Genomic DNA, 96,952 nt, shown 5'->3' on the forward strand with positions numbered 1-96,952 from the left:
CGCCCGCGCGAGCGTTCCGCCCGGTCGATGGCGGCCAGGCCGCGCGCGTCCACGGCGTGCCGGTTGCGGCTGCGGACCAGGCGGCCGAACGCCCTGGCCGGATGGGCGGGGGAGGGGAGCGCACCGGCCACCGCGTCCGCCAGCAGCGTGCCGACCGTCTCGGCGGCACAGGTGCGGTTGGCGCCGATGCCCCCGGACGGCCCCCGCTTGATCCAGCCGACCACATACGTACCGGACAGGCCCGCCACCCGGCCGCCCTCGTGCGGCACGGTCCCGCTCGCCTCGTCGAAGGGCAGCCCCGGCACGGCCAGCCCTCGGTAGCCGATGGCCCGCAGGAACAGCCCCGCCGGAATCCGGGCCGCGTCCCCGTCCGCCGAGACCCGCACCCCCGCCACGTCGTCCGTGCCGATGACCTCCAGCGGCGCCGAGTGGAAGCGGAACACGATGCGGCGGCCCTCCCCGGCCGGCCGCGACCAGTCCACCCGCTCGCGCCGCACGTCCCGCAGCAGCGCCGCCGGACCGCCCGGCGCGGCGCCCTCGATCGCCGGACCGATGCGCGGGTCGTGGTCGTCCACCACCAGCTCCACCCCCGGCAGGTGCTTGAGCGCCAGCAGTTCGGACGCGGTGCACGCGGCCTCCCCGGGGCCGCGCCGGCCGAGCAGGACCACCTCGCGGACGGCCGACCCGCGCAGCGCGGCGAGGGCGTGGTCCGCGATGTCGGTGCCCGCGAGTCCCGCCGGGTCCGTGACGAGGATGCGGGCCACGTCGAGCGCCACGTTGCCGTTCCCGGCGACGACCACCCGCTCGGCGCGCGACAGGTCCACGGCGTCCGCCGCCACCTCGGGATGCGCGTTGTACCAGGAGACGAACGAGGTCGCCGCGATGCTCGACGGCAGGTCCTCGCCGGGGATGCCCAGCCGGCGGTCGGCGGCCGCGCCCACCGCGTAGATCACCGCGTCGTGGTGCGCGGCCAGTTCCTCGGCGGTCACGTCCTTGCCCACCTCGACGCCGAGGTGCATCCGCACCCGGGGGTGGGAGTGGAAGCGGGAGAAGGTCTCGCCCACCCCCTTCGTGCCCGGGTGGTCGGGCGCCACGCCGTAGCGGACGAGGCCGCCCGCCACCGGCAGCCGGTCCACCAGGGTCACCTCGGCGTTGGTGTGCAGCAGCAGGTCCTCCGCCGCGTACATCCCGGCCGGCCCGGTGCCGACGACCGCCACCCGGATCGGCGCGAAGTCCGACGGTAGGCTGCGCGTGAACGAAGGGGCGCCCCAGGCATGGAAGTTGGGCCCGGTCGCGGGCTCCGGCTCCCGGTCCGCGTAGTAGGCCGCGTTGACGGCGGCGTACTCCGCTTGCGACCCGGTGAGGCGGTCCGCCGGGAGGATCGCGTCCACCGGGCAGGCGTCGGCGCAGGCCCCGCAGTCGATGCAGCTCCGCGGGTCCACGTACAGCATCTCGGTGCGCCCGAAGTCCGGTTCGTCCGGCGTCGGATGGATGCAGTTGACGGGGCACACGGCGACACACGTGGCGTCGCTGCAGCAGGTCTGGGTGATGGCGTAGGTCATGGTCGGCTCGGGCTCTCGCTCGGGTCAGATCAGGTGGGCGCGCTTGTAGAAGAACATGGCCGGCCGCGTCAGCAGACGGGCCGAGGCCAGGAACTCCATCAGCCCCGAACAACTGGACCGCATCAGGGACTTGTGGTGCTCGTTGGTCTTCGCCTCGGCCCGTGCCCGCGCCGCGTCCAGGCCCGCGTGGGTGTAGACGTCCCGGTTCACCATGCTGGTGACGATGTAGTACGAGGCGATCGCCACGACGAGCGCGTTGAGGTGGCGGCGCACCGGACCGGCGTCGCGCAGCCGCTTGCGGGTCTCGTCGCGGGCGAACTTCATGTGGCGCGACTCCTCCACCACATGGATGTTGTTGATGGTGCGGACGAATGGCGCGACCCGCTCGTCGCGCATCCAGTCGCGCTGCATCACGTCGAGGACTTCCTCGGCCACCAGGATCGCCGCGTAGGCGGCCTCCCCGAAGGCGAGCGTCTTGAACGCCCGGCCCAGTTCGACCACCGGGCGGCGCGGCCGGTACGCAGGCGCGCCGAGCTTCGCCGCGCCCCGGGCGAACATGATCGAGTGCCGGCACTCGTCGGCGACCTCGGTCAGCGCCCACTGGAAGCGCGGGTCGGTGGGGTCCTTGGCGTACATGTCGCGCAGCACCATCTGCTGGAGGATCATCTCGAACCAGATGCCGGTGCTGGCGACGGATGCCGCCTCCTGCCGGGTCAGCGCCTTGCGCTGGGCCTCCGTCAACTCGCCCCAGTACGGGGTGCCGTAGAGGGTGCTCCACTCGGGGCTGGCCCCGTGGTGGTCCTCGTCGAGCGGGGTGTCCCAGTCCACTTCGACGGCCGGGTCGTACGAGAGCTTCGCGGACGAATCGAGCAGGCGCCGGGCGACGTCCTGCTCGGCGGCCCGGTCCTGGTCCTCCGGCCGAACGGTGCTGCTTGCCATGCTGCGGCTCCTTGACTGAATGGATCGGCCCCGGCGTCGTCCGGCCCCCATCCGCTTCCCGATGGGATCGCCCGCCGACGAGCGCCGCCCTCTCTTGTTAGACGTGGCGTCTAGCAAGCTGTTAGACGGAAGGTATAGCAAGAGGCGCGCGCGAACTACCCCCCGGGGCGAAATTCCCACGCACTCTCCACGGGGCGGGCGGGCACGTGGCCCCGGTGTGCACACCGGACCCGACTCGACATCGCCGAGGGCGGCGGCGCGTACCGCGCGATGGCCCGGCCCGCCCGCGGGGGTGTGCCGGAGCCTCCGGCGCCGTCCGCTTCCCGGTCGCCGCGAGGCCTTCGTCCAGCCGGTTGTCCGGGCGGGCGGGGGCCTCGCGGTCGTTACGGGAGGGTTGCGCCCGGTCACACCCCCTTTTGTCGTGCCCAATTCAAGAGAGCGCGTTCTTTCGCTGTTCACATCCTTGTCCTCGTGGGCATGACAGTTCTATTCTCAGCCACCAGAAAGCGCTTTCCCCCGGCTTCAGGTCTTGTTACGGCAGGCGTCACCCCGCGGTCATCCGCGCGGGCTGCTGCCCCCACCTCCAGTACCCGTGCACCGACGACGAATGGGAACGAACATGAGGCGACCAGTCGCGCTGCGACTCTCCGCGGCGCTGTCCACGATGGCCTTGGCGGCCGCGACCGGGGCGATCCTGACGATGCCCGAGGCGTCGGCGGCCGTCACGGGCGGGGCAACCGGCTACGCGACCCAGAACGGCGGCACCACCGGCGGCGCGGGCGGCAAGACCGTACGGGCCACCACCGGCACCGAGATCCACCAGGCCCTGTGCTCCCGCGCCAGCAGCAGCACCCCGATCGTCATCGAGGTCGAGGGCACCATCAACCACGCCAACACCGCCAAGGTGTCCGGCGACAGCTGCAACACGGCGGCCGGGCTCATCGAGCTGAAGCAGATCAGCAACGTCACCCTCGTCGGAGTCGGCAGCGGGGCCGTCTTCGACCAACTGGGCATCCACATCCGCCAGTCCAGCAACATCATCATCCAGAACGTGACGGTCAGGAACGTCAAGAAGTCCGGCTCGCCCACCTCCAACGGCGGCGACGCCATCGGCATGGAGAGCGACGTCCGCAACGTCTGGGTCGACCACGCCACCCTGGAGGCGTCCGGCGGCGAGGACGACGGGTTCGACGGCCTCTTCGACATGAAGGACAACACCCAGTACGTCACGCTGTCCTACAGCATCCTGCGCAACTCCGGCCGGGGCGGCCTCATCGGCTCCAGCGAGACCCAGCTCGACAACGGCTACGTCACGTTCCACCACAACCGGTACGAGAACGTCGACTCCCGCACCCCGCTGCTGCGCGGCGGCACCGCCCACATCTACAACAACTACTACGTCAAGCTGAACAAGTCCGGCATCAACTCCCGGGCCGGCGCCCACGCCAAGGTGGACAACAACTACTTCAAGGACTCCAAGGACGTCCTGGGCACCTTCTACACCGACACCACCGGGTACTGGCAGGTCAGCGGCAACACCTTCGACAACGTCACCTGGTCCCAGCCCGGCGCCGAGAACCACCCGGCCGGCCCGAACCCGCAGTCCAACACCTCGATCAGCATCCCCTACGCGTACACCCTCGACGACGCCTCCTGCGTGCCGGCCATCGTGGCGGCCACGGCGGGCGCCGGCAAGGGCCTCAAGGTCTCGGACGGCGACTGCTCCACGACGACCCCCACGCCCGGCCCGACCGACCCCACCCCGAGCCCGACCGATCCCACCCCGAGCCCGACCGACCCGACCACGCCCACCGGCACCAACCTCAGCCTCGGCGCGGGCTCGGACGGCTCCAGCAAGGCGAGCGGAACCAGCTACGGCAACGTGCGCGACGGTGACATGAGCACCTACTGGTCGCCCGCCGGCTCGACCGGCTCCGTCTCCATCAAGTGGGGCACCGCCACCACCGTCTCGTCCGTCACCATCCGCGAGGCCGCCGGCGCCCAGGGCGTCATCGGTTCCTGGCGGCTGCTGGACGCGGACAGCGGCGCGGTCCTGAAGTCCGGCAGCGGCGCGGGCACCATCGGCTTCCCGGCCACCTCGCTGCGCAAGATCACCTTCGAGATCACCTCGGCCAACGGCACGCCCAAGGTCGCGGAGTTCGAGACGTACGCCGGATAGCGGCGACCCGCCCGAGCGGGCGGCCCGGTCCGGGAGCATCGGCCCCGGACCGGGCCGCTTCATGTGCGGCGGCCGCGAGCGGGCTGTGGACGGGCGAATCCGGCGGTCATCGGGGAACGTGGATCACATGACTCCTTCACAGACCCCCGACCCCGAACCGCGCCCCGGCGACCCCGCCGCCCCGCCCGAACGCCTGGTGCCGCCCGGCGAGACCCCGCCCGCCGAGGGCAGCCTGTCGGGCGCGGGGCCGCAGGACACCACGTACAACCCGCCGAAGGGCTGGGCGAAGGGCCCCCTGGTGTTGATCGCCGCCGTGGTGCTGCTCGTCGCCGCGTTCTTCCTGGTGTATGCGATCATCCTGCTGGTCTGACGCGGGGGAGCGGCGACCCGGACGGCCGAACGCCCGGAGCGGGTGGCCCGCACGGACGGCTGGCCCCGCCCTGCCCGGCGGACAAACCTCGCATAACTTGATGGAAAGGAGCATACGTACACGTTTCGAAGGAGTCGGAGCACGTGACGGACGTATCGAGCAGGGGTGCCGCCCCCGGTGACGAGCGCGAGACGCTCACCAACCGGCAGGGCCATCCGGTCTACGACAACCAGAACCAGCGCACCATCGGCGCACGCGGCCCGGCCACGCTGGAGAACTACCAGTTCCTCGAGAAGATCAGCCACTTCGACCGCGAGCGCATCCCGGAGCGCGTGGTGCACGCCCGCGGCGTGACCGCGTACGGCTACTTCGAGGCGTTCGGTGCCTTCGGCGACGAGCCGATCTCGCGCTTCACCCGCGCCAAGCTGTTCCAGGAGCGGGGCAAGCGCACGGACGTGGCGGTCCGCTTCTCGACCGTCATCGGCGGCCGGGACTCCTCCGAGGCGGCCCGCGACCCGCGCGGCTTCGCGGTGAAGTTCTACACCGAGGACGGCAACTGGGACCTGGTCGGCAACAACCTGGGGATCTTCTTCATCCGGGACGCCATCAAGTTCCCCGACGTCATCCACGCGCTCAAGCCGGACCCCGTCACGTTCGAGCAGCAGCCGCGGCGCATCTTCGACTTCATGTCGCAGACCCCCGAGTCCATGCACATGCTGGTCAACCTGTTCAGCCCGCGCGGCATCCCGGCGGACTACCGCCACATGCAGGGCTTCGGCGTCAACACGTACAAGTGGGTCAACGAGGCGGGCGAGTCCTTCCTCGTGAAGTACCACTGGGTGCCCAAGGCGGGCGTACGCAGCATGACCGAGGAGGACGCCGCCAACGTGCAGGCGGACAGCCTCGGCCACGCCACCAAGGACCTGTACGAGTCGGTGGCGCGCGGCGACTACCCCGAGTGGGAACTGCGCGTCCAGCTGATGGACGACCACGACCACCCCGAGCTGGACTTCGACCCGCTGGACGACACCAAGACCTGGCCCGAGCAGGACTTCCCGCCGCAGCCGGTCGGGCGCATGGTGCTGGACCGGATGCCGGAGAACTACTTCGCGGAGAACGAGCAGATCTCCTTCGGCACCGGCGTGCTGGTGGACGGGCTGGACTTCTCCGACGACAAGATGCTGGTCGGGCGCACCTTCTCGTACAGCGACACCCAGCGCTACCGGGTCGGGCCCAACTACCTGCAACTCCCCGTCAACCAGGCCAAGAACGCCACCGTCCGCACCAACCAGCGCGACGGGCAGATGACGTACCACGTGGACGGCGGCGGGGAGAACCCGATCGTCAACTACGAACCGTCGATCACCGGGGGCCTGCGCGAGGCGCAGTACCCGACGCACGACGAGGTCGGCCCCGAGGTGCGCGGCCGGCTCACCCGCAAGCGCATCCCGCGCGCCAACGACTACCTCCAGGCCGGGCAGCGCTATCTCCTGATGGAGCAGTGGGAGCGCGACGACCTCGTGCACAACCTGGTCACCCTGCTCGCGCAGTGCGACCGCCCGGTCCAGGAGCGCATGGTCTGGCACTTCCTGCTGGTCGAGAACGAACTGGGCCTCGCCATCGGCAAGGGCCTGGACATCGCCGCCGGGGACGTCGCCCACCTGGAGCCCCTGCCCGGCCAGGACCTGACCGACGAGGACCGGGCCCGCCTCGCCCGCCTGGGCGACAACCCGCCCCGCGACGTCGAGGGTCTGACGATGACCCACTGCGTCCCGGACGAACGCCACGTCGTCACCCGCTGAGGCGCCCCACCGGCCCTCCCGCGACCCGTCGCGGGAGGGCCGCGGCGTGGTCGCCCGCCGTCAGGACGCGGTGCGGCCCGTGACGATCACGGACGCGCCCCCGGCGGCGAGGGTGGGCGCGAGGGCGCGGCCGAGGCCACCGCCCGCGCCGATGACGAGGGCGGTCCCGCCGGTGAATCCGTTCCTTGCGGTGACGCCCTGATATCTGACCGATCGGTTCATTATGCGGTCGTGCGGAGGGGTGGGAGCGGCCGTGGAGTGCGCGCCGCTCCGGGAGCCGGGGCCGGTCCGGGGAAGGGCGGGGGGTCAGTCCAGCAGGGTCAGCGCCTGTTCGGCCGCGTCCCGTACCCGCGCGGCGTCGTCCGACGCCTTGCCGACGACGTGTACGCCCTGGAGGAGTACGAGCAGCATCCGGGCCAGCGCCCGGGGGTCGCGGTCCTCGGGCAGCTCGCCCTGGGCCCGCGCCCGCACGAGCGCGGAGTGCAGCAGGGTCTCGGTGTGTTCCCAGCTCGTCTCGACCCGGCGGGCCGCCGCCGGGTCGTGGGGCGACAGTTCGGCGGCGGTGTTGGTGACGAAGCAGCCGTTCAGCCGGCTCCCGGGGGCGACGGCCTCCGCGGCGAAGCGGCGTACCACCGCGCGCACCGCGGGCAGGGCGGGGCCGGGCTGGGACAACTCGGCGACCAGGGCCGGCTCGCGCATCTCGGCGTACCGGTCCAGGGCCCTGAGGTACAGCTCGTGCTTGCTGCCGAACGTGGCGTAGATGCTGGCGCGGCCGATGCCGAGGTGCTCGACCAGGTCGGACAGCGACGTCGCCTCGTAGCCGCGCCGCCAGAACAGTTCCAGGGCCGCCTGCAGTGCGGCGTCCGGGTCGAACTCCTTGGTCCTGGCCATGCCGCAGACCCTAGGTGTATCTGGAACGAGCGGTCAATCAACGGGGTGCGCCGCCTGCGCCCCGCGGTCGCCGCCGCCGGTCGGCCCGCCCCGCGTTCGCCGCGCATGTTATCGCTCACTTAATCTCCTCTCGTTCATTCCTCCGCATGCCAGCGTCCTGCAAAGGTGCTGCGAGGCTCTTGCTCATTCGGTTGTGAGCGCTAACAATCATTGCCGGGTGTACGCCTCTCCCTTCCGCCCTGACGAGAAAGACCGCACCGTGACCACTCACGCCCTTCCCGTCTCCTTCGACCCTCACCATCCCGAGGCATGCACGGTCGGCGTCGACTTCGGCACCCTCTCCGGGCGCGCCGTCGTCGTCAGGGTCCGCGACGGCGCCGAACTCGGCTCGGCCGTCCACGCCTACCGGCACGCCGTCATCGAGGACCGCCTGCCGCTCACCGACGCACCGCTGCCCCCCGACTGGGCGCTCCAGCACCCCGAGGACTGGCGCGACGTGCTGCGCACCGCCGTCCCCGCGGCGCTCGCCGACGCGGGCGTGGACGCCGCGCACGTCATCGGCATCGGGACCGACTTCACCGCCTGCACCGTGCTGCCGGCCACGGCCGACGGCGTGCCGCTCGCCCTGCTGCCCGAGTGGGCCGACCGGCCGCACGCCTGGCCCAAGCTGTGGAAGCACCATGCCGCCCAGGACCAGGCCGACCGCATCAACGCCCTCGCCCACGAGCGGGGCGAACCCTGGATCGGCCGCTACGGCGGCCGGATCTCCTCCGAGTGGCAGTTCGCGAAGGCCCTCCAGGTGCTGGAGGAGGACCCCGCCGTCTACGCCGCCTGCGCCCGCTGGATCGAGGCGGCCGACTGGATCGTCTGGCAGCTCACCGGTGCCGAGTCCCGCAACACCTGCACCGCCGGCTACAAGGGCATCCACCAGGACGGCCGCTACCCGTCCCCCGACTTCCTCGCCGGGCTGCACCCCGACTTCGCGGACTTCCCCGCCACCCGCCTGGAACACCCGCTGTCCGCGCTCGGCTCCCGCGCCGGCGGACTGAGCGCCGTCGCGGCCGAGTGGACCGGCCTGCCCGAGGGCATCGCCGTCGCCACCGGCAACGTGGACGCCCATGTGGCCGCCCCCGCGGCCGGCGCGGTGGAGAACGGCCGGCTGCTCGCCATCATGGGCACCTCCACCTGCCACGTCCTCAACGGCGCCACCCTCGCGGACGTCCCCGGCATCTGCGGCGTCGTCGACGGCGGCATCGTGGCGGGCGCCTACGGCTACGAGGCCGGCCAGAGCGCCGTGGGCGACATCTTCGCCTGGTGGCTCCGCCAGGGCGTACCCGAGGACTACCGCACCGAGGCCGCCGCCACGGGTGAGGACCTGCACCAGCTCCTCACCCGCAAGGCCGCGGGCCGGCCCGTCGGCGCCCACGGCCTGGTCGCCCTCGACTGGATGAACGGCAACCGCTCCACCCTGGTCGACCACCACCTCTCCGGCGTCCTGGTCGGCCTCACTCTCGACACCCGGCCCGAGGACGTCTACCTCGCCCTGCTCGAGGCGACCGCCTACGGCACCCGCGTCATCGTCGAGGCGTTCGAGGCGGGCGGCATCCCCGTCGAGGAGTTCATCGTCACCGGAGGACTCCGCAAGAACGCGCTGCTCATGCAGATCTGCGCCGACGTCCTGCGCCGCCCGGTCTCCCTCGGCACCTCCGAACAGGGGCCCGCGCTCGGCTCGGCCATCCACGCCGCCGTGGCCGCCGGCGCCCACCCCGACGTCCGGTCCGCCGCCTCGGTCATGGGCAGCGTCCAGCGGCACGCGTACACCCCCGACCCCGCGCGGGCCGACACCTACGACGCGCTGTTCGCCGAATACCGCGCCCTGCACGACCACTTCGGCACCGGCCCGGACCTGCTCCTGCACCGCCTGCGGAGGCTGCGCAACACCGCGCGCGCCACCCCCACCGCCTGACCGCGCGCCCCGGGCACCCGCCCGGCCACCGGTCCCACCTCTCCACCACCGCACCCCTGAGGAGCACACCCGACATGACGCTCGCCCCGCCCGACCACGAGATCTGGTTCCTCACCGGCAGCCAGGGCCTCTACGGAGAGGAGACCCTGGCCCAGGTCGCCGACCAGTCCCGCACCATCCGGGACACCCTCGCCGACCAGCCCGGCATGACCGTCCGCCTGGTCTGGAAGCCGGTGCTCACCGACGCGGCGGCCATCCGCAGGATCTGCCTGGAGGCCAACGCCGACGACCGGTGCGTCGGCCTCATCGCGTGGATGCACACCTTCTCCCCGGCCAAGATGTGGATCGCCGGCCTGGACGCGCTGACCAAACCCCTGCTGCACCTGCACACCCAGGCCAACCGCCGACTGCCCTGGTCCACCATCGACATGGACTTCATGAACCTGAACCAGGCCGCCCACGGCGACCGCGAGTTCGGCTTCGTGCAGACCCGCCTCGGCGTCCCCCGCAAGACCGTCGCCGGCCACGTCACCACCCCGGAGGTCGCCGACCGCATCGCCGGATGGGCCCGCGCCGCCCTCGGCCGGTCCGAACTCTCCCAGCTCAAGCTCGCCCGCTTCGGCGACAACATGCGCGACGTCGCCGTCACCGAGGGCGACAAGGTCGAGGCCCAACTGCGCTTCGGCGTCTCCGTCAACACCTACGGCGTCAACGACCTGGTCGCCGCGGTCGACGCGGCCGGCGAGGACACCGTCACCGCCCTGGTCGAGGAGTACCAGGACCTCTACACCCTCGCCCCCGAACTGCGCGCCGGCGGCGACCGCCACGCCTCCCTGCGCTACGCGGCCCGCATCGAGGCCGGACTGCGCGCCTTCCTCATCGAGGGCGGCTTCCACGCCTTCACCACCAACTTCGAGGACCTCGGCGGACTGCGCCAGCTCCCCGGCCTCGCCGTGCAGCGGCTGATGGCCGACGGCTACGGCTTCGGCGGCGAGGGCGACTGGAAGACCTCCGTCCTGCTGCGCACCCTCAAGGCCATGGCGTACGGGCGGCCCGGCGGCACCTCCTTCATGGAGGACTACACCTACGACCTCACCCCCGGCGAGGAACTCATCCTCGGCGCCCACATGCTGGAGGTCTGCCCCTCCATCGCGGCGGCGACCCCGTCCTGCGAGATCCACCCGCTCGGCATCGGCGGCCGGGAGGACCCGGTCCGGCTCGTCTTCGACGCCGCCCCCGGCCCGGCCGTCGTCATGGGCCTCGCCGACATGGGCGACCGGTTCCGCCTCGTGGCCAACCACATCGACGTCGTCACCCCGCCGGAACCGCTGCCCAAGCTCCCGGTGGCCCGCGCCGTTTGGCGGCCCAGCCCCGATCTGCGCACCTCCACCGAGGCCTGGCTCACGGCCGGAGCGCCGCACCACACCGTGCTGACCACCGCGCTCGGCGGCGAGGAACTCGACGACCTCGCCCAGATGCTGCGCACCGAACTCGTCGTGATCGACGAGGACACCACCATGCGCCACTTCGCCCGGGAACTGCGCTGGAACCAGGCGTACCACCGACTGGCCCAGAGCCTGTGACCGCATCCACCCCCACCAGGACGGAGCCCTCCGTGGGCAGGACCGCTTCGCACGAACTGCGCCGAGAAGTACTGGAAGCCAACCTCCGCATCCCCCGAGCCGGGCTCGCCACCCTGACCTGGGGCAACGTGAGCGGCGTCGACCGGGACGCCGGCGTCTTCGTCATCAAACCGTCGGGCGTGCCCTACGAGGCACTGGGCATCGACGACCTCGTCGTCGTCTCCCTCGACGACGGCAGCGTCGTGGAGGGCCGGCTGCGCCCGTCCACCGACACCGAGACCCACCGCAGCCTGTATCTGGCGTTCCCGTCGATCGGGGGAGTGACCCACACCCACTCCACGCACGCCGTCGCCTTCGCCCAGGCCCGCCGCGCCATACCGGTCCTCGGCACCACCCACGCCGACACCTTCAACGGCCCCGTACCGGTCACCGCGCCCCTCACACCCGAGCAGTGCGCCAAGGACTACGAGTACAACACCGGGCAGGTCGTCGTGGACCTCCTGGAGCGCGACGACACCCGCGCGCGGGAGGTCCCCGGCGCCCTGGTCGCCCACCACGGGCCCTTCACCTGGGGCGCCGACGCCACCGCGTCCCTGGAGCACGCGATCATCTGCGAGGCGGTGGCCGAGATGGCCCTGCACACCATGGCCCTGGGCGCGGTGGAGCCGCCCCAGCACGTGCTGGACCGCCACTTCACCCGCAAGCACGGCCCGGACGCCTACTACGGCAACCCCGGGGCCGTGTAGGCCCGTTCACAAGGAGCGTACGGACGCCGTCCCGGCTCAGGCCCGCCGGGGCGGCCGCACGCTCTCCCGCCGCACGAGTTCCGGCGTGATGACGGGCTGGGCGTCCGCGCCGGCGGTCTCCGCCCCGTTCACCAGGCCGAGCAGCAGGTCGAGCGTCGTGGTGGCGACCGCCCCGAAGTCCTGGCGGACCGTCGTCAGCGGCGGGGAGTAGTACGCCGCCTCCGGCACGTCGTCGAAGCCGACGATGCTGACCTCGTCCGGGACGGAGCGTCCCCGTTCGGTCATCGCCCGCAGGGCGCCGAGGGCCTGGTGGTCGTTGGCCGCGAACACCGCGGTGACCTCCGGCATCCGGGCCAGCATCTGGCCGGCGAGATACCCGGAGGCGGCGGTCCAGTCGCCCGTGCTGACCGGGGGGACCTCCGCGCCCGCCTCGTCCAGGGCCCGGCGCCAGCCCCGGATGCGGCCCGCCGCGTCGAACCAGTCGGGCGGGCCGGAGATGTGCCACACGGTCTCGTGTCCGGCCTCCAGCAGGTGCCTGGTGGCCTGGTACGCGCCGTGCTCCTGGTCGACCGAGACCATGGGCGCGCTGCGGTCCGGGTCGCCGTCGACGGTGACCAGCGGGACCTCGGCGGGCGCACCGGCCAGCGCGGCGTCCGCCGACGCCGTGGGCGCGATGACCACGATCCCCGCGACGCGCTCGTCGCGGTGGCGCTCGACGGCGGCGGTGATCGAGGACCGGCCCAGCTCCGGCACCCGGTGCACACTCACGGCGAACCCCTGCCGGGCGGCGGCGATCTCGAACGCGGCCAGCAGCGAGGAGGGACCGTACAGCGTGGAGTTCTGGGCGATGACGCCGATGAGCTGGGAGCGTCCGGTCACCAGGGCGCGTGCCGCGCGATTGGGGCGGTAGCCCAGCTCCTTGACGGCCGCGAGGACCCTCAGCCGGGTCTGCTCGCGCACGTTGGGGTGGCTGTTGAGCACGCGGGACACCGTCTGGTGGGACACACCCGCGAGCCGGGCGACATCGGTCATCGCCGGCTCTCGTACCACTGGACTCGCCACCGCGGCGTCCTCCACACTCATCTCCTTCTGACGGTGACCGCCGCGGCCCGGCCGTGTGCCGTGAACCGCGGGCGATCCGCATGCCCGTTCAATCTACGCCCCGGCGGCCGTACGGCCCGCGCGATGCGGGACCTCGCCGCCGGTGGTTCGCCCACCGGCGGCGCCCCGCCTCTAGTGAGCGCTAACACTCGCCTCTTGCGCAACCCCTCCCACGATGCCAAGTTGTGGCTTCCCAGGGGGTTGACTGGGCAAATGTTAGCGCTCACTCTTAACGCCCGTGGCCCCGATCACATGAGATCGGTGGCAGGGACGCATGGCACACGATGGAGGACGACGCTGTGTTCAAGAGGATTGCCGTAGCAGGGTGCGCCCTGGCGCTGGCCACGCTGACCGCCTGCGGAAGCGGCGGCGACGGCGGAGGTACCAAGAAGTCCGGCGGCGACAAGCTGGTCATGGGCTTCGCACAGGTGGGCGCGGAGAGCGGCTGGCGCACCGCCAACACCAAGTCCGTACGGGAGGCGGCCGAGAAGGCCGGCATCGAGCTGAAGTTCTCCGACGCGCAGCAGAAGCAGGAGAACCAGATCAAGGCCATCCGCTCCTACATCCAGCAGAAGGTGGACGTCATCGCCTTCAGCCCGGTGGTGGAGACCGGCTGGGACGCGGTTCTGATGGAGGCCAAGCGCGCCAAGATCCCGGTCATCCTCACCGACCGGGCCGTCGACTCCAAGGACACCTCCCTCTACAAGTCGTTCCTCGGCTCCGACTTCGTCGAGGAGGGCCGCAAGGCCGGCAAGTGGCTCACCGAGAACGCCAAGGGCCCCGTCAACGTCGCGGAGATCCAGGGCACGACGGGCGCCGCCCCCGCCATCGACCGGCAGAAGGGCTTCAAGGAGGTCATCGGCGGCAAGTCCGACATCAAGATCGTGGCCTCCCAGAGCGGCGACTTCACCCGGGCCGGCGGCAAGCAGGTCATGGAGGCGCTGCTGAAGTCCCACCCGGACATCAACGTGGTCTACGCCCACAACGACGACATGGGCCTGGGCGCCATCGAGGCGATCAAGGCGGCGGGCAAGAAGCCCGGCACCGACATCCGGATCATCACGGTGGACGCGGTCAAGGCGGGCATGCAGGCGCTGGCGGACGGCGAGATCAACTACATCGTCGAGTGCAACCCCCTCCTCGGCGACCAGCTGATGGACCTGGCCAAGAAGGTCGTCAACGGCGAGGACGTCCCCGCGCGCGTCGTCACCGAGGAGACCGCCTTCACCTCCGAGCAGGCGGCGAAGGTCCTCAAGGACCGGAAGTACTGACGCGAGCCGCAGCCCCACCACCGGGCCGACCGGGCCCGGCGGGCGGGGCTGCTCCCCCCTGACGAAAGCACGGGTCATGACCGATTCCCCCGCGGCCGGCACCAGTCCGGTCGTCGACATGCGCGGCATCACCGTCGAGTTCTCCGGCATCAAGGCGCTCTCCGGCGTCGACTTCCGCCTCTTCCCCGGCGAAGTCCACGCCCTCCTCGGTGAGAACGGAGCCGGCAAGTCCACCCTGATCAAAGCCCTCACCGGTGTGCACCGGCCGACGGCCGGCACGGTCCGGCTGAAGGGGCAGCCGGTCGAGTTCACCACCCCCGGCCAGGCGCAGGCCGCCGGCATCAGCACCGTCTACCAGGAGGTCAACCTCTGCCCCAACCTGTCGGTCGCCGAGAACATCCTGCTCGGCCACGAACCGCGCAGGTTCGGCGCCATCGACGGACGGGCCATGCGGGTCCGGGCCGCCGAACTGCTCGCCCGCATCGGCCTCACCATCGACCCGGCCTCCGTCCTGAGCAGCCACTCCATCGCCGTCCAGCAACTGGTGGCCATCGCACGGGCCCTGGTCGTGGACGCGCGGGTGCTGGTCCTGGACGAACCGACCTCCAGCCTCGACAACGACGAGGTCGAGGAACTGTTCCGGATCGTCCGGGTGCTGCGCGACGAAGGGGTGGCGATCCTCTTCGTCTCCCACTTCCTCGACCAGGTCTACGCGCTCGCCGACCGGATGACCGTGCTGCGCAACGGCACCCTGGTGGGGGAGTACCTGCCCAAGGACCTCGACCGCATGGCGCTCGTCTCCGCGATGCTCGGCCGCGAACTGGGCGTCCTGACCGAGGTCGAACGGCGCTCCGAACAGCGGGCCCCGGGCAGCGAGCCCGTCCTGACCGCACGCGGCCTCGGCCGCTCCGGCGCCATCGAACCGTTCGACCTGGACATCCACGAGGGCGAGGTCGTGGGCCTCGCCGGACTGCTCGGGTGCGGGCGCACCGAACTGGCCCGGCTGCTGTGCGGCGCCGACCGCCCCGACCGCGGCACCCTCACCGTCGCCGGTGAGACCGTACGGTTCCGGGGCCCCCGCGCCCTCATCGCCAAGGGCGTCGCGTTCTGCTCGGAGGACCGCAAGGCCGAGGGCGTCGTCGCGGACCTCAGCGTGCGCGACAACCTCGTCCTCGCCACCCAGGCGGCACGGGGCTGGGCGCGCCCGGTGCCCCGCCGCACCGCCGAGGCCATGGTGGCCGAATACATCGAGCGGCTGGACATCCGGCCGGCCGACCCCGACGCCGTGATGGGCAACCTGTCGGGCGGCAACCAGCAGAAGGTGCTGCTGGCCCGCTGGCTCGTCACCAAACCCCGCCTCCTCATCCTCGACGAGCCCACCCGGGGCATCGACGTCGGTGCCAAGGCGCAGATCCAGAAGGTGGTCGCCGAACTGGCGGCCGAAGGCATGGCGGTGCTCTTCATCTCCGCCGAACTGGAGGAGGTGGTCCGGGTGTCCGACAGGGTCGTGGTGCTGCGCGACCGGCACAAGGTCGCCGAGCTGTCCGGGGACGACGTCTCGGTGGACGCCGTGATGTCGGCCATCGCGGCGGACGCCCACACCGACGCGGCGGTGGCCTCATGATGCGCGGACGCCTGCTCTGGCCGCTGATCGCACTGGCCGGCCTCATCCTGCTCAACGTCGTCTACACCCCGTCCTTCGTGGAACTCCGCATCCAGGACGGGCACCTGTACGGCAGCCTGGTGGACATCCTCCGCAACGGCGCGCCGACCATGCTCATCGCGGTGGGCATGACCCTGGTGATCGCCACCCGCGGCATCGACCTGTCGGTCGGCGCCGTCGCCGCGATCGCGGGCGCCATCGGCTGCACCTGGATCGCCGACGGCGGGGACGTCGTCACCGCCGTGCTCCTGGCCCTCGGCGTCTGCGTCCTGCTCGGGCTGTGGAACGGCTTCCTGGTCTCCGTGGTGGGCATCCAGCCGATCATCGCGACGCTCGTCCTGATGACGGCCGGCCGCGGTGCGGCGATGCTCCTGACGGAGGGGCAGATCGTCACCATCAGCAACCCGGCGTACCGGAAGATCGGCGCGGGCTTCCTCGTCCTGCCGATCGCGATCCTGATCAGCCTCGCCGTCCTCGGCGGCGTCGCCCTGCTGACCCGGCGCACCGCGCTCGGCATGCTGATCGAAGCGGTGGGCGCCAACCCCGAGGCCAGCAAGCTCGCCGGGGTGAGGTCCCGCACCATCACCTGGACGGTGTACGTGTTCGCCGCCCTCTGCGCCGGCGTGGCCGGGCTGATGATCAGCTCCAACGTCAGCGCGGCCGACGCCAACAACGCGGGCCTGTGGATCGAGATGGACGCCATCCTGGCCGTGGTGATCGGCGGCACCTCGCTCGCCGGCGGGCGCTACTCCCTCGCCGGCACCCTCGTCGGCGCGCTGGTGATCCAGACGCTGACCACGACCGTCTACACCATCGGCGTCCCGACCAACGTCACCCTGCTGTTCAAGGCCGTCGTCGTCATCCTCGTCTGCCTGCTCCAGTCCCCGCGCATGGCCCGCGTCGTCGCCGGCCGGCGCAAGTCCCCCGTGTCCGCACCCCGATCCGAGAAGGTGGCCGCCGGATGAGCGCGTCGACCCTCGCCGCCGCGGGGCGGCGTCTTCCCCAGCGATTCCTGCCCGTCGTCGCCACCGTGGTGGTCTTCCTGGTGACGTTCGGCATCGGTTCGGTGCGCTACCAGGACTTCGCCTCCGGCCAGGTCGTGGCGAACCTGTTCATCGACAACGCCTTCCTCATCGTCCTCGCGGTGGGCATGACCTTCGTCATCCTCACCGGCGGCATCGACCTGTCCGTGGGCGCCGTCGCCGCGCTGTCCACGATGATCGCCGCCGCCACCCTGCGGGCGGGCTGGCCGCCGCTGCTCGCCGTGCTCGCCGTCCTCGCCGTCGGCACGGTCCTCGGGCTGCTGATGGGCCTGGTGATCCACTACTTCGACGTGCAGCCGTTCATCGTCACCCTGGCGGGGATGTTCCTGGCGCGCGGTCTGTGCTTCCTGATCAGCGTCGAGTCGGTGTCCATCGACAACACCGCCTTCCGCGACTTCGCCACCGGCACGTTCGTCCTGCCCGGCGACGTCACGGTGACCTACAGCGTGGTGGTGGCCCTCCTGGTGGTCGCCGCCGGGGCGTACGTCCTCCACCTCACCCGCTTCGGCCGGACCGTCTACGCGGTGGGCGGCAGCGAGTCGTCGGCCCGCCTGATGGGGCTGCCCACCACGGCCGCGAAGGTGGGTGTGTACGCGGTGAGCGGTCTCTGCTCGGCCCTGGGCGGTCTGCTGTTCGCGCTGTACATGCTCTCCGGCTACGGGCTGCACGCGGTGGGCATGGAGCTGGACGTCATCGCCGCGGTGGTGATCGGGGGGACGCTGCTCTCCGGCGGGGTGGGCTATGTGGCCGGGTCGACCGCGGGCGTGCTCGTCCTCGGCACCGTCCAGGCCCTGATCTCCTTCGAGGGCACGCTGAGCTCCTGGTGGACCAAGATCGTCATTGGTGCCCTGCTGCTCGCCTTCATCGTGCTCCAGCGTCTGATCGTGCGGCAGCGTCGGTGAACGCCCCGGCACGTGGTCCGGCCGGCACCGTACGCGACGGTGCCGGCCGGACCCGCTGGGGTCAGCGGTTCAGCGTGAGCAGGCCCGGCCGGTAGGGCAGGAGGCCGTAGTCGCCGCCGGAGGAGGGGCTGCGGCCCTGGTAGAGGAGCTGGAGGTGGCAGGGGTCGACGGTCATGGTCTGGTCGGCGCTGGTCCGGATCAGCTCACCGTGGCTGATGTCGTTGGTCCAGGTGGCACCGCTGTTGGCCTTGCCGGCGAAGGGGTTGCTCTCGGTCGCGGCCTGGGGCGTCCACTGGCCGTTCAGGCTGGTGGCCGTGAACGAGCGGAAGTAGCGGCCCTGCGAGCCGATCGCCTCGACGATCATCAGGTACTTGTTCTGGCCCTGGAGCTTGTACACCTGCGGGGCCTCGAACAGGTTGTTGGTCGTGTCGCTCATGATGACGGTCGAGGTGGAGCCGAAGCTGCCGGGGAAGTTCCCGAGCGGCATGCTCGCCCGGTAGATCTTGCCGTTGTCACCGGCGAAGAACAGGTACATGTTGCTGCCGTCACCGATGAGGGTCTGGTCGATGGGCCCGGTGCCGGAGCCGCTGATGGACCCGGAGAACAGCACCTGCGGGGCCGACCAGCCGTTGGCGTTCGTGGGGTCGCTGGACGTGCGGTAGGAGAAGGCGGTGCCGCCCCACTGGTAGGTGAGCACCCAGATGTTCTTCGGTGCGAAGTAGAAGAGCGTGGGCGCCACGGTCGCGGACGACATCGCGTTCTGCCCGGCCGACGCCATCTGCGGCCAGTCGTCGAAGAGGCTGAAGTTCATCGACCCCCAGCTGGAGCCCAGGTCGTGGGTGGTGGCGTAGACGAGCTGCTTGCCGTTGTACGGGACGACCGTGAAGTCCTTGAGCGAGGCCCATCCGCTCCTGGGCTGTGCCAGGGCGCCGGTCGAGCTCCAGCGGTAGGTGGACGGCAGGTCGCACGCGCCGGGCGTTTCGCTGCCGACCTTGACCAGCTTCCACTGCTGGTTGGAGCCGTTCCAGTCGTCGTACTGGACGACCTCGGCGTTGTCGGCGGTGGAACCGCCCTGGACCTCCAGCGCCTTGCCGCTGTGGCGGGAGATGAGCCGGACGTAGCCGTCCGAGCTGTCGGCCAGCTTCCACTGCTGGTTGGTGCCGTTCAGATCGCTCCACTGGACGATCGAACCGCCGTTGGCGGTGGACCAGTTGTAGACGTCGAGCACCTTGCCGGAGAGGCGGGACTTGACGCGGTAGTAGCCGTTGCCGGAGTCGACGAACTGCCACTGCTGCTGGCTCTGGTCGTTCCGGGTCCACTGGGTGATGCGGGCGCCGTCGCCGGTCGCCAGGTTGTAGACGTCCAGGGCCTTGCCGCTGTTCCGGTTGACCAGGACGTACGAGGCGTTGGTGTCGACCGACGCGGCGTGCGCGGGCTGGGCGCCGAGGAAGCCGGCGACGAGCAGCAGCGGCGCCAGCAGCGCGAGCAGGCGCCCTGGACCGAGGCGGAGCGAATGGTGGGAACGCATGCGGAGACCTCCTGGGGAGGGATGGGTGGAGTGAGCCGAGCAGCCGGTGAGCGAGTGCGCGAAAAAGGGCAGAGTTCTGCTTCGAAAGATTTCGAGACGGCGTCAGCTCGTGTCGCCACAAGGTAGAAATGTTAGCGCTCACAGTCAAGATGTGGCGCGGAGATCCGTTGAGCTTCGTTGCTGATTGCCGGACCAGAGAGCCGGGTTGAGCTGCCGAAATATTTCGAGAATTCTGCGGAAATAATTTCTGTCCGAGGTATTGACGATGAACCGTCAAAACCTCAATCATCCGTGTCTGAGGGACCGGGCACCCCCGCTCACAGCTCCGCGCAGAGACCGGTCCGCCCGCTCACGACCCCCTGGGCGGACGGCGCACCTCGCTGCGAGGCAGTCCTTCTGTGATGTCTACCCTGGAGGCACCGTCATGGGCTCGTACGCCCTTCCGAGATCCGCACTCCGCCGGCCGCTGCGCGCGCTGCTGCCGGCCCTGCTCGTCGGCGCCATGGCCGCGACCGGCGCACTCACCGCCCCGTCGGCCCAGGCCGCCGAGTCCCCGCTCGGCGCCGCCGCCGCGCAGAGCGGCCGCTACTTCGGCACCGCCATCGCCTCGGGCCGGCTCGGCGACTCCGCGTACACCTCGATCGCGTCCCGTGAGTTCAACATGGTGACGGCCGAGAACGAGATGAAGATCGACGCGACCGAGCCGCAGCGCGGCCAGTTCAACTTCAGCGCCGCCGACCGCGTCTACAACTGGGCCGTGCAGAACGGCAAGAAGGTGCGCGGCCACACCCTGGCCTGGCACTCCCAGCAGCCCGGCTGGATGCAGAGCCTCAGCGGCAGCGCGCTGCGCCAGGCGATGAACGACCACATCAACGGCGTGATGGCCCACTACAAGGGCAAGATCGCCCAGTGGGACGTCGTCAACGAGGCGTTTGCGGACGGCAGTTCCGGTGCCCGGCGCGACTCCAACCTCCAGCGCACCGGCAACGACTGGATCGAGGTCGCGTTCCGCACCGCGCGCGCCGCCGACCCGTCCGCCAAGCTCTGCTACAACGACTACAACGTCGAGAACTGGACCTGGGCCAAGACCCAGGCCATGTACAACATGGTCAAGGACTTCAAGCAGCGCGGTGTGCCCATCGACTGCGTCGGCTTCCAGTCCCACTTCAACAGCGGCAGCCCCTACAACAGCAACTTCCGCACCACGCTCCAGAACTTCGCCGCCCTCGGCGTGGACGTGGCCATCACCGAGCTGGACATCCAGGGCGCCTCGCCCACCACGTACTCCAACGTGGTGAAGGACTGCCTGGCCGTCTCCCGCTGCCTCGGCATCACCGTCTGGGGCGTCCGGGACACCGACTCCTGGCGCTCCGGCGACACCCCGCTGCTGTTCGACGGCAACGGCAACAAGAAGTCCGCCTACCCGGCCGTCCTGGACGCGCTGAACGGCGGCTCGACCACGCCCCCCGACGGCGGCGGCAACGAGGGCGCCGGAGCGATCAAGGGCGTGGCCTCCGGCCGCTGCCTGGACGTCCCCAGCGCCGGCACCGCCGACGGCACCGAGGTCCAGCTGTGGGACTGCAACAACGCCACCAACCAGCAGTGGACGTACACCTCGGCGGGTGAGCTGAGGGTGTACGGCAACAAGTGCCTCGACGCCGCCGGCACCTCCAACGGCGCCAAGGTCCAGATCTACAGCTGCTGGGGCGGCGACAACCAGAAGTGGCGCCTCAACTCGGACGGCTCCATCTCCGGCGTCCAGTCCGGCCTCTGCCTCGACGCGGTCGGAGCCGGCACCTCCAACGGCACCCGCATCCAGCTCTACTCCTGCTGGAACGGCACCAACCAGCACTGGACCGTGTCCTCCTGACCGGACCACCGCACCACCCCGCAGGGCCGCCGCCGTCAGCGCGGCGGCCCTCGCGGCACACCCGTCCCGAGACAGGCGGACCTCCGTGCACCTGTACCAGAACCCGGTCATCAGCGGGTTCCACCCCGACCCGAGCGTGTGCCGGGCCGGTGACGACTACTACCTCGTGTGCTCCAGCTTCGAGTACTTCCCCGGGCTGCCGCTCTACCACAGCCGCGACCTCGTCCACTGGGAGCACATCGGCAACGTGCTCGACCGGCCGGACCAGCTGCCGCTGCCCCTCCCCGGCGCCAAGGCGTCCGGGGGCTGCTACGCCCCCACGATCCGTCACCACGACGGCCGCTTCTGGGTCGTCAACACCAACATCGACGGCGGCGGCAACTTCGTCGTGACGGCCGAACGGCCCGAAGGACCGTGGAGCGATCCCGTCTGGCTCGACCTGACCGGCATCGACCCGGACCTCGCCTGGGAGGAGGACGGCACCTGCTGGTGCGCCTTCTCCGGACCCGCCGGGGGCATCAACCTGGCCAGGATCGACCCGGAGCGGGGCCGGGTGCTGGAAGGCCCCTTCGCCACCTGGTCGGGCAGCGGCCTCAAGTTCCCCGAGGCGCCCCACCTCTACCGCATCGGCGACTGGTGGTACCTGCTGATCGCGGAGGGCGGCACCGAACGCGGCCACAGCGTCTCCGTCGCCCGCAGCCGCTCACCGCGCGGCCCCTGGGAGGGCGCCCCCGCCAACCCGCTGCTCTCCCACAGCGGCACCGCCCGCGCCATCCAGAACACCGGCCACGCCGACCTGGTCCGGGCCCCCGACGGCAGCTGGTGGATGGTGCTCCTCGGCGTCCGCCCCCGCGGCTTCACCCCCGACGTGCACGTCCTGGGCCGCGAGACGTTCCTGACCCCCGTGGAGTGGGACGAGGACGGCTGGCCCGTCGTCGCGCCCGTCCCCGAGACCCACCCGGCCCCCGCCAGGGCCTGGCACCCCGTACCCGCCCCGGCCGCCCGGGACGACTTCGACACCCCCGCCCTCGCGCCGCACTGGATCTCGCCGTTCGCCCGGCCCGCGCACTCCTGGTCGCTCACCGAACGGCCCGGCAGCCTCCTCCTCCACGCGACCGGCCCCACCCTGGACACCCCCGGGTACACCTTCGTCGGCAGGCGGCAGCAGCACCACGACTGCCGCGCCGGCACCCTGCTCGACGCGGGCACGGGAACCGGGGGCCTGTGCGTACGCCTGGACGAGGCCCACCACTACGAACTGGAGGCGGGGGACGGGGAGGTCCGCGTCCGCGCCCGGATCGGACCCCTGCACCGCACCCTGGCCCGCCGGCCCGTCCCCGCCGGACCCGTGCGCCTCACGGTGACCGTCAGGACCACCCGGCTCGTCCCCGCCTCACCCCACCTCACCGACGGCGGCACCACGGGCCCCGACACCCTCGCGTTCTGGCTCGGCGACCCCGACGCGCCGGACGCCCGGCCGCTCGCCGAACTGGACGGGCGCTACCTGTCCACCGAGGTCGCCTGCGGCTTCACCGGCCGGGTGATCGGGATGTACGCCACCCGCGGATCGGTCGCCTTCGACTGGTTCGAGTACGTCCCGGCCCCCCACGGAGAGGACCACCGCTTGGGCTAACCTTTTCCCATGCCGCCTCGACCAGCCGGATCGCGCCCCACACTCTCCCTGGTGGCCAGGACCGCCGGCACGAGCGTCCCCACCGTGTCCAAGGTGCTGCGAGGCGGGACGGACGTCTCCGCGGAGACCCGCGCGAAGGTCATGGAGGCCGTACGGGCCGTGGGCTACACCCGCCGCGCCGGCGCCAAGAGCGAGAGCGTACGGGACGAGAGCGGGCTGTCCCCGGTCATCGACCTCGTCGTCACCCACTTCGAGGGATCGTGGGCCAACCTGCTCATCGCCGGCGCCGGACGCGAGGCCGCCGCCGCCGGCGTCGACGTGGTCCTGACGCTGGCGGAGCCGCACAGCGACTGGGTCTCGCGGGTGCTGAGGAGACGCAGCACCGGCGTCGTCGGCGCCCTGGTCGATCCCGCGTCGCCGGAGTTCGGCGCCCTCTTCGCCGCAGGCGTCCCGCTGGTCCTGATCGACCCGATGAGCACACCCCCCTCCGGGGTGGCGAGCGTCGGCGTGGCGAACTGGGAAGGCGGCCGCATGGCCGCCGAGCACCTGCTGTCCCTGGGGCACGCGCGCATGGGAGTCGTCGCCGGCCACGCCCGCCACCTCTTCAGCCGGGCACGCGTCGACGGCTTCCGCGCCGCCGCCGACACCACGGACGTCGGCGACACCACCGTCTCGGTCGCCCACGGCGGCTGGAACCGCGCCAAGGCGGCCGCCGCCACCCACACCCTGCTCGACGGCGACCCGGACATCACCGGGATCTTCGCCTGCGCCGACTCCATGGCCCTCGGCGTGTACGACGCCCTGGCGGCCCGGGGCCTGCGCATTCCGCAGGACATCAGCGTCATCGGCTTCGACGACCTGCCGGAGGCGCAGTACATCACCCCCGGTCTGACGACCGTCCGGCAGCCCAGCACCGAACTCGGGGCCGCCGCCGTCAAACTGCTCCTCGAACTCTCCGGCGGCGAGAACGCCGGCGCCCGGTCGCCCGCCCGCATGGAGCTGGCCACGGAACTGGTCCTGCGCGCCTCCACCGGACCCGTCCCCGCGTCGCCGCGCTGACGCGGCCGGCCCGCCGCCCGGCTCCGTCAGCGCGGCGCGGGCACGACCCCCTGGAGGACGAGCCGGCTCGGCCGGTCCGCCCCGTACCGGACCGTGTACTCCGCGGTGACGGGCTCGGCCCCGGCCCCGTCGGGGTCGAAGACGTTGCCCCCGACGTCCCAGCGGGGGGACGAACTCGACGTGATGTCCACGCGCACCCGATGGCCCGGCAGGAACGTGTGGGCCGTCGACCACAGGTCCACGGCGAACTCGTGGTCCCGGCCCGGTTCCAGCGGCCGTCTCCGGCCCCTGCCCGTCACCGGGTCCACCGACCGCGCCGACCCCCGCCGCACCCCGTCGGTCACGACCCGGCCGCTCCCGTCCGGCCGCTCGTCGCACAGCCGCACGACCACGTCCGCGTCCGTGCCCGTGGTCGCCAGGTGGACGACGGCACGCACCGGACCCATCACCGTGAGCGGAGCGGTGAGCGGCGCGGTGCGCCACGACAGCACGTCCTGCCGTGCCCCGGCCTCCGCCTGCTCGGCGGGCCCCGCCTCGAACGGCCCGAAGAGCAGGACCGCACCGCCGCGCGTCGGCACCGGGCACGCCGGATCGCTGGTCATCCGCCGCTCCCCGGCCGGGCCCGGCAGGGGAGCCAGCACACCCGCCGGGTTCAGGTACAGCTCCACCGTCCGGGCGCCGGGCGGAGGGAACTCCGTAAGATCGACCCAGCGGTCGGAGCCCATCAGGAACACCCGGACCGGCGGGTCCTCCGACCGGCCCCCGCGCATCGCGGCGTCGAACCAGCGCAGGTGCTCCTCGGTCAGGTCCGTGCCGCCGGGCGCCCCGGCGCCCGCGGCCGGCCCGAAGTCGGCCCCGGCCGCCCGGCCCGAGAGGTCGAGGTGCGTCCAGGGACCGACCACCAGGCGCGGCACGGGCCCGCCGCTCTCCCGCGCACGGCGCAGGAGCCGCCGGTGGAGCTCCAGGGTCGGGCCGAGGAAGACGTCGAACCACCCGCCGGTCAGGAGGACCGGGACGCCGACCGCGTCGATCCGGTCCACGATCTTCCCCTCGCGGTGCCGCGCCGCGTCGAGCGGCTCCCGCAGCCGGTCCAGCCCCCACCGGACGATCGCCTCCGCGTCCCGGTGGATGCCCGGGGCCCCGGGCCGGAACGCGCCGGGGCGCGTGAGTGCCCGGTCGGTCGCCTCCCACCGCCGCCGCTCGGCCTCCCGGGCGGCGGCGGGTTCGATGCGCTCGATCAGGTCCGGCGCGATCGCGTAGTGCGTCCACGCCAGGGTGCTTCCGAACTCCGGCACCCCGCCGCGGAACCGGAATCCGTCGAGCGCCGAGAGGGCCGGGGTCATCGCGGGGGCGATCGCGCGCAGCGCCGGGGCCCCGCCCAGGAGGGCGGCGAACTGGGTGTCGGAGGCGTAGGACGCGCCCCACATGCCGACGTCGCCGGTGCACTCCGGCCGGGCGGCGAGCCAGGCCACCGCGTCGGCGCCGTCGGCCACCTCCTGCGCCCCCGGGTCGAAGACGCCCTCGGAGCCGTAGCGGCCCCGTACGTCCTGGAGGGCGACGAGGTAGCCGGCGGAGACGAGGCGCCCCACGTCGACCGCCCCGTCGCGCTCCTCGCCGGACACGTCGTAGGGGTGGCGGGTCAGCAGGGCGGGCCACGGCCCCGGGCCGTGCGGAACGAGCAGGACGGTGCGCAGGCGGGTTCCGTCGCGCATCGGGCAGCTCACCTCACGGCGCTCGGCGACCGGGTCCGGCCGGCCGCCGCCGCGCGTGCCGTCGCTCATCGCAGGGCGACCGCCGTCCAGGACGTCGGGGGCAGTTCGATGGTGAGCTGCCCGTCGTCGAGCGCCGCGCCGGTGTTCGCGGCGGGGGTCACCCGGTCCGGTCGCGCGAGGGTGTTCCTGGCGTACACGTCGGGGTCGGCGAGGGTCACGGCCTCGGTGACGCGCGTGGACCCGAGGCCGCGGACGTCCACGGTGACCTGCGCCGCCTCCGCCCGGTCGCGGTTGACGAGGAAGAGCGCGGCGCGGTCCTCGTCGACGGTGGCGACCGCCTCGACGACGGCCACGTCCCCGTAGCGCGCCGTCGGGTACACCGGGGTGTCGATCAGGGGGCGGATCACCTCGCCGGAGGCCAGCCGGCTCGTGATGGCGAACGGGTAGAACGTCGTCTGGCGCCAGGCCGGGCCGCCGGGTTCGGTCATGATCGGGGCTATCACGTTGACGAGTTGGGCGAGGGAGGCGGAGGTGACGCGGTCGCTGCGGCGCAGCAGGGTCATCAGCAGGTTGCCGACGACGACGGCGTCGGCCACGGTGTAGGTGTCCTCCAGGAGCCGGGGGGCGTGCCGCCACTCGGCGGGGACCTTCTCGGACTCCTGGTGTTCCTTGAGGTACCAGACGTTCCACTCGTCGAAGGAGACGTTGATCTTCTTCTTGGAGCGCTTCTTGTGCCCGACGTGGTCGGCGGTCGCGACGACGGTGTCGATGAAGAAGTCCATGTCGACGGCCGAGGCGAGGAAGGAGCCGAGGTCGCCGTCGTGCTCCTGGTAGTACGCGTGGCACGACACATAGTCGACGTGGTCGTAGGTGTGTTCGAGCACGGTGCGTTCCCAGTCGCCGAAGGTCGGCATGGCGGACCCGGAGGAGCCGCAGACGACGAGTTCGAGATCCTGGTCGGCCCTCTTCATCGCCGCCGCGGTGCGGGCGGCCGTCTTGCCGTAGTCCTCCGCGGTCATGAATCCGGTCTGCCAGGGGCCGTCCATCTCGTTGCCCAGACACCACATGCGTACGTTGTGCGGCTCGGCGGCACCGTTGGCGACGCGCAGGTCGGACAGGGCCGTACCGGACGGGTGATTGGCGTATTCGAGCAGGTCGAGGGCGGGGAGGATGCCGCGGGTCGCCACGTTGACGGCCAGCATCAGTTCGCCGTCGGTGAGCTTGAGCCACTTGGCGAACTCGTCGAGGCCGACCTGGTTGGACTCCAGCGAGCGCCACGCCAGGTCCCGGCGCACCGGGCGTGCTTCGCGCGGGCCGACCGAGTCCTCCCAGCGGAACCCGGAGACGAAGTTGCCGCCGGGGTAGCGGATCGTGGTGCTGCCGAGTTCGCGGACGAGGGCGACGACGTCCATGCGGAACCCGTCCTCGTTGGCGCTCGGGTGGCCCGGCTCGTACAGACCGGTGTACACGCAGCGGCCGAGGTGCTCGACGAATGAGCCGAAGGTGCGGCGCCGGACGGGCGCGACGACGGCCTGCCGGTCGAGTTCGATGTGGGCGCGGGGCAATGCGGCGTCCTTTCCAGGGCTGGGCGGCGGCGGGTTCGGGGAGCCGGGCGTACCGGTCTCAGCCCTTCACCGCGCCGGTGAGGCCGCCGACGATCCGCTTCTCGAAGACCGAGAAGAAGATCAGCGCGGGCAGCATGGCGAGCGAGGTGAAGGCGAGGACCTTCGCGGTGTCCGTGGAGTACTGGGAGGAGAACACCTGGACGCCGAGCGGCAGGGTGTAGTTGGCCTGCGAGTTGAGGACGTAGAGCGGCAGGAGGTAGTTGTTCCAGCTCCCGACGAAGCCGAGGATGCCCACGGTGACCACGCCGGGCAGCGACAGCGGCAGCACCATGCGGAAGAAGAACCCGAGCCGGCCCAGCCCGTCGATCGCGGCGGCCTCCTCCAGCTCATTCGGGATGGCACGCAGGAACGGCACCAGGATGATGACGGTCGTCGGCAGGCCGAACGCGATCTGCGGGATGATCACCCCGAGCAGGTTGTCGACGAGGCCGAGGTCCTTGATGACGAGGTACAGCGGGGTGATCGCGATGACCATGGGGAACATCAGGCCGGCCGCGAACAGGGAGTACATCGCGCCCTTGAGCTTGAAGTCGTAGCGCGCGATCGCATAGCTGACCATCAGGCCGAGGGCGACGATGCCCACGGTGCTGGTCAGCGCGACGATCATCGAGTTGGCGAACTCGCCCCAGAAGACGGACGATTCGAGGATGCCGGTGTAGTTGCCGATCACCCACGGCTCCGGCAGGGCGGCCGGATCGGTGGTGATCTGCGCGTTGGTGCGGAAACCGCCGAGCACGATGTAGCCCACCGGCGCGACGCACACGCCGACGAAGAGCAGCGCGATGAAGTAGGTGACCGGGCTGCCCCACTTCAGGGAGGTGTCGCGCCGGCCGGCGCGCGCCGCCGGTTCCTTCGCCGGGGACGTGCCGGGGGTGGTGGTGGCCGCGCTCATCAGACGGTCCCTTCGGTGACGGCGCCCCTGAGATCACGACGCAGGACGAAGCGCTGGTAGATGAGTGCGACGACGAGCGAGATGAGGAACATGACCACCGCCACGGCGCTGCCGTAGCCGTAGTTGCCCGCGTTGCGGCCCTGGGCGAGCATGTAGATCGCCATGGTCGAGGTGCCCGTCGTACCCGACACGTACGGGCCCCAGATGATGTAGACGAGGTCGAACAGCTGCAGGGAGCCGATGATGGACAGGAAGGCCCAGATCCGGATCGTCGGCGCCAGCAGCGGCAGGGTGATGCGGCGCTGGATCTGCCAGTAGGAGGCCCCGTCGATCTGCGCGGCCTCGAAGATCTCGTCGGGGATCGACTGGAGCCCGGCGAGCATCAGGATCACCGCGAAGCCGATGTACTTCCAGGTGATGATGGCCATCAGGGTCCACAGGGCAAGGTCCGGATCGGCGATCCAGTCCGCTTCCAGGGAGCCCAGGCCGATGCGCTGCAGCAAGTCGTTGGCGGCACCGTTGCTCTGCAGGATGAGGCCCCAGCCGATGCCGACGATGATCTCGGAGACGATGTACGGCACGAAGATCAGGACCCGGATGGCGGAGCGGCCGCGGATCTTCCGGTTGAGCAGCAGCGCGAGGGCGATCGCCACCGGCCCCTGGAGGACCAGGGAGAGCAGCAGGATCACGCCGTTGTGCCACAGGACGTCGTGGAACGCCGGGTCGGTGAGGATCAGCTTGTAGTTGTTCAGGCCGACCCAGTCGGTGGGATCGCCGTAGCCCTTCCACCGGTAGAAGCCGTAGTACGCGGCCAGGGCGACCGGGAGGATCACGAACGCGAGGAACGTGACGATCGCCGGGGCGGACAGGACGGCGATCTCGAGTCGCGTCCTGGCACGGCCTCGGCGGCGGGGCGCAGCCGCGCGCGGCGGAGCCGGGGGCGCCGACGCTGCCGCGTCCCCGGCTCCGGGCGTGCCCTGCGACTGGCGGCCGTCGGCCGGGTCAGTGCCCAGGGTGTCGCTCATGTCTGCCTACTCAGCCCTTCTCGGCGGCGGCTTCGACATCCTTGACGATGTCCGCGGCGGAGCCCTTGCCGGCCAGCAGGTTCACCACGGCGATGTTCATGGCGTTGCCGACGTTCTGGCCGTAGACGGTGTCCAGGAACTGCATCGAGTAGGCGGCCTTGTTGAACGCCTTGAGCGCCGAGACGTTGTAGGACTTGGTGACGACGCCCTGCGCCTTCTTGTTCACCGGAACGGTGTCGAAGGCACCGGCGTACGCTTCCTGCTGCTCCTTGGTGATGACGAACCGGAGGAAGTCCAGCGCCTCGTCGGGGGCCTTGTCGGAGAGGGAGTACCCGCCCGCGCCGCCCATGATGGCGCTCGGGTCGCCCTTGCCACCGGGCACGGCGGGGAACGGGAACCAGTCCAGGTCGGGGAGCGGCTTCTTGCCCGGGGTCAGGTCGGCGATCACCCCGGGGTTCCAGGTCCCCATCAGCTCCATGGCCGCCTTGTGGTTCGCGATCATGCCGGCCGAGGACCCGGCGCCCTGCTGGGAGGTCGCGGTGAGGAAGCCCTTCTGGAAGGGCTTCTCCTTCAGCAGCGCGGCCAGGTCCTCGCCGGCCCGGGTCCAGCAGGCGTCCTTGAACGTCAGCGACTTGGCGGCCGTGTCCATGGCCTCCCGGCTGCACTCGCGCAGGACGAAGTTGTAGTACCAGTGCGCGGCCGGCCACGCGTCCTTGGCGCCGACCGCAATGGGTGCGACGCCGATGGCCTTGAGCTTGGTGACGGCCTCCTTGAGTTCGTCCATCGTCGCCGGCGGGGTGGAGATGCCGGCCTGGGCGAACAGGTCCTTGCTGTAGTAGATGCCCTCGGGCTGGGTGTCGAGCGGCATCGCGTAGACCTTGCCGTCGATCGAGACGCCTTCGAGGGCGGCCTCGCCCACATTCGCCCGGTCGGTGTCGGTCAGCTCCAGCGGCCGGATCTGCCCGGCTTCGGCCATGGCCCGCATCTTGCCGCCGCCGCGCTGCAGGAAGATGTCGGGGGCGGAGTTCGAGTTGAGCGCGTTCTGCAGCTTTCCGTCGAGATCCTCGTTCTGCACCGACTGGATCTTGATGGTGGTGTCCGGGTGGAGGTCGTGGTACGCCTTCGCCGCGTCCTTCCAGTACTGCGCGCCGCGTCCCTCCATCGCGTTCGTCCACAGAGTCACCGTGCCCTTGCCGCCGGACGAACTGCTGCCGTCGTCACCGCCGGCGCAGCCCGCGACGGCGAGTGCGAGGCACATGCCGACGGCGGCAGCGGTCGCACTGCGGGTTCTCCTCGTCATGGTGGAACTCCTGATCTGTTGTCAGTGGCCCAACGGCTGCTAAGTTTGCGCAACTATTCGAGCCGTCGCCGAAGCAGGAGCAAGGTGTACCGCTTGAAATGAGCGGGCAGCAACCAATACTTTTCGCAAGTTGCGTGATTGTTATCGTCCATCAGGGCGGCCGTGGACGGCCTCTGGTACGTCTCTGGGCCCGCCCGTCGCACGAAGGAATCCCACGATGCGGATCGTCGTCCCCCGGCAGCCGTCGGCCACCCTCCCCGACGCCTGGCGCCACTGCGTCGGCACCGGCCGGCTGGACCTCGCGCTGCGGCGCGACTACCAGGACTCACTGGCCCTCGTGCAGCGGGAGATCGGCTTCCGGTACATCCGGGGACACGGCCTGCTCAGCGACGGGATGGGCATCCACCAGCCGTACGAACACGGCGGCGAGCGGCGGGTGCGCCACGCCTTCACCTACGTCGACCAGGTGGTGGACGCCTACCTGGAGCAGGGCATCGCGCCCTTCCTCGAACTCGGGTTCATGCCGTCCGGTCTCGCCTCCGGCGACGACACCGTCTTCTGGTGGAAGGGCAACATCACCCCTCCCCGGGACGAGAGGGAGTGGGCGGACCTCGTCCGGGCCGTCCTGCGGCACCTGGTCGACCGCTACGGCATCGACCGGGTGCGCGACTGGCCGATCGAGGTGTGGAACGAACCCAACCTGACGGGATTCTGGTCCGCCGGCCAGGACGCCTACCACCGGCTCTACGAGGTGACCTCGCTGGCGGTCAAGGACGTCGACGCGGAACTCCGGGTCGGCGGCCCCTCACTGGCGCCGGGCTACGAGGACGCATGGATACAGCGCTTCGCCGAGTTCGTCGGGCGACGCGATCTGCCGATCGACTTCGTGAGCCGCCACGCCTACTCCTCCGGCCCCGTCCAGCCCGTGCCCTTCGGCGCCCACCAGACGCTCATGCCGGCCTCGGCGCTGCTGGAGCAGTTCGCGGCCCCCCGGCGGCAGCTCGCGGGCACCGGACTCGACCGGCTGCCGCTGCACATCACGGAGTTCAACTCCTCGTACCGGCCGGACAACCCCGTCCACGACACCGCCTTCCACGCGGCGTACCTGGCACCGGTCCTGGTCAACGGGGGCGACCTCGCGGACTCCTTCTCGTACTGGACGTTCAGCGACGTGTTCGAGGAGGTCGGCATCCCCACCGCGCCGTTCCACGGCGGCTTCGGCCTGCTGACGCACCGGCAGATCAAAAAGCCGACGTACCACCTCTACGCGTTCATGGCCGAGATGGGCGACCGGGTGCTGGCACGCGGCGAGGACCACCTGGTCACCCGGCACGCCGACGGACGCGTCACCGTACTGGCCTGGGCACCGGCCGACCCGGCCGGCGGCACCCCCGTCAGCGGGCACACCGTCCGGCTGTCCCTGCCTGCAGGCCCGCCGGACGCGCGGGGCACCGCCTACCTCCGGCGCCGCTCGGTGAGCGAGGACTCCGGCAACGCGTGGGCGGCCTGGTGCGAGATGGGCCGCCCCCTCGCCCCCTCCGGCCGCCAGATCGACGCCCTCCACGAGGCCGCCGAACCCGCCCGCTCCCACCGCGGCGTGCCGGTCACCGGCGGACGCTCCGAGGTGGACGTCGTCCTGGGCCGCCACGAGGTGACACTGCTGGAACTCACCCCCGTCACCGACGAGACGCCCCCGTGGTGGAGCGAGGACCGGCTGTTCGGCCTGAACACCGGGAACGCCCCGACCCACTGATCCGGCCGCGCACCCCCGCTCCCCGTGGCGCGGGGCGCCGGCAGAGAGGAGCACCCCCGTGTCGGACCCCACGACGTTCCTGCTGGAGCGGCTGCACGCGTCCGGTCTGACCGACGTCACCGAGGTCGAACCGGTGACGGGCGGTCTCGCCGCGACCGCGGGCCTCGCGCGCCGCGCCGACGGCACATCCGTGTTCGCCAAGACCTTCGGCGAGCCCATGCCCGACGACGTGTTCGCCGCGGAGGCCGAGGGCCTCACCGTGCTGCGCGAGACGGGCGGCGTCGCCACCCCGGACATCCTCGTCGCCGACCGCGACCTGCTGGTCCTGTCGGCGCTGCGCCCCCGGCCGCGGACCACCGCGTTCTGGGAGAGGCTCGCCCACGCCGTCGCCCGCCTGCACACCACCACACGCCACCCCCGGTTCGGCTGGCACCGCGACAACTGGCTGGGCCGCCGCTGCCAGACCAACCCCTGGACCGACGACGGATTCGAGTTCTTCGCCCGGCACCGGCTGCTGCGCTGGCTCCCTGAACCCCGGGTCCGGCAGGCACTCGGCGCCGCGGACCGGGCGGCACTGGAGCGACTGTGCGACCGGCTCCCCGAACTGCTGCCCGCCGCTCCTGCCTGCCTCACCCACGGCGACCTGTGGACCCTGAACGTGATGGCCACCCCGGACGGCCGGCCGGCTCTGATCGACCCCGCCGTCTCGTACACCTGGGCGGAAGTCGACCTGGCCCACCTCTGGACCACCTCGCCCCCGCCCGAGGCACACGTCTTCTTCGAGGTGTACGCCGAGCTGACCGGCCTCGACGCCGGCTGGCGTGCCCGGATGCCCCTCCTCCAGCTGCGCCAACACCTGGCGGTCATCGCCCAGTTCACGCCGGACCTGGGTGCGGCCGACCACGTACGCGCGACACTGGCCCCCTTCCGGCGCCGCACCTGACCCGCTGCGCGGCCGCGCACCCGGTCGGCCCGCCACGCGTCGCCGCCGGGGGACAGGTACCCGGTGCGTGAGCGCCGCCGCGGCCTACTCGCCGGGCGGCGGTGTCGGCATCCCGTCGGCCGGGACGGCCTCGTGGGTCGCGGCGAAGGACACCTCGACCTCGCACCCCTCCGGCATCTCGTCGACGGGGACCGCACACTGCGCGGGATCGACCGGGGCCTCGCTCCCGGCCGCCCGCCGCTGGTCCGCCTCGGTCTCCGCGACCTGCGAACTGCGCGAGGACGGCGCGTCGTCCGAAGAGGCCGTGCAGGCGGTGGAACCGAGCAGGGTGAGCAGGACGACGGCCGCGGAGGCCGCGGCGGTGCGCGTACGCATGGGAATTCCCCCCGAAGTGGACGTGCCGGCACCGGACGCGGCGACCGGTCGACCGGGTCACCGTGAACGGCGGCAGCGGCGGAGTGCGCCGGGACGCGTTCGGCGTACCGGCCGTGCCGCAACCCCTGCGGACCGCTCCCGCACCGGCGTTGGACTGCCGATCATGCCAGACACGCACCGCGCCCCCCGTTCCGTTCCGGTGCCCCGGCCCCGTCCTCGGCTCAGGTCCCGGCAGGACGCGCACCGCCCGGTTCGGCGGTGGGCCGGAAGAACACGGCCGACGCGAGCCGGACCTTCGACCCCGGGGCGAGGAGTTCCACCGTCCAGGGCCACGTGGTGGGCTCCGGGAGGTCGAGCGCGGCCGACAGCCGTGCGGCGAAGCGGGGCATCACCGGAGCGGCCCCCGAGGCCAGCAGCCGGGCCGCCGCCAGCTCCAGGGCGACGGCGGTGCGGGTTTCGTCGTGCCAGTCGGCGGTGCCCGCGACCAGCCTCTCCGCCGCGCTGAAACGCACCACGTCCCGGACCATGCCGTCGAGTTCGGCGGCCGCCCGGCGCAGCGAGAACCCGTCCGGCCGCAGGCTCCCGGTGAGCGCGGCCAGCCGCGAGCCCAGCCGGCCGAGGAAGGCCCAGTGCTCGGGCGTCCAGTTCCCCGCGTCCGGGGCGGTGCCGTCGTAGTGCTCGACCACCCGTTCGCCGAGGCCGGTGAGCCACTTCTGCCAGGTACCGATGAGGACGTCGTGCAGCGCCGCCTCGTAGGCGTCGTGAGTGAAGTCGGTGCGCGCTCCTTCCGGGCGGGTGCTCGACAGGAACCAGCGCACCGCGTCCACACTGTCGGGCCCGAGGATCTCCTTGCCCCACACGGCGTGCCGGCGGCTGGTGGAGAACTTGCCGCCGTCCAGCGAGTAGAACTCGTTGACGTGGTAGTCGATGTCCGGACTCCACCCCGGGAACGCGAGCTTGTAGAGCACCGGGTAGAGCACACCGTGGTAGAAGCTGTTGTCGTAGCCGAAGAAGTGGACGATCTTCCAGTCCGGCTGCGGCTCCAGCGCCCGCCACGGCTCACCCAACCGCCGTCCCAGGGTCTCGACGCCGTGCAGGAACCCGTAGGACATCTCGGGCCACACCCAGATGACCTGACCGTCGACACCGTCCTCCGCCGGCGGCACACCCCACGGAGAGGGATGGGTGACCGGGAGGTCCAGACGCGGTCGGTCGAACACCCGGTGCGCCAGCTCCCGCAGCCGTGCGGGTACGCGGCCCAGCCGGTGGTGCTCGCGCACGGTCTCGCGGAACTCGTGCAGAGGCAGGGAGTACCTGCGCAGGGTGGCGCGCCCGGGGGCGGCCCCGGACCGCGCCGACGCGGGGTCCGTCAGGTCGGTGACCAGGTTGGGCTCACCGCACTCCTCGCAGATGTTCCCTCCGGTGCCCGCCCGGCAGTGCGGGCAGCCACCGCTGACGTCGCCCTCGTAGAGGTAGCCGCCCGTCTCGGCGTCGACGAGCGCCTCGCCCTCCGCCGGGACCACCGATCCGGAGCCGACCAGGCCGGAGAAGTACGCGCGAAGGCCCTCGGAGTAGGACTCACTCGTACTCGTCACCGTGTACTGGTCGAGCGGAATGTCCATGAGCCGGAGCGTCTCGGCGATCTCGGCACTGTAGTGGGCCGCCGTCTCGGCGGGCCCGCGCCCCTCCTTGCGGCCGGCCGACACCACATAGCTCTGATAGTCGTCGCTGCCCGTCAGGTGCCAAACCCGGGCGCCGTTCATCCGCTGGAAGCGCACGTACGCGTCGGCGCCGAGGTAGGGCCCGGAGAGATGACCGAGGTGCAGGTCCCCGTTGGGCGTGGGCGGGGTCGAGAAGACGAAGACCGGACGATCCCCGGTGGCCCCGCGTTCCGAGGAGACGGCGGACTTCAGCGCCCGGTCGGCGTCCCGCCAGTACTGGGTGAGGAACACCAGGTCCGTGTCCCCGGTGTTCTCCAGCACATGGGACTCGAACGGTTCGAAGACGGCTACGGTGCCGGGCTCCACACCGTGGCGCTCGCCGTCGACCAGCAGGTCGCCGCGACCGGCGACGATGACGAAGCACTCGGTCTCGTCGTGGCGGTGGCTCCGGGAACTGCGGCCCGGGGCCACCCGGCCCCACCCGGCGCCGACGCCCAGCCCGTCGATGCCGCTCATCCCGATGCCGAACGCCTCGTGCAGCGCGCTGCGGTCGTACCTGTTGATGATCACGTCTGGTTCCCTGTCGCGTGGAGGGTGGGGGAAAGCAGGCCGACGGCCTCGGAGGCCATCGCGGGAGCGAGCCGGTAGCCCGAGCCGTTGGCCGCGCCTGCGAAGATCACCCGGCGGTGGGTGTCGAGCGCCGCCACCACGGGCTCCCCGGTGGGGCTGTAGGCGTCGCAGAAGACCCGGCCGGAGGCACACCGGGACACCAGCTCGGGCGCGTACCGGGCGAGGAGCGCCCGCGCCTCCCGGAGGTTCTCCGGCGAGATCCCGGTGGCGACGGTGTCCGGATCGACGTCCCACTCCCGGCACGTGTAGCTGAACAGCCAGTGCCCGCGGTCGTGCAGAGGCAGCAGGAAGGCGTCCTCGTCGTAGAAGACGACGGCGTGGTCGTCCTTCTCCGGCCGCACGTCGACGTGCATCGCCACGACCTTCTTCACCCGGACGCCCAACGGCGCGACGAGGTCCTGCCAGGCGGGAACGCCGAGCCAGGGGCCCGGGGCGAGCACGACGCGGCCGGCCGAGACGGTCTCGCCGTTGCCCAACTCCAGCTCCACCACAGCCTTCCGGGGCCGGACGCCGGTGACCCGTACGCCCTCGCGCAGGGCGATCCGCTCGCGCAGCCCGCGTACGAGGAAGTGGGTGAGGCGGGTGACGTCCGCGTACTGGCAGCCGTCCACCTGCCACGCCGCGCAGCCGTCGGGGGTGCGCACCCAGTCGTGCGGGGCACGCGGGACGCGCCGCAGGCCGGCACTGTCGAGGTGCGCCTCGCGCAGCGCCCGCTCCCCGCTCTCGGCGGCTATCACCGTCGTCGGCAGGGGGCGGATGGGCGCCCCGGGGCACTCCTCCAGCAGCCTCCCGTAGTAGTCCTGGCTGTGGGCGGACATGCGGCGCACCCGCTCGGTCCTGCCCCGGGGGAAGTGCAGGCCCGCCGAGCGCCGGGTGGCACCGGAGGCGACGGTGTCCCGGTCCAGGACCATGACCGAGGCGCCGGGATGGCGCGCCAGGATCTCCCGAACGGTCACGGAGCCGATCACACCGGCACCGACGACCGCGACGTCGACGTCGGTACGCGTTCCGGCGCTCATGCGGCCGGCCACGGGGGCTTCACGGCGGTCTTGGACGACCACTCGATGAAGGACGCGAGCTGGTCGTTGCTGCGTACGCCGCGGAGGCGGTCGGCGATGCGCTGGCTGCGCCAGGCGTTCAGGCTGAGATTGGGGTCCGCCAGGCCGCGCTGCTGCCGGGCGGCGTTCTGGACGAAGATGTCGCGACCCGGCGGGCCGTCCCACTCCACGGCGAAGTCCTGATCCACCCGGGGTTCGCCGTCCTCCAGCTCCAACCGGTCGGCGAGAGGTGCGAGGAAGTCCATCGGCGCGGGCCTGAACCCCGTCGCCCAGATGACGACGTCGGCCTCGTGCTGCTCGATCTCGCGGGGGTGGTCGTTGTGCCGGGCCGTCACCACCCAGGTGTCCCCGATGCCGCGGTGCACCAGCGTGACCTCGCGGTGGGGGTACAGGCCGACCAGGTCGGGCAGGCCGCCGATGAACCTGTGCAGGTACAGCTTCTGGTAGATCGCCCGCAGCGTCTCCTCGGAGATCCCGTCGCTGCTGAGCACATGGCGTTCGTTGAACTCCCGGCGGGTCTCGGACGGCAGCCCGTAGAAGTAGTCCGAGTGGCACGGCATGTAGAAGTCGTTGGTGAACGGCGAGTCGTCCATGGGGGAGTAATTCCGTCGCCGCGAGATCCAGCACACCCGGCGCGGCAGTTCCGCACCCGACCGCGACACCAGGTCCAGGAACGCCTCCGCACCGGACTGGCCGCCGCCGACCACGACGACCCGCTTGTCGCCCAGGTCCCGCGCCCTGTCCAGGAACTGGCTGACGTGGAAGCTGGTGGGCCCGATGGACGCCTGCGCCTGGGGCGGCAGGAACGGACGGCTCCCCACGCCGACCACGATGTTGTCGGCCGTCACGGTGCGGCGGCCGGTGCGGACGCGGAAGACGCCGTCGAACCCGATCTCCCGGACGTCCTCTCCGAAGACCAGGTTCCGGTTGCGCTCGCAGGCCCAGGCGAGGTAGTTGCGGAACTCCTGCCGTGGCAGGCTGGAGAACTGCGCGTTGAGGAAGTGGTAGACGCGTCCCTGGTCGTGCAGGTAGGCGAGGAACGAGAAGGGGTTGGTCGGGTCGGCGAGGCTCACCAGATCCTTGAAGAGCGAGACCTGGAGGGACGTTCCGGGAATCTGCTGCCCGTCATGCCACTCGAAGGCCTCCTTCCGGTCGAGGAACAGGTTGGACACGGCGGGGTCGTCGTGGAGGAGCGACGCCAGGCTCAGGTTCGCCGGTCCCGCCCCCACGCCGACGCACCGGTAGTGCGCCGGGGGGCCGCCGGGACTGTCGTGACCCATGTCTGGACCTCTCTTTCGCGAGCGTCGGTGGATGGATACCGGCCCGGGCCGGACTCAGGACAGCAGGTGCTTCTCCTCGGACCCGGGCCGCACGACGACCCCCAGGAGGGTGTCTGACACATCCCCGCGGCGCGGGTCCTCACCGGGCCGCAGGGCAGCTGGACTCGGGAGAGGACTCGCCCGGAACGTGCGACCTCCACCACTTCTGTCCGTCCGCCGGAAGCGTGTAGATGGGGTCGTAGTACTCGTGCAGCTGGGCGAGATCGTCCGGGTGCCCCTGGTCCAGAGCGGTGCGGTAGTTCTTGGACCAGTACGAGATACCTCGCAGCCGGTCGTAGTCGGAGAGCTGATGGACCCAGCGCTTGCCCACCATGGGGACGTCGCAGACGATGCGCGGCGTCGCGAACCCGGGCAGGTATCCCATGATCGCGTGCTGGAGCTCCTGTGCCTCCACCACGGAGGTCCGCCAGTGCTCACTGTGCGGGATCATGTCGCACATGTAGAAGTAGTACGGAATGATCCCCGCGGAATCGAGCAGGGCGAAGCACAGGTCGAGCAGCGCGGCCGAGGTGTCGTTCACCGTGCGCAGGAGGACTCCCTGGTTGCGCACATCGCGCAGGCCGGCCTCCATCAGCAGCCGGGAGGCGCGGGACACGCTCGTGGTGACCTGCTGCGCCGCGTTGGCATGGGTGTGCAGGGCGATCTGTACGCCCCGCGAGCGTGCCGTCGCCGTCAGCCTCTCGATGCCGGCCAGTACGCGGCCGTCCATCCAGTGCTGCGGCAGCCCGATCAGGCCCTTGCTCGCCAGGCGTATGTCACGGACGGACCCGACGTCCAGCAGCGCTGCCACGAACGCCTCGACACGGGGCCAGGGGACGTTGGCGAGGTCTCCGCCGGAGACGACGACGTCCCGCACGGTCGGGGTCTTGCGCAGGTAGTCGATCATGGCCTGGAGCCGCGCCTGGGGCGCGAGGACGAAGCGCGTCTTGGTGACCGACGGCGTCGAGTTGCCGACCAGGTCCATCCGGGTGCAGTGCCCGCAGTACTGGGGGCAGGTGGCCACCAGTTCGGCCAGCACCTTGGTCGGGTAGCGGTGGGTGAGGCCCTCCACGGCCCACATGTCGCGTTCGTGGAGGGAGTCCCGTTCGGCGTACGGATGGGAAGGGAAGTCGGTACGCCGGTCGGAGTGGACGGGCAGCATGTACCGGCGCACGGGATCCGCGTAGAAGGCGTCGGTCAGACTCCCGGGCCCGCGCGGTGGCGTGTCGGGGGCCATGGTGTTGATCATGTGCGGGGTGATGAGCAGGGACATCGTGGCACGTTCCCGCTGGTCGCGGTCGAGGTCGGCGAAGAAGGAGTCGTCCAGGAGATTTCCGGTCACGGCGCGCAACTGGCGGATGTTCTTCACGCAGTGCGCACGCTGCCACTGGACGGAGTTCCACTCCTGCGAGGTGACGTCACGCCACCCCGGTAACCGGTGGGGATCGGGTTCCCGGGCCTCGCGGAATCGGTACGAGTAGGGCTGCTGCACGCTGTCGGACATGCCTTCCTCTCGCTTGGCTCCACCCGGCTCCGGGCCCGGGCCGCGGCGGCCGGGCCGCCGCGCCGGACCCGGCTCGGAGCGCGTCGCGCACCGCACGGTTCGTCATCCGGTGACGAAGGCGGGCGCGCACACGCTCGCGCCGGTGGAGACCTGCTGGAGTTCGGTCTTCCCGCCGAGGAGCCGGCGGTAGGGTTCGCTCAGTTCCTCCAGGACGTCCCGGAGGGGTTGTTCGACGCCGGCGACCCTGGGCAGCGCCGCGTCGATCCGTGTGCGCCAGATCCGCCGGAGGCCCGGGTCGACGCCTTGTTCGGTGGTGACCCGGCCACGGCAGCGGGGGCTGCCGCAGCGGCACTCCATGCTCCACCCGCCGTCCTCGACGAAGGTGGCGTAGTCGCAGGTGATCTCCTCACCGGGAGCGATGTCCCGGACGGCCAGGCCGAAGTCGAGCCCCAGGTCGAGGACGTTGGCCTCGCAGGAGTGGTTCATCAGGTAGGCACCCAGGCACGGCAGGAGCAGACTGCCGTCCGTCAGCAGATGCCCGTAGGTGTCGAGCGTCCGGAAACGGGCGGGGGGCAGGTCCGCCACCTCCTCCTTGGACCACCGTGAGCACTTGGTGCACGGGAGCCAGATCACCGTCCCGGTGGGAAGCGCCTCGGTCGCGAACAGCCCGACGTTGTGCGTGCGGCTGGGGCGGACGTCGATGCCCTGGGTCAGCATGGCGTCACACCAGACCGAGCACGTCGGCGAGGCGGGCTTCCAGCGCGTCGACCCCGCTGTGGCTGGTGCCGAGGACGAGGTAGCGCCACTTGCCGTCGAAGGCGAGCGTGTCGGAGGTCAGCACGACGCCCTCGGTGGCTCCCGGCGTGAAGTCCAGGCCCGCTCGCCGGACGCGCGCGAGTCCGGCCGCGAAGTCCCGTTCCACTCCTCCCACCCGGGAGTCGGCGACCCAGACGGCCCGCGCCGCCCGCTCCTCGCCCAGCAGCCGCCGGACCAGCAGGTCCAGGTAGGTGCATCCCGTCTTGCGGACGTTGCTCTCGGTCGAGTAGAGGACACCGGCCGCGGTGATGCCTCCGTCGATGTCGAACGGGCCGCGGTACCCGGCCTCGTACAGGTGCCGGCCCAGGGCGAGACCGGCTTCCACGAGTTCGTCCGTCGCGGAGGAACTGGCCACCAGGGGGGTCACCTGACCGCTGAAGCTGCCGTTGGGCGTGCGCATCTCGCCCACGTGCATCACCCGCGGGCCGGCGTCCGCGACCTCCATCTCCACCGTCACGACGCGGGCGAAGTCGAGGCGTTCCTCGACGACCCAGCCCGGCGGCTGCTCGGCGACCGACGCGAGGTACGCGCTCACCTCGGCGTCGAGCGCGGGCAGTTCGGCGGCCTCCCAGAAGCGGACGCCGTACCCGTTGGATCCCCGGGCCGGCTTGACGACGGCCGCGCCGCGGTCCGCCAGCACCTTCCCCAGCGCCGCGGTCAGCTCTTCCGGGGTGGCGCAGGCGAAGCCGTGGGCGACCCGGATGCCCAGCTCACCCGCCAGCTCCCGGAACCCGCCCTTGGTGTTGATCCGGTAGACCGCGTCCACGGCCGCGGCCGGCGGGCCGTCGCCGGCGTACCCCTCGAGCGGGACGCCGATCTCCGCCGCGGCCGCGAGAGCCGGACGGTCCTGGGCGAACGGCTGGAACCGTATGCCGGAACGTTTCTTCGCCTCGGCCCGCAACCGGTCCGCCACACCGTTGCGGCGAACCGCTTCCGTCAGGGTCACCAGGCCGTCCGCGGGCGCCTCCACCACGGTGACGTCGTCCGGGGAGAACCCGAGCACCTCGCAGGCGTAGTCGCGCAGCGGCGACGACATGGGCCTGGGGATCACCAGCACGTCGCCCGGCCGGGTCAGCCATATCTTGCGCGGGGAGACGGCGACCAGGGCGTCGGCATGACGGTGCACCGGGACGGTGACCATCAGCTCGTTGACGAGGTTGCCGAAGACCATCAAGGGGTAGTCGCGCCGCATACCGCTCTCCTCACTCACCGGGCTTCACACCGCCGTAGATGGCATGGCCCGCCCTCATCCAGTAGGCGTCGACCTCGGTGAATCCCGCGTCGCGGAGCCATCCCAGCTGGTCGAAGAGCGGGGAGGGCTTGTCCAGCTCGTCCGGGTACTCGAAGCAACTCCACTCCAGCGCGTGGAACTTCTCGTACGCCTCCGTGCCGCCGGTCCCGGCGATGCTCTGCTCGCGCACGGCCTCGTTCCACATGCGGCGCGCGAGTGCCACGCCCCGCGGCGCGACCGGCTGGACCAGATCCGCGATGAGCAGGACCCCGCCCGGCCGCAGCATGGCGAACACGTCACGGAAGAGATCCTGCTTCCCGTCGCCGTCCAGGTGGTGGACGGCCAGCGAGGAGACCACCGCCGCGGGAGCCTGTGCCCGCTGCCGCCAGTCCTTGTCCGCCAGGTCGAACCGCTCGGTACGGAAGCGGTCCCCGTACCCGGCCAGGTCCTTCGCCGCGGTGCCCAGCATGGTGGGGCTGAGATCCAGGCCCACCACGTTCGCCCGGGGGAACGCCGCGAGCAGCGCCTCGCTGAGCCGTCCCTGACCGCAGCAGAGGTCCAGCATCTCGGCCGGCCCCCCGGGCTCGGGAATCAGCGAGGTGATCGTGTCCATCTGGGTCTTCCGGTCGGGCACGAAGTACTCGCCGAACTCGACGAAGTCGCTGGAGTCCTCTTCCTGCCAGTCCTGCTGTACGGTCACGCCGCGTTCCTTTCGCCGGGAGTGGGAAATCGTTCGGTTCGCGGATCAAAAAGCCGTTCCGAGAGCGGTACGGCGTCCGGAAACATGCCGCGGAAGGTATGCCGGACCCGCGCGGAATGGGATGCACAACGACTCGGAAAAGCGCATGCCGAAGAAGGCGCACGCTTTCGATAAGTGGGTGCGAAAACGGTGCACTCACCGTGAGGGCAACGCCGGACGTACGCCTTTCGGCAGTTGGGCCGACGTCACCTGTGAAGGGCTTCGGAGTTCGGTGCAGCGCAGGGCGAGAGCGTCACTGAACTCAGCCTTGAATGATTGCTGGAGGGCAGCCCGTGTTCAACGGGACGCGAGTCCGGCCGGGTGTCTCAGTGGGGGGTGGAGAAACATTGTGGAGTTGGCTCCTGACACATGCCTGGGGTTCTCGTAACGGCATCTTGTCACAGCATGCGCTGCCGTGGAATCGTGGCAATCATGTCAGGCGGAAAAACAGCGGTCACTCGACCCCGTCCCAGCCGAAGGGCACCATGGAAACCCCTGGTCGAACCTGTCCCGGCCGTAATGAAGATCCGCTGGGAACAGGCGGGATATGAGGGTCGGCCGACCTAGTTTCAGCCACCATCCGCCTACGGCCGACGGCAGCCTTCTTCGCGGTGTCCGGAATGGGTCTGCCAGGTGGCCGCGCAGTGACGTATATGTGAGCGCGTTCCACCGGGCGCGCCCGAACCTGGAGAAGCCATACGTGTTGACTGAATCGACGCCCTCGATGCCCGAGCCGCGTGACCCACAGGCTTCGCACCCGCTGGACCCGGTCACCGCCGCCGAGATCACGACCGCCCGCGAGGTACTGGCCGAGGCCGGAAAGGTCACCGGGACGACCCGGTTCACGGTCATGCAGCTGCGGGAGCCGGCCAAGTCGGAGGTGCTCTCCCACCGCCCCGGCGACCCGGTGGAGCGCACGCTCGACGCGGTCCTGATCGACACGGCCACCGGCTCCGTCCACGAGGCGGTCGTCTCGGTGACGCGGCGGAAGCTGCTCTCCTGGACGCCCGTCGACACCGCGCACCATCCCTACGGGCAGCCGCCCCTGGTCATGGAAGAGGGGCAGACCGTCACGGACGCCGTCCGGGCCGACCCGCGATGGAAGGCCGCCATGGCCTCCCGCGGAATTCACGACACCGACCTGTGCGTGATCCTGTGCTTACCCCCGGGCAACTTCGGCCACACGGGCGAGAAAGGGCGTCGGGTGCTGCGCGCTCTGACCTTCTGGCGCGCACATGAACAGGACAGCCCCTGGGCACATCCCGTGGAAGGAATCGTCGCCAGTGTCGACCTCGTGGAGCGGCGTGTCATCGAACTCCACGACTACGGCAGCGCGCCGTTGCCGCGGGAGCACGGAAACTTCCGGGAAGGGGACTGGGGGCCGCCGCGAACCACCGTCAAACCCCTGGAGATCACCCAGCCGGAAGGGCCGAGCTTCCAGGTCGACGGGCGCTGCGTCTCGTGGCAGAACTGGCACTTCCGGGTCGGATTCGACCAGCGTGAAGGACTGGTCCTCCACCAACTCGCATACCGGGACGGTGAGCGGGACCGGTCCATCGTCTACCGGGCCTCCATGGCCGAATTGGCCGTCCCCTACGGCGATCCGCACCCGGCCCGATACTGGGTCACCTACTTCGACGAGGGTGAGGACCTGCTGGGGCGCGTCGCGACCTCACTGGCACTCGGCTGCGACTGCCTCGGAGTCATCCACTACTTCGACGCCGTGCTCTCGGACGACCACGGACGCCCCTACACCGCGCCGAACGTGGTGTGCATGCACGAAGAGGATTACGGAGTCCTCTGGAAGCACACCGATTACTTCACCGGCGTCAGCGAGACGCGGCGCTCACGACGGCTCGTCCTGTCGACGTTCACGGCGATCGGCAACTACGACTACGGCTTCTTCTGGTACTTCTACCAGGACGGCACCATCCAGTTCGAAGTCAAACTCACCGGCATTCTCTTCGCGAACGCGCAACACGAAGGGACGCACAACCCGCACGCCACCCCCGTGGCACCGGGCGTCGTCGCGCCCTACCACCAGCACCTGTTCAACATGCGCCTGGACATGACGGTCGACGGTGTACGCAACACCGTCGAGGAAGTGGATGTCGTCCCCCTCCCCATGGGCGACGGGAATCCGCACGGGAACGCCTTCACCACGGCCGGCACGGTCCTGCGGCGCGAATCCGAAGCGGCCCGCCTCGCCGACGCCTCCGTCGCGCGCGTCTGGAAGGTGTCCAACCCCGAGTCCCGCAACAGGCTGGGGCAGCCCGTCGCCTACAAACTGGTGCCCAACGAAGTGCCGGTGCTCCTGGCCCGGCCGGAGTCGCCGCTGGCCCGGCGGGCCGCCTTCGCGACCCGGCACCTGTGGGTCACCTCGTACGACCCGGCGGAACGCTACGCCGCCGGCGACTACCCCAACCAGCACGCCGGAGGGGCCGGCCTGCCGGCCTGGCAGGCCCGGGACCGGCCGCTGGCCGGAGAGGACATCGTGCTCTGGCACACCTTCGGCACCACCCACATACCGCGCCCCGAGGAATGGCCGGTCATGCCGGTGGAGTACACCGGGTTCACCCTCAAACCCGTCGGGTTCTTCGACCGCAACCCGAGCCTCGACCTGCCCCGCTCGCCCCGCCCCGGCGAAGGCGGCGCATCCTGCCACGCGCCCGCACAGGGCCCGGGGACACCCGGCGAAGGCCCCCACCCGACCCGTTGAGGAGACAGGCGTGAAGTACGGCATCTATGTGCCCAACTGCTGGAACTACGGCTCCGTCGCCGCCCTCACCCGGCTGGCCCGCGCCGCCGAACACGCGGGATGGGACGGCTTCTTCATCTGGGACCACCTCTTCGTCGCGGACGACATCCCGGTGGTGGACCCCCAGATCGCCCTGGCCTCGATCGCGGCGGCGACCGCACCGGACGGCCTCCGGCACATCGGCGCGCTCGTCACCCCTCTGGCGCGCCGCCGCCCGTGGAAGGTGGCCCGGGAAACGGCCGCCCTCCAGGAACTGTCCCAGGGACGGCTCGTCGTCGGGGTGGGACTGGGCAGGCCACCCGAGTACGACTTCGCCACCGGGGAGCCGGCCACGTCGGCCGCACGTGCCGCCGCACTCGACGACGGGCTGGAACTCCTGAAACTGTTCTGGGAGGGCAAACCCGTCCGGTGGAGCGCACCGGACGGCGACCGGCCGGCCTCCGGCCGTACGACGGAGGTCGACGCTCCCGCCTTTCTCCCCGCTCCCGTTCCCAGGCCGCCCGTCTGGGTCGCGGGCGCCATCCAGTACGACGATCCCGACGCGGAGCGAGCCGCCACCGGACCGTCGGCCGGCGGGGGCGGCCGCAGGTCCGCGGAACGGACCGTGCGGCAGCCGCGCCGCCCCTTCCGGCGGGCCGCCGCCCACGACGGGCTGTTCCCGGTGCGGATGCCCTGGGACAACGCCCATCCCCTCAGCCCGCAGGACCTGTCCCGGGCCATCCGGCTCACCTTCCCCACCCAGCCGCCTCCCCGCGACTACGACATCGTGGTGACGGGGCGCAGCGCGGGGCCCGACGCTCCCGTCCCCCCGGGCGACCTGGACGCCTACGAGGAGCGGGGCGCGACGTGGTGGCTGGAGGCGATGCCCGACCTCGCCACGCTCGAAGAGGCGCAGGCCGCGATCGCCGCGGGACCTCCCACGCGCTAGCGCGGCGCCCCCGCCCTGCGCGGGCGCCGCGCCGCACAGACCGAGTGAACAGACGACGACGCGGGAGTACGAGTGACCGATATCCAGCTCCTTTCCCTGGCAGAAGCGCAGCGGTCGCGGGACTGGGCCGGACTGTGCGGCTCGGCGGACCTCTTCGCCCATCCCACGTGGCTGGCGGTCGAACGCACGGGTTCCGGGCCCTGGGTTCCGGCCGAGAGCGCCTGCCTCGCCCTGTCGGAGAACGGGCGTACGACCATGGGGATGACCTTGCAGCAGTTCGACACGTCCGTCGACGACGTCATCGTGCGGCCGGACCGGATGATGCGCTCGCATCCGGCGTGGCGGGATCTGGCCGAGGACGAACTCGCGGACACCCTGCTGCCGTCCCTGGTGTGCGGCGGCTGGTTCAACTCCCGGATTCTGACCCGTCCCGGCACGCCACCCGGGGAGGCCCGGACGGCCCGGAGAGCCCTCATCGCGGAAAGTCTCGCTCTGGGCCGTGACCGGGGCAGCGCCACCGTCGTCTACCCCTACCTCGACGCCGCGAGGACGGAACTGCGCGCCGACCTCCGGGACGCCGGGTTCGTGGAGATCCCGGCCCCGAACCGGCATGTGTTCCACAGCGACTACTCCAGCTACGACGAGTACTTCGGCAACGTCCTGAAAAGGAAGACGAGGAACCAGATACGCCGGGAGCTCAAACGGTTCGACGAGGCGGGCGTGAAGACCGCGCACGAACTCATGGACGACTCCAACGTCGAGAAGCTCGCACGGCTCGCCCACAACCTCGAGGTCAAGTACGGCCAGAAGTCCACCTACGAGCACATGGCCGGATGGTTCTCCGCCATCGCCCGGCACACCCGGACCTCCGTCTTCACGGCCGAACTGGACGGCCGGCTCTTCGCGATGAGCATGTGGGTCCACCACGAGGGCCGCATGTACGGATTCCACTGCGGCTTCGACTACGAGGTGGGCGAGGGGCTGCACACGTACTCGGTCGTGGTCTACCGCCTGCCCATCGCCTTCGCCTGCTCGGATTCGGGCACGCGGCACCTGGAGTACGGAGTGGGCGGCGACCACGCCAAGCTCACGCGAGGCACGGAGGCGGTCCCTCAGGTGCTGAGCGTCAAACCGCTCACCGCGCAGGCGGAAGCCGTGGTGGCGCGGCTGCGGGACGTTCCCGAGGGCCTCGCCGGCCCCGTGGGCACATGGGTGTGAGGCCGGTGCGTGCGCGCGTGGGTCCGGCGGGGCCCCCGGGCGCCCGCGCACCGGTGAGCGGGCTCCTCGGGCACGGCGACAGCGGCCCGCCCACGGGCAGCCCCGTCACCGTCGTACTCGTCCACGGCTGGTCGTGCTCACGGCGCCAGTGGAAGCACCAGCTACCGGCCCTGTCCCGGCGCTACCGCACCCTGGACCTCGATCTGCCGGGACACGGGGAGAGCCCCGCCGACCTGCTGGCCGGACCGCCGACCGTCGGGGCGCTGGCCGATTCCGTCGTCGCGCTGATGAAGGCCCGTGTCCCGAGCGGCCCGGTGGTGGTCGTCGGGCATTCCCTCGGCGCCGCGGTGGCCGTCGAGGTCGCACGCCGGGAGCCCGGGCGCGTCGTACACGTCATCTCGCTCGACGGACTCGTCCACCTGGGCGTGTACGAGAAGCAGGACGAGGCCGCGGCGGCCGGGCTGCTGGCACCGCTGGTCGAGGACTTCGGGCGGTGCGGGGACTTCGGGGCCGCGGCGGTGCGCATGCTCGACGGCTTCGTCGTGGCGCGGGACCGCCTGCCCCGTGACGAACTGGCCGCCACGTGTTCGGCGCTCGACGCGCGTTTCGGCCTGGACCTGTACCGCTCGATCCTGGCCTGGGACATGCGCGAGGCCCTGGCGCACACGGCGGTCCCGGTGACCGCCGTGTGCGCCGCGGCCACCCTGTCGCCGTGGGTGCGCCGTCGCTACGGCACCCGGATCGGCCTCGTGCCCGTCCCGGACGTCGGCCACTTCCTGCACCTAGAGGCCCCCGAGGTCGTCACCCCGCTCGTCCGGGAACTGATCGACACGCTCGCCCGATAGGGCGGCCGCCCGCTGCTCCCGCGGGGACGCCGTGTCCTTCGTCCTTTTCACGGTGGGGCCGCGACCGGCCACCGTGAAGAGGACGAAGGCCACCGCGGCGAGCACCTCGAAGCCGGCGGCCACGACGAGGGAACCGGAGAGGGACCAGGTGGCGATCGGCCCGCCGATACCCGCCCCGACGGCGTAGCCGGTGATCTTCAGGCTCGCGCCCGTGGTGAAGATCTGGCCGCGCAGCCGCTCCGGCGCCTCGCGGTGACGCACGGCGAACAGGGCCGTCAGCTGCGGCCCCGCGCCCGCTCCGGCGAGCACCATCGCCACGAAGAGGTACACCGGTGAGACCGTGGCGGCGAGAAGGAACGCGGCGGCGAGGACCAGCGTGCTGCCGAGCACCGCCGTGTCGGGGCGCAGCGAGTCGGGGCGCTTCGCCAGGAGGGCGTTCGCGGCCAGCGAGGCCGCGGCGAGAGCGGCCAGCAGGAAGGTGCCGGAGTTCGCCCCGCCGAGCGCTTCCTCACCGAGGAGCGGGCTGCACGTGACGAGCATGCCGACACCGATGTACGAGATCACGGAGGTGACGGTGGCGCGGGCGAGGAACCGGGCCCGCACGATGGCGACGAAGCCGGCGGCCAGGTCGGCGACGACCGACGTGTCCGGTCCGCGTCCGGACGCCGACGGGTTGCCGGGGAGCGTCCACGCGGCCGGCAGCGCGAGGATGATCAGCGCGACCGCCGCCACGACGCCGGACGTGGCACCGGCGAGGATGGCGATCGCTCCGGCGAGGGCCGGGCCCGTCAAGCTCGCCAGGTTGTACGTCATGGCGTCGAGCGCGTTGGCCCGCGGGAGCCTCCCCGGCTCCACCAGCCGGGGAAGCTGCGAGGTCCACCCGCCGGCCAGGGCGGGCCCGAGGAGCCCGCCGAACACGGCGGTCGCGATGACGACGGGCAGCGGGAGGTGCCCCAGGGTCAGCAGGATCGCCACGAGCACGGCGGAGTACGCGGCCAGGGCTCCGGTCAGCAGCCGCCCCGGCGCCGCCGACCTGTCGAGCATGGCTCCGAAGACGGGTCCGCCGACTGCCGCCGAGATCATGATTCCCGACAGGAGCGCCGAGCCCGCCGAGGCGGAGTCGGTGACCGCGATGCCCACCAGGAGCAGGGCCGGGCCCGACATCTCGTCGCCGGTGCGCGCGGCAGCGGCCCCGGCGATGTAGAGCGGCAGTCTGTAACGTGTCGGCATGATTTTCACGTTACATGGTAACGGTGGATCCTCCCATAAGGCGTTACGCTCTTCCTCGTGCCCCCCAAGAACCAGCCTCGCGACCGGCCCCGGAGCGCCGGGGACGCCAGGGGCGACTCGTACACCCGCCACTCCGTCCTGCAGACCGCTCAGCGCGCCGCCGACCTCGTCAACGTCCTGGCCGCGGAACGGGTCGCGCCGGAGGACGTCGTGGCCGTACTGCGCGAACACGGCGAGGCCGACCCCCTGGACGTGTCGCGCGAGGACGTGGAGCAGATGCGCGTCGTGGCCGATTCCCTGCGGGACGTATTCGCCGCCCCCGACGTGGCCGAGGCCGCCTCGCGGCTGAACCGGCTGCTGGCGGAGGGCTCCGGCACGGCGCGCCTCACCTCGCACGACGGGCGCTCACCGTGGCACATCCACCTCGACGGCGACGACGAGGCGCCGTGGTCGGAGTGGTTCCTCGCCTCCTCCTGCATGGCCATGGCCGTCCTCATCTGGGACCGCCAGCGCCCTCCCGGCGGCGTGTGCGCGGCGTCGCGCTGCACCAACGTCTACGTCGCGGGCGGCAGCGGGGCGCCGCGCCGGTACTGCTCGGGCCGCTGCGCGACACGGGAGCGCGTGGCCAGCCACCGCCGCTCCCGGCCCGCCGGGTAGCCCGTCCCACGCCGCCCAGGACGCGGCGCAGGAGAGCCGGTGCCTCACATCGCTCGCAGGCCGTGGGCGCGGAACTGGTCGCGCACGCGGTCGATCAGAGCACCGTCCGGTACGGGGTTGTCCTTGAGGGGGAAGGGGAGGCCGAGCGCGTCGTACTTGGCCGCGCCGAGCTTGTGGAAGGGCAGGACGTCGACCCGGTCGATGTTGTGCAACGTCGCCAGGAAGCCGGCCAGTCCGTCGATGGCCGCGGGGTCGTCGGTCCAGCCGGGGACGAGGACGTAGCGGATCCAGGCGGGGGCGCCCAGCCGGGCCAGGCGGGTGGCGAAGTCGAGGGTCGGGGCGAGGTGCCCGCCGGTCAGGCGCCGGTAGACGCCGGCGTCGAAGGACTTGATGTCGAGCAGGACCAGGTCGGTGTCGGCGAGCAGCGCGTCGTCGGCCCTGCGGCCGAGGGCTCCGGAGGTGTCCAGGGCGGTGTGCAGGCCGAGTTCCTTGCACCGGTGCAGCACTTCGGCGGTGAAGGCGGACTGGAGCAGGGGTTCGCCTCCGGTGACGGTGACTCCTCCGCCGGCCCGGCCGGCGAACCGGCGGTACCGCTCGATGCGGGCCATGACCTCGTCCACGGTGACCTGCTGCCCGTCGCGCAGGTGCCAGGTGTCGGGGTTCGCGCAGTACAGGCAGCGCAGGGGGCAGCCGCTGAGGAAGAGGACGAACCGGGTTCCGGGCCCGTCCACGCCGGTGGACAGGTCCCAGGAGTGGATGCGGCCGGTGGTCATCGGGCACCGTGGAACGTGCGGTTGATGACGTCGAGCTGCTGCTCGCGCGTGAGCCGGATGAAGTTGACGGCGTATCCGGAGACGCGGATGGTCAGCTCCGGGTAGTTGTCCGGGTGCTCCATCGCGTCTTCCAGCGTGGCGCGGTCGAGGACGTTGACGTTCATGTGGAAGCCGCCCTCGGCGGTGTACGCGTCGAGCAGACCGACGAGGTGGCCGGCACGTTCCGCGGGGTCGTGGCCCAGGCCCTCGGGGGTGATGGTGGAGGTCAGCGAGATGCCGTCGCGTGCCTGGTCGTACGGGATCTTGGCGACGGACAGGGCGGAGGCGGCCATGCCGTGGCGGTCGCGGCCGTTCATCGGGTTGGCGCCCGGGGCGAAGGGCGCACCGGCGCGGCGGCCGTCGGGGGTGTTGCCGGTGTGCTTGCCGTACACGACATTGGAGGTGATCGTGAGCACCGACTGGGTGTGCTCGGCGCCGCGATAGGTGGGGTGGCGGCGCACCTTGGCCATGAAGGAGCGGACCAGGTCGACGGCGATGGCGTCGGCGCGGTCGTCGTCGTTGCCGTAGGCCGGATAGGCGCCCTCGACCTGGTAGTCGACGGCGAGTCCGGTGGCGTCCCGGACGACCTTGACGCGGGCGTACTTGACGGCCGAGAGGCTGTCGGCGGCCACGGAGAGGCCGGCGATGCCGCAGGCCATGGTGCGGTGGACCGGGTGGTCGTGCAGGGCCATCTCGATGCGTTCGTAGGCGTACTTGTCGTGCATGTAGTGGATGACGTTCAGGGCGTTGACGTAGGTCGCGGCGAGCCAGTCCAGCATCCGGTCGTAGGCGGCCGCCAGCTCGTCATGGTCCAGGTAATCACCGGTCAGCGGCGCCACAGCGGGGGCGACCTGTTGGCCGGTCATCTCGTCGCGGCCGCCGTTGATCGCGTACAGCAGGGCCTTGGCGAGGTTGACGCGGGCGCCGAAGAACTGCATCTGCTTGCCCGAGGCCATCGCGGAGACGCAGCAGGCGATGGCCGTGTCGTCGCCGGTGCGGGGGCGGAGCAGCTCGTCGGACTCGTACTGGAGGGAGCTGGTGTCGATGGACGCCTGGGCGCAGAACCGCTTGAAACCGGTGGGCAGCCGGGGGGACCAGAGCACGGTGAGGTTGGGCTCGGGGGCGGGGCCGAGGTTGTAGAGGGTCTGCAGGAAGCGGAAGGAGGTGCGGGTGACCAGCGGCCTGCCGTCCTCCCCGATGCCGCCGATGGACTCGGTGACCCAGGTCGGGTCGCCGGAGAACAGCGCGTCGTACTCCGGCGTGCGCAGGAACCGCACGATCCGCAGCTTGATCACGAAGTCGTCGACGAGCTCCTGGGCGCGGCTCTCGTCGATGCGCCCCTCGTCGAGGTCCCGCTGGAGGTAGACGTCCAGGAAGGTGGAGGTGCGGCCCAGGGACATGGCCGCGCCGTTCTGCTCCTTCACGGCGGCGAGGAATCCGAGGTACAGCCACTGGACGGCCTCGTGCGCGGTGGCCGCCGGACGGGAGACGTCGCAGCCGTAGGAGGCCGCCATGCGCTCCAGCTCGCCCAGCGCCTTGATCTGCTCGGCGAGTTCCTCGCGGTCGCGGATGACGTCGGGCGTGGACGGGATGGCGTCCAGGCGGGCGCGCTCGGCATGCTTGGACTCGATCAGCCGGGCGGTGCCGTACAGGGCGACGCGGCGGTAGTCGCCGATGATCCGGCCCCGCCCGTACGCGTCGGGCAGGCCCGTGATGATGCCGGCCTTGCGGGCGCGCAGCATCTCGGCGGTGTAGGCGTCGAAGACACCGTCGTTGTGGGTCTTGCGATACGTACCGAAGACGGTGGCGACGAACGGGTCCGGCTCGAATCCGTACGCGCGCAGCCCGTTCTCCACCATGCGCAGCCCGCCGTTGGGCATGATCGCCCGCTTCAGCGGAGCGTCGGTCTGCAGTCCGACGATCAGTTCACGGTCGCGGTCGATGTAGCCGGGCGCGTGGGAGGTGATCGTGGACGGCGTCGCGGCGTCGACGTCGAGCACGCCCCTGCGGCGCTCCTCGGGGAACAGCGCGGTGACGGCGTGCCACACGGCCAGGGTGCGGTCGGTGGGGCCGGCCAGGAACGCGGCGTCCCCCTCGTACGGCGTGTAGTTGGCCTGGATGAAGACCCGCACGTCGATGCGCTGCTGCCACTGCTCACCGGTGAATCCGCGCCACGCGGAGTCGGCGGGGCGGGTGTCGGCGGAAGGCCGGACGGTCACGGTCATGTCGTCATCTCCAAGAGGCGGCGGTCGGCGAGGCGGGCGGGGCCGTCCTCGCCTTCGATGTTCGTCGTCCGCATGTCGGCGGCCGAGGGCCGCGAAGGCCGTGCGCAGCCGCTGACCGGCCTCGTCGTTCCGGGCCGGCGGGGCCGGTGGTCCCGGTGTCGGGAGGGACCTTTCGCCCTCCGCTGGCGGCGCCGTGGCCGAACCGCCGGAAGTCAGGGCCGAAGGGCCCTCGGCGGACCGCGCCGACTCACGGATGCTGAGACCAGTGAAGGGGCGGCCGACGCGGCCGGGCCCGTCGATCCCTAGGGAGGCACCCCCATGACCAGCGCCATCGCCGTAGGAGTGGACGGTTCCGCGGAAAGCCTGGCAGCGGCCGGCTGGGCGGCGCGCGAAGCCGCCCTGCGCGGCATGCCGCTGCGTATCGTGCACGCCTGGCTCTGGCAGCCGCTGGACGTCCCCCTCGTCCAGGACAGGGAGACGCAGGCCAGATCCGCCCACGCGGTGCTCCGTGCAGCCGAGACACACGTCGCCGGCACCTACCCGGCCCTCAAGGTGACCTCCGAAGTGCTTCAGGACACCCCGGTCGCCGCTCTGCTGAGGGAGGCCGAAGCGTCCGAGATGCTGGTGCTGGGCTCTCGTGGGCACGGAGCGTTCGCCGGGTTCCTCCTCGGCTCCTACGGTCAGCAGGTCATCGCCGCTGCCAAGCGGCCCGTCATCTCCGTGCGCGCCGGTGGCGGGCCGGCCCGGACGGAGGGCGGCGAGGTCGTCGTGGGCCAGCAGGGCACACCCGAGGACAGCGACGCGGTGCTCGGCTTCGCCTTCGGGGAAGCGGCCGCACGCGGCGCGGCCCTGCGCGCGGTACGGGCCTGGAACCTCCCGCCGGTCTTCGCCTACAGCCCCGGTTCGATGCTCCTGGCCAACGAGGCCGGGGGGCTGGAGCCCTTCGAGAGGAAGGCCCTGGCGGAGGCGCTCGCCCCGTGGCGGACCCGGTTCCCCGACGTGCCGGTGACCGAGCACGTCGAGATCGGCGGCGCGGGAGAGGTACTGCTGTCGGCCGCGTCGGACGCGCAGCTGCTCGTGGTCGGCCGAAGGACGCGCCACGCGCCCGTCGGTACCCGCATCGGATCGGTCGCCCACGCCGCACTGCACCACGCCCGCTGCCCCGTCGCCGTCGTTCCGCACGACTGACCACCTCCCGTCGGCGGGGGAGCGGCGCATGGCCGGCCCCCGCCGCGAAGCGGACTCCGCCCGGACCCGCGATCCGTCCAGACCTCGCCGGAAGCCCCCATGCGCAGGTTCGATGCGGCCGGCCGCCGTCCCCGCCCTGCTCTTCGTACGCCGGCGACGACGACGGCGGCCCCTGCTCCACGTACGGAGCAGGGGCTGCGGTTCATCGGTACGCGTCCGCGCAGCGGACCGGCGGTCAGCCTCGCGGGCGGCCCTCCCGCCCGGCTGCCGGGCCGCCCTGGCCGCCGTGAGCGGCCAGGGCCTGGGTGGCGATGACGGCGGCCTGCACCCGGCGTTCGACACCCAGCTTGGCCAGCAGCCGCGAGATGTTGTTCTTGACCGTCTTCTCCGCCAGGTAGAGCCGCTTGCCGATCTCCCGGTTCGTCAGCCCCTCTCCCACCAGCGCGAGGATCTCCCGCTCCCGCTCCGTCAGCCCGGGAAGCCCCTGCGGCTGCTCCTCCTGGGAGAACCCCCCGCGCAGCCGGGCCATCACCCGGGCCGTGGCACCGGGGTCGAGCATGGACTGGCCCGAGGCGACGGTGCGTACGGCGGTGACCAGGTCGGTGCCGGTGATCTGCTTGAGGACGTAGCCGGACGCGCCGGCCATGATCGCGTCGAGCAGCGCCTCCTCGTCGTCGAACGACGTCAGCATCAGGCAGGCCAGGTCCGGCATGCGGGAGCGCAGCTCGCGGCAGACACTCACTCCGTCCCCGTCGGGCAGACGCACATCGAGGACGGCGACCTGCGGGCGCAGCGCGGGAACCCGCACCAGCGCCTGCTCGACCGTGCCGGCCTCTCCGACCACGGTCAGATCCGGCTCGGCGTCCAGCAGATCATGCACACCGCGGCGCACCACCTCGTGGTCGTCGAGCAGGAAGACCCTGACCGGTTCCTTCCCGGTGAGGACGCCGCTGCTGTCTGTCATCGCATACTCCGTGTTCGCCGAATTCTCCGCCCCGAAGGAGCTCCATACGCATCGTGCCGCGCGAGAGGGACCATCGCCCAGGGCCGGATGGCCCTCGTCCCCGGGCGATGCCACCGAAGATCCGTACCCCGGCCGCGAGACCCCATGCCGGACCACAGGGTGACGGCCGTCGCCCCGCCGGACGTCACCCTCGGAAGGATCCGGCCTGCGGGGACGGCCGAACCGTACGCCGAAAAGGTCCGTTCGGCCCTATTGAGGCAGCGGGTCACGGGAGACGCTGGCTGCGAGGCAGCGAATGCGCCCAGGACCGAGCTGGGCAGAAGGTGGGCACCATGAAGGACGAAGCCGCGCACCCCACGGTGGACGGCCACCGGGAGGCGGTGGCGCCCCGGCGGATGGGACAGCTCGATCGCGCCGAGGCCCTGCGGCTGCTCGGCAGCATCTCCCTGGGGCGCATCGTCTTCACGCAAGCGGCCCTGCCTGCCATCCGCCCGGTCAACCACTTCATGGACGGCGAGGACATCATCGTCCAGCTGCACGACGGCGCCACGCTCACCTCCATCGTGACGCCTGCCCATGCCGCCGGTGTCGTGGTGGCCTACGAGGCGGACGTCATCGACCCCGAGACCCACGTCGGCTGGAGCGTGGTGGTGACCGGCTACGCCCACCGGGTCACCGACGAAGGCCAGCTCGCGCGCTTCGCCGCCCGCCTGCGCCCGTGGGTGCAACACCCCGCCATGAACTCCGCCTTGCGCATCCGGCCGGACCTCGTGACGGGCTTGCGGCTCACCGTGTAGGGGCCCGCACGTACCCGTCACCGCGACGGCGGAGGTGATTCCCGCCGCAGAGGCGCGCGCCACACCAGCCGGCTGCCGCCCTCGTCCGGGCGCCCGATCTCCAGCGTCCCGCCCACCCCGTGGGCCCGCTCCTCGAGGTTGCTCAGGCCGCTGCGCCTGCCGTCGGCGGGGATGCCGCAGCCGTTGTCCGTCACGGTGAGGACGACTTCGTCGGCGGTGGCTCGCAGCGCGACCTCCACCCGGGTGGCGTGGGCGTGGCGCGCGGCGTTGCTCAGCATTTCGGTCAGGGCCGCCGTGACGTGATCGGCCACCTGCGGGGGGACATCGGTGTCCAGCAGGCCCTCCATGCTCAGGTGGGGCGGGAAGCCGAGCGTGGTCGCGGTTTCGCCCACGGTGCGTGCCACGCGTGCGCGCAGGCTCGGCCCGGTGTCCTCCTCGCGGGCGCGCAGGCCGAAGATCGTGGAACGAATGATCTTGATGGTCTCGTCGAGGTCCCCGACGGCGCGTGAGACGCGTTCGGCGGCGCCCTCGTGCTGGACGAGGCGTGCGGCGCTCTGCAGGGTCATGCCGGTTGCGAACAGGCGCTGGATGGCGAGGTCGTGCAGATCCCGGGCGATGCGGTCACGGTCCTCCAGGAGGGCCAGGTGTTCGGCGTCGCTGCGGCGTTCGGAAAGCTCCAGAGCGAGGGCCGCCTGACCGGCGAAGGCCAGCAGCGGCTCCAGTTCCGCTTCGGTGAAGACCGGCTCTCCCTTGCGGCGGGCCAGCAGCAGCACGCCTCGGTTGTCCTTGGCGGTGGCGCCCAGGGGGACGGCGACCGCCGGGCCCAGGCCGTCGAAGCGGCGGGGCCCGGCGGTGTACCGGTCGTCCTCCCCGAGGCCGACGGTGGTCACGGACGCACCGGCCTGGTACGCGGCGCCGGAAAGCGTGCCGTCGACCGGAACCACGAGGCCGCGGCGGGTCTCGCCGCCGGCGCCGATGGCCAGCTCGACGACGAGGTCGTCCGTCCCGGCGACGGGCACGGAGACGTCGGCGAGGGCCGCCCCGGTGATCTCCAGGGCGCGGCGGGCGATGAGCCCCAGTACCGCCAGTCGCGGGCTGCCGGACAGGAGGCTGTGGGTGATCTCCGCGTTCGCCTGGAGCCAGCGCTGCTGGCGCTGCGACGCCTCGTACAGGCGCGCGTTGTCGATGGCGACGCCGGCGGCGACCGAGAGGGTGGAGATCACCGACTCGTCCTCGGCGTCGAAGTCCACGCCACCGTGCTTGTCGGTCAGGTAGAGGTTGCCGAACACCTCGTCGCGCACGCGGATGGGGACGCCCAGGAACGTCCGCATCGGCGGGTGGTGGGCGGGGAAGCCGTAGGACGCCTCGTGAGCGCCCAGGTCGGTCAGACGCAGCGGTTCGGGGTTGCGGATGAGTTCGCCGAGGATGCCGTGCCCGGCCGGCAGGGGGCCGATTCTGGCGATCTCCTCATCGGTCAGTCCGACGGTGAGGAACTGCGACAGGGTCCGGCCGTCGGGACCTATCACCCCGAGCGCCGCGTACTGGGCGTCGACCAGGAGCGCGGCGGCCTCCACGATGCGCCGCAGTACCTGCGAGAGGTCCAGTTCGCGGCCGACCGAGACGACCGCCTCCAGCAGACTGTGCACCCGGTCCCGGGTGCCGCGTACGGCGTTGATGCGCGCCTGCAGCTCCTCCAGCAACTCGTCGAGCCGCATCTGGGGCATCCGCGAGAGCGGCTCCTGCACGCCCACTGGGCCTCCTCCGTCGATCACCCGCCCGTACCGTGACCAGCCTATCGGCCGTACGGGCGGGCCGGAGGATCACGTCAGGGGCAGTGGCCGGGGACCGGCGTGGTAGGCGGCGCGCATGATGTCCTCCATGTCGTCGAGCATCGGCATGCGCGGGTTGGCGGGCGCGCACTGGTCCTCGTAGGCGTTCAGTGCCTGCTGCGGGAGCGCCTCGACGAAGGCGGTCTGATCGATGCCCAGGGCGCGGAAGGACGGTTCGATTCCCACGGCGTCGCGCAGGCGTTCGACGGCGGCGGCGTAGGAGGCGACGCCTTCGGCGGCGGTCGAGGCCGGCAGGCCGAGGGCCCGGGCGATGTCCTGGAAGCGTTCGGGCGCCCGGTAGCTCTCGTACTTGGGCCAGCCGGTGAGTTTGGCGGGAACGGTGCCGTTGTAGCGGATCACGTGGGGCAGCAGGATGGCGTTGGTCCGGCCGTGGGCGATGTGGAAGGTGGCTCCCAGGGTGTGGGACATGGCGTGGACGATGCCGAGGAAGGCGTTGCCGAAGGCCATGCCGGCGATGGTGCCGGCGTTGTGCATCTTCTCCCGGGCGAGGGTGCGCGGTGTGTCCCGGCCGGTGACGGCGGCTTCCAGGTTCTCGAAGATCAGCTTGATGGCGTGCAGCGCCAGGCCGTCGGTGAAGTCGTTGGCGTAGACGGACACGTATGCCTCGGTGGCGTGCGTGAGGGCGTCGAAGCCGCTGTCGGCGGCGAGCGCCGCGGGCAGGTCGGCGGTGAGTACCGGGTCGACGATGGCGACGCTGGGTGTCAGGGCGTAGTCGGCGAGCGGGTACTTCTTGCCGGTCGCCGGGTCGGAGATGACCGCGAAGGGGGTGACCTCGGCGCCGGTGCCCGAGGTGGTGGGGACGCAGACCAGACGGGCCCGCTCGCCGAGTACGGGGAAGCGGAAGGCGCGCTTGCGGATGTCGGAGAACTTCTGCCGCATGTCGGCGAAGTCGATGTCCGGCTGTTCGTACAGCAGCCACATCACCTTCGCCGCGTCCATGGGCGATCCGCCGCCCAGGGCGATGATGGTGTCCGGCCGGAAGTCGCGCATGAGGGCGGCCCCGCGCTGGACGGAATCGATGCTCGGCTCCGGTTCCACGTCGTCGATGACCTGGAGGGTCACGGGCTGCTCCCGCTGCCGCAGGACGCGGCCGACCCGGTCGACGTAGCCGAGGCGGGTCATGGTGGCGTCGGTGACCACGGTGACGCGGTGTACGTCGGGCATCGAGGTGAGGTAGCGGATGGCCTGGGGCTCGAAGTAGATCTTCGGCGGGATCTTGAACCACTGGAGGTTGTTCTGCCGCGTCGTCACGCGCTTGATGTTGAGCAGCTGGGCGGCGGAGACGTTGTCGGAGACGGACGTGCTGCCCCACGAGCCGCAGCCCAGGGTCAGCGAGGGCAGCAGGCGGTTGTAGATGCCGCCGATCGCGCCCTGCGACGACGGCGAGTTGACGATGATCCGTACCGTCTTCATGCGGCGGCCGTACCTTTCGGCCAGGTCCGGGTCGCTGGTGTGGATCACCGCGCTGTGTCCCTGTCCGTGGAAGGCGACCATGTCGGCCGCCAGATCGAAGCCCTCCTCGGGCGAGCCGGCCCGCAGGACGGCGAGTACCGGGCAGAGCTTCTCCCGGGTGAGCGGCTCGCCCGGGCCGACGTGGCTCGCCTCGGCCAGGATGAGCGACGTGCCGGCGGGGACGGTGAACCCTGCCCGCTCGGCGATCCAGGCGGGGCTCCGGCCCACCGCCGCCGGATTGACGCGGCCCTGTCGGCCGGCGGGGTCGGGCGGGAAGAGGTAGGTCTCCAGCTTCCTCTTCTCGTCGGCCGTCGCCGTATAGGCGTGCAGCCGCCGGAACTCGGCCAGAGCCTGCTCGTAGACGGCGGTGTCGAGGATGACCGCCTGTTCGGACGCGCAGATCATGCCGTTGTCGAAGGACTTGGACAGCACCAGGTCGTTCACGGCCCTGCGCAGGTCCGCGCTGCGGTGCACGTAGGCGGGTACGTTGCCCGCGCCCACGCCGACGGCCGGCTTGCCCGCCGAGTAGGCGGCCTTGACCATGCCGTTTCCGCCGGTCGCGAGGATCAGGGCCACGCCCGGGTGGTGGATGAGGAGGCCGGTGGCCTCGATGGAGGGCTGCTCGATCCACTGCACGCAGTGCTCGGGCGCCCCGGCGGCGACGGCGGCGTCCCTCACGACGCGTGCGGCCTCGGCGCTGCACACCTGCGCGGAGGGATGGAAGGCGAACACCACCGGATTGCGAGTCTTCAGCGCCAGCAGTGCCTTGAACACGGTCGTGGACGTCGGATTGGTGACCGGCGTCACCGCGCAGATCACCCCGACGGGTTCGGCGATCTCGATGATTCCCTCGATGTCGTCGCGGCCGACCACGCCGACCGTCCTGGCCCGGGACATGCTGTGCGTGACGTGCTCGCAGGCGAACATGTTCTTCGCCGCCTTGTCCTCGAACACCCCGCGACCGGTCTCCTCCACCGCCAGGCGGGCCAGGGCGGTGTGCTGGTCCAGAGCGGCGACGGACGCCTTGGCGACGATGTGGTCGACCTGCTCCTGCGTGAAGGACTCGAAGCCGGCGAGCGCCTTGGCGGCGTTGTCGACGAGTCGGTCCACGGCGATCCGCGCGTCGGAGGGGACACTTCCGAGGGAGGTGTCGTGGCGGTCGCTGGTCACCTGAGTCATGGAAGCTCCCTGGATGCGGGTGAAATCGGCCGGTCACCGACGGTGGCCGCTCGGCGTCTCAGCCACAGCCTGGAGCCGGAGACGTCCATGGCGAAGGTCCCGAAGGTCCCGGGCAGGGGCCCGGTGGTCTCCGAGGTCTTCCGGCCGGGCGTTCTCGCGGTCCCCCTCGGGGCGGCCCACGCCCGGTCCCGGCCCGTACGCGTGGTGCCGTCGGGCGTGGGGGCCCTCACCTCCGGCATCGCCGAGTGGCCCGGCAGGACACGGGCCGAACGGCCCCCGATACGGGTCCTGACCGGTTCTGCCGCCTGCCTGAGCGGCGTACGACGCTGGAAGCAACGACGAGGACAAGGAGCAGGTCATGAAGGCAGCAGTGGTGAAGACTCTCGGAGAGCCGCTGGTGATCGAGGAGCGGCCCGACCCCGTGCCCGGCCCCGGGCAGGTCCGCATCCGCGTCGAGGCGTGCGGGCTGTGCCACACGGACATCCACGCCGCCCACGGCGACTGGCCCGTCAAGCCCACCCCACCGTTCGTCCCCGGGCACGAGGGCGTCGGCGTCATCGAGGAACTCGGCGACGGCGTCACCCACCTGTCCGTCGGACAGCGCGTGGCCGTGCCGTGGCTGGGCTGGGCCTGCGGACGCTGCGAGCCCTGCCTCACCGGCTGGGAGACGCTGTGCGAGCAGCAGGTCAACACCGGATACGGCACCGACGGCGCCTACGCCGAGAAGATGCTCGCCCACGCCGACTTCGCCCAGCCCGTCCCCGACGGCATCGACCCGCGCGAGGCGGCACCACTCACCTGCGCGGGAGTCACCACCTACAAGGCCCTGAAGGTGGCCGGGGTCGGACCGGCCGACCTCGTGGCGATCTCCGGCATCGGCGGTCTCGGGCACCTGGCCGTGCAGTACGCCAAGATCGCCGGTGCGACGGTGGCCGCGATCGACATCTCCGACGAGAAGCTGCGACTCGCCGCCGACCTCGGCGCGGACATCCTCATCGACGCCCGCAAGGAGGACCCGGCGGCCGTGCTCCAGCGCCATGGCGGGGCCCACGCGGCGCTGGCGCTGGCGGTGAACGAGGAGACCTTCGCGACGGCCCTGGCCGGCCTGCGCCGTGGGGGCAAGCTCGTCATGGTGGCCCTGCCCGCCGATGGCGTCGTCCAGGTCCCGGTCTTCTCGACCGTGCTCGGCGGTACGTCCGTCATCGGGTCCATCGTCGGCACCCGGCAGGACCTGGCCGAGGTGTTCCAGCTGCACGCCGCCGGCCGCACCCGCGTGGTCTACGAGACCCGGCCGCTGTCGTCCGTCAACGCATGCATCGACGAGGTCCTTCAGGGCCAGGTCAAGGCCCGCATCGTGTTCGACATGTGAAGCGCCCTGCGCGAGCGAGGGGAGTTGAGAACCGTGGTGAAGCACCGGACGGTGGGCGAAGTGATGACCAGCGAAGTGGTCCAGGCGCACCCGGACACGTCCTTCAAGGAGCTGGCCCGCCTGCTCACGTCCCACCGCATCAGCGGCCTGCCGGTGGTGGACGACGACGACAAGGTCATGGGCGTGGTGTCCCAGACCGATCTGACCCGGAGACAGGCGGCGCGCGGCCGGGCCGGGTCCGGCCGGGACCGCGTGCTGCGGGCCCTGAGGCGGATCGCCCGCGCCCACCCCACCGCCCCGCCCCCTCTGACGGCCGGCCGGCTGATGTCCACTCCCGCGGTCACCGTGCATCCCGAACATCGCGTGGTCGACGTGGCGCGCATCATGGAACGCCGCCACATCGACCGGCTGCCCGTGGTGGACGAGGAAGACCGTCTCATCGGCATCACCACACGCCGCGACCTCCTGCGCGTCTTCCTGCGCACCGATGAGGAGATACGCGAAGAGGTGGCCGGTGCCGTCCGCAGCCGCGGTTCCGCCTGCGACGCCGACACATGCACGATCGATGTCCGCGAGGGGATCGTCACCATCGAGGGCGTCGCCGGACCTCAGACCGACACCACGGCGCTGGTCCGGGCCGCATGGCGGGTCGACGGCGTCGTCGGCGTGGTCAACCGGCTGACGGCCGACCGGCGCCACGCCTCTTCCGTACCGCCGAGCGGGGCGTAGCAGGGGGGCCGAGAAGGCCCGGTGCCGACTGCCCGTCCCAGGAACAGCCCGGGGAGGCGAACCGCCCCCGTACTGCCCGGGTCGTCCCGCGACGCCACGTGTACGGCCCCCATCTCCGTACACGCGCCTGGCGCCGACGACGCCGACACAGCGAAAGCGTCGCGGTAAGGGCCGGACGGCCCACTTCAGCGAGGTACCGGTCGCTCCTCGGCGGCGGCCCGGTCGGCTCTGCCGACGGCGGCCGGCGCCGGACAGGCTGAGAGCGATCAAGGAGGAGTTCCCATGACCGGTCTCAAGACCAGCCAGGCAGTCGACGTCCAGGTCCGCAGCCGGGGGCAGGTGCCTCGTGGTGCGGACGCCTACGCACGGGAAAAGGTGCTCGCGGCCCTCGACCACGTCAGCGAGCCGGTGCTGACCGCCCAGGTGAAGCTCACTCAGCAAGTCAGTGGTTCGGCGGCTCGTCCGGCCGCCGCCCGGGCCGTGGTCGATGTGAACGGCCGGCTCGTACGGGCCCACGTGGCCGCGAGCACCATGTTCGAGGCGGTCGACCTGCTGCGGGAGCGGCTGACCGCGCGGCTGGCCCGAGTACGGCGGCACGGGCCGCGCGGGCTCTCCGGCACCGGCCGGGAGGCGTGGTGGGACAGCGCGGGGCACGACCACCGTCCGCACCGGCACCACCTGCCGGCGGAGGAGCGCCGCATCGTGCGGTACAAGGCGTTCGGCCAGGCCCGGCAGACGCCCGAGGACGCCGTGATCGACCTGGAGGCCATGGACTACGACTTCTGGGTCTTCACGGACCTGGCCTCCGGATACGACAGCGTGGTCTACCGCGACGCCACCACCGGCCGGCACCGCCTGGCATCCCTGGGGCCGGTGGCCCAGGAACCGGAGGGCGAGGGGCTGTTCAGCGTGAGCACGGTACCCGTGCCCAGGAGCACGGTGCCCGAGGCCGTTCAGCGCCTGAACCTCACCGGGCTGCCGTTCGTCTTCTTCGACGACACGGCCACCGGCCGGGGCAGCGTGCTGTACCACCGCTACGACGGCCACTACGGGCTGATCGCCCCGGCCCGATAGTCCTTCCCCCCCCAGGCCGCAAGGCCCCACCCCGGCTCCGCCCCTGCCCCGGGCTTCCCGCTGCCGGCCGCCGCAGGACCGACCGCCGACGCGTGCCGCGCCCCGGCAGCGGGGCCCGGGTCCTCGCCTCGGTCCGCGGCCACTTCCCCGACGGAAACGTCCCCTCATCCGGAGGATTCCATGTCACAAGGCACTGTCATCGCCGCTGTGGACGGCTCGGCCGAATCGCAGGCCGCCGCTCAGTGGGCTGCCCGAGAGGCGCTTCTGCGCGATCTGCCCCTGCACATCGTCCATGCCTGGCAGGACTGGTCGCCGGGCTTCGCCCACGCCCCGTTCACGGGCACGGAGACCGCGCCGGGCGACGCGGCGGTCACCCGGCACTGGGCCGAGCGCGTCCCGAGGGGTGTGGCCGACCGGCTGCGCGAGAGCCACCCCGGTCTGAGGGTCGGCGTCGAGCAGATCTTCGGCCGTCCGGCGGAAGTACTGCTCGCCGCGGCGAACAAGGCCGAGGTCCTGGTGCTGGGTTCACGAGGGCTGGGTGCCCTGGGCGGCTTCCTGGCCGGATCGGTGTCGATGCCCGTCCTCGCGCACGCCGAGCGCCCGGTCGTCGTCGTACGGGCCGGCGAGCGAGCCGAGGACGAAAGGCGGCCCGGGGACGGCGCGGACCGCCCGGCGCGGTACCTCGACGTGGTGCTGGGGCTCGACCTCACCAGGCCGTGCGACGAGCTGATCGAGTACGCCTTCTCCGCCGCCGCCGCACGCGGGGCCGCCCTGAGGGTCGTCCACGGATGGGACACCCCGATCGTGTACGGATACGAGCCCGAAGCCGCCGATCCCGGACACGGCGTCGCGATGGGGCTGCGGGAAGCAAGCGCCCTCACCGACGCGCTGCGGCCCTGGCGGGGCAAGTTCCCGGATGTCGACGTCAAGGAGCAGTGCGTGGTGGGCCGGGCGGCCGACCACCTCGTGGACGCCTCGAAGGACGCCTCGCTGCTGGTCGTGGGCCGGAGGGTACGCCGCGCGGCGATCGGCACCCACATCGGCCCGGTCACGCATGCGGTGCTGCACCACGCCGCGGTGCCGGTGGCGGTGGTGCCGCACCCCTGACCGTCCGCGAAGGCGCAGCGTGGCTGCGGACCGCGTTCACCGAGGCCGGGTGCGGCCGCTCCCCTCCAAGGGCAGCGGCCGCACCCGGCCTCGGCCTTTCGGCGGGGCGGCCGGTCGAGCCGACGTCGGCGCCCGCACGCCCGGCGGCTATGCGGTCCCGGGACCGCGGTCGGTCTCACCGGCCCAGCGGGCGGCGAGTTCCGCGGCACGCCGGGCCGCGGCGGCCACGGCGTCCGGTCCTCCGCCCGCCCGCCCCGCCGCGTACCCGACGAGGAAGGTGGTCAGCGGGGCGGCCGGCCGGGCGACTGCGTGAGCGGCGTCGCCCGCGAGTGCGAGAAGCAGGGCCCGGTCGACTTCGAGGTCTATCCCCAGGTCGGCCTGCACCACGCCCGTCCATTTCTTCAGCACGTCATCCATGATCGTCTTTCCTGGTTCGTGAGCGGGCGGTGCGGAGCGCGGTGGCCGTCACAGCAGGCTGCTCCAGTACGGCCAGAAGCGGATGAGGACGAGCAGGGCGATCACCCCGTACCAGGCGCCGAGCAGCATCCCGTGCGTGTCGCGGGCGATGTCCACTACACCCCTGGGCGCGGGGAGGATGCCTCGTTCCAGGCAGTGGAGTGTCAGGTACCAGAACAGGGCGATGGTGGCGGCCCAGACGACGGCGCAGTAGGGGCAGAGCTTGTTGAGCTCGTACAGCGACTGCGCGATCAGCCAGTGCGCGAACACCACTCCCACCAGCGCCCCTGCGTCCAGGACCAGCCACATCCGGCGGTGCAGACGTGCCCCGGCCAGCACCGCGACGCCCAGGGCGGTCACGGCGGCGAACGCGCCGAGTCCGAGCAGCGGGTTGGGGAAGCCGAAGAGGCTGCCCTGCGGGCTGGACATGACGCTGCCGCAGCTCACGACGGGGCTGATGTTGCACGGAGGTTGGTAGGCCGGGTCCTTGAGGAGCCGCCAGGCGTCCACGGCGAGCTGGAAGGAGGCGAGCCAGCCGGCGACCCCGGTGAGGATCATCACCCAGCCCGTACGGCGGCTCGTGCCCGACGACGGCCGGCGCCGGACGGTCGTCGCGTCCGGCGCCGGCGTGGTTCCGTGGCTCATGCGGCTCGCCGTGAGCCGGACGTGGGCCGGCTCCGGCCCGTGCTCGTCGGGGCCGCGGTGGCCGGTGTGGCCCGGCGCCGGTAGACGAGGTACGGGCGGGCCAGGTATCCGACCGGGGCGCTCCACACATGGACCAGACGGGTGAAGGGCCAGGCCGCGAACAGCAGGCACGCGCTCAGAGCGTGCAGCTGGAACAGCAGCGGCGCGCCTGCGACGGCCTCGGGTTGCGGCTGGAGGACGAACAGGCCGCGGAACCAGACGGAGACCGTGGAGCGGTAGTCGTAGCCGGCGCCGAACACGTTGTGGGCGAAGGTGGCCGTGATCCCCAGCAGGACCGTGGCGGACAGCAGGGGGAAGAGCAGTTTGTCGCTGCGGTCCGTGCCGAGCCGGATCGATCGTGTCAGCAGCCGGCGGGCGCACAGCATCCCGAGTCCGGCGACCATCGCGACGCCCGCCACCGAGCCGGCCCAAACGGCCGTCGTGTGGTACATGTGCTCGGTGATGCCGACGGCCTCGGTCCACGCGTCGGGAACGGCGAGTCCCACGACGTGCCCGGCGATCACCATGAAGGCGCCGAGGTGGAAGAGCGGGCTGCCGAAGCGCAGCCAGCGGTGTTCGAGGAGCTGGGTGGTGCGGGAGGTCCAGCCGAACTGGTCCTGGCGGTAGCGCCAGACGTGGCCGACGGCGAAGACCGCGAGACAGACGTACGGGACGGCGACCCACAACAGGAGATCGGCGCCGCTGGTGGACGGGGCGGCCAGGGGGAGGGGTACGGCGTTCATCGAGGGCCTTCCCTACGGTTGGTCGGAGCGGGCGGCACACAGGTCGGCGGGGCGGCCGTCGGCGGCGCGAACGTGCCCGGCGGTGCGAACTCGCCGTCCCCGTAGGTCCCGTAGGGGTCGAGGCCGACTTCCTCGTTCGGCGGGCCCTCGGCGACGAGCCGGGCCACCGCCGCGCGGTCGGCCTCGGTGGGCGGCGGGAGCAGGGTGAGCAGGGCGGCCAGGACGTGCCGGTAGGGGGAGGCGGCGTCGGTCAGCGCCTGCTGGATCAGTTCGAGCCCACGCCGGTGCTGGCGCAGCGGTGCCTCGCCCCCACCCGGCCCCGCGAGGGCGGCGAACTCCAGTACGACCGGCAGGTGGTCGGGCAGTTCACCCGTGCTGGTGTCCCAGCCTCCGGCCCTGTAACGCTGGTTCAGGGTGAGCAGGGCCATGCCACGGCGGCGGGTGTCGCCGTGGAGGTAGTACGTGAGGTAGAGGCTGCTCTTGCGGCGCAGGTCGAACATCTCGACGTAGTGACGCTCCAGCGCCTCGGGATCCTGGGCGGCGAACCAGTCGGTGAACCGGGTGAGGTGTGCCGCCGCAGGCGTGGCCGGCAGAGCCCGGACGACGGTGCTCAGGTCCGACCGGCTCTCCGCCAGCTCGGCGTCGGGATACTGCAGGAGCAGCGACCCGAGCCGCAGTATCAGGGATCGGCCCGCAGTCTCCTCGGGGGTGAGCTGGGACGGCCGGCGCACGGCCGCGCGGACGCGGGTGCGGACAAGGGCGGGGAGCGTTGAGGGCAGCGGGCTCACGGACGTCCTCCGGCAGGGGTTTCGGATGTGCGGCGACGCAGGGTCGGGATGCCGAGCATGACGCGGCGGCCGTCGGCGGGCTGCGGGTCGCCGGAGGACTCCACCGGGCACCGGTTCTCCATCGCGGTCAGCGCGGCGGCGTCCTCCTTGTGCGCGGCAGGGACGACGTAGCGGTCGTCGTACTTGGCGACGGCGAGGAGCCGGTGCAGGTCCTCCGCGTCGCGCGCGGTCAGGCCGACGGCCTCGAGCACGGCCTCGTCGCCGGCCTCGCCGAGGGTGCGCTCGCGCATGTACGAGCGCAGCGCGGTGAGCTTCATCAGCACACCGGCGACGACGTCCGTGTCCCCGGCGGTGAACAGTTCCGCCAGGTACTCCAGCGGGATGCGCAGCCGGGTGACGGCGGCGAAGACGTGGTCGGGGTCGTCCTGGTTGCCGCCCGCCGCGTCGACGGCGTCCAGGACGGGGGAGAGCGGCGGCACGTACCAGACCATCGGCATCGTGCGGTACTCCGGGTGCAGCGGGAGAGCCACCTTGTACCGCATGACCAGGTCGTACACGGGGGAGCGGCGGGCCGCGTCCAGCCAGTCCTCCGGTATGCCGGACTCCCGCGCCGCCGCGATCACTTCGGGGTCGTGCGGGTCGAGGAAGACGCCCCGCTGGGCGTCCAGCAGGTCCTGCTCGTTCGGCGTGGCCGCGGCCTCGCCGACCTTGTCGGCGTCGTACAGCAGCAGGCCGAGGTAGCGCAGGCGGCCGACGCAGGTCTCGGAGCAGACGGTGGGCTGGCCGGCCTCGATGCGCGGGAAGCAGAAGGTGCACTTCTCGGCCTTGCCGGTTGCGTGGTTGACGTACACCTTCTTGTACGGGCACGCGGTCACGCACATCCGCCAGCCGCGGCAGCGGTCCTGGTCGACGAGGACGATGCCGTCCTCCACCCGCTTGTACATCGCACCGGACGGACAGGCCGACACGCAGGCGGGGTTGAGGCAGTGCTCGCACAGGCGGGGCAGGTGGAAGAGGAAGGTCTGCTCGAACTCGAACTTCACCTTCTCCGCCCAGGCGCCGGAGAGGTTGGGGTCGCCGCCGGCGTGCTCGGGTGCGCCGCCGAGGCCGTCCTCCCAGTTGGCGCCCCAGGTGATCGCGGTGGGCCTGCCGGTGAGGACCGAGCGCGGGCGGGCGACGGGCATGTCCTTCTGCGCCGGGGCGCTGACCAGGTTGTCGTAGTCGTAGGTGACCGGCTCGTAGTAGTCCTCGATGGAGGGCAGGTCGGGGTTGGAGAAGAGGGACAGCAGGCGCTTGATCCGGCCGCCGGAGCGCAGGACGAGCCGTCCGCGCCTGTCGAGCATCCAGCCCCCCTTCCACTGCTCCTGGTCCTCGTAGCGGCGGGGATAGCCGACACCGGGCTTGGTCTCGACGTTGTTGAACCAGGCGTACTCGACACCGGTGCGGTTGGTCCACGTCTGCTTGCAGGTCACCGAGCAGGTGTGGCAGCCGATGCACTTGTCGAGGTTCATCACCATCGCGATCTGTGCCATCACGCGCATGTCAGTACTCCACATCCTGCGACCGGCGGCGGATGACCGTGACCTCGTCGCGCTGGTTGCCGGTCGGTCCGTAGTAGTTGAAGGCGTAGGTGAACTGCGCGTAGCCGCCCGCGAGGTGGGTGGGCTTGAGCAGCAGCCTCGTGAGCGAGTTGTGGACGCCGCCCCGCTTGCCGCTGACCTCGGTCTTCGGCACGTTCACGTTGCGGTCCTGTGCGTGGTACATGTACACCGTGCCCTCGGGCATGCGGTGGGTGACCACGGCCCGGGCGGCGACGACGCCGTTGCGGTTGTACGCCTCGATCCACTCGTTGTCCTTGACGCCGATCTTTTCGGCGTCGGCGGTGGACATCCAGATCGTGGGCCCGCCCCGGGAGAGGTCGAGCATGTACTTGTTGTCCTGGTAGTTCGAGTGGATCGACCACTTCGAGTGCGGGGTCAGATAGCGGACGGTGACCTCCGCGCGGCCGTCCTCGCCCAGCCGCTCGTCGCCGTAGTGGCGCGGCGTGTTGAGCGGGGGCCGGTAGACGGGGAGTTGTTCGCCCAGTTCGGCGATCCAGTCGTGCTGGACGAAGAAGTGCTGGCGTCCGGTGAGGGTGTGCCAGGGCTTCTTGTGCTCCGTGTTGATGACGAACGGCGAGTAGCGGCGGCCGCCCGTCTCCGAGCCCGACCACTCGTAGGAGGTCATCACCGAGCGGGGCTGGGTGCGGGTGTCGGCGAAGGTGATCCGCTCGGCCTCGCGTTCGGAGGCGAGTTCCACCAGGCCCTCGCTGCCGGTCTGCCGCTCCAGCTCGCGGAAGCCCTCGGTGGCCAGCCGGCCGTTGGTGGTGCCCGACAGGGCGAGGATCGCCTCGCACATGTCCGAGGCGGTGGCGAGGGAGGGCCGCCCGGCGGCCACCCCCTCACGCACGGTCCCGTTGCGGCGCCGCAGCTCGTCGATCTCCTCGTTCGGGTGGACGGTGACGCCCTTGGTCGTGGTGCCCAGCGTGTCGAGCAGGGGACCGACGGCGCGCATCTTCTGCGCGATCGCGGCGTAGTCCCGCTCGACGACCGCCAGCTTCGGCATCGTCCGGCCCGGAACCGGCTCGCACTCGCCGGTCTTCCAGTCCTGTACCGTCCCGCCGGGCTGTGCGAGTTCGTCCGGGGTGTCGTGCAGCAGCGGCACGGCGAGGACGTCGGTGCGGGTGCCGAGGTGCTCGGCGGCCAGCTCGCTGAACCGGTCGGCGATCGTCAGGAACGTGTCGTAGTCGGTGCGGGCCTGCCAGGGCGGTGCGATGGCCGGGGTGAAGGCGTGCACGAAGGGATGCATGTCCGTGCTGGACAGGTCGTCCTTCTCGTACCAGGTCGCCGCCGGCAGCACGACATCGGCGAGCAGGCCGGTCGATGTCATGCGGAAGTCCATGCAGACGAGCAGGTCGAGCTTGCCCTCCGGGGCCTCCTCCCGCCAGACCACGTCCTTCGGCCGGTGCTCGGGCGGGGTCTCCTCGGAGCGGACGGCCGCGTCGGTGCCGAGCAGGTGGCGCAGGAAGTACTCGTTGCCCTTGCCGGACGAGCCCAGCAGGTTCGCCCGCCACACCGTCAGCACCCGCGGGAAGTTGGCCGGGTCGTCGGGGTCCTCGGCGGCGAACCGCAGCCGCCCCGACTTCAGCTCGTCGACGACGTGCTCGGCGACCTGCTTGCCCCCGGCCCGCGCCTCGTCCGCCAGGTCGAGCGGGTTGCGGTTGAAGCCGGGATGACCGGGCGTCCAGCCCAGACGGACGGCCTGCGCCAGGCAGTCGGCGAAGCCCTTGCCCTTGAACCGCCCTTCGCCCAGCGGGGAGGCCAGCTCCTCGGGCCCGAACGCCTCGTAACGCCACTGGTCGGAGTTCAGGTACCAGTACGAGGTGCCCGCCATGTGCCGGGTGGGGCGCTGCCAGTCGAAGGCGAACGACAAGTGCTGCTGGCCGGTGACCGGGCGGACCTTCTCCTGCCCGACGTAATGGGCCCAGCCGCCGCCGTTGACGCCTTGGCAGCCGGTCATCGTCGTCAGCGCCAGGAAGGCCCGGTAGATGGTGTCGGAGTGGAACCAGTGATTGGTGCCGGCCCCCAGCGCGATCATGGAGCGGCCGTTGGTGCGTTCGGCGTTGCGCGCGAACTCCCGGGCGATCCGGGCCGCCTGCTCGGCCGGCACGGAGGTGACCGTCTCCTGCCAGGCCGGGGTGTACGGCTCGGACGCGTCCTCGTAGGACGTCGGCCAGCTGCCCGGCAGACCCGGCCGCCGCACACCGTACTGCGCCAGCATCAGATCGAACACCGTGGTGACGAGGCGGCCGCCGAGCCGACGCGCGGGCACACCGCGCACCATGACCGAGCCGCCTTCCGTGCCGCCCTCGTCGAAGCGGGGGAGGGCCACGGCCACGGTCTCCTCCGCACGGTCGAACAGGCTCAGCTCCGGCACGGTGTCGCCGAGGTCGAGGTTCCAGCGGCCGGCTTCGGCCGTGCCCCAGCGGAAGCCGAGAGAACCGTTCGGCACGACCGGTTCACCGGTGGCGGAGTCGATGAGGACGGTCTTGGACTCGGCGTGCTCGGTGTCGTGGCCGAGATCGGCGGCACTGAGGAATCCGTCCGGGACCAGGCCGCTCTCGTGTTCGCGCAGGGTCACCAGGAACGGGGCGTCGGTGAAGGTGCGCAGGTAGTCCTGGAAGTAGGGCACTTCGCGGTCCACGAGGAACTCCCGCAGGACCACATGCCCCATGGCCATCGCGAGCGCGCCGTCCGTACCCGGGTGCGGCGCGAGCCACTCGTCGGCGTGCTTGACGTTGTCGGCGTAGTCGGGGCTGACCGCGACGACCTTGGTGCCGTTGTAGCGGGTCTCGGTCAGGAAGTGCGCGTCCGGGGTGCGGGTGACCGGGATGTTGGAACCCCACATGATGAGATATCCGGCGTTCCACCAGTCGGCCGCCTCCGGCACGTCCGTCTGGTCACCGAAGACCTGCGGGGAGGCGATCGGAAGGTCGGCGTACCAGTCGTAGAACGACAGCAGCGTGCCACCGATCAGGGAGTGGTAGCGGGCGCCGGCCGCGAACGACGCCATCGACATCGCCGGGATGGGGGAGAAGCCCGCGACGCGGTCCGGGCCGTAGCTCTTGACCGTGTGGACCTGGGCGGCGGCGATCAGCTCGCTCACCTCGTCCCACTCGGCCCGCACCAGGCCGCCCTTGCCGCGTGCCTTCTTGTAGGCGCGGGCCTTGGCCGGATCGCCGGTTATCTCCGCCCAGGCCGCCACCGGGTCGCCGAGCCGCTTGCGGGCCTCGCGCCACAGCTTGAGCAGCGCGCCGCGCACGTACGGGTAGCGCACGCGGCTGGGGGAGTAGGTGTACCAGGAGAACGACGCCCCGCGCGGGCAGCCCCGGGGTTCGTACTCGGGGCAGTCGGCGCCGATCGAGGGGTAGTCGGTGGCCTGGTGCTCCCAGGTGATGATGCCGTCCTTGACGTACACCATCCACGAGCAGGAGCCCGTGCAGTTCACCCCGTGAGTGGAGCGCACGACCTTGTCGTGGGCCCACCGGTTCCGGTAGAAGCCCTCCCACTTCGGGTCGCCCGTGCCGAACACTGCACGGCCGTCGGCCGACACCTCGCTGCGGGTGAGCAGGCGCCGGGCGGCCAGCGGCCAGCCTTCACCGGCGCTCGGCGTCTGGCGCCGTGCGTTCTGATCGTTCTCCATGACCGGAACGCTAAGCGGCCCGCACTCCGGTCCGCCCGGATCCGGCGGTCCCCGCCCGGTGGCCCTCCGGCCCTCTCCGACCAGCCCCGATGAGGGCCGAAGGTCCCGATGACGGGGCCCGGTCGGCCGGGAAGCGGACGGTGGGCGGCGCTGCATGCTGAGTCCTGATCGAACGCAGGTGCTCACCTGTACGAGCGCATGGCGTGTCTGCCGGCCGACCGGTCCCCCGTCTTCCGGTCGTCGCAGGCGCGGCCCGTACGGCGCGAGCCGCCCGGTCCGGTCGTGCGTCCGGCCGCCGCCCGCGGCCGGACGCGGCCTTCGCCGCAGCACCTGCGTGGACGCCTCGCCCACCCCATGGGCCGGCTGAGACCGGCCCGACCAGCTGGAGACCGCCATGAGCGAGCTGATCCTGGCCTCGACGCCCGAGGACGCCACGGCCCTGCACACAGCAGAGGCACACCACGCCGGACTGGCAGGCGAGTTGGCCGGACGGGTGAAGATGCTGCTCACCGCCGTGGACCGCGACCCCGGCGCCGCCGAGAAGATCCACGCCGGTCTGGTGGCCTTCTGCGACCGCTCGCTCCTGCCCCACGCCGCGGCCGAGGAAGCGGCGCTCTATCCCGCCGCCCGCCGCATCCCCGAAGCCCGCCTGCTCGTCGAGAGCCTGATCGGCGAGCACCGCTGCCTCACCACGCTCGTCCGCGCCCTGCGTGCCGCACCCGGCCCGGCGGATGCCGCAGCCGACGCCCGCGCCCTGCAGGTGCTCTTCGAGGAGCACCTGGCCAAGGAGAACGGCCTCGTGCTGCCGCTGCTCGCCATGAAGCCCGACGTCTCCCTGGCGCAGCTGCTCGTCACCATGCATCACCTGCTCGCGAACGAGCCCACCACGGACGAACCCCGGGACGCGCACCACGAGGAAGGCCACGACATGGACGAACAGCGGACCGGGGAGCGCGGCGGTTGCGGCGGAGTGTGCGGCTGCGGCGGCGGCCGGGAGGACGACGAGCCCCAACTGGACGTCCGGGACGTGCCGCACGCCATCCGCCACGCCACGGTCTTCGGCGCCCTCGACGCCGTCCCTTCCGGTACCGCGATGGTGCTCGTCGCTCCCCACGACCCGCTGCCGCTGCTCGCGCAGATCGAGGAGCGCAGCCCGGGGGTGTTCTCGGTGGAGTACCTCGAACGGGGGCCCGCAGCCTGGCGGCTGCGGCTCAGCCACCGCTGACCGCACGCCCGCGCCCGGTGCCCCTCGGCATCGGCGGTCCACCGCGGACGCCCTGACACCCCGCTCCTCCCACCCCACCCCACCGCCGTCGGCGGATGCCGACGGCGAACGATCCGGAGGTATCCCGTGCACGACCCCGCCGGCCGAACCCCAGGCCGATCCCACCCGTGCCGCTCACGGCGGCTGCCGCGCGCGGTCCGGCCCGGCCATCCTCCGGCCGGCCGCCGACTCTGCCCCGACTCCAGGGCGGCCGGACACAGCGCGAGGGCGCTGGGAAGGGCCGCACGGTGAGCGCCACCGCCCACGCCGTCCGCCGCCAGCGGCACGACGCGGGCGAGCGCCCGTTCATCGTCATCTGGGAGTCCACCCGGGCGTGCCCGCTGGCCTGCCTGCACTGCCGGGCCGAGGCCGTCCCCGACCGGGATCCGCGGGAACTGGACACCGCCGCCGCCGAAGACCTGCTGGATCAGGTGGCCGCCTTCGGGCAGCCCGCCCCGCTGTTCGTGATCACCGGCGGCGACCCGTTCCAGCGCCCCGACCTCGCCGAACTCATCGCCTACGGCCACAAGGTCGGGGTCCGCGTCGCCGTCTCTCCCTCCGGCACGCCGACGCTCACCGAGGAACGCCTGCGGGAACTGCACGCGGCGGGCGCGGTCGGTCTCTCGCTGAGCCTGGACGGCTCCACCGCCGACCTGCACGACGGCTTCCGCGGAGTGCCCGGCGTGTTCCGCTGGACCCTGGACGTCTGGGACACCGCCCGCGCCCTCGGCATGAAGGTGCAGATCAACACCACCGTCGCCCCGCACAACGTGCGCGACCTGCCTGACATCGTCCGCCTGGTCGCCGAACACGGGGCGATGCTGTGGAGCGCCTTCTTCCTGGTGCCCACCGGCCGCGGCCGGAACCTCGGCGCACTGACCGCGGGCGAGGTGGAGGACGTCCTCAACTTCGTTTACGACGTCGGGTTGAGCGTGCCCGCGAAGACCACCGAGGCCCACCATTTCCGTCGCGTGGCCCTGCAGCGCCGGATCCTGGCCGACCGCGGCGAGGACCACGCGGCCGTGCTCGGCCTCGGGCCGCTGTACCAGGAGCTGACCGACCGGGCCGCCCGCCTGGGCCTGGGCCGTACCCGCCGGGTCCGGCGCCCGCCGCTGGACGTCAACGCCGGCCGCGGATTCGTGTTCGTCTCGCACACCGGCACCGTCCACCCCAGCGGCTTTCTGCCCCTGGGCGCCGGAAACGTACGCCGGACCCCCCTGACCGCGATCTACCGCACATCCGACCTGTTCACCGGGTTGCGGGACGCCGACCGGCTGGGCGGCCGGTGCGGGACGTGCGAGTTCCGCCGGGTCTGCGGCGGCTCGCGGTCCCGTGCCTACGGCGTCACCGGCGACCCGTACGCCGAAGAGCCCTGGTGCGGCTACCTGCCTGGCTCCTTCCCGTATCAGCGGGAACTGGCCGCGCTGCTGTCCGAAGCCGGCGACGCGCCCGCGCCTGCCCGTCCCCGTCCGACCGCCGCCGAGGGCGGCAAGGAGCACCGTGTACAGCAAGAACGATGACCCGGCCGGGGGCGATGGCCGCCCGCCCAGCAGGTTCAGGGCGTCCGGCCTGCGCGGCCGGCACCTGGCCGCCCACGTCCTGGTGGCGGCCTGGGGGGTCCTCGCGCTGCTGGCGGCGAGTGCCCAGCAGACCATGCCGGCGGCACGCTGGCTGGCCGTCCACCTGTTCCTGCTCGGCGCCGCGACCACCGCCATCGTGGTGTGGAGCGAGCACTTCGCCGTCGCCATGCTCCACGCCGGGCTGCCCGACCGCAGGTGGAGCCATGCCCGGCTGGCCGGTGTCAACGCCGGCGCCGTGGGCGTCCTCACCGGCATGTGGACCGACCGGCCGGTCCTGACCGGCGTCGGCTGCGCCCTGCTGGTCACCGCGGTCGGCGCCCACTTGGTGGTGCTGGTCCGCATGGGCCGGGGCGCGCTGGGCGGACGTCTCGCCCCGATCGCCGACTACTACCGGGCCGCCGCGGTGGCACTGATCATCGGCGCGGTGCTGGGCTGGTCACTGGCCACCGGCAGGGTCGGCGCGCAGCACTACGGCGGCATCAAGCTCGCCCACGTGCACGCCACTCTCCTCGGCTGGATCGGTCTGCCGGTCCTCGGCACGCTGTTCATGCTCTGGCCCACCGTCATGGGCGTACGCATGGCCGAGCACACCACCCGGCTGGCACGCCGGGTGCTGGTGCTGACGGGGGGCGGCCTGCTCATCGCCGTCGCCGGGCTGGCCGCGGACCGGCGCCCGGGCGCCGTGCTGGGCGTCGCGCTCTACGCGGCCGGTGTCGCCGTCGCGGTGCACCTGTTCGTCCGGACGGTGCGCCGACGGCCCGCGATCTCGGCGGCCGCCGCATGGACGCTGGCCGCGGCCGTGGGATGGCTGCTGGTCGGGGTGGCCGTGGACCTGGTGCTGCTGGCCGCGCGGCCGCTCACCGACGTACGGGACGACTTCGGGGCGGTGATCCCCTTGCTGCTCGTCGGGCTCGTCGCGCAGGTCCTCATCGGGGCGCTCACCTATCTGCTCCCCATCGTGCTGGCCAGTGGCCCCAAGGAACGGGCCTCGCTGCGAGCCGTGCTGGAGTGGGGCTGGGCGCCGAGGCTGGTGGTGCTCAACCTGGGTGTGGCCCTGCTGGCGCTGCCCCTTCCCGACCCGGGCGGCTCGGCGGGCATGCCGCTGGTCGGCGTGGCCGGGCTCGCGTTCCTCGCACGGGTGGTGCGTGTGCTGGTGCGCAGTGGGCGGGCGCAGTTCACGGACGAGGGCAAGGCCGGTGCCCTGCGGCACCCCGCCCTGTGGGGAACCGCGGCGGGGGCCGTACTGACCGTGCTGGCCGTGCTCGTCGCCAACAGCGGCGGGGACACCAGCAGTCGGGCGAGCGGTGCCGGGACGGCAGCCGCGGACGCCGGGCCCACCCGCACGGTCGCCGTCACCCTGGCCGACATGCGCATCCGCCCGGCCCGCATCGAGGTCGCCGCGGGCACCACGCTGCGGCTGAAGGTCACCAACACCGACGCCCAGCGCCACGACCTCAAGGCGGAGGACGGCCCCACCACCCCCATGCTCGCCCAGGGCCAGACCCACGTACTCGACGTCGGACGCGTCACCGAGAACCGCCAGGCGTGGTGCACCCTGCCGGGCCACAAGGCGGCCGGCATGACCATGGACATCGTCGTCACCGGCGCCGCCGGCACTTCCGGCGAAACGAGTCGTGCCGGCGGGCACGACGGCCACTCCGCCACGACCACCTCAGGCGGCCTTGACCTCTCCGCCGACTTCTCCCCGGGCTGGCGGCCACGCGAGGCCGACCTGGCGCCCGCGCCCACCGGGACGGTGCACAAGGCCGAACTGCACGCCGCGCACACCACGGTGGAAGTGGCGCCGGGAGTGAAACAGCAGATGTGGACCTTCGGAGGCACCGCACCCGGCCCCACCCTCCACGGCAAGGTCGGCGACGTTTTCGAGGTCACCCTCGTCAACGACGACGAAGGCATGGGCCACGGCATCGACTTCCACGCCGGATCCCTCGCCCCGGACAAGCCCATGCGCACCATCCGGCCCGGCGAACGCCTCGTCTACCGATTCCGCGCCGAAAAGGCAGGAGCGTGGCTGTACCACTGCAGCACCGCACCCATGCTCCAGCACATCGGCAACGGCATGTACGGCGCTGTCATCATCGACCCGCCCGACCTGCCCGAGGTCGACCACACCTACGTGCTGGTCTCTTCCGAGCTGTACCTCGGCACGCCCGGCAGCACCGCCCAGGTGGCAAAGATGCGTAACGGAACCCCGGACGCCTGGGCGTTCAACGGCGTCGCCAGCCAGTACGGCAAACAGCCCCTGAAGGTGAAGGCCGGCGAGCGGGCGCGGTTCTGGGTCATCGCCGCCGGACCGTCCGACGGCATCGCCTTCCACATCGTCGGCACGGTCTTCGACACCGTGTACAAGGAGGGCGCCTACCTCCTCGACCCGGACCAACCCGGCGGCTCCCAGGTACTGGACCTGGCCACCGCGCAGGGCGGTTTCGTCGAAACCACCTTCCCCGAAGCCGGCCACTACACCTTCGTCGACCACGACATGCGCCACGCCGAAGCCGGTGCCCACGGCACGGTGGAGGTGCGTGACTGATGGACACCGTCGGCTGGTGGTCCCTGGTGCGATTCGCGCACGTGTGCGGCGCCGCCCTGTGGGTCGGCGGCCAACTGGCCCTGTCCCTGGTGATCCTGCCGCTGGCCCGCCGCCGGCTCGCGCCGGAGGCGAAGGACACCTTCACCGCGGCAGCCGGCCGGCGGTTCGGCATGCTCACCGGAGCGCTGTTCCTGCCCGTGCAGCTGGCCACCGGCTGGGCCATGGCCTGGCACGGGGGAGTCACCTGGGCCTCCCTCGCCGAACCCGGATACGGCCGCACGCTCGCGACCAAACTCGCCCTTTTCGTGGTGGTGATGCTCACCGCGGCAGGCCACGGAATCGCCCACTCCAAGGGCCGCGCCGAGCTGGCCCGGGCCCTGGCGGTCACCTCCCTCGTCGGCTCGCTCGCAGTCGTCCTGCTCGCCACAGCCCTGCCCGCCACCTGACCCGTGGCACGGCAAGGAGAACCGGCCGCTCCGCTGTCGTAGCCGGGGCCCGGGTCCGCCCCGGACCGGACCGCCTCCGCAGTCGTGGTGCGCCGTGCCGTCCGACCCGGCCCCAGGAGGCCACACGTCCCGCCCCATGGGGCCGGTCAACCCTCCTGACGAGCCGGACACCGGCACAGGCTTGGCACAGGAGCAGCGGAGCTCGACGAAAGGATTCGCGATGCAGACCCGGGAAGTGGATGCCGCAGCCGTCCAGGTCCTCCTGACCGCGGCGGTGGCAGCCCCGTCGATCCACAACACCCAGCCATGGCGGTTTCTTCTGGACCCGGACACCAGGTCGATCCAGGTCCGTCTCGACCGGGGGCGACAGCTGCCGCTCGCCGATCCCCAACGCCGCGCCCAGCACCTGTCGGTGGGCGCGGCGGTCTTCAACCTGCGGGTGGCCGCTGAGCACCTGGGCTGGGCGCCCGTCGTCCGGCTGATTCCGGCCGTCGACGACGCGGATCTGTTGGCCACGGTGCGGCTGACCGCGCCCGCCACGCAGGGGCAGTCGTCCTCGCGTGAGCTGTACGAGGCGGTCGAACGGCGCCACACGAGCCGGATGCCCTTCACCGGGCGGGCGGTGCCGGACCCGATCGTGAGCGAGATGATCACATCGGTCCGGGCCGAGGGGGCGTACCTGGATGTTCCCGACATCGTGGCGAGCCGACGCCTGCTGCGCCTGACGGCGGCGGCCGAGGCCCGCACGGCCACCCACCCGGCCCGCGTGGCCGAGACGCGCACCTGGATCACCGCCCCGGGAGCGGACGCCGTCTACGGCATTCCCCTCACGGCCCTCGGGCCGAGGGACGAGTCCCGGCGGATACCGGTGCGGGACTTCATCGGTGCGCCACCCGGGCCGCAGCTGCCCGCCACGCGCTTCGAACGCCATGCCCAGGTGGCCATGGTGTGGACGCCCCACGACCGGCCGGCGGACTGGTTGCGCGCGGGACAGGCCCTCGAACGCGCGCTGCTCACGGCGACGGTGCACGGGGTGCGGACCTCGACGCTGCACCAGGCCATGGAGTGGCCGGACCTGCGTGAGGCGATGGCCGGGGCGAGGCAGCGCTGCTGCCCCCAGGTGCTGATCCGCTTCGGGTACGGACCGGACGGCGGTCGTACGCCCCGCGCGGCGGCGCACTGCGCACCCGGCTCCCTCCGGGGGCTGGAGCCGGGGGCCCACCGCAGGGGTGCCGGGTCGCGGGACAGGTCCCTCCAGGAGAGGGCCCTTCCGGCCTGTGACCGGGACTGATGGCCCATGCCGCCGACCACTCCGGCGGCGGAGATTGATCACGGGACGCCGTCGGCCGGGCAACGGGCCCGCCGCGCGCATGCGATCCCGGTGGTGCAGTACCACCGTGCGGAGGAAAGGGACGGACAACATGGTCCAGCCGTTGCATTCGAAGGGCGACAGCTCATCGTCCGGGGCTCAGGTATCCGGCCGGGCATGGCTCATGCTGGCTCTGGCCACGGTCGGCTTCGCCGTGAACTTCTGGGCGTGGGCGTTGCTGAGCCCCCTGGGACCGGGCTTCAAGGACAGCCTCGGTCTCTCGTCGTTCGAGCAGTCGCTGCTGGTGGCCGTACCCGTCGTGGTCGGCTCCCTGGGCCGCATACCGGTGGGGGCGCTCACCGACCGGTTCGGCGGACGGGTGATGTTCCCGATCGTGTCGGCGGTGACCATCGTGCCGGTCCTCTACCTCGGCCTGGCGGGCCACTCGTCGCTCGCGGCGCTGTTGACCGGCGGGTTCTTCCTCGGGATCGGCGGCACCGCGTTCGCGGTAGGGGTGCCTCTGGTCAGCGCCTGGTTCCCGCCCGAGCGACGCGGCCTTGCCATCGGCGTCTTCGGCGCCGGCATGGGCGGCACCGCGATCAGCGCCCTGACCACGGTGAAGCTGGTCGACGCGAGCAGCATGGCGACCCCCTTCCTGATCACCGCCGGGATGCTCGCCGTGTACGCGGTGGCCGCCGCTCTGCTGCTGCGCGACGCGCCCGGACGTGCCGTGCCGACCGAGCCGCTGGCCCGCCGCCTGGCCGCCACCGCCCGCCTCGGCATCACCTGGCAGGCGTCCGCGCTCTACGCCGTCACCTTCGGCGGATACGTCGCGTTCTCGGTCTACCTCCCCACCTACCTCAAGGCCGGGTACGGCCTCACCCAGGCCGACGCTGCCAACCGCATGGCCGGCTTCGTCCTGCTCGCGGTGGCGATGCGCCCCGTCGGCGGCTGGCTGTCCGACCGGCTGGGACCGGTCCGAGTGCTGGCCGGTTCGCTGGCCCTGGTCGTCGCCGGAGCGGTCGTACAGTCGTTCACCCCGCCGCTGGCCCCACTCGGCACGATCGCCTTCCTCCTGATGGCGGGCGCGCTCGGCGCGGGCAGCGGGGCGACCTTCGCGCTGGTCGCCCTTCTGACTCCGGCGACCGAGGTCGGTTTCGTCACCGGTGTGGTCGGCGCCGCGGGCGGCCTCGGCGGCTTCCTCCCGCCGCTGGTGATGGGCTCGCTGTACGGGGAGTACGGAACGTACGCGGCAGGTCTCGCACTGCTCGCGATCGTGGCCGCGGCGGCGCTGGCCTACACCCTCACCGGTATCCGCACCGCCGTCCAGGGCGGCGACCGGGCTCCCCGGACCGGCCGTGGGCGTCGCCACCGCACCGCGCAGACCACGGTGTAGAACACGCTGCCGAGCACGACGGACCGGGTGTGCAGGGAGCAGCACCGGTGAGCGAGTACTGCGGTCGCCAGGCCCCGGCAGGGCCCAGGCGAGAACTGTGCAGCCGGTCCGTCGTGGTGAGAACTGTACGACGGGCAGGTGCGCGGCGGTCTTCGGCGAGCTGCGGACGAGGGGCACGGCCGGGGCGGTGCGTGGGCCGCTGGTCCCGTCCCCCGGGCCCGGCCCCAGGCCGTGCGGCCCGATCACCAGGGCCGTTGGTCCCCGTTCCCGCCGGGGAGCGGGGTGGGGCGGTCCGGAGCTGCTAGACCTGACGACGGCCGCTGTCGCAGGCCCTGCTCCCTCATCATCTTCCTCTCTCAGGAGTGTCATGCTGTCTGCCGAGTCGGCCTCGCTGATCCGGGCCACCCTGCCTGCCGTAGGCGGGGCACTGGACGAGATAACCACCCGCTTCTACGCCACGATGTTCGCCGGGCACCCCGAACTGCTGGACGGCATGTTCAACCGCGGCAACCAGGCCAGCGGCGCACAACGCCGGGCACTGGCCGGATCGATCGCCGCCTTCGCCGGAGCGCTGCTGGCCGACCCCGGCACCCGCCCGGACACCCTGCTCGCCCGCATCGCCCACAAGCACGTCGCCGTCGGGGTCACCGAAGACCAGTACACGATCGTGCACAAGTACCTGTTCGCCGCCATCGCCGACGTCCTGGGCGACGCGATCACCCCGGACGTCGCGGGCGCCTGGGACGAGGTCTACTGGCTGATGGCCGGGGCCCTCATCGCCCAGGAAGCGCGCCTCTACCTCGAAGCACAGGTGCGGCCCGGCCACCCCTGGCGGCAGTGGACCGTCGTCGAACGCCGCCAAGAGACCGATGACACCGTCTCCTTCCTGCTCCGCCCCGCCGACGACGCCCCCGCACCCCGCGCCCGGGCCGGGCAGTACGTCAGCGTGCGCGTTCGGATGCCCGACGGAGTGCACCAACTCCGCCAGTACAGCCTCTCCTCGGCCCCCGGCGACCGGACGCGCCGCATCACCGTCAAGCGCGTGACCGGCCAAGGAGCCCCCGACGGCGAAGTGTCGAGCCTGCTGCACCGCACCGTTGAGGCCGGTGACGAGCTGACCCTCTCCGCCCCCTTCGGCGACATCGTGCTGGACGATGCGGACACACCGCTGGTCCTGGTCTCCGCCGGCATCGGCTGCACCCCGATGGTCTCCATGCTGGAGCACCTGGCGTCCACCGCATCCACCCGCCCCGTCACGGTCCTGCACGCCGACCGCTCACCCGCCGACCACGCGCTGCGCGCCGACACCCGCCGGCTGGTCGGCACGCTGCCGGATGCGCGCGCCACATTCTGGTACGAGCACGACGCGACCGAAGAGCCCGGCTCCCGGACGGGGTTGATGAACCTCGGCACGCTCGAGCTGCCCGCCGACGCGAGCGCGTACCTGTGCGGCCCGCTCCCGTTCATGCGCGAGGCCAGAGCGCAGTCGCTGCGCGGCGGAATCCCCGCCCGCAACATCCGCTACGAGGTCTTCGGCCCCGACCTGTGGCTCGCCGACGCCACCGCCTGACCGGCGCCGGCCCCCGCTCGCGCCACCGCGCAGTCACCACCTGCCGTAAGGATCACTCCCATGGCCGCCACCAGCCCCACTGCCGCCATCACGCCGCTGACCCATCCTCAATGGCCCTCCGCGCGTCGCGCCGCGCACCACGCGGCACGACCGCTGCCGGCCGTGCCGATGCCGCTGTCCATGGCGGCCGGCTGCGTCCTGGCCGAGGATCTGACCGCTCGGACGGCGATGCCCACCGCCGACTCCTCGGCGATGGACGGCTGGGCCGTGCAGGGCGAACCTCCCTGGCGCGTCGTCGGCTCCGTCCTGGCAGGTCGGCCCGTCGGCCCGCGCCTGGCCCCAGGCACGGCGGTGGCCATCGCCACCGGAGCCGCGCTCCCAGCCGGATGCGAGGCGGTACTACGAAGCGAGCGCGGAGCACTGGACGCCGCAGGGCTTCTGCGTACCTTGCCCGGGATACCGTCCCCGCAGGCCCGTGCGGACGTGCGCCGTCGCGGCGAGGAAGCCCATCAAGGCGATGTCCTGCTGGCAGCGGGGGTCCGGCTCACCCCGCCCGCCCTCGGCCTGGCGGCAGCTTCGGGCAACGACACCGTCCGGGTCCACCGTCCTGCGGCGGTCAGCTGTCTCGTCCTCGGCGATGAGCTGGTCACACGCGGCGTTCCCGGGCCGGGGAGAGTCCGGGACGCTCTCGGGCCGCAGCTGCCGTTGTGGCTGGCGGCGCTGCACACCGGCCCGGTCCGTCTGCGGCACGTCCCCGACACCTTCGACGGCGTCCTCGACCGGGTCACCGCGGAGTTGCGCACCGCCGACGTGCTCGTCACCACCGGAGGCAGTGCCCGGGGCCCCGTCGATCACGTGCGTGCCTGTATGGAGCAGGTCGGCGGGCGGATTCTCGTCGACGGGGTCGCCGTACGGCCCGGACACCCGATGATGCTGGCCCAGCTACCGGACCACCGCTGGTGGGTGGCCCTGCCCGGCAACCCCCTGGCGGCCTGCGCGGCCATGCTCACCCTGCTCGAACCGCTGGTCGCCGCGCTGCGCGGGCAGCCGCTTCCCCGTCTTCAGCAGGTGCCCCTGGCGACCGATGTCTTCTCTCCTTCGGAGGACCACCGTCTCCTGCCCTACCGGCTCGACGCCGACGGATTCGCCTCTCCTCAGCGACACAGCGGATCGGCCATGCTGAGGGGCCTGGCCACCTCACCGGGCCTGCTGGTGATCCCGCCCGACGGAGCGTACGCCGGCCAGACCGTGGAGGTCCTGCCCATGCCCTGGTGACCACGCAGGTGGGCCCGGCCGTTTCCGCGCAGGCCGGCGGGTCTCGTGGCCTGCACGGCGATGGGTGTCGGGGACCGGCGGGTCGGTGCGGCCATTTACGAAAGTGTTTCGTCACTGGAGCGATCCATCTTCTTGTCGGGGGTGTGAATGGCGTGTCAGTGTCCCGGTTCATCAGGCAGGGAGCCCGAGCCGTACAGCTCCGAAACCCTTTCGGGGAACTCACCCGCCTGAACTGTGGACAGAGCACGGCCGAGAGAAGCGGGACGAGAACATGCACGGGAACCTGGGACCGGGTGGAGCCAGAAGCCGTAAGCGCGGGACGAAGGGGCGGCACTTCCTGGTGCCGGCGGTTGCCGTGGCGGCGGCGCTGAGCCTTGCGGCATGCGGGTCTTCGGGCCCGTCAGCGGCTACGTCGGACAAGGGGCTCACCATGTGGGCGCTGACGGACCAGACCATCCTCAAGGAGTCCGTGGATGCCTACAACGAGGATCACCCCGACAAGAAGATCACCCTGAGACTGTTCGCCAACGACGACTACAAGCAGAAGCTGCGGGTGGCCTTCGGCGCGAACCAGGCCCCGGACCTGTTCTTCAACTGGGGCGGTGGAGCCCTGAACGACTACGTCGAGGCGGGGAAGGTCGAGCCGCTCACGGACAGGCAGGTCAACCTGCTGCGCTTCATGCCCAGCGTGCTGCGCAGCGCGGAGTTCAGCGGCAGGACCTACGGTGTCCCGGCCAATGGGCTGGCCCCGGTGGTCCTCTACTACAACAAGAAGGTACTGAAGGAGGCGGGCGTCGAGCCGCCCAAGACCTACGACGGCCTCTTGTCCGCTGTGAAGAAGCTCAAGGGCAAGGGAGTCACGCCGATCTCCCTCGCGGCCAACTCGAAGTGGCCGACCATGATGTATCTCGAGTACCTGCTCGACCGCCAGGGCGGCGACGAGGTGTTCCAGAAGATCGCTGCCAGCGGCCCCGAGAACTGGAAGAGCCCGGCGGTCACCAAGGCCAACGCTCGGCTCCAGGAACTCGTGAAGGCCGGGGCCTTCGGCGACAACGCCTCCTCCGTCGGCTACGACCAGGGCGCTTCCACAGCCCTGCTCTACACCGACAAGGCCGGCATGGAGCTCATGGGCACGTGGGAGTACGCCAACCTGGTCAAGGCCGCGCCCGATTTCGTCAAGCAGGACCTCGGCTACATCGCCTTCCCCGCCATCCCCTCGGGCGCAGGCGACCCCAAGAACGTCGTCGGCAATCCCTCGAACTTCCTGTCGCTGAACGCGGACAGCCGGAACAAGACCGACGCGTTGGACTACCTGAAGAACTACGTCATGAACGAGGAGCAGATCGACAGCTACCTTTCCGCGGGCAGCGTGCCGCCCGTCAACAAGCTGAAGAGCAAGCTGGCACAGACGAAGTCGGGCGCCGACAAGCAGTGGCTGACCTTCGTCTACGGCCTGGTCGAGGAGGCGCCGAACTTCCAGCTCTCCTGGGACCAGGACCTTCCTTCGAGCCAGGCGGACGCGCTGCTGACCAACGTGGACAAGTCGTTCCTGGGCGAGATCAAGCCCGAGCAGTTCGGTGAGAACATGAGCGAGGCGTCGAAGTAATGGGCGCCCTTGCTCGTACGCCGCGTCCGGTCGCGCCGCACAGGGCACGGCCGGACGCGGTCCGCCCGGGGCGACGCGGTCCGAGCGGTCTCCTCATGGCTGCTCCCGCTCTCCTCCTGTTCGGCCTCTTCGCCCTGGTCCCTCTGGCGGGCGTAGTGGTGCTCAGCCTGACCAGCTGGGACGGCCTCGGCTCCATCAGCTGGGCCGGCCTGCGCAACTGGAGCGGGGTCCTGACCGACGGCACCACCTGGCAGGCGCTGTGGCTCACGGTCAAGGTCATGGTGGTCAGCTGGCTGTTTCAGACACCTCTGGCCCTTGCACTCGGGCTCTTCCAGGCACCCCGGGGCCGGACGCGGGCCTTCTTCGCGGTGCTCTGGTTTCTGCCGCTCCTGCTGTCCGCGGTGGCGATCGGCCTCACCTGGCAGGCCCTGCTGGATCCCTCGTTCGGCATCGGTTCCACCCCCGGCCTGCACTGGCTGGCCCGCCCGCTGCTCGGCTCGCCCGACCTGGCTCTGTACACGGTGATCTTCGTGATCGCCTGGCAGTTCGTTCCCTTCCACGCCCTGCTGTACCAGGCCGGGATCCGGCAGATCCCGGCATCGCTGTACGAGGCCGCGGCCATCGACGGCGCCGGGGCGACGACCCGCCTCCTGCGGATCACACTGCCGCAGCTGAAGTACACGCTCGTCACGTCGAGCACGCTCATGCTGGTGGGCTCGCTGACCTACTTCGACCTGATCTTCGTTCTCTCGGGTGGTACAGGCGGACCGGGCACCGCGACCCGCGTGCTGCCTCTCGCCATGTACATCACGGGGTTCCAGGCGCACGACATGGGCCGGGCCAGTGCGCTGGCCACGCTCCTGGTGCTTTTCGGCCTGGGCCTGTCCATGATCACCACCCGCCTGTCCGGCTTCACCCGGATGGACAGCCAGCAGGAGGGCATGTGACCACCACTACGACCAAGGCCCCGCCCGTACGCGGACGCCACCAGGCCACCCGTCCCAGGGTGCCGGCCGCCGCCGGGTCACCACGGGGCGCCACGCCCCTGCGTCGCAGTCTCTCCGGCATCGCCGCTCTGGGCTGGACGGCACTTGCCGTCGTCCCGGTGTACTGGCTGGTCGTGACCAGCTTGCGTACCCGCACGGACTTCACCACCGACAGCCCGCTGGCCCCGCCCGGCAGCCCGACTCTGGAGAACTACAAGACCGTTCTGAACGGTGAGTTCACGACTTACCTCGTCAACAGTGTCGTCGTCACCGTCGTCACCGTGGCGGTCACCCTGGTCGTCGCCCTCATGGCGGCCTTCACAGTCGTACGGTATTCCAACCCCTGGTCTCGCCTGTCTTTCCGGCTGTACCTGCTCGGACTGGCCATTCCTCTGCAGGCAGTGATCATCCCCGTATATCTGCTGATCATCCGCTTGCAGATGTACGACAGTCTGCCGGCGATCGTTCTGCCTTCTGCGGCGTTCGCGCTCCCCGTGACAGTGATGATCCTTGTCAGCTTCCTGCGGGACATTCCCCGCTCGCTGTTCGAGGCCATGGTGGTCGACGGGGCCGGGGACTGGCGGATGCTGTTCTCCCTCGTGGCACCGATGGCCCGTCCGGCTCTGGTGACGGTCGCGGTCTACGACGGTCTCCAGGTCTGGAACGGGTTCCTGTTCCCCCTGATCCTCACCCAGAGCAGCGACAAGGCCGTGCTACCGCTCGCCCTGACCCTCTACCGGGGCCAGTTCGGCATCGACGTCCCAGCGACCATGGCCGCGGTCGTCCTTTCCACCCTTCCCATGCTCGTCGTGTACGTCCTGGCCAGACGGCAGCTGGTCGCCGGTCTGACCGCCGGATTCTCCAAGTAGTCGCCCGAAGAAGGCCAGGCGCCCCGCCTGGCCCCCTTCGGCATGCCCGAAATCATCAGGAGTAGTACATGCCCACCACCGCACCGGACCACAACCTGCCGGAGCACGAAACCGTCCGGACGCCGGCAGGCGGCGACAGGCCCTGGACCGATCCGGCCCTGCCGGCGGACGAACGGGTGGAAGCACTTCTCGTCCGCCTCACCCTGGAGGAGAAGGTCGCTCAGCTCAGCAGCAGCTGGGAGGACGTCGAGCCCGCCGGCCCCGAGGTCGCCCCGGGGACCAGTCTCTTCGAGCGCGTCGGCGACCTCACCGAGACCGCCAGGAACGGCCTGGGACAGCTGACCCGACCCTACGGAACCGTTCCGAGACCTGCTCTCGAGCACGCGAGGCTCCTCGCCGACCGGCAGAGGCAGATCATGGCCCTGAGCAGGTTCGCCATCCCCGCGATGACCCACGACGAGTGCCTCACCGGCTTCACCGCCTACGGCGCCACGATCTACCCCACGTCCCTGGCCATGGCCGCCACCTTCGACCCACCACTCGTCCGCCGCGTCGGCGCCGCCATCGGGGCGGACATGGCGGCCGCCGGCGTCCACCAGGGGCTCGCCCCCGTCGTCGACGTGATCCGCGACTACCGGTGGGGCCGCTGCGAAGAGACCTACGGCGAAGACCCGCACCTGACCGGGGAAATGGGCGAGGCATACGTCCTGGGACTGCAAGGTGCCGGCGTGTACGCCACCCTGAAGCACTTCGCCGGATACTCCGACTCCATGGGCGGCCGCAACCACGCACCCGCGAACATCGGACGGCGTCAATTGACCGACGTCATCCTCCCGCCCTTCGAGCGGCTGGTCTCCGCCGGCGTTCGTTCCGTCATGAACTCGTACGCCGAAGTCGACGGAGAGGCCCCCGCAGCCAGCCGCTGGCTGCTCACCACAGTCCTGCGCGAGCAGTGGGGTTTCGAGGGCACCGTCGTCTCGGACTACTGGTCGCTGCCCTTCCTGGTCGACGCCCACCGAGTGGCCGCAGACCTGTCCGAGGCCGGAGCGCTGGCTCTCACGGCGGGCATGGATGTCGAACTGCCCGACCAGCGGGCCTTCGGCGACGTGCTGGTCGCTGCCGTGAACAGCGGGCTGGCCCAGGAGGCCGACGTCGACCGAGCCGTGCGCCGGGTACTGCGGCAGAAGACCGAACTTGGCCTGCTCGATGCGGACTGGAACCCCGAGCCCCCCGCGCTGCGCACGGGCGAACTCGACCTCGACACGCCCGAGAACCGCTCCCTCGCCCGTGCCGTGGCCCGCTCCAGTGCGGTCCTGCTGTCGAACGACGGCATCCTGCCCCTGCCGCCGACCGGACGGCTCGCACTGATCGGCCCGTGCGTCGACGACGCACGGACCATGTTCGGCTGCTACAGCTTCCCCAACCACGTCCTGTCCAACCGCGACGACCTCGGCAACGGTGTCACCGCCGTACCCCTGCGCACCGCGCTGGCCGCGGAGATTCCGGACGTCACCTGGGAGGTGACCCAGGGGTGCCCGATCCGGGACCTGGACCGGTCGGGCATCGAATCCGCGGCAGCCGTCGCCGACGCCGCCGACCTCACCGTCCTGGTCGTCGGCGACAAACCCGGCATGTTCGGCATCGGGACCTCCGGCGAGGGCTGCGACGTGGAGGACCTCCGCCTGCCGGGCGTCCAGGAAGAACTGGTCGAGGCGGTACTCGCCACCGGAAAGCCCGTCGTCCTCGTGGTCAACAGCGGCCGCCCGTACGCTGTGGGACGCTTCGCGGCCACCGCCGCCGCAGTGGTGCAGGTCTTCCTGCCGGGCGAGGAGGGCGGCCACGCGCTGGCAGAACTCCTCTCGGGCCGGGCGAATTTCAGCGGAAAGCTGCCCGTGCAGATACCGAACTCGCCGGCCGGGCAGCCGTACACCTACCTGCATCCGCCGCTGGGCGATCGACAGAGCGCCCTGTCCAACCTCGACCCGACACCGGCCTTCCCCTTCGGACACGGCCTGTCGTACACCACCTTCACGGTCTCGGACCTGGAAACCGACCGTGCCGACGTCCCCAGCGACGGAGCGTTCACGGCGTCGGTGCGTGTGAGGAACACCGGCACGCTCGCCGGCGCCGAGACGGTCCAGCTCTACTTCACCGACCCGGTCGCGCAGGTCACCCGGCCGGTACGGGCACTGCTGGCCTTCGCCAAGGTCCACCTGGAACCCGGAGAAGCGGCCACGGTCCGCTTCGACGTCCACACCGATCGGCTCGCTTTCAGCGGACGAGCCGGCCACCGGATCGTCGAGCCCGGCGAAATCCGGCTGTACGCCGGCTCGTCCAGCTCCGACACACCGGCCGAGGCCGTCGTGCACGTGGTGGGCGAGGAGCGGGCCGTGCCCGTCGTCCGCCATCACGGCGCGCCCGTGACGGTCCAACGCGGCTGAACACCTGCGCAGGGCGGCCGCCCCACGGGCCGGCCGCCCTCACGCGTTGCGCGCGGCGGTCGACGTCCTGAGCACCAGCTCCGTCGCCAGCTCGATACGCGGCGAGACCGGCGGACGCCCGTTCGCCACTTCGAGCAATACCCGCGTGGCCTCCCGCCCCAGTTCCTCGAACGGCTGACGGACCGCGCTCAGCGGCGGGCTCGCCATGGCTGCCACCAGCGTGTCGTCGAACGACATCACCGCCAGATCGTCCGGCACCCGCCGACCTCGCTGCCGGGCCGCCTCCAGCACACCCAGCGCCTGGGTGTCGCTGGCCGCGAACACGGCCGTCGGCGGAACCTCCGCCGCCAGAATCTGAGACGTGGCCGCCAGCGACTCGGCGTAGTCGAAGTCCGTCGAACGCACCAGCGCCGGGTCGTACTCGATCCCCGCCTCCTCCAGCGCCGCCCGGTATCCGTGCAACCGGGCAGCCCCCGCCAGCGAGTGCGAACGCCCCGCCACCATGCCGATGCGGCGATGCCCGAGACCGATGAGATGCTGTACCGCTTCTCTGGCACCGCTCCAGTTGGTGACCCCGATGCTCGGGATTTCCGCCGACGGAGCACTCAGCGGATCCACCAGGACGACAGGCAGCCGCTCCTCGATGATCCGCCGTTGGTCATCCTCGGACAACATCGAGATGACGACGATCAGCCCGGCAGCGCCCATCGCACCACACTCCTTCAGCCACTGTCCGATGGACCGGCGCCCGGTGGTGCCGGTCACCACGTGCACGCCGAGCTCGCCGGCCGCCTCGACGATCCCGCGAACCACCTCCAAGGTGTACGGACCCGACAGGTCGCGGAACACCGCGATGATCTGTCGCGGCACCTGCGGATCACGCTCCCATGGGCGGACGTAACCGTGCACGGCCAGGAGCTCCTCGACCCGTGCCCGGGTCCGCGTCCCCACGTCACGACGCCGGTGCACCACCTTGGACACGGTGCTCAGTGAGACCCCCGCCTCCTGCGCGATGCTTGTGAGCAGCCCGTACTGCGCCTGGAACCGTCCGCTGTCCTGAACAGTCACTGTCCCGCTTTCCTCACCGGCTGCGCGCCGGGCGTTCCACCGTCAGCCCACACAACAGCAGTGGGCACCGGCAGACAAGCCTGCGGTGCCCACTGAAAGTCGCTTACACCCGGTGCCACGTCTGAGTGGCGTTGCCGAGAGGCGTCCAGAGCTGGACGGGTGCGCCGTTGCCGGTGCCCCAGTTGGTGACGTCGATGGCCAGGCCGTTGGAGCGGTTGATCACCGAGCCGTTCAGCCGGAACCACCACTTCTGGCTGGAGCCGCCGTCGCACGGCCACAGGATGAGCTCGGTCCCCGCTGCCGTGCCGTCACCGGCTGCGGCGAGGCACTTGCCCGCGACGCGGAGTTCTCCCGCGCCGGTCTGCGTGATGGTCTGGTTCGCGTTCCCGTTGCAGTCCCAGATCTGCACCCGCACCCCGGCCGCACCGTCCGGTACATCCAGGCATCGGCCCGAGTGATCACCCTTGAGCACGAAGGGTGCACCGGTGTGCAGGGCCTCCGGCACCAGGCGCCACTCCTGGGCATCGTCCGCGGACGGGTCCGTGGCGGCGTCGATCGGCGTCCGCACGTCGACGGCCGCGTCAGCGGTCGCGCCGGTCATGTACAGACCACTGTCTCCGGAGGCCCGGAACTTGTAGTAGCCGTCGCTGGAGGGAACCAGCGTCCACTGCTTGTCCCCGGCGGCGTCGTCGACCCACTGGGCGAGCTCGGCCCCCGCGGTCGCAGTGCCGCCCCAGATGCCGGCCGCACGGCCGCCCGCCTTGTTCAGCAGCGTCACGTTGCCGCCCCGATCGGTGAGGTGCCACCGCTGGGTGTCGTCGGCCGCTGAGACGGGGCCGGTGATCAGGTCGGGAACGTTCCCTGTGAGGTTGGCATCCTGTGTCCTGCCACCCCGGGGAGTCAGTGCCTGCCCGGTTCGGCGATTGACGAGCGTGTAGTAGGTGCCGTCCGAGTGTCCGAGGTCGACCTCGCCGTACCGCACGGGACCGATACTGCCGCCGGCCCACGATGCCTGGAGGACGAGTAGTCTGCCGGTGCCCTCGACGTACTGGAGGGCGCGGCTGTATCCGGCGGGAACCGGTGTCTGGTACTCCTTCCAGGTGCCGGTGCTACGGCCGGACTCGTTCACCCAGACGTTCCCGCTGCCGTTCGCGTTGTAGACGATGCGGCCGTCGGGCAGCGCGGAGAGCACGGGGCTGCCGCCCGTCACGAGCCCTCTGCCCCCGGACGGAACGGGCAGGGCGCCGATGGCCTCGTCGTGAGCGGTGTGGAACCTCAGTGGATCGTCTCCCACCCGGTAGCGGACGTTGGAGCCTCCGCCCCAGTATTCGTACGTCATGAGCCACTTGCCGTCGGTGGTCGGGACGACGGTGGTCATGCCGGGGCGTCCGCCGCCGAGCAGGTTCTTGGTGCCGGACCACACGGTTCTGCCGGGTACGTCGACCACCGGACTGCTCCAGGAGGCGGCCGTGCCGTCCCAGGTCCTGTGCGCCAGGATCTGCAGGCCGGGGTCCGGGGCGGTGTCGTTGTCCGGATCGAGAGTGGGCACCCCGGAGGTGGCGTCGTAGCCGGTGAACTCGTTCTCGTCGGAGTAGTAGGCGATCAGTTTGCCGTCGCGGGCGAACAAGTGGGGCTCCCAGACGGGGTCCTGTTGTTTGCCGGTGTTGGCGGCCGAGCGGCCCGCGTCGCCGTCACCGCCCTGCCACCCACCGGCGGCGATGATGTTCTCGAAGCTCCAGTTGGCGCCGTCGTCCGTGCTGGCATACAGAGCGATCGACACGTCCTTGCGGTCGCCATTGCCGGACGGCTGCCAATCGGGGTCAGCGGCCTTGCGCTCCTTGTAGTAGTAGTCGTCGCCCGACACGACGCTCGCAAGGAGCAGGGTGCCGGCCCTCAGGCGGCCCACGTCGTGGGGGAGTACGTAGAGGCAGGGGTTGGTCCAGTTGCTCGTGTACTTCGCGAACCGAGGGTCGCCGGACACAGAGGCCGGTGCCTTCACGTCGGTGAGTTTCTGCCAGGTCGTGCCGTGGTCGTCGCTCTTGTACAGAGGCATCGTCTGTCCGACCGGATCACCCTGGCTGTTCTCGAACGCCGCCACGATCCGGCCGCTCGGCAGCTGTGCCGACTTCGGGTAGAGCACGCAAGGACGCTTGTTGCACGTCGGGGTCTGCGCCACGTACAGGTCGGACGGGCCCGGCTGGTACGCCGCCGCGCTCGGTGCCAAAGCGAGAGTGAGCGCGACTCCCCACCCTGCGGCGGTCGCCACCGCGAAAGCCTTCCGTATCGAGTTGGATATCAACTGCGGCTCCTTCTGGCATGCGCGTGCCGGCGCCTGTCGTCCGGCGCCCTGGATGCACGCGGGAATCGTTGTACGGGCTGGAGGGGGGTACCAGGGGCATGCGGAAGCGGCGGTGCGCCTTCGAACTGTGCGCTGGTTGGTGGCAAGTATCGGGACACGACATCCCCATGTCACCGGTCACTCCACGAAAGCCTTTCGGACCTCTGACGCACCGGGGAGTTGACACCGAACGACGACGAACGACCACCACCAGGCCACAGACCAGGGACTCGGACTCCGGGTGAGCGGTCAGCGGCGCTCGGGGAGAGCGGCACGTGGAGAGGCCGTCCGAAACTTTCCGGGGACGGCGACCTGTCCCGGGTCATGTCCGGTCCCGCGCAGCCGAAGCGGCCCGAGAGCGGCAGAGTACGCGGCGGTCAGCCCAGCGGCATCAGCAGAACGGGAGCCGCGTCTTCGGGTAGACGCTGTGCGGCGGCCCACTCATCAACGGTGGGCTGCGTGCTCGTCCTGCCGCCAATGCGGCAGCGCGACGCAACTGTCCATCTTTCCCTGGTGGTTATAGTGTCCGGCAGCGTCGCGTGCCGGTGGCGGACGGATCGTCAGGCATGGAGGCGTCGTATCGAAAGGTGGCTCCGGCCATTCCCACCCCAATCTCACAGAAGATCACGCTCTACCCCGCCGACGACCGGTTCTCCGGCCCCCGGCCCGCCGTCCTCGTCCTGCCCGGCGGCGGCTTCCGGGAACTTCCACCGCACGAGGGCGAAGGCTACGCGCGCTGGCTGTCCGGCCTCGGCATCCACGCCTTCGTCCTGTCCTACCGGCTGCTGCCGGATCGGTTCCCGGCCCCGCTGGAAGACGCCCGGGCCGGGCTGGACCACATCCGCAACGGTGACCACGGCCTCGCCGTGGGCCGGGTCGGCGTCATCGGATCAAGCGCGGGTGGCCAACTCGCCGGCCTGCTCATGACCGGCCGGGTCCTGTCCATCGAGGAGGGCGTCGCCGACCCGCCCCGGCCGGACTTCGCGATCCTGGCCTATGCGCTGGCCGACCTCGACCTGCTGCCGCCGGTGGTGGTCGAGAACCTGCTCGGCGACCTGCTGCCCATCAAGGACGAGCTGTCCCCGGCCAAGCATGTGGACGCGTCGGTGTGCCCGACCTTCGTTTGGGCCACCGCACAGGACCCGCCGGGTCTGCCCAACGCCCTGGAGTGGACCCGCGTGCTGGCGGCTGCCGCGGTACCGGTGGAGTTGCACGTCTACCCGGCCGGCAGCCACGGCATCGGCCTGGCCGACGGTGTGGAATACGGCGGCGAGCCGCACCCGTTCATCGCACGCGAACCGCACACCGCGTCCTGGACGACCGCGTGCGCGGCCTGGTTGCGACGGGAGGGCGTTCTTGCCGACTGACCGCGTCACTGCCTGGGGCGAGGAACTGCAGCGGGTGCACGGCAAGCTGCGCAAGGCGTTGGCGCTGGCGCGGGCGGGACTGGACGGCGGCGACCCCGCCGACGCCGCCACCGACCTGCTGCTGTTCTGCCACGGGTTCTGCGCTGCCCTGTCCGGCCACCATCGCGCCGAGGACGGTTCGCTCTTCCCGGAACTGGTACGGGCGCGACCCGACCTGGCGCCGGTGGTCGCGAAGCTCACTCAGGACCACAACATGATCGAGCACCTCATCGGCGGATTGCGGAAGGCGGTGGCCGACTCGAGCGACCCGGAGGTGGCGCACCGCCACCTGGACGGGATCGAGGCGGTCATGGAGACGCACTTCAAGTACGAGGAGAAGCAACTGGGAGCGGTGCTGGACGGCATGGATGCCGACTTCGACCGCACCGAGATCTTCGGCCCGATCAGCTGAGCCGCGGATTCGCGGTCATGTCGCCGTGCCGTGCCCGGAACTCCTCTCGGTAGTGACGTGGATCACGGACGCCCTCCGGGGGGTGCTGCGTAGGCTTGTGCAGTCGTCGTCGCGGTGAGGTTCAGGAGGGCGTGTGAGGCCCTCACGCAACACCTGGCGGTGTGTCGGGAAAGTTGGCGATGGGTCAGCATCAGGTCTCGGAAGCCTGGTGAGAACTGACCGGACATGCGCCGCGTTGTAAGATGGGGAAACCGCCCTTGACCTGCAAAAACGCAGGCAGGGAGCCTAAGTCCAGGAGTGTCCCGATGATGCGCACCATGTTCAAGTCCAAGATCCACCGTGCCACCGTGACCCAGGCCGACCTGCACTACGTCGGTTCCGTCACCGTGGACGCCGAGCTGATGGAGGCCGCGGACCTGCTGCCGGGTGAGCTGGTGCACATCGTGGACATCGACAACGGGTCCAGGCTGGAGACATACGTCATCGAGGGCGAGCGCGGTTCCGGCGTGATCGGGATCAACGGGGCCGCCGCCCACCTCGTACACCCGGGTGACCTGGTCATCCTCATCAGCTACGCGCAGGTCGAGGATGCCGAGGCGCGCGCCCTGGTGCCGCGTATCGTGCACGTCGACGCGGACAACCGCATCGTCGCACTCGGCGCCGACGCCTCCGCGCCCGTGCCGGGCAGCGACACCGAGCGCAGCCCGCACGCGGTGCCCGCGGCGCGCTGAGGCGGCCCTTCCGGCGACACCCCCAGGGAGCACCCGCCATGGCAGAACAGACCGGGCCCGAGATCCGAGACGACCGGGCGGCGGGCAGGCTGTCCGCGTACGAGGACGGCGAGGCCGTCGGAGTCGTCGCGTACTTCGTGATGGACGGTGAGCCCGCCGGGCTCGTCGCCGTCCACACGGTCGTCGAGCCCGGACACGAGGGCAAGGGCATCGCCGGCGCCCTGGTCAGGGAGTTCTACGCCATGGCGGGGCGCGAGGGCGTGCCCGTCGTGCCGCTGTGCCCGTACGCCGCCAAATGGGCCTCGCGCCACCCCGGCGAGGCCCCCGAAGCGCCCGAGGAACTGGTGGAGCGCGCGAAGACGCAGCTCGCCTCGCACCCCGAGCTGTACTGAACGAGCCGTACCGGACCGGAAGAGGTGTGCCGCCCGTGGCCCTCGCGCTGCTGCACACCTCGCCGGTCCACGTCCCCGTCTTCGACGCCCTGCGCGACGCCCACCACCCGGGCCTCCCGCTGCACCACGTCGTACGCGAGGAACTGCTGGCCGGTGCCGCCGCCGGGGAGCCCGAAGCGGTCGCCGGCGAGGTGACGGCACTCGTCGCGGAGCTGGCCGCCCGGGGAGCGGCGGCCGTGCTGTGCACCTGCTCCACCATCGGCGCGGTCGCCGAGGCGGCCGGGTCCGCGCTCGCCGTCCCGGTCCTCCGCGTCGACCGGCCCATGG

The 96,952-nt window shown here is 71.4% G+C and carries 75 protein-coding genes and 1 pseudogene; 43 read left to right on the top strand and 33 right to left on the bottom strand.

Annotated elements, in window-relative coordinates; translation table 11 throughout:
- Together MHW47_RS01250 and MHW47_RS01255 are read right to left on the bottom strand one after the other, a co-directional pair.
- Positions 1–1,562 (bottom strand): FAD-dependent oxidoreductase (locus MHW47_RS01250; protein ID WP_239220693.1); only part of this gene is annotated, 1,562 nt, incomplete at its 3' end.
- 24 nt (positions 1,563–1,586) lie between these two features.
- Complete coding sequence (locus MHW47_RS01255; protein ID WP_239220694.1) at positions 1,587–2,501, bottom strand: diiron oxygenase; 915 nt, start codon at positions 2,499–2,501, stop codon at positions 1,587–1,589.
- Positions 2,502–3,120: 619 nt separating this feature from the next.
- Between MHW47_RS01255 and MHW47_RS01260 the strand changes: the two genes are divergently transcribed.
- From MHW47_RS01260 to MHW47_RS01270, 3 genes are all read left to right on the top strand, one after another.
- On the top strand, positions 3,121–4,680 hold the full coding sequence (locus MHW47_RS01260; protein WP_239220695.1) for a polysaccharide lyase family 1 protein: 1,560 nt from the start codon (positions 3,121–3,123) through the stop codon (positions 4,678–4,680).
- Positions 4,681–4,807: 127 nt separating this feature from the next.
- Positions 4,808–5,050: a DUF6480 family protein gene (locus tag MHW47_RS01265; protein ID WP_239220696.1), complete on the top strand. Its 243-nt coding sequence runs from the start codon at positions 4,808–4,810 to the stop codon at positions 5,048–5,050.
- 143 nt (positions 5,051–5,193) lie between these two features.
- The gene (locus tag MHW47_RS01270) at positions 5,194–6,852 is read left to right on the top strand and encodes a catalase (RefSeq protein ID WP_239220697.1); all 1,659 of its coding nucleotides are present in this window, start codon (positions 5,194–5,196) and stop codon (positions 6,850–6,852) included.
- A 60-nt stretch (positions 6,853–6,912) separates the two neighbouring features.
- On the opposite strand, the gene MHW47_RS01275 is transcribed toward MHW47_RS01270, so the two are convergent.
- Both MHW47_RS01275 and MHW47_RS01280 read right to left on the bottom strand, forming a co-directional pair.
- Positions 6,913–7,074: a hypothetical protein gene (locus tag MHW47_RS01275; protein WP_239220766.1), complete on the bottom strand. Its 162-nt coding sequence runs from the start codon at positions 7,072–7,074 to the stop codon at positions 6,913–6,915.
- Positions 7,075–7,158: 84 nt separating this feature from the next.
- On the bottom strand, positions 7,159–7,743 hold the full coding sequence (locus MHW47_RS01280; protein WP_239220698.1) for a TetR/AcrR family transcriptional regulator: 585 nt from the start codon (positions 7,741–7,743) through the stop codon (positions 7,159–7,161).
- Between the two features lie 259 nt (positions 7,744–8,002).
- Between MHW47_RS01280 and araB the strand changes: the two genes are divergently transcribed.
- The 3 genes from araB (at position 8,003) to araD (ending at position 12,038) form a co-directional block, all read left to right on the top strand.
- On the top strand, positions 8,003–9,709 hold the full coding sequence (gene araB, locus MHW47_RS01285) for a ribulokinase (protein ID WP_239220699.1): 1,707 nt from the start codon (positions 8,003–8,005) through the stop codon (positions 9,707–9,709).
- A gap of 74 nt (positions 9,710–9,783) precedes the next feature.
- Positions 9,784–11,292 (top strand): L-arabinose isomerase, encoded by a 1,509-nt coding sequence (araA, locus tag MHW47_RS01290; protein ID WP_239220700.1) that lies wholly within the window; start codon positions 9,784–9,786, stop codon positions 11,290–11,292.
- A gap of 32 nt (positions 11,293–11,324) precedes the next feature.
- Positions 11,325–12,038, top strand: a complete 714-nt coding sequence (gene araD, locus MHW47_RS01295; protein ID WP_239220701.1) for an L-ribulose-5-phosphate 4-epimerase AraD — start codon at positions 11,325–11,327, stop codon at positions 12,036–12,038.
- A gap of 36 nt (positions 12,039–12,074) precedes the next feature.
- On the opposite strand, the gene MHW47_RS01300 is transcribed toward araD, so the two are convergent.
- Positions 12,075–13,070: a LacI family DNA-binding transcriptional regulator gene (locus tag MHW47_RS01300; RefSeq protein ID WP_239220702.1), complete on the bottom strand. Its 996-nt coding sequence runs from the start codon at positions 13,068–13,070 to the stop codon at positions 12,075–12,077.
- A gap of 353 nt (positions 13,071–13,423) precedes the next feature.
- Between MHW47_RS01300 and MHW47_RS01305 the strand changes: the two genes are divergently transcribed.
- From MHW47_RS01305 to yjfF, 4 genes are all read left to right on the top strand, one after another.
- Positions 13,424–14,410 (top strand): ABC transporter substrate-binding protein, encoded by a 987-nt coding sequence (locus MHW47_RS01305; RefSeq protein WP_239220703.1) that lies wholly within the window; start codon positions 13,424–13,426, stop codon positions 14,408–14,410.
- A gap of 76 nt (positions 14,411–14,486) precedes the next feature.
- Positions 14,487–16,034: a sugar ABC transporter ATP-binding protein gene (locus MHW47_RS01310; RefSeq protein ID WP_239220704.1), complete on the top strand. Its 1,548-nt coding sequence runs from the start codon at positions 14,487–14,489 to the stop codon at positions 16,032–16,034.
- Entirely contained in the window at positions 16,031–17,038 is a 1,008-nt protein-coding gene (locus MHW47_RS01315; RefSeq protein ID WP_239220705.1) for an ABC transporter permease, read from the top strand. The genes MHW47_RS01310 and MHW47_RS01315 overlap by 4 nt, the downstream gene beginning before the upstream one ends.
- A complete protein-coding gene (gene yjfF, locus MHW47_RS01320) occupies positions 17,035–18,018 on the top strand; it encodes a galactofuranose ABC transporter, permease protein YjfF (protein ID WP_239220706.1) in 984 nt (327 codons plus the stop codon). The genes MHW47_RS01315 and yjfF overlap by 4 nt, the downstream gene beginning before the upstream one ends.
- A 61-nt stretch (positions 18,019–18,079) precedes the next feature.
- Here yjfF and MHW47_RS01325 read toward each other — a convergent pair whose 3' ends face one another.
- Entirely contained in the window at positions 18,080–19,546 is a 1,467-nt protein-coding gene (locus MHW47_RS01325; protein ID WP_239220707.1) for a non-reducing end alpha-L-arabinofuranosidase family hydrolase, read from the bottom strand.
- A gap of 424 nt (positions 19,547–19,970) precedes the next feature.
- Between MHW47_RS01325 and MHW47_RS01330 the strand changes: the two genes are divergently transcribed.
- The 3 genes from MHW47_RS01330 to MHW47_RS01340 all read left to right on the top strand — a co-directional run bounded on the left by MHW47_RS01330 (position 19,971) and on the right by MHW47_RS01340 (position 24,108).
- Positions 19,971–21,416: an endo-1,4-beta-xylanase gene (locus MHW47_RS01330; protein ID WP_239220708.1), complete on the top strand. Its 1,446-nt coding sequence runs from the start codon at positions 19,971–19,973 to the stop codon at positions 21,414–21,416.
- Between the two features lie 85 nt (positions 21,417–21,501).
- Positions 21,502–23,049 carry a glycoside hydrolase family 43 protein gene (locus tag MHW47_RS01335; protein ID WP_239220709.1) on the top strand — a complete coding sequence of 516 codons (1,548 nt, stop codon included), beginning with the start codon at positions 21,502–21,504 and terminating at the stop codon, positions 23,047–23,049.
- A 9-nt stretch (positions 23,050–23,058) separates the two neighbouring features.
- Positions 23,059–24,108, top strand: a complete 1,050-nt coding sequence (locus tag MHW47_RS01340; RefSeq protein ID WP_239220710.1) for a LacI family DNA-binding transcriptional regulator — start codon at positions 23,059–23,061, stop codon at positions 24,106–24,108.
- Positions 24,109–24,134: 26 nt separating this feature from the next.
- Here MHW47_RS01340 and MHW47_RS01345 read toward each other — a convergent pair whose 3' ends face one another.
- From MHW47_RS01345 to MHW47_RS01365, 5 genes are read right to left on the bottom strand one after another with little or no spacing between them, the layout of a single operon-like run.
- On the bottom strand, positions 24,135–25,889 hold the full coding sequence (locus MHW47_RS01345; protein ID WP_239220711.1) for a CocE/NonD family hydrolase: 1,755 nt from the start codon (positions 25,887–25,889) through the stop codon (positions 24,135–24,137).
- A complete protein-coding gene (locus tag MHW47_RS01350; protein WP_239220712.1) occupies positions 25,886–27,385 on the bottom strand; it encodes an alpha-N-arabinofuranosidase in 1,500 nt (499 codons plus the stop codon). The genes MHW47_RS01345 and MHW47_RS01350 overlap by 4 nt, the downstream gene beginning before the upstream one ends.
- Positions 27,386–27,443: 58 nt before the next feature.
- Positions 27,444–28,337 carry a carbohydrate ABC transporter permease gene (locus MHW47_RS01355; RefSeq protein ID WP_239220713.1) on the bottom strand — a complete coding sequence of 298 codons (894 nt, stop codon included), beginning with the start codon at positions 28,335–28,337 and terminating at the stop codon, positions 27,444–27,446.
- Positions 28,337–29,362, bottom strand: a complete 1,026-nt coding sequence (locus MHW47_RS01360) for a carbohydrate ABC transporter permease (RefSeq protein ID WP_239220714.1) — start codon at positions 29,360–29,362, stop codon at positions 28,337–28,339. Before MHW47_RS01360 ends, MHW47_RS01355 begins: the two co-directional genes overlap by 1 nt.
- 10 nt (positions 29,363–29,372) lie before the next feature.
- A complete protein-coding gene (locus MHW47_RS01365) occupies positions 29,373–30,662 on the bottom strand; it encodes an ABC transporter substrate-binding protein (protein ID WP_239220715.1) in 1,290 nt (429 codons plus the stop codon).
- A gap of 217 nt (positions 30,663–30,879) precedes the next feature.
- On the opposite strand from MHW47_RS01365, the gene MHW47_RS01370 reads away from it, so the two are divergent.
- Both MHW47_RS01370 and MHW47_RS01375 read left to right on the top strand, forming a co-directional pair.
- On the top strand, positions 30,880–32,415 hold the full coding sequence (locus MHW47_RS01370) for a xylan 1,4-beta-xylosidase (RefSeq protein WP_239220716.1): 1,536 nt from the start codon (positions 30,880–30,882) through the stop codon (positions 32,413–32,415).
- A 58-nt stretch (positions 32,416–32,473) separates the two neighbouring features.
- Positions 32,474–33,358, top strand: a complete 885-nt coding sequence (locus MHW47_RS01375) for a fructosamine kinase family protein (protein WP_239220717.1) — start codon at positions 32,474–32,476, stop codon at positions 33,356–33,358.
- An 84-nt stretch (positions 33,359–33,442) separates the two neighbouring features.
- Here the strand turns inward: MHW47_RS01375 and MHW47_RS01380 are convergent, their stop codons facing one another.
- The 8 genes from MHW47_RS01380 to MHW47_RS01415 all read right to left on the bottom strand — a co-directional run bounded on the left by MHW47_RS01380 (position 33,443) and on the right by MHW47_RS01415 (position 42,652).
- Positions 33,443–33,733, bottom strand: a complete 291-nt coding sequence (locus MHW47_RS01380) for a hypothetical protein (RefSeq protein WP_239220718.1) — start codon at positions 33,731–33,733, stop codon at positions 33,443–33,445.
- Between the two features lie 221 nt (positions 33,734–33,954).
- Positions 33,955–35,964, bottom strand: a complete 2,010-nt coding sequence (locus MHW47_RS01385; RefSeq protein ID WP_239220719.1) for a class I tRNA ligase family protein — start codon at positions 35,962–35,964, stop codon at positions 33,955–33,957.
- Complete coding sequence (locus tag MHW47_RS01390; RefSeq protein ID WP_239220720.1) at positions 35,961–37,043, bottom strand: FAD-binding oxidoreductase; 1,083 nt, start codon at positions 37,041–37,043, stop codon at positions 35,961–35,963. Before MHW47_RS01390 ends, MHW47_RS01385 begins: the two co-directional genes overlap by 4 nt.
- Positions 37,040–38,362 (bottom strand): lysine N(6)-hydroxylase/L-ornithine N(5)-oxygenase family protein, encoded by a 1,323-nt coding sequence (locus MHW47_RS01395; RefSeq protein WP_239220721.1) that lies wholly within the window; start codon positions 38,360–38,362, stop codon positions 37,040–37,042. The genes MHW47_RS01390 and MHW47_RS01395 overlap by 4 nt, the downstream gene beginning before the upstream one ends.
- 139 nt (positions 38,363–38,501) lie before the next feature.
- Positions 38,502–39,905, bottom strand: a complete 1,404-nt coding sequence (locus tag MHW47_RS01400) for a KamA family radical SAM protein (protein ID WP_239220722.1) — start codon at positions 39,903–39,905, stop codon at positions 38,502–38,504.
- 102 nt (positions 39,906–40,007) lie between these two features.
- The gene (locus MHW47_RS01405) at positions 40,008–40,622 is read right to left on the bottom strand and encodes an SET domain-containing protein (protein ID WP_239220723.1); all 615 of its coding nucleotides are present in this window, start codon (positions 40,620–40,622) and stop codon (positions 40,008–40,010) included.
- A 4-nt stretch (positions 40,623–40,626) separates the two neighbouring features.
- Complete coding sequence (locus MHW47_RS01410; protein ID WP_239220724.1) at positions 40,627–41,913, bottom strand: peptide ligase PGM1-related protein; 1,287 nt, start codon at positions 41,911–41,913, stop codon at positions 40,627–40,629.
- 10 nt (positions 41,914–41,923) lie between these two features.
- Entirely contained in the window at positions 41,924–42,652 is a 729-nt protein-coding gene (locus MHW47_RS01415) for a trans-aconitate 2-methyltransferase (protein ID WP_239220725.1), read from the bottom strand.
- Between the two features lie 739 nt (positions 42,653–43,391).
- On the opposite strand from MHW47_RS01415, the gene MHW47_RS01420 reads away from it, so the two are divergent.
- The 4 genes from MHW47_RS01420 to MHW47_RS01435 all read left to right on the top strand — a co-directional run bounded on the left by MHW47_RS01420 (position 43,392) and on the right by MHW47_RS01435 (position 48,440).
- Complete coding sequence (locus tag MHW47_RS01420) at positions 43,392–45,410, top strand: primary-amine oxidase (protein ID WP_239220726.1); 2,019 nt, start codon at positions 43,392–43,394, stop codon at positions 45,408–45,410.
- A gap of 10 nt (positions 45,411–45,420) precedes the next feature.
- Positions 45,421–46,377 carry an LLM class flavin-dependent oxidoreductase gene (locus MHW47_RS01425; RefSeq protein WP_239220727.1) on the top strand — a complete coding sequence of 319 codons (957 nt, stop codon included), beginning with the start codon at positions 45,421–45,423 and terminating at the stop codon, positions 46,375–46,377.
- A 72-nt stretch (positions 46,378–46,449) separates the two neighbouring features.
- Positions 46,450–47,595, top strand: a complete 1,146-nt coding sequence (locus MHW47_RS01430) for a GNAT family N-acetyltransferase (protein WP_239220728.1) — start codon at positions 46,450–46,452, stop codon at positions 47,593–47,595.
- 53 nt (positions 47,596–47,648) lie between these two features.
- Positions 47,649–48,440, top strand: a complete 792-nt coding sequence (locus MHW47_RS01435; RefSeq protein ID WP_239220729.1) for an alpha/beta fold hydrolase — start codon at positions 47,649–47,651, stop codon at positions 48,438–48,440.
- Here MHW47_RS01435 and MHW47_RS01440 read toward each other — a convergent pair.
- Positions 48,378–49,670 (bottom strand): MFS transporter, encoded by a 1,293-nt coding sequence (locus MHW47_RS01440; RefSeq protein ID WP_239220730.1) that lies wholly within the window; start codon positions 49,668–49,670, stop codon positions 48,378–48,380. The two genes, MHW47_RS01435 and MHW47_RS01440, sit on opposite strands and share 63 nt — an antisense overlap.
- 57 nt (positions 49,671–49,727) lie before the next feature.
- Here MHW47_RS01440 and MHW47_RS01445 point away from each other — a divergent pair, with 57 nt between their 5' ends.
- Entirely contained in the window at positions 49,728–50,327 is a 600-nt protein-coding gene (locus MHW47_RS01445; RefSeq protein WP_374230039.1) for a CGNR zinc finger domain-containing protein, read from the top strand.
- Between the two features lie 44 nt (positions 50,328–50,371).
- On the opposite strand, the gene pflA is transcribed toward MHW47_RS01445, so the two are convergent.
- Together pflA and pflB are read right to left on the bottom strand one after the other, a co-directional pair.
- Positions 50,372–51,100, bottom strand: coding sequence for a pyruvate formate-lyase-activating protein (gene pflA / locus MHW47_RS01450; protein WP_239220731.1), 729 nt, complete (start codon positions 51,098–51,100; stop codon positions 50,372–50,374).
- Entirely contained in the window at positions 51,097–53,364 is a 2,268-nt protein-coding gene (gene pflB, locus MHW47_RS01455) for a formate C-acetyltransferase (RefSeq protein WP_239220732.1), read from the bottom strand. The genes pflA and pflB overlap by 4 nt, the downstream gene beginning before the upstream one ends.
- Positions 53,365–53,682: 318 nt before the next feature.
- On the opposite strand from pflB, the gene MHW47_RS01460 reads away from it, so the two are divergent.
- Positions 53,683–54,552: a universal stress protein gene (locus MHW47_RS01460; RefSeq protein ID WP_239220733.1), complete on the top strand. Its 870-nt coding sequence runs from the start codon at positions 53,683–53,685 to the stop codon at positions 54,550–54,552.
- A gap of 235 nt (positions 54,553–54,787) precedes the next feature.
- Here the strand turns inward: MHW47_RS01460 and MHW47_RS01465 are convergent, their stop codons facing one another.
- Positions 54,788–55,516: a response regulator transcription factor gene (locus tag MHW47_RS01465; protein ID WP_239220734.1), complete on the bottom strand. Its 729-nt coding sequence runs from the start codon at positions 55,514–55,516 to the stop codon at positions 54,788–54,790.
- A gap of 332 nt (positions 55,517–55,848) precedes the next feature.
- Here MHW47_RS01465 and MHW47_RS01470 point away from each other — a divergent pair, with 332 nt between their 5' ends.
- Positions 55,849–56,313 (top strand): pyridoxamine 5'-phosphate oxidase family protein, encoded by a 465-nt coding sequence (locus MHW47_RS01470; RefSeq protein WP_239220735.1) that lies wholly within the window; start codon positions 55,849–55,851, stop codon positions 56,311–56,313.
- Between the two features lie 17 nt (positions 56,314–56,330).
- On the opposite strand, the gene MHW47_RS01475 is transcribed toward MHW47_RS01470, so the two are convergent.
- The gene (locus MHW47_RS01475) at positions 56,331–58,028 is read right to left on the bottom strand and encodes a GAF domain-containing protein (protein WP_239220765.1); all 1,698 of its coding nucleotides are present in this window, start codon (positions 58,026–58,028) and stop codon (positions 56,331–56,333) included.
- Between the two features lie 105 nt (positions 58,029–58,133).
- Positions 58,134–60,794: a bifunctional acetaldehyde-CoA/alcohol dehydrogenase gene (gene adhE, locus MHW47_RS01480; RefSeq protein ID WP_239220736.1), complete on the bottom strand. Its 2,661-nt coding sequence runs from the start codon at positions 60,792–60,794 to the stop codon at positions 58,134–58,136.
- A 358-nt stretch (positions 60,795–61,152) separates the two neighbouring features.
- On the opposite strand from adhE, the gene adhP reads away from it, so the two are divergent.
- The 4 genes from adhP (at position 61,153) to MHW47_RS01500 (ending at position 65,073) form a co-directional block, all read left to right on the top strand.
- On the top strand, positions 61,153–62,163 hold the full coding sequence (gene adhP / locus MHW47_RS01485; protein ID WP_239220737.1) for an alcohol dehydrogenase AdhP: 1,011 nt from the start codon (positions 61,153–61,155) through the stop codon (positions 62,161–62,163).
- A 63-nt stretch (positions 62,164–62,226) separates the two neighbouring features.
- On the top strand, positions 62,227–62,892 hold the full coding sequence (locus tag MHW47_RS01490) for a CBS domain-containing protein (protein ID WP_239220738.1): 666 nt from the start codon (positions 62,227–62,229) through the stop codon (positions 62,890–62,892).
- Positions 62,893–63,174: 282 nt separating this feature from the next.
- Positions 63,175–63,966, top strand: coding sequence for an HPF/RaiA family ribosome-associated protein (locus MHW47_RS01495; RefSeq protein ID WP_239220739.1), 792 nt, complete (start codon positions 63,175–63,177; stop codon positions 63,964–63,966).
- A 180-nt stretch (positions 63,967–64,146) separates the two neighbouring features.
- Complete coding sequence (locus tag MHW47_RS01500; RefSeq protein WP_239220740.1) at positions 64,147–65,073, top strand: universal stress protein; 927 nt, start codon at positions 64,147–64,149, stop codon at positions 65,071–65,073.
- Between the two features lie 147 nt (positions 65,074–65,220).
- Here MHW47_RS01500 and MHW47_RS01505 read toward each other — a convergent pair whose 3' ends face one another.
- The 6 genes from MHW47_RS01505 to MHW47_RS01530 are packed head-to-tail and all read right to left on the bottom strand — an operon-like array spanning position 65,221 to position 72,985.
- Positions 65,221–65,490 (bottom strand): DUF6457 domain-containing protein, encoded by a 270-nt coding sequence (locus MHW47_RS01505; protein ID WP_374230040.1) that lies wholly within the window; start codon positions 65,488–65,490, stop codon positions 65,221–65,223.
- A 48-nt stretch (positions 65,491–65,538) separates the two neighbouring features.
- On the bottom strand, positions 65,539–66,174 hold the full coding sequence (locus tag MHW47_RS01510; RefSeq protein ID WP_239220741.1) for a vitamin K epoxide reductase family protein: 636 nt from the start codon (positions 66,172–66,174) through the stop codon (positions 65,539–65,541).
- Complete coding sequence (gene narI, locus MHW47_RS01515) at positions 66,171–66,956, bottom strand: respiratory nitrate reductase subunit gamma (protein WP_239220742.1); 786 nt, start codon at positions 66,954–66,956, stop codon at positions 66,171–66,173. Before narI ends, MHW47_RS01510 begins: the two co-directional genes overlap by 4 nt.
- Positions 66,953–67,744: a nitrate reductase molybdenum cofactor assembly chaperone gene (gene narJ, locus MHW47_RS01520; RefSeq protein ID WP_239220743.1), complete on the bottom strand. Its 792-nt coding sequence runs from the start codon at positions 67,742–67,744 to the stop codon at positions 66,953–66,955. The genes narI and narJ overlap by 4 nt, the downstream gene beginning before the upstream one ends.
- Positions 67,741–69,285 (bottom strand): nitrate reductase subunit beta, encoded by a 1,545-nt coding sequence (gene narH / locus MHW47_RS01525; protein WP_239220744.1) that lies wholly within the window; start codon positions 69,283–69,285, stop codon positions 67,741–67,743. Before narH ends, narJ begins: the two co-directional genes overlap by 4 nt.
- Position 69,286: 1 nt before the next feature.
- Positions 69,287–72,985: a nitrate reductase subunit alpha gene (locus MHW47_RS01530; RefSeq protein ID WP_239220745.1), complete on the bottom strand. Its 3,699-nt coding sequence runs from the start codon at positions 72,983–72,985 to the stop codon at positions 69,287–69,289.
- 394 nt (positions 72,986–73,379) lie between these two features.
- On the opposite strand from MHW47_RS01530, the gene MHW47_RS01535 reads away from it, so the two are divergent.
- The 12 genes from MHW47_RS01535 to MHW47_RS01590 all read left to right on the top strand — a co-directional run bounded on the left by MHW47_RS01535 (position 73,380) and on the right by MHW47_RS01590 (position 90,278).
- Complete coding sequence (locus MHW47_RS01535; protein WP_239220746.1) at positions 73,380–74,210, top strand: DUF2249 domain-containing protein; 831 nt, start codon at positions 73,380–73,382, stop codon at positions 74,208–74,210.
- Positions 74,211–74,497: 287 nt separating this feature from the next.
- Positions 74,498–75,769, top strand: a complete 1,272-nt coding sequence (locus MHW47_RS01540) for a TIGR04053 family radical SAM/SPASM domain-containing protein (protein ID WP_239220747.1) — start codon at positions 74,498–74,500, stop codon at positions 75,767–75,769.
- Positions 75,750–78,380 (top strand): multicopper oxidase domain-containing protein, encoded by a 2,631-nt coding sequence (locus tag MHW47_RS35880; protein ID WP_239220748.1) that lies wholly within the window; start codon positions 75,750–75,752, stop codon positions 78,378–78,380. Before MHW47_RS01540 ends, MHW47_RS35880 begins: the two co-directional genes overlap by 20 nt.
- Positions 78,380–78,826, top strand: a complete 447-nt coding sequence (locus tag MHW47_RS01550; RefSeq protein ID WP_239220749.1) for a hypothetical protein — start codon at positions 78,380–78,382, stop codon at positions 78,824–78,826. Before MHW47_RS35880 ends, MHW47_RS01550 begins: the two co-directional genes overlap by 1 nt.
- Positions 78,827–79,046: 220 nt before the next feature.
- On the top strand, positions 79,047–80,117 hold the full coding sequence (locus tag MHW47_RS01555) for a hypothetical protein (protein WP_239220750.1): 1,071 nt from the start codon (positions 79,047–79,049) through the stop codon (positions 80,115–80,117).
- Positions 80,118–80,319: 202 nt separating this feature from the next.
- Complete coding sequence (locus MHW47_RS01560; RefSeq protein WP_239220751.1) at positions 80,320–81,531, top strand: MFS transporter; 1,212 nt, start codon at positions 80,320–80,322, stop codon at positions 81,529–81,531.
- A 367-nt stretch (positions 81,532–81,898) separates the two neighbouring features.
- Positions 81,899–83,101, top strand: a complete 1,203-nt coding sequence (locus tag MHW47_RS01565) for a globin domain-containing protein (RefSeq protein WP_239220752.1) — start codon at positions 81,899–81,901, stop codon at positions 83,099–83,101.
- Between the two features lie 60 nt (positions 83,102–83,161).
- Positions 83,162–84,376 carry a molybdopterin molybdotransferase MoeA gene (locus tag MHW47_RS01570; protein WP_239220753.1) on the top strand — a complete coding sequence of 405 codons (1,215 nt, stop codon included), beginning with the start codon at positions 83,162–83,164 and terminating at the stop codon, positions 84,374–84,376.
- A gap of 430 nt (positions 84,377–84,806) precedes the next feature.
- The gene (locus MHW47_RS01575; protein WP_239220754.1) at positions 84,807–85,982 is read left to right on the top strand and encodes an extracellular solute-binding protein; all 1,176 of its coding nucleotides are present in this window, start codon (positions 84,807–84,809) and stop codon (positions 85,980–85,982) included.
- Positions 85,983–86,077: 95 nt separating this feature from the next.
- On the top strand, positions 86,078–86,929 hold the full coding sequence (locus MHW47_RS01580) for a carbohydrate ABC transporter permease (protein ID WP_239220755.1): 852 nt from the start codon (positions 86,078–86,080) through the stop codon (positions 86,927–86,929).
- The gene (locus MHW47_RS35885; protein WP_239220756.1) at positions 86,926–87,837 is read left to right on the top strand and encodes a carbohydrate ABC transporter permease; all 912 of its coding nucleotides are present in this window, start codon (positions 86,926–86,928) and stop codon (positions 87,835–87,837) included. Before MHW47_RS01580 ends, MHW47_RS35885 begins: the two co-directional genes overlap by 4 nt.
- 68 nt (positions 87,838–87,905) lie before the next feature.
- Positions 87,906–90,278, top strand: a complete 2,373-nt coding sequence (locus MHW47_RS01590) for a glycoside hydrolase family 3 N-terminal domain-containing protein (protein ID WP_239220757.1) — start codon at positions 87,906–87,908, stop codon at positions 90,276–90,278.
- Positions 90,279–90,317: 39 nt separating this feature from the next.
- Here MHW47_RS01590 and MHW47_RS01595 read toward each other — a convergent pair whose 3' ends face one another.
- Together MHW47_RS01595 and MHW47_RS01600 are read right to left on the bottom strand one after the other, a co-directional pair.
- Positions 90,318–91,346 carry a LacI family DNA-binding transcriptional regulator gene (locus MHW47_RS01595; protein WP_239220758.1) on the bottom strand — a complete coding sequence of 343 codons (1,029 nt, stop codon included), beginning with the start codon at positions 91,344–91,346 and terminating at the stop codon, positions 90,318–90,320.
- A 103-nt stretch (positions 91,347–91,449) separates the two neighbouring features.
- Positions 91,450–93,612 carry an RICIN domain-containing protein gene (locus tag MHW47_RS01600; RefSeq protein ID WP_239220759.1) on the bottom strand — a complete coding sequence of 721 codons (2,163 nt, stop codon included), beginning with the start codon at positions 93,610–93,612 and terminating at the stop codon, positions 91,450–91,452.
- Positions 93,613–94,271: 659 nt separating this feature from the next.
- Here MHW47_RS01600 and MHW47_RS01605 point away from each other — a divergent pair.
- The 5 genes and pseudogenes from MHW47_RS01605 to MHW47_RS01625 all read left to right on the top strand — a co-directional run.
- Entirely contained in the window at positions 94,272–95,051 is a 780-nt protein-coding gene (locus tag MHW47_RS01605) for an alpha/beta hydrolase (protein WP_239220760.1), read from the top strand.
- Positions 95,041–95,502, top strand: a complete 462-nt coding sequence (locus MHW47_RS01610; protein ID WP_239220761.1) for a hemerythrin domain-containing protein — start codon at positions 95,041–95,043, stop codon at positions 95,500–95,502. The genes MHW47_RS01605 and MHW47_RS01610 overlap by 11 nt, the downstream gene beginning before the upstream one ends.
- Positions 95,503–95,807: 305 nt before the next feature.
- Positions 95,808–96,233, top strand: coding sequence for an aspartate 1-decarboxylase (gene panD / locus MHW47_RS01615; protein WP_239220762.1), 426 nt, complete (start codon positions 95,808–95,810; stop codon positions 96,231–96,233).
- A gap of 38 nt (positions 96,234–96,271) precedes the next feature.
- On the top strand, positions 96,272–96,625 hold the full coding sequence (locus MHW47_RS01620) for a GNAT family N-acetyltransferase (RefSeq protein ID WP_239220763.1): 354 nt from the start codon (positions 96,272–96,274) through the stop codon (positions 96,623–96,625).
- Positions 96,626–96,660: 35 nt separating this feature from the next.
- Positions 96,661–96,952 (top strand): annotated as a pseudogene (locus MHW47_RS01625) (arylsulfatase); the annotation flags it as partial.

This window comes from Streptomyces sp. OfavH-34-F (assembly GCF_022347745.1).
In the GTDB taxonomy this organism is placed as follows: domain Bacteria; phylum Actinomycetota; class Actinomycetes; order Streptomycetales; family Streptomycetaceae; genus Streptomyces.

What these genes read in the sequence shown, in the direction of transcription:
- MHW47_RS01255 (WP_239220694.1), bottom strand. Translation starts at nt 2,501, where the DNA reads ATGGCAAGCAGCACCGTTCGGCCGGAGGACCAGGACCGGGCCGCCGAG.
- MHW47_RS01260 (WP_239220695.1), top strand. Translation starts at nt 3,121, where the DNA reads ATGAGGCGACCAGTCGCGCTGCGACTCTCCGCGGCGCTGTCCACGATG.
- MHW47_RS01265 (WP_239220696.1), top strand. Translation starts at nt 4,808, where the DNA reads ATGACTCCTTCACAGACCCCCGACCCCGAACCGCGCCCCGGCGACCCC.
- MHW47_RS01275 (WP_239220766.1), bottom strand. Translation starts at nt 7,074, where the DNA reads ATGAACCGATCGGTCAGATATCAGGGCGTCACCGCAAGGAACGGATTC.
- MHW47_RS01280 (WP_239220698.1), bottom strand. Translation starts at nt 7,743, where the DNA reads ATGGCCAGGACCAAGGAGTTCGACCCGGACGCCGCACTGCAGGCGGCC.
- araA (WP_239220700.1), top strand. Translation starts at nt 9,784, where the DNA reads ATGACGCTCGCCCCGCCCGACCACGAGATCTGGTTCCTCACCGGCAGC.
- MHW47_RS01300 (WP_239220702.1), bottom strand. Translation starts at nt 13,070, where the DNA reads ATGACCGATGTCGCCCGGCTCGCGGGTGTGTCCCACCAGACGGTGTCC.
- MHW47_RS01305 (WP_239220703.1), top strand. Translation starts at nt 13,424, where the DNA reads ATGGAGGACGACGCTGTGTTCAAGAGGATTGCCGTAGCAGGGTGCGCC.
- MHW47_RS01310 (WP_239220704.1), top strand. Translation starts at nt 14,487, where the DNA reads ATGACCGATTCCCCCGCGGCCGGCACCAGTCCGGTCGTCGACATGCGC.
- MHW47_RS01315 (WP_239220705.1), top strand. Translation starts at nt 16,031, where the DNA reads ATGATGCGCGGACGCCTGCTCTGGCCGCTGATCGCACTGGCCGGCCTC.
- yjfF (WP_239220706.1), top strand. Translation starts at nt 17,035, where the DNA reads ATGAGCGCGTCGACCCTCGCCGCCGCGGGGCGGCGTCTTCCCCAGCGA.
- MHW47_RS01325 (WP_239220707.1), bottom strand. Translation starts at nt 19,546, where the DNA reads ATGCGTTCCCACCATTCGCTCCGCCTCGGTCCAGGGCGCCTGCTCGCG.
- MHW47_RS01330 (WP_239220708.1), top strand. Translation starts at nt 19,971, where the DNA reads ATGGGCTCGTACGCCCTTCCGAGATCCGCACTCCGCCGGCCGCTGCGC.
- MHW47_RS01340 (WP_239220710.1), top strand. Translation starts at nt 23,059, where the DNA reads ATGCCGCCTCGACCAGCCGGATCGCGCCCCACACTCTCCCTGGTGGCC.
- MHW47_RS01345 (WP_239220711.1), bottom strand. Translation starts at nt 25,889, where the DNA reads ATGAGCGACGGCACGCGCGGCGGCGGCCGGCCGGACCCGGTCGCCGAG.
- MHW47_RS01355 (WP_239220713.1), bottom strand. Translation starts at nt 28,337, where the DNA reads ATGAGCGCGGCCACCACCACCCCCGGCACGTCCCCGGCGAAGGAACCG.
- MHW47_RS01360 (WP_239220714.1), bottom strand. Translation starts at nt 29,362, where the DNA reads ATGAGCGACACCCTGGGCACTGACCCGGCCGACGGCCGCCAGTCGCAG.
- MHW47_RS01365 (WP_239220715.1), bottom strand. Translation starts at nt 30,662, where the DNA reads ATGACGAGGAGAACCCGCAGTGCGACCGCTGCCGCCGTCGGCATGTGC.
- MHW47_RS01370 (WP_239220716.1), top strand. Translation starts at nt 30,880, where the DNA reads ATGCGGATCGTCGTCCCCCGGCAGCCGTCGGCCACCCTCCCCGACGCC.
- MHW47_RS01380 (WP_239220718.1), bottom strand. Translation starts at nt 33,733, where the DNA reads ATGCGTACGCGCACCGCCGCGGCCTCCGCGGCCGTCGTCCTGCTCACC.
- MHW47_RS01390 (WP_239220720.1), bottom strand. Translation starts at nt 37,043, where the DNA reads ATGAGCGCCGGAACGCGTACCGACGTCGACGTCGCGGTCGTCGGTGCC.
- MHW47_RS01395 (WP_239220721.1), bottom strand. Translation starts at nt 38,362, where the DNA reads ATGGGTCACGACAGTCCCGGCGGCCCCCCGGCGCACTACCGGTGCGTC.
- MHW47_RS01400 (WP_239220722.1), bottom strand. Translation starts at nt 39,905, where the DNA reads ATGTCCGACAGCGTGCAGCAGCCCTACTCGTACCGATTCCGCGAGGCC.
- MHW47_RS01405 (WP_239220723.1), bottom strand. Translation starts at nt 40,622, where the DNA reads ATGCTGACCCAGGGCATCGACGTCCGCCCCAGCCGCACGCACAACGTC.
- MHW47_RS01410 (WP_239220724.1), bottom strand. Translation starts at nt 41,913, where the DNA reads ATGCGGCGCGACTACCCCTTGATGGTCTTCGGCAACCTCGTCAACGAG.
- MHW47_RS01440 (WP_239220730.1), bottom strand. Translation starts at nt 49,670, where the DNA reads ATGCCGACACGTTACAGACTGCCGCTCTACATCGCCGGGGCCGCTGCC.
- pflA (WP_239220731.1), bottom strand. Translation starts at nt 51,100, where the DNA reads ATGACCACCGGCCGCATCCACTCCTGGGACCTGTCCACCGGCGTGGAC.
- pflB (WP_239220732.1), bottom strand. Translation starts at nt 53,364, where the DNA reads ATGACCGTGACCGTCCGGCCTTCCGCCGACACCCGCCCCGCCGACTCC.
- MHW47_RS01460 (WP_239220733.1), top strand. Translation starts at nt 53,683, where the DNA reads ATGACCAGCGCCATCGCCGTAGGAGTGGACGGTTCCGCGGAAAGCCTG.
- MHW47_RS01465 (WP_239220734.1), bottom strand. Translation starts at nt 55,516, where the DNA reads ATGACAGACAGCAGCGGCGTCCTCACCGGGAAGGAACCGGTCAGGGTC.
- MHW47_RS01470 (WP_239220735.1), top strand. Translation starts at nt 55,849, where the DNA reads ATGAAGGACGAAGCCGCGCACCCCACGGTGGACGGCCACCGGGAGGCG.
- MHW47_RS01475 (WP_239220765.1), bottom strand. Translation starts at nt 58,028, where the DNA reads ATGCGGCTCGACGAGTTGCTGGAGGAGCTGCAGGCGCGCATCAACGCC.
- adhE (WP_239220736.1), bottom strand. Translation starts at nt 60,794, where the DNA reads ATGACTCAGGTGACCAGCGACCGCCACGACACCTCCCTCGGAAGTGTC.
- adhP (WP_239220737.1), top strand. Translation starts at nt 61,153, where the DNA reads ATGAAGGCAGCAGTGGTGAAGACTCTCGGAGAGCCGCTGGTGATCGAG.
- MHW47_RS01490 (WP_239220738.1), top strand. Translation starts at nt 62,227, where the DNA reads ATGACCAGCGAAGTGGTCCAGGCGCACCCGGACACGTCCTTCAAGGAG.
- MHW47_RS01495 (WP_239220739.1), top strand. Translation starts at nt 63,175, where the DNA reads ATGACCGGTCTCAAGACCAGCCAGGCAGTCGACGTCCAGGTCCGCAGC.
- MHW47_RS01500 (WP_239220740.1), top strand. Translation starts at nt 64,147, where the DNA reads ATGTCACAAGGCACTGTCATCGCCGCTGTGGACGGCTCGGCCGAATCG.
- MHW47_RS01505 (WP_374230040.1), bottom strand. Translation starts at nt 65,490, where the DNA reads ATGGATGACGTGCTGAAGAAATGGACGGGCGTGGTGCAGGCCGACCTG.
- MHW47_RS01510 (WP_239220741.1), bottom strand. Translation starts at nt 66,174, where the DNA reads ATGAGCCACGGAACCACGCCGGCGCCGGACGCGACGACCGTCCGGCGC.
- narI (WP_239220742.1), bottom strand. Translation starts at nt 66,956, where the DNA reads ATGAACGCCGTACCCCTCCCCCTGGCCGCCCCGTCCACCAGCGGCGCC.
- narH (WP_239220744.1), bottom strand. Translation starts at nt 69,285, where the DNA reads ATGCGCGTGATGGCACAGATCGCGATGGTGATGAACCTCGACAAGTGC.
- MHW47_RS01530 (WP_239220745.1), bottom strand. Translation starts at nt 72,985, where the DNA reads ATGGAGAACGATCAGAACGCACGGCGCCAGACGCCGAGCGCCGGTGAA.
- MHW47_RS01535 (WP_239220746.1), top strand. Translation starts at nt 73,380, where the DNA reads ATGAGCGAGCTGATCCTGGCCTCGACGCCCGAGGACGCCACGGCCCTG.
- MHW47_RS01550 (WP_239220749.1), top strand. Translation starts at nt 78,380, where the DNA reads ATGGACACCGTCGGCTGGTGGTCCCTGGTGCGATTCGCGCACGTGTGC.
- MHW47_RS01555 (WP_239220750.1), top strand. Translation starts at nt 79,047, where the DNA reads ATGCAGACCCGGGAAGTGGATGCCGCAGCCGTCCAGGTCCTCCTGACC.
- MHW47_RS01560 (WP_239220751.1), top strand. Translation starts at nt 80,320, where the DNA reads ATGCTGGCTCTGGCCACGGTCGGCTTCGCCGTGAACTTCTGGGCGTGG.
- MHW47_RS01565 (WP_239220752.1), top strand. Translation starts at nt 81,899, where the DNA reads ATGCTGTCTGCCGAGTCGGCCTCGCTGATCCGGGCCACCCTGCCTGCC.
- MHW47_RS01570 (WP_239220753.1), top strand. Translation starts at nt 83,162, where the DNA reads ATGGCCGCCACCAGCCCCACTGCCGCCATCACGCCGCTGACCCATCCT.
- MHW47_RS01575 (WP_239220754.1), top strand. Translation starts at nt 84,807, where the DNA reads ATGTGGGCGCTGACGGACCAGACCATCCTCAAGGAGTCCGTGGATGCC.
- MHW47_RS01580 (WP_239220755.1), top strand. Translation starts at nt 86,078, where the DNA reads ATGGCTGCTCCCGCTCTCCTCCTGTTCGGCCTCTTCGCCCTGGTCCCT.
- MHW47_RS01590 (WP_239220757.1), top strand. Translation starts at nt 87,906, where the DNA reads ATGCCCACCACCGCACCGGACCACAACCTGCCGGAGCACGAAACCGTC.
- panD (WP_239220762.1), top strand. Translation starts at nt 95,808, where the DNA reads ATGATGCGCACCATGTTCAAGTCCAAGATCCACCGTGCCACCGTGACC.
- MHW47_RS01620 (WP_239220763.1), top strand. Translation starts at nt 96,272, where the DNA reads ATGGCAGAACAGACCGGGCCCGAGATCCGAGACGACCGGGCGGCGGGC.